This window comes from Bradyrhizobium sp. 1 (assembly GCF_023073315.1).
Classification (GTDB): Bacteria; Pseudomonadota; Alphaproteobacteria; order Rhizobiales; family Xanthobacteraceae; genus Bradyrhizobium.
This window is the reverse complement of sequence record NZ_JADPJH010000022.1, coordinates 1-115,343: the sequence shown is the minus strand read 5'-3', so window position 1 is coordinate 115,343 and position 115,343 is coordinate 1. Positions and strand designations below refer to the sequence as shown.

98 protein-coding genes and 2 pseudogenes (1 of these 100 running past the window's edge) are annotated in these 115,343 nt (G+C 63.6%); 67 read left to right on the top strand and 33 right to left on the bottom strand.

Annotation, left to right across the window (positions count from 1 at the left end):
- From IVB29_RS17195 to IVB29_RS17160, 8 genes are all read left to right on the top strand, one after another.
- A protein-coding gene (locus IVB29_RS17195; RefSeq protein ID WP_247504560.1) for an efflux RND transporter permease subunit crosses the window boundary here: on the top strand, nt 1-1,632 show its 3' portion. The gene continues 1,455 nt to the left of window position 1, outside the view; the window shows 1,632 of its 3,087 coding nt (coding positions 1,456-3,087); its start codon lies off the left edge, out of view; its stop codon occupies nt 1,630-1,632.
- 125 nt (nt 1,633-1,757) lie between these two features.
- On the top strand, nt 1,758-3,191 hold the full coding sequence (locus IVB29_RS17190) for a basic amino acid/polyamine antiporter (protein ID WP_247504559.1): 1,434 nt from the start codon (nt 1,758-1,760) through the stop codon (nt 3,189-3,191).
- 25 nt (nt 3,192-3,216) lie between these two features.
- Nucleotides 3,217-4,464, top strand: coding sequence for an arginine deiminase (gene arcA / locus IVB29_RS17185; protein ID WP_247504558.1), 1,248 nt, complete (start codon nt 3,217-3,219; stop codon nt 4,462-4,464).
- A gap of 131 nt (nt 4,465-4,595) precedes the next feature.
- A complete protein-coding gene (locus IVB29_RS17180; protein ID WP_247504557.1) occupies nt 4,596-5,477 on the top strand; it encodes an outer membrane beta-barrel protein in 882 nt (293 codons plus the stop codon).
- A gap of 14 nt (nt 5,478-5,491) precedes the next feature.
- On the top strand, nt 5,492-5,743 hold the full coding sequence (locus IVB29_RS17175) for a hypothetical protein (RefSeq protein WP_247504556.1): 252 nt from the start codon (nt 5,492-5,494) through the stop codon (nt 5,741-5,743).
- A 360-nt stretch (nt 5,744-6,103) separates the two neighbouring features.
- Nucleotides 6,104-7,309, top strand: coding sequence for an ATP-binding protein (locus IVB29_RS17170; protein ID WP_247504555.1), 1,206 nt, complete (start codon nt 6,104-6,106; stop codon nt 7,307-7,309).
- Between the two features lie 117 nt (nt 7,310-7,426).
- Nucleotides 7,427-8,056, top strand: coding sequence for a response regulator transcription factor (locus tag IVB29_RS17165; protein WP_247504554.1), 630 nt, complete (start codon nt 7,427-7,429; stop codon nt 8,054-8,056).
- Nucleotides 8,057-8,213: 157 nt separating this feature from the next.
- Nucleotides 8,214-8,849 carry a response regulator transcription factor gene (locus tag IVB29_RS17160; protein WP_247504553.1) on the top strand — a complete coding sequence of 212 codons (636 nt, stop codon included), beginning with the start codon at nt 8,214-8,216 and terminating at the stop codon, nt 8,847-8,849.
- 106 nt (nt 8,850-8,955) lie between these two features.
- On the opposite strand, the gene IVB29_RS17155 is transcribed toward IVB29_RS17160, so the two are convergent.
- Entirely contained in the window at nt 8,956-9,705 is a 750-nt protein-coding gene (locus tag IVB29_RS17155) for a class I SAM-dependent methyltransferase (protein ID WP_247504552.1), read from the bottom strand.
- A 372-nt stretch (nt 9,706-10,077) separates the two neighbouring features.
- Nucleotides 10,078-11,010, bottom strand: coding sequence for a tripartite tricarboxylate transporter substrate binding protein (locus tag IVB29_RS17150; protein ID WP_346731289.1), 933 nt, complete (start codon nt 11,008-11,010; stop codon nt 10,078-10,080).
- A gap of 417 nt (nt 11,011-11,427) precedes the next feature.
- Between IVB29_RS17150 and IVB29_RS17145 the strand changes: the two genes are divergently transcribed.
- Nucleotides 11,428-12,552 carry a metallophosphoesterase gene (locus IVB29_RS17145; RefSeq protein ID WP_247505126.1) on the top strand — a complete coding sequence of 375 codons (1,125 nt, stop codon included), beginning with the start codon at nt 11,428-11,430 and terminating at the stop codon, nt 12,550-12,552.
- 75 nt (nt 12,553-12,627) lie between these two features.
- Nucleotides 12,628-14,195: pseudogene (locus IVB29_RS17140) on the top strand (GMC family oxidoreductase N-terminal domain-containing protein).
- 24 nt (nt 14,196-14,219) lie between these two features.
- Here IVB29_RS17140 and IVB29_RS17135 read toward each other — a convergent pair.
- Nucleotides 14,220-14,363 (bottom strand): annotated as a pseudogene (locus IVB29_RS17135) (HlyD family type I secretion periplasmic adaptor subunit); the annotation flags it as partial.
- Between the two features lie 536 nt (nt 14,364-14,899).
- Here IVB29_RS17135 and IVB29_RS17130 point away from each other — a divergent pair.
- The 5 genes from IVB29_RS17130 to IVB29_RS17110 are packed head-to-tail and all read left to right on the top strand — an operon-like array spanning nt 14,900 to nt 20,040.
- Complete coding sequence (locus IVB29_RS17130; RefSeq protein WP_247504550.1) at nt 14,900-15,850, top strand: PDR/VanB family oxidoreductase; 951 nt, start codon at nt 14,900-14,902, stop codon at nt 15,848-15,850.
- 18 nt (nt 15,851-15,868) lie between these two features.
- Nucleotides 15,869-17,209, top strand: a complete 1,341-nt coding sequence (locus IVB29_RS17125; RefSeq protein WP_247504549.1) for an aromatic ring-hydroxylating dioxygenase subunit alpha — start codon at nt 15,869-15,871, stop codon at nt 17,207-17,209.
- Nucleotides 17,206-17,682, top strand: coding sequence for an aromatic-ring-hydroxylating dioxygenase subunit beta (locus IVB29_RS17120; protein WP_247504548.1), 477 nt, complete (start codon nt 17,206-17,208; stop codon nt 17,680-17,682). The genes IVB29_RS17125 and IVB29_RS17120 overlap by 4 nt, the downstream gene beginning before the upstream one ends.
- Before the next feature lie 7 nt (nt 17,683-17,689).
- A complete protein-coding gene (locus IVB29_RS17115; RefSeq protein WP_247504547.1) occupies nt 17,690-19,306 on the top strand; it encodes an ATP-dependent acyl-CoA ligase in 1,617 nt (538 codons plus the stop codon).
- A 2-nt stretch (nt 19,307-19,308) separates the two neighbouring features.
- The gene (locus IVB29_RS17110; protein ID WP_247504546.1) at nt 19,309-20,040 is read left to right on the top strand and encodes an SDR family oxidoreductase; all 732 of its coding nucleotides are present in this window, start codon (nt 19,309-19,311) and stop codon (nt 20,038-20,040) included.
- On the opposite strand, the gene IVB29_RS17105 is transcribed toward IVB29_RS17110, so the two are convergent.
- The 4 genes from IVB29_RS17105 to IVB29_RS17090 are packed head-to-tail and all read right to left on the bottom strand — an operon-like array spanning nt 20,037 to nt 24,728.
- Nucleotides 20,037-20,519, bottom strand: a complete 483-nt coding sequence (locus tag IVB29_RS17105; RefSeq protein ID WP_247504545.1) for a MarR family winged helix-turn-helix transcriptional regulator — start codon at nt 20,517-20,519, stop codon at nt 20,037-20,039. The two genes, IVB29_RS17110 and IVB29_RS17105, sit on opposite strands and share 4 nt — an antisense overlap.
- A 26-nt stretch (nt 20,520-20,545) precedes the next feature.
- The gene (locus IVB29_RS17100; protein ID WP_247504544.1) at nt 20,546-21,013 is read right to left on the bottom strand and encodes a MarR family transcriptional regulator; all 468 of its coding nucleotides are present in this window, start codon (nt 21,011-21,013) and stop codon (nt 20,546-20,548) included.
- A complete protein-coding gene (locus tag IVB29_RS17095; protein WP_247504543.1) occupies nt 21,013-22,572 on the bottom strand; it encodes an indolepyruvate oxidoreductase subunit beta family protein in 1,560 nt (519 codons plus the stop codon). Before IVB29_RS17095 ends, IVB29_RS17100 begins: the two co-directional genes overlap by 1 nt.
- A complete protein-coding gene (locus IVB29_RS17090; RefSeq protein ID WP_247504542.1) occupies nt 22,569-24,728 on the bottom strand; it encodes an indolepyruvate ferredoxin oxidoreductase subunit alpha in 2,160 nt (719 codons plus the stop codon). Before IVB29_RS17090 ends, IVB29_RS17095 begins: the two co-directional genes overlap by 4 nt.
- A 126-nt stretch (nt 24,729-24,854) precedes the next feature.
- Here IVB29_RS17090 and IVB29_RS17085 point away from each other — a divergent pair, with 126 nt between their 5' ends.
- From IVB29_RS17085 to IVB29_RS17065, 5 genes are all read left to right on the top strand, one after another.
- Nucleotides 24,855-25,871 (top strand): carbon-nitrogen hydrolase family protein, encoded by a 1,017-nt coding sequence (locus IVB29_RS17085; RefSeq protein WP_247504541.1) that lies wholly within the window; start codon nt 24,855-24,857, stop codon nt 25,869-25,871.
- Nucleotides 25,872-26,016: 145 nt separating this feature from the next.
- A complete protein-coding gene (locus IVB29_RS17080) occupies nt 26,017-27,123 on the top strand; it encodes a cupin domain-containing protein (protein WP_247504540.1) in 1,107 nt (368 codons plus the stop codon).
- A gap of 42 nt (nt 27,124-27,165) precedes the next feature.
- A complete protein-coding gene (locus tag IVB29_RS17075; RefSeq protein ID WP_247504539.1) occupies nt 27,166-28,074 on the top strand; it encodes a fumarylacetoacetate hydrolase family protein in 909 nt (302 codons plus the stop codon).
- On the top strand, nt 28,074-28,505 hold the full coding sequence (locus tag IVB29_RS17070; protein ID WP_247504538.1) for a thioesterase family protein: 432 nt from the start codon (nt 28,074-28,076) through the stop codon (nt 28,503-28,505). The genes IVB29_RS17075 and IVB29_RS17070 overlap by 1 nt, the downstream gene beginning before the upstream one ends.
- Complete coding sequence (locus IVB29_RS17065) at nt 28,502-29,209, top strand: hypothetical protein (protein ID WP_247504537.1); 708 nt, start codon at nt 28,502-28,504, stop codon at nt 29,207-29,209. Before IVB29_RS17070 ends, IVB29_RS17065 begins: the two co-directional genes overlap by 4 nt.
- 139 nt (nt 29,210-29,348) lie before the next feature.
- On the opposite strand, the gene IVB29_RS17060 is transcribed toward IVB29_RS17065, so the two are convergent.
- The gene (locus IVB29_RS17060) at nt 29,349-30,239 is read right to left on the bottom strand and encodes an ABC transporter substrate-binding protein (protein ID WP_247504536.1); all 891 of its coding nucleotides are present in this window, start codon (nt 30,237-30,239) and stop codon (nt 29,349-29,351) included.
- A 1,049-nt stretch (nt 30,240-31,288) separates the two neighbouring features.
- Here IVB29_RS17060 and IVB29_RS17055 point away from each other — a divergent pair.
- Nucleotides 31,289-32,353 carry a serine hydrolase gene (locus IVB29_RS17055; RefSeq protein WP_247504535.1) on the top strand — a complete coding sequence of 355 codons (1,065 nt, stop codon included), beginning with the start codon at nt 31,289-31,291 and terminating at the stop codon, nt 32,351-32,353.
- Between the two features lie 450 nt (nt 32,354-32,803).
- Here IVB29_RS17055 and IVB29_RS17050 read toward each other — a convergent pair whose 3' ends face one another.
- Genes IVB29_RS17050 through IVB29_RS17035 form a run of 4 tightly spaced genes read right to left on the bottom strand, consistent with a single transcriptional unit; the run spans nt 32,804 to nt 37,506 of the window.
- On the bottom strand, nt 32,804-33,517 hold the full coding sequence (locus tag IVB29_RS17050) for an ABC transporter ATP-binding protein (RefSeq protein WP_247504534.1): 714 nt from the start codon (nt 33,515-33,517) through the stop codon (nt 32,804-32,806).
- Nucleotides 33,514-35,283 (bottom strand): branched-chain amino acid ABC transporter ATP-binding protein/permease, encoded by a 1,770-nt coding sequence (locus IVB29_RS17045; RefSeq protein WP_247504533.1) that lies wholly within the window; start codon nt 35,281-35,283, stop codon nt 33,514-33,516. Before IVB29_RS17045 ends, IVB29_RS17050 begins: the two co-directional genes overlap by 4 nt.
- Nucleotides 35,280-36,323, bottom strand: coding sequence for a branched-chain amino acid ABC transporter permease (locus IVB29_RS17040; RefSeq protein ID WP_247504532.1), 1,044 nt, complete (start codon nt 36,321-36,323; stop codon nt 35,280-35,282). The genes IVB29_RS17045 and IVB29_RS17040 overlap by 4 nt, the downstream gene beginning before the upstream one ends.
- 34 nt (nt 36,324-36,357) lie before the next feature.
- The gene (locus IVB29_RS17035; RefSeq protein WP_247504531.1) at nt 36,358-37,506 is read right to left on the bottom strand and encodes an ABC transporter substrate-binding protein; all 1,149 of its coding nucleotides are present in this window, start codon (nt 37,504-37,506) and stop codon (nt 36,358-36,360) included.
- Nucleotides 37,507-38,004: 498 nt separating this feature from the next.
- On the opposite strand from IVB29_RS17035, the gene IVB29_RS17030 reads away from it, so the two are divergent.
- The 7 genes from IVB29_RS17030 (at nt 38,005) to IVB29_RS16995 (ending at nt 45,388) form a co-directional block, all read left to right on the top strand.
- Nucleotides 38,005-38,787, top strand: coding sequence for an aspartate/glutamate racemase family protein (locus tag IVB29_RS17030; RefSeq protein ID WP_247504530.1), 783 nt, complete (start codon nt 38,005-38,007; stop codon nt 38,785-38,787).
- Nucleotides 38,788-38,817: 30 nt separating this feature from the next.
- Entirely contained in the window at nt 38,818-39,246 is a 429-nt protein-coding gene (locus tag IVB29_RS17025) for an organic hydroperoxide resistance protein (RefSeq protein WP_346731288.1), read from the top strand.
- Between the two features lie 12 nt (nt 39,247-39,258).
- Complete coding sequence (locus IVB29_RS17020) at nt 39,259-40,437, top strand: thiolase family protein (RefSeq protein ID WP_247504529.1); 1,179 nt, start codon at nt 39,259-39,261, stop codon at nt 40,435-40,437.
- Nucleotides 40,434-41,675, top strand: coding sequence for an SDR family NAD(P)-dependent oxidoreductase (locus IVB29_RS17010; RefSeq protein ID WP_256466890.1), 1,242 nt, complete (start codon nt 40,434-40,436; stop codon nt 41,673-41,675). Before IVB29_RS17020 ends, IVB29_RS17010 begins: the two co-directional genes overlap by 4 nt.
- Before the next feature lie 34 nt (nt 41,676-41,709).
- Complete coding sequence (locus IVB29_RS17005) at nt 41,710-42,492, top strand: cyclase family protein (protein WP_247504528.1); 783 nt, start codon at nt 41,710-41,712, stop codon at nt 42,490-42,492.
- Between the two features lie 77 nt (nt 42,493-42,569).
- Nucleotides 42,570-43,727 carry an ABC transporter substrate-binding protein gene (locus tag IVB29_RS17000; RefSeq protein ID WP_247504527.1) on the top strand — a complete coding sequence of 386 codons (1,158 nt, stop codon included), beginning with the start codon at nt 42,570-42,572 and terminating at the stop codon, nt 43,725-43,727.
- Between the two features lie 11 nt (nt 43,728-43,738).
- Nucleotides 43,739-45,388, top strand: a complete 1,650-nt coding sequence (locus IVB29_RS16995) for an ATP-dependent acyl-CoA ligase (protein ID WP_247504526.1) — start codon at nt 43,739-43,741, stop codon at nt 45,386-45,388.
- Between the two features lie 9 nt (nt 45,389-45,397).
- On the opposite strand, the gene IVB29_RS16990 is transcribed toward IVB29_RS16995, so the two are convergent.
- A complete protein-coding gene (locus tag IVB29_RS16990) occupies nt 45,398-45,958 on the bottom strand; it encodes a MarR family transcriptional regulator (protein ID WP_247504525.1) in 561 nt (186 codons plus the stop codon).
- 254 nt (nt 45,959-46,212) lie between these two features.
- On the opposite strand from IVB29_RS16990, the gene IVB29_RS16985 reads away from it, so the two are divergent.
- From IVB29_RS16985 to IVB29_RS16975, 3 genes are read left to right on the top strand one after another with little or no spacing between them, the layout of a single operon-like run.
- Nucleotides 46,213-48,531, top strand: a complete 2,319-nt coding sequence (locus tag IVB29_RS16985; protein WP_247504524.1) for a bifunctional salicylyl-CoA 5-hydroxylase/oxidoreductase — start codon at nt 46,213-46,215, stop codon at nt 48,529-48,531.
- Nucleotides 48,532-48,547: 16 nt separating this feature from the next.
- The gene (locus IVB29_RS16980) at nt 48,548-49,726 is read left to right on the top strand and encodes an acyl-CoA dehydrogenase family protein (protein WP_247504523.1); all 1,179 of its coding nucleotides are present in this window, start codon (nt 48,548-48,550) and stop codon (nt 49,724-49,726) included.
- 20 nt (nt 49,727-49,746) lie between these two features.
- The gene (locus IVB29_RS16975) at nt 49,747-50,172 is read left to right on the top strand and encodes a RidA family protein (protein WP_247504522.1); all 426 of its coding nucleotides are present in this window, start codon (nt 49,747-49,749) and stop codon (nt 50,170-50,172) included.
- 26 nt (nt 50,173-50,198) lie between these two features.
- Here IVB29_RS16975 and IVB29_RS16970 read toward each other — a convergent pair whose 3' ends face one another.
- Genes IVB29_RS16970 through IVB29_RS16955 form a run of 4 tightly spaced genes read right to left on the bottom strand, consistent with a single transcriptional unit; the run spans nt 50,199 to nt 54,141 of the window.
- Entirely contained in the window at nt 50,199-51,224 is a 1,026-nt protein-coding gene (locus IVB29_RS16970) for a Gfo/Idh/MocA family oxidoreductase (RefSeq protein WP_247504521.1), read from the bottom strand.
- Nucleotides 51,211-52,260, bottom strand: a complete 1,050-nt coding sequence (locus tag IVB29_RS16965; protein WP_247504520.1) for a Gfo/Idh/MocA family oxidoreductase — start codon at nt 52,258-52,260, stop codon at nt 51,211-51,213. The genes IVB29_RS16970 and IVB29_RS16965 overlap by 14 nt, the downstream gene beginning before the upstream one ends.
- Before the next feature lie 10 nt (nt 52,261-52,270).
- Nucleotides 52,271-53,419 carry an amidohydrolase family protein gene (locus tag IVB29_RS16960; RefSeq protein WP_247504519.1) on the bottom strand — a complete coding sequence of 383 codons (1,149 nt, stop codon included), beginning with the start codon at nt 53,417-53,419 and terminating at the stop codon, nt 52,271-52,273.
- The gene (locus IVB29_RS16955) at nt 53,416-54,141 is read right to left on the bottom strand and encodes a glucosamine-6-phosphate deaminase (protein WP_247504518.1); all 726 of its coding nucleotides are present in this window, start codon (nt 54,139-54,141) and stop codon (nt 53,416-53,418) included. Before IVB29_RS16955 ends, IVB29_RS16960 begins: the two co-directional genes overlap by 4 nt.
- A gap of 190 nt (nt 54,142-54,331) precedes the next feature.
- Between IVB29_RS16955 and IVB29_RS16950 the strand changes: the two genes are divergently transcribed.
- The 4 genes from IVB29_RS16950 to IVB29_RS16935 all read left to right on the top strand — a co-directional run bounded on the left by IVB29_RS16950 (nt 54,332) and on the right by IVB29_RS16935 (nt 58,631).
- Nucleotides 54,332-55,369 (top strand): LacI family DNA-binding transcriptional regulator, encoded by a 1,038-nt coding sequence (locus IVB29_RS16950; protein ID WP_247504517.1) that lies wholly within the window; start codon nt 54,332-54,334, stop codon nt 55,367-55,369.
- A gap of 112 nt (nt 55,370-55,481) precedes the next feature.
- Nucleotides 55,482-56,825, top strand: coding sequence for an extracellular solute-binding protein (locus IVB29_RS16945; RefSeq protein WP_247504516.1), 1,344 nt, complete (start codon nt 55,482-55,484; stop codon nt 56,823-56,825).
- 67 nt (nt 56,826-56,892) lie between these two features.
- On the top strand, nt 56,893-57,780 hold the full coding sequence (locus IVB29_RS16940) for a sugar ABC transporter permease (protein WP_247504515.1): 888 nt from the start codon (nt 56,893-56,895) through the stop codon (nt 57,778-57,780).
- Nucleotides 57,777-58,631 carry a carbohydrate ABC transporter permease gene (locus tag IVB29_RS16935; RefSeq protein ID WP_247504514.1) on the top strand — a complete coding sequence of 285 codons (855 nt, stop codon included), beginning with the start codon at nt 57,777-57,779 and terminating at the stop codon, nt 58,629-58,631. The genes IVB29_RS16940 and IVB29_RS16935 overlap by 4 nt, the downstream gene beginning before the upstream one ends.
- Before the next feature lie 147 nt (nt 58,632-58,778).
- Here IVB29_RS16935 and pxpB read toward each other — a convergent pair whose 3' ends face one another.
- Nucleotides 58,779-59,534, bottom strand: a complete 756-nt coding sequence (pxpB, locus tag IVB29_RS16930) for a 5-oxoprolinase subunit PxpB (protein ID WP_247504513.1) — start codon at nt 59,532-59,534, stop codon at nt 58,779-58,781.
- Nucleotides 59,535-59,674: 140 nt separating this feature from the next.
- Between pxpB and IVB29_RS16925 the strand changes: the two genes are divergently transcribed.
- From IVB29_RS16925 to IVB29_RS16910, 4 genes are all read left to right on the top strand, one after another.
- Nucleotides 59,675-60,451: a 5-oxoprolinase subunit PxpA gene (locus IVB29_RS16925; protein WP_247505123.1), complete on the top strand. Its 777-nt coding sequence runs from the start codon at nt 59,675-59,677 to the stop codon at nt 60,449-60,451.
- Nucleotides 60,452-60,558: 107 nt separating this feature from the next.
- The gene (locus tag IVB29_RS16920) at nt 60,559-60,819 is read left to right on the top strand and encodes an Lrp/AsnC ligand binding domain-containing protein (RefSeq protein WP_247504512.1); all 261 of its coding nucleotides are present in this window, start codon (nt 60,559-60,561) and stop codon (nt 60,817-60,819) included.
- A gap of 178 nt (nt 60,820-60,997) precedes the next feature.
- A complete protein-coding gene (locus tag IVB29_RS16915; protein ID WP_247504511.1) occupies nt 60,998-62,173 on the top strand; it encodes an AI-2E family transporter in 1,176 nt (391 codons plus the stop codon).
- Between the two features lie 18 nt (nt 62,174-62,191).
- Entirely contained in the window at nt 62,192-62,638 is a 447-nt protein-coding gene (locus tag IVB29_RS16910) for a potassium channel family protein (RefSeq protein WP_247504510.1), read from the top strand.
- 11 nt (nt 62,639-62,649) lie between these two features.
- On the opposite strand, the gene IVB29_RS16905 is transcribed toward IVB29_RS16910, so the two are convergent.
- Nucleotides 62,650-63,333: a helix-turn-helix domain-containing protein gene (locus IVB29_RS16905; protein ID WP_247504509.1), complete on the bottom strand. Its 684-nt coding sequence runs from the start codon at nt 63,331-63,333 to the stop codon at nt 62,650-62,652.
- A gap of 311 nt (nt 63,334-63,644) precedes the next feature.
- Here IVB29_RS16905 and IVB29_RS16900 point away from each other — a divergent pair, with 311 nt between their 5' ends.
- Nucleotides 63,645-64,268 (top strand): response regulator transcription factor, encoded by a 624-nt coding sequence (locus tag IVB29_RS16900; protein ID WP_247505122.1) that lies wholly within the window; start codon nt 63,645-63,647, stop codon nt 64,266-64,268.
- 142 nt (nt 64,269-64,410) lie between these two features.
- Nucleotides 64,411-64,830: a response regulator gene (locus IVB29_RS16895; protein WP_346731287.1), complete on the top strand. Its 420-nt coding sequence runs from the start codon at nt 64,411-64,413 to the stop codon at nt 64,828-64,830.
- 13 nt (nt 64,831-64,843) lie between these two features.
- Here IVB29_RS16895 and IVB29_RS16890 read toward each other — a convergent pair whose 3' ends face one another.
- From IVB29_RS16890 to IVB29_RS16880, 3 genes are read right to left on the bottom strand one after another with little or no spacing between them, the layout of a single operon-like run.
- A complete protein-coding gene (locus IVB29_RS16890) occupies nt 64,844-65,416 on the bottom strand; it encodes an invasion associated locus B family protein (protein WP_247504508.1) in 573 nt (190 codons plus the stop codon).
- Nucleotides 65,417-65,439: 23 nt separating this feature from the next.
- Nucleotides 65,440-66,318, bottom strand: a complete 879-nt coding sequence (locus tag IVB29_RS16885) for a dienelactone hydrolase family protein (RefSeq protein ID WP_247504507.1) — start codon at nt 66,316-66,318, stop codon at nt 65,440-65,442.
- An 11-nt stretch (nt 66,319-66,329) separates the two neighbouring features.
- On the bottom strand, nt 66,330-68,018 hold the full coding sequence (locus IVB29_RS16880) for a TrkA C-terminal domain-containing protein (protein WP_247504506.1): 1,689 nt from the start codon (nt 68,016-68,018) through the stop codon (nt 66,330-66,332).
- Nucleotides 68,019-68,154: 136 nt separating this feature from the next.
- Here IVB29_RS16880 and IVB29_RS16875 point away from each other — a divergent pair, with 136 nt between their 5' ends.
- The 6 genes from IVB29_RS16875 to IVB29_RS16850 all read left to right on the top strand — a co-directional run bounded on the left by IVB29_RS16875 (nt 68,155) and on the right by IVB29_RS16850 (nt 77,292).
- The gene (locus tag IVB29_RS16875; protein ID WP_247504505.1) at nt 68,155-68,835 is read left to right on the top strand and encodes a YoaK family protein; all 681 of its coding nucleotides are present in this window, start codon (nt 68,155-68,157) and stop codon (nt 68,833-68,835) included.
- A complete protein-coding gene (locus tag IVB29_RS16870) occupies nt 68,832-70,523 on the top strand; it encodes a SulP family inorganic anion transporter (RefSeq protein WP_247504504.1) in 1,692 nt (563 codons plus the stop codon). Before IVB29_RS16875 ends, IVB29_RS16870 begins: the two co-directional genes overlap by 4 nt.
- 75 nt (nt 70,524-70,598) lie before the next feature.
- Nucleotides 70,599-73,352 (top strand): decarboxylase, encoded by a 2,754-nt coding sequence (locus IVB29_RS16865; RefSeq protein WP_247504503.1) that lies wholly within the window; start codon nt 70,599-70,601, stop codon nt 73,350-73,352.
- A 10-nt stretch (nt 73,353-73,362) separates the two neighbouring features.
- On the top strand, nt 73,363-75,054 hold the full coding sequence (aspT, locus tag IVB29_RS16860; RefSeq protein ID WP_247504502.1) for an aspartate-alanine antiporter: 1,692 nt from the start codon (nt 73,363-73,365) through the stop codon (nt 75,052-75,054).
- A gap of 92 nt (nt 75,055-75,146) precedes the next feature.
- Nucleotides 75,147-76,763 carry an aspartate 4-decarboxylase gene (gene aspD / locus IVB29_RS16855; RefSeq protein ID WP_247504501.1) on the top strand — a complete coding sequence of 539 codons (1,617 nt, stop codon included), beginning with the start codon at nt 75,147-75,149 and terminating at the stop codon, nt 76,761-76,763.
- A gap of 94 nt (nt 76,764-76,857) precedes the next feature.
- On the top strand, nt 76,858-77,292 hold the full coding sequence (locus IVB29_RS16850; protein ID WP_247504500.1) for a hypothetical protein: 435 nt from the start codon (nt 76,858-76,860) through the stop codon (nt 77,290-77,292).
- A gap of 68 nt (nt 77,293-77,360) precedes the next feature.
- On the opposite strand, the gene ppk2 is transcribed toward IVB29_RS16850, so the two are convergent.
- Together ppk2 and IVB29_RS16840 are read right to left on the bottom strand one after the other, a co-directional pair.
- Nucleotides 77,361-78,161 (bottom strand): polyphosphate kinase 2, encoded by an 801-nt coding sequence (gene ppk2 / locus IVB29_RS16845; protein WP_247504499.1) that lies wholly within the window; start codon nt 78,159-78,161, stop codon nt 77,361-77,363.
- 25 nt (nt 78,162-78,186) lie between these two features.
- Complete coding sequence (locus IVB29_RS16840) at nt 78,187-78,639, bottom strand: hypothetical protein (RefSeq protein ID WP_247504498.1); 453 nt, start codon at nt 78,637-78,639, stop codon at nt 78,187-78,189.
- A gap of 157 nt (nt 78,640-78,796) precedes the next feature.
- Here IVB29_RS16840 and IVB29_RS16835 point away from each other — a divergent pair, with 157 nt between their 5' ends.
- The 7 genes from IVB29_RS16835 to IVB29_RS16805 all read left to right on the top strand — a co-directional run bounded on the left by IVB29_RS16835 (nt 78,797) and on the right by IVB29_RS16805 (nt 86,976).
- Nucleotides 78,797-79,213 carry a hypothetical protein gene (locus IVB29_RS16835; RefSeq protein WP_247505120.1) on the top strand — a complete coding sequence of 139 codons (417 nt, stop codon included), beginning with the start codon at nt 78,797-78,799 and terminating at the stop codon, nt 79,211-79,213.
- Entirely contained in the window at nt 79,206-80,438 is a 1,233-nt protein-coding gene (locus IVB29_RS16830) for a biotin/lipoyl-binding protein (protein WP_247504497.1), read from the top strand. The genes IVB29_RS16835 and IVB29_RS16830 overlap by 8 nt, the downstream gene beginning before the upstream one ends.
- 355 nt (nt 80,439-80,793) lie before the next feature.
- Nucleotides 80,794-82,695 carry an ATP-binding protein gene (locus IVB29_RS16825; RefSeq protein ID WP_247504496.1) on the top strand — a complete coding sequence of 634 codons (1,902 nt, stop codon included), beginning with the start codon at nt 80,794-80,796 and terminating at the stop codon, nt 82,693-82,695.
- A gap of 190 nt (nt 82,696-82,885) precedes the next feature.
- Nucleotides 82,886-83,803 (top strand): ABC transporter substrate-binding protein, encoded by a 918-nt coding sequence (locus IVB29_RS16820; RefSeq protein ID WP_247504495.1) that lies wholly within the window; start codon nt 82,886-82,888, stop codon nt 83,801-83,803.
- A 113-nt stretch (nt 83,804-83,916) separates the two neighbouring features.
- Entirely contained in the window at nt 83,917-85,614 is a 1,698-nt protein-coding gene (locus IVB29_RS16815) for a DUF3300 domain-containing protein (protein ID WP_247504494.1), read from the top strand.
- A complete protein-coding gene (locus tag IVB29_RS16810; protein WP_247504493.1) occupies nt 85,611-86,528 on the top strand; it encodes a DUF2950 domain-containing protein in 918 nt (305 codons plus the stop codon). The genes IVB29_RS16815 and IVB29_RS16810 overlap by 4 nt, the downstream gene beginning before the upstream one ends.
- On the top strand, nt 86,512-86,976 hold the full coding sequence (locus IVB29_RS16805) for a hypothetical protein (protein ID WP_247504492.1): 465 nt from the start codon (nt 86,512-86,514) through the stop codon (nt 86,974-86,976). The genes IVB29_RS16810 and IVB29_RS16805 overlap by 17 nt, the downstream gene beginning before the upstream one ends.
- A gap of 31 nt (nt 86,977-87,007) precedes the next feature.
- Here the strand turns inward: IVB29_RS16805 and IVB29_RS16800 are convergent, their stop codons facing one another.
- On the bottom strand, nt 87,008-87,367 hold the full coding sequence (locus IVB29_RS16800; RefSeq protein WP_247504491.1) for a RidA family protein: 360 nt from the start codon (nt 87,365-87,367) through the stop codon (nt 87,008-87,010).
- Nucleotides 87,368-87,694: 327 nt separating this feature from the next.
- Between IVB29_RS16800 and IVB29_RS16795 the strand changes: the two genes are divergently transcribed.
- A complete protein-coding gene (locus IVB29_RS16795; RefSeq protein ID WP_247504490.1) occupies nt 87,695-90,016 on the top strand; it encodes a molybdopterin guanine dinucleotide-containing S/N-oxide reductase in 2,322 nt (773 codons plus the stop codon).
- A gap of 27 nt (nt 90,017-90,043) precedes the next feature.
- Here IVB29_RS16795 and IVB29_RS16790 read toward each other — a convergent pair whose 3' ends face one another.
- Nucleotides 90,044-90,385: a hypothetical protein gene (locus IVB29_RS16790; protein ID WP_247504489.1), complete on the bottom strand. Its 342-nt coding sequence runs from the start codon at nt 90,383-90,385 to the stop codon at nt 90,044-90,046.
- Nucleotides 90,386-90,671: 286 nt separating this feature from the next.
- The gene (locus tag IVB29_RS16785; protein WP_247504488.1) at nt 90,672-91,658 is read right to left on the bottom strand and encodes an AraC family transcriptional regulator; all 987 of its coding nucleotides are present in this window, start codon (nt 91,656-91,658) and stop codon (nt 90,672-90,674) included.
- Nucleotides 91,659-92,012: 354 nt separating this feature from the next.
- Here IVB29_RS16785 and IVB29_RS16780 point away from each other — a divergent pair, with 354 nt between their 5' ends.
- Complete coding sequence (locus tag IVB29_RS16780; RefSeq protein WP_247504487.1) at nt 92,013-94,889, top strand: winged helix-turn-helix domain-containing protein; 2,877 nt, start codon at nt 92,013-92,015, stop codon at nt 94,887-94,889.
- Between the two features lie 81 nt (nt 94,890-94,970).
- Here the strand turns inward: IVB29_RS16780 and IVB29_RS16775 are convergent, their stop codons facing one another.
- The 3 genes from IVB29_RS16775 to IVB29_RS16765 form a co-directional block, all read right to left on the bottom strand.
- On the bottom strand, nt 94,971-95,669 hold the full coding sequence (locus IVB29_RS16775) for a type 1 glutamine amidotransferase domain-containing protein (RefSeq protein WP_247504486.1): 699 nt from the start codon (nt 95,667-95,669) through the stop codon (nt 94,971-94,973).
- Nucleotides 95,670-95,867: 198 nt separating this feature from the next.
- Nucleotides 95,868-96,575: a hypothetical protein gene (locus IVB29_RS16770; RefSeq protein WP_247504485.1), complete on the bottom strand. Its 708-nt coding sequence runs from the start codon at nt 96,573-96,575 to the stop codon at nt 95,868-95,870.
- Between the two features lie 118 nt (nt 96,576-96,693).
- On the bottom strand, nt 96,694-99,552 hold the full coding sequence (locus IVB29_RS16765; protein WP_247504484.1) for a winged helix-turn-helix domain-containing protein: 2,859 nt from the start codon (nt 99,550-99,552) through the stop codon (nt 96,694-96,696).
- Between the two features lie 325 nt (nt 99,553-99,877).
- Between IVB29_RS16765 and IVB29_RS16760 the strand changes: the two genes are divergently transcribed.
- The 7 genes from IVB29_RS16760 (at nt 99,878) to msrA (ending at nt 105,248) form a co-directional block, all read left to right on the top strand.
- Nucleotides 99,878-100,546, top strand: coding sequence for a sensor histidine kinase (locus IVB29_RS16760; RefSeq protein WP_247504483.1), 669 nt, complete (start codon nt 99,878-99,880; stop codon nt 100,544-100,546).
- A gap of 32 nt (nt 100,547-100,578) precedes the next feature.
- Nucleotides 100,579-101,271, top strand: coding sequence for a VOC family protein (locus tag IVB29_RS16755; protein WP_247504482.1), 693 nt, complete (start codon nt 100,579-100,581; stop codon nt 101,269-101,271).
- Between the two features lie 246 nt (nt 101,272-101,517).
- Entirely contained in the window at nt 101,518-102,831 is a 1,314-nt protein-coding gene (locus IVB29_RS16750) for an epoxide hydrolase family protein (protein WP_247504481.1), read from the top strand.
- A gap of 26 nt (nt 102,832-102,857) precedes the next feature.
- A complete protein-coding gene (locus IVB29_RS16745; protein WP_247504480.1) occupies nt 102,858-103,706 on the top strand; it encodes an enoyl-CoA hydratase/isomerase family protein in 849 nt (282 codons plus the stop codon).
- A 108-nt stretch (nt 103,707-103,814) separates the two neighbouring features.
- A complete protein-coding gene (locus IVB29_RS16740; protein WP_247504479.1) occupies nt 103,815-104,237 on the top strand; it encodes an OsmC family protein in 423 nt (140 codons plus the stop codon).
- Between the two features lie 21 nt (nt 104,238-104,258).
- Complete coding sequence (locus IVB29_RS16735; RefSeq protein WP_247504478.1) at nt 104,259-104,714, top strand: cupin domain-containing protein; 456 nt, start codon at nt 104,259-104,261, stop codon at nt 104,712-104,714.
- 18 nt (nt 104,715-104,732) lie between these two features.
- The gene (gene msrA, locus IVB29_RS16730; RefSeq protein WP_247504477.1) at nt 104,733-105,248 is read left to right on the top strand and encodes a peptide-methionine (S)-S-oxide reductase MsrA; all 516 of its coding nucleotides are present in this window, start codon (nt 104,733-104,735) and stop codon (nt 105,246-105,248) included.
- Nucleotides 105,249-105,312: 64 nt separating this feature from the next.
- On the opposite strand, the gene IVB29_RS16725 is transcribed toward msrA, so the two are convergent.
- The gene (locus IVB29_RS16725; RefSeq protein WP_247504476.1) at nt 105,313-105,936 is read right to left on the bottom strand and encodes a TetR/AcrR family transcriptional regulator; all 624 of its coding nucleotides are present in this window, start codon (nt 105,934-105,936) and stop codon (nt 105,313-105,315) included.
- 139 nt (nt 105,937-106,075) lie between these two features.
- On the opposite strand from IVB29_RS16725, the gene IVB29_RS16720 reads away from it, so the two are divergent.
- The 3 genes from IVB29_RS16720 to IVB29_RS16710 all read left to right on the top strand — a co-directional run bounded on the left by IVB29_RS16720 (nt 106,076) and on the right by IVB29_RS16710 (nt 109,744).
- Nucleotides 106,076-107,218: an HlyD family secretion protein gene (locus IVB29_RS16720; RefSeq protein WP_247504475.1), complete on the top strand. Its 1,143-nt coding sequence runs from the start codon at nt 106,076-106,078 to the stop codon at nt 107,216-107,218.
- Nucleotides 107,215-108,711, top strand: coding sequence for an MDR family MFS transporter (locus IVB29_RS16715; RefSeq protein WP_247504474.1), 1,497 nt, complete (start codon nt 107,215-107,217; stop codon nt 108,709-108,711). Before IVB29_RS16720 ends, IVB29_RS16715 begins: the two co-directional genes overlap by 4 nt.
- A 94-nt stretch (nt 108,712-108,805) precedes the next feature.
- Nucleotides 108,806-109,744, top strand: a complete 939-nt coding sequence (locus IVB29_RS16710) for an aldo/keto reductase (RefSeq protein ID WP_247504473.1) — start codon at nt 108,806-108,808, stop codon at nt 109,742-109,744.
- Between the two features lie 15 nt (nt 109,745-109,759).
- On the opposite strand, the gene IVB29_RS16705 is transcribed toward IVB29_RS16710, so the two are convergent.
- Nucleotides 109,760-112,552, bottom strand: a complete 2,793-nt coding sequence (locus tag IVB29_RS16705) for a winged helix-turn-helix domain-containing protein (RefSeq protein ID WP_247504472.1) — start codon at nt 112,550-112,552, stop codon at nt 109,760-109,762.
- A 368-nt stretch (nt 112,553-112,920) separates the two neighbouring features.
- On the opposite strand from IVB29_RS16705, the gene IVB29_RS16700 reads away from it, so the two are divergent.
- On the top strand, nt 112,921-113,910 hold the full coding sequence (locus tag IVB29_RS16700; protein WP_247504471.1) for a tripartite tricarboxylate transporter substrate binding protein: 990 nt from the start codon (nt 112,921-112,923) through the stop codon (nt 113,908-113,910).
- A gap of 6 nt (nt 113,911-113,916) precedes the next feature.
- On the opposite strand, the gene IVB29_RS16695 is transcribed toward IVB29_RS16700, so the two are convergent.
- Nucleotides 113,917-115,056, bottom strand: a complete 1,140-nt coding sequence (locus IVB29_RS16695; RefSeq protein ID WP_247504470.1) for an MFS transporter — start codon at nt 115,054-115,056, stop codon at nt 113,917-113,919.
- Between the last annotated feature and the right edge of the window lie 287 nt (nt 115,057-115,343).

The following is a 115,343-nucleotide window of genomic DNA, read 5'->3' as shown; positions in this document are numbered from 1 at the left end:
CTGCTTGGCGCTGCGATCCTCGTTCCGCCGAAGCAAGGCAACTCGGCTGACCCTAGCAGGATTTTCCGGATCTACCGGAGCTTCCTGACATCGGCGATGCGCGCGAAATGGCTGACCATTGCGATCTCGATGGCACTCTTTGTCGCCTCGGTCCTTGCGATGCCGTTGATCCCCAGGCAGTTCTTTCCGTCGTCGGATCGTCCGGAACTGCTGGTCGATGTCAGCCTGCCCCAGAACGCTTCGATCTACGCGAGCGAGGCTGCGGCGAAGCGCCTGGATGCGGCGCTGGCGATCGACCCCGATGTGGCACGATGGAGCACCTATGTCGGACGCGGCGCCATCCGCTTTTACTTGCCTCTTAACGTCCAGCTTCCGAACGACTTCTTCACGCAGACCGTGGTGATCGCAAAAGATGTCGCCGCGCGTGAACGCCTGCATGCCAAGCTCGAAAAACTGCTGGCCGAGGAATTTCCCAAGGCCATTGCGTTCGTTTCGCCGCTCGAGCTCGGGCCGCCGGTCGGTTGGCCGATCCAGTATCGGGTGGGCGGGCCTGACGTGGAGCGGGTACGAGAGATCGCGCTGCAGGTCGGGCAGATCGTTGCTTCCAGTCCGGACACCAAGCAGGTGAATTTCGACTGGATGGAGCCCGACCGGCAGGTACGCATCCGCGTCGACCAGAACGAGGCACGTCAACTCGGCCTGAGCTCGCAGGCGATCGCGACCGTCCTGAACGCCGTCATCACGGGTACGGCCATCACCCAGGTCCGCGACGATATCTATCTGGTCGACGTGGTTGCCCGCGCGACCGACGAGCAAAGGGTCTCGCTGGACAGTCTGCGCAATCTGCAGGTGGCGCTGCCGGGCGGACAGACCGTTGCTCTCAGCCAGTTTGCATCCTTCGAATATGATCAGGAGTTTCCGCTCATCTGGAGGCGCGACCGCGTTCCGACCTTGACGGTCCAGGCCGCCATCGCGGGTGAGAAATTGCCGGAAGGCGTGGTCGCCTCGCTGTTGCCGACGATCGAGAAGTTCCAGAAGACGCTCCCGCCGTCGTACAGCGTGGTCGCGGGCGGGACGGTGGAAGAAAGCCAGAAATCGCAGGCATCCGTGTTGGCCGTGGTCCCAGTGATGCTGTTGGTCATGTTCACGGTCCTTATGGTGCAGCTGCAAAGCTTCCCGCGACTGTTCATGGTCCTCAGCGTTGCGCCGCTCGGCCTGATCGGGGTCGTTGCAGCCTTGATGCTGTCCGGGAGACCGCTGGGCTTCGTCGCCATTCTGGGGGTTCTCGCGCTCCTGGGCATGATCAGCAAGAACGCGGTCATCCTGATCGGTCAGATCGACGCGGAGCGCGCTCTTGGTAAGACACCTTGGGACGCCGCGGTCGATGCCAGCAGCTCCCGGTTCCGGCCGATCATGTTGACGGCCGTATCGACCGTGCTGGGGATGATCCCGATCGCGCCAACGGTGTTTTGGGGGCCGATGGCGTTCGCGATCATGGGCGGCTTGCTGGTTGCGACGGTTCTTACGCTCGTCTTCCTGCCGACGATCTATGTCGCCTGGTTTGGCGCAACTCAGCCGGTGGTGATCCAGCGCGACCCAAGCCGCACGAAGGGGGAGGGTAGAGCCCGATAGGGGAATCCTCGCCTTCGGCTAGGTAGTCAACCCGATGCCCCCCACTGCGCAGTGAGTGCATCTGTGATGATCGAAAGCCTATCTGCGTTCGCCCTGAGGGCATTGCAGATGATCGGGGTACCACTATGGGTGCGAACGGCGAACAACAGAAAGTCCCGCTGGGAATCCTTACCGGCATGGTCGTCGGCGGCATGGTTGGCGCAGGCGTGTTTTCGATTCCGCGCAATTTCGCACAGGCTACGGGCATCTACGGAGCCCTGATTGCCTGGGCCATCGCCGGCGCCGGCATGCTGATGCTGGCGTTCGTGTTCCAAACCCTCGCAAACCGCAAGCCGGATCTCGATGCCGGCGTATACGCCTATGCCCGGGCGGGCTTCGGGCCCTATGTCGGTTTCTTCTCGGCATTCGGCTACTGGGCCAGCGCCTGCGTCGGCAACGTGTCGTACTGGATCCTGATCAAGTCGACACTCGGTGCGTTCTTTCCCGCTTTGGGGCAGGGCAATACGTTGACCGCGGTGCTCATCTCCTCGGTCGGAATATGGGCATTCCATTTTCTGGTGCTGCGCGGCGTGAAGGAAGCGGCGGGAATCAACAAGATCGTCACGATCGCCAAGGTCATCCCGTTACTGGTCTTCGTCGTGCTGGCGATCTTCTACCTCAAGCCCAGCGTATTCGTGGCTAACCTCTGGGGCGGCGCGACCGGGGATTACGGCAGTCTGTTTGAACAGGTCAAAGCGACGATGCTGGTAACGGTCTTCGTGTTCCTGGGCATCGAGGGCGCAAGCAACTATTCGCGCTTCGCGGAGAGACGCGAGGACGTGGGTATCGCGACCGTGACGGGTTTCCTGGGCGTCCTCGCGCTGTTCGCCTCGGTGTCGATCCTGGCCTACGGCATCCTGCCTCGCGCAGAGCTAGCGCAGCTGCGCCAGCCTTCGGTTGGCGGTGTGCTCGAAGCCGCCGTCGGTTACTGGGGCGCCCTGTTCATCGGCGTCGGCGTGATCGTCTCGGTGCTCGGGGCATACCTGGCTTGGACGCTGATGGCCGCTGAGGTGCTTTCGGTGGCAGCGAAAAATCAGGACATGCCCGCTTTCCTCGCGCGCGAGAATGCCAACCAGGTGCCCTCGGCTGCATTGTTCATGAGCTCACTGCTCGTACAGCTCGTACTCGTCGCAACGCTGTTTTCCGACGACGCCTTCACCTTTGCGCTGTCGCTATGCAGCCACCTCTCGCTGATTCCCTATTTTCTCTCCGCGGCCTTTGCGTTGATGCTGGTGTTTCGCAGGGAGACTTACGAAAGGGATCCACGCGACCTCAGCAAGGATGCCATCATTGCGGTCTTGGCGACGATCTACACCATATTCTTGTTGTTCGCCGGCGGGACGAAGTTCCTGCTGCTCGGCTTCATCATCTACGCCCCCGGTACCATCCTGTACTACATCACCCGAAAAGAGCAGGGCAAACAACTCTTCACGCCGGCCGAGTGGGTTTTGTTCGCAGTCGCGGTCATTGGCTGCGTTGTCGGCATCCATGGTCTGGCGACCGGCTATATCACCATCTAGCGTCCCAATACGAAAAGGAGCCACAATGGCGAACTCTCCAGCTTTTGGCGTTCATTCGGAGGTCGGCCAGCTTCGCAAGGTGATGGTCTGCTCGCCCGGCCTCGCGCACTCGCGCCTGACTCCATCGAATTGCGATCAGTTGCTGTTCGACGATGTTCTCTGGGTGGAGAACGCCAAGCGTGACCACTTCGATTTCGTCACCAAGATGCGCGACCGTGGTGTCGACGTGGTGGAAATGCACAACCTGCTGGCCGAAACGGTGGCGGTACCCGAAGGCAAGAACTGGATTCTCGACAACCAGGTCGTGCCAAATCAGGTCGGCCTTGGCTTCATCGACGAACTGAGAAGCTACCTTTCCGGCCTGGACAATCGCAAGCTCGCGGAAACCTTGCTCGGCGGCCTGTCGACCCATGATTTTCCCGAGGCGCATGGCGGCGCGGCCATCAAGATGGTCAAGGAGGCGGCGGGCGCGACCGAGTACCTGCTGCCGCCGCTGCCGAACACGCTGTACACCCGCGACACCACCTGCTGGATCTATGGCGGCGTGACGCTCAATTCGCTTTATTGGCCGGCGCGGCAAGAGGAAACGATCCTCACAACGGCGATCTACAAGTTTCATCCCGATTTTGCCGGCAAGGTCAATGTCTGGTGGGGCGATCCCACGCACGATCATGGGCTGGCTACATTGGAGGGGGGCGACGTGATGCCGATCGGCAAGGGAATTGTGCTGATCGGGATGAGCGAACGCACGTCGCGACAGGCGATCAGCCAACTCGCGGCGACGCTGTTTGCGAAGAAGGCGGCGGAACGCGTGATCGTCGCAGCAATGCCAAAGATTCGCGCCGCCATGCATCTCGACACGGTCTTCACTTTCGCTGACCGCGACTGCGTGCTGACCGCGCCGGACTTCATCAATCAGACTCGTACCTATTCCTACCGCCCGAGCAATGCGCCGAGCGGCGTCGAATTGCACGCGGAAGAGAAGCCGTTTGTCGACGTCGTCGAGGAGGCGCTGGGTCTCAAGAAACTTCGCGTGGTCGAGGCGGGCGGAAGCGACTATCAGCGCGAGCGAACGCAGTGGGACAGTGGGGCCAACCTCGTCTGCGCGTCACCAGGCGTCGTATACGCCTACGATCGAAACACCTACACAAACACCCTGCTGCGCAAAGAGGGTATCGAGGTCATCACCATCGTCGGGGCGGAACTGGGCCGCGGTCGTGGTGGCGGCCACTGCATGACGTGCCCGATCATCCGCGATCCGGTGGACTATTAGCGGGACGCAGGTAGCGGACTGTTCTGGCTGGTGAGATCAACAAGATTCCGCGGACCGGGAGCTCACGGCGCAATTCGTGTGCTCTCCCTGTCACATCGGTTTGCAATCTCCGCGAGCTATGCCGCCATTGCTTGACACTCGACAAGGCCAGCCTATCGTCCTCGCGTGGCGGGGCAAAGCCGACGATCTCGAGGATTCGGATGCGTGTATCTGGATTTCTTTTGCAGACGATTGGACTCTTGGCTTCGACCGCCGCGTTTGCAGCTGACGTCGATCTGAGGGATTTCAAGGCGGAACCACCGGCGCTACCGGCGCCTTCTTGGAGCGTCGTTGGCTCGGTCTCGCCGACCTTTACAGACAACGCCCTGTTCAGCCGCGATAACCGCAGATCGGACGGCTATTATGAGCCTGATATCAGCGTCAGGTTGGACGGTTATCTGACAAATGACCTGTCCTATCGACTCTATGCCCGCGCGCAGTATGAGGCGTTCGCGACGGAGAAGGACGGAAATGCCGCGATCGCGCGCCTGGGTGGGCGCCTGACCGAGAACTGGAACGGCTGGCGGTTCTCCGCCATCTACGAGAACCGCTACGATTTCGATGGCGTCTACCGGGGTCTCGCATTCATCTCGCACGACGTGATGGGTTCCGTGGCCCGTGACTTCCAGGTCAATAACGTCACGCTGTCGCCGTTGTTGCTGTTGACCTATCGGTTTTCCGATCTGGCGGAAGCTCGCCGTTGGCGCTTTGATGCCATTCTCGGCATTGAGGTCAAACTCGATTCAAAATGGTCGATCGTGAGCGCGCCGTTATTCGAAGCCTATTGGTTCACCGACGGATTGAATTCCGGCCGGGAGGACCAGCTCTATTCCGCCGATATCGGTCTGAAGTATAATTTCGCCAGTAACCTGTCGCTGACGACCAGCGTGCTGTACGAGGCCCGAACGTCGAACGTTCCGCTCCGCCATTACAGGGATCTCCGGATCGGTCCGCGGCTCGACTTCGCCTTTTGAGAGAGTGCCTGAAAATGCTTGTGAGACGCCGGTTTGTGCTGCTGGGGACGGTTTTCGGGATGATGGCGGCGACCGCCGCGGCGGCGGATCCGCGTGATGCCGTCGAACGAAGCCAGCGCCTGGATACCGATGCGCTGCGGGACGACGTTGGGCAAAATCGTCTCCGGGTGCCGTCTCATCCGCTGGTGATTGCACCTTCACCACAGCCCGCTCCGATCTCCAGGCACAAGAAGAAGTCGAGCGCGAGCAGCGGCAGCAATCGATAGCGGATCCTCGCTCGACAGGATCTGACGTTGCGGGGCCGTGCAGGCCCAACATGCATCGTGCACTTTCCAAGACCTGGCGTGACATCGGTCGGCCTCCGTAAACGGCGGTCACAGCCGCTGGTCTGGATCGCTGCTTAACGACAATTTTAGTCACTGTTGTCGTGCTTGAGCGGCCCACGGAACTGGCACAAACTGCACAGTATTATGCGGAAATTCATGTCAGTCATGCGAGGTCTTCATCCCTAGGGAATACTACTCTGTGGTTGTGCGCAAAACATGGGTGTATGCTCTATGTTATTCCCTTAGAGGTGGCGCGTGCGACTCGAGTCGTCGCTGCCGAGACCGCTAGGCGGATAGTTCTTGAAATCGCTTCTGAGGGTCGATTTCGAGAATGGTCTGGGAAGTTTGGTGCGTACCGTGAAACCTTGCAATGCGAACTCGCTGACGCGGCCCAGCATCACGGAGCATCTGTTTGTTTCGGAAGCGATCAGTGATGGGCTCGACCGTGAAGACCTTCTATTTGCGGTGCGCCCGTTGCGCGGCGGTTTCACATATGAGGGGATCAATCACGCTTTCGAAGCAGTCCTGGGAATGTCATCGCGCGAAGTGTCGGGCATGGGCATCTCCGATTGTATGGGAAGAGGCAATTCTGAGTCGGTCTGTGAGGGCCTCGAGGCGTGTCTTGCAGAGCAAACTGAGGTCAGAATTCACCACAGCCTGACATTCGGTGGTTTGCGGCGGGACGTCGAAACAATCGTCGTTCCGATCCTCGATCCTATCGCGGGCGTCATTGTCCGATTGATCGGTCGTCACCGGATTTTCCCTGAGGAGTTTCCCGATGACGGAGCCGACGAGGCCGACAACGTTCGCAGCAGCGTCGACTTGGCTTCCATTCAGGAAGATATCCATCAACGGATAGCGTCCGAGCTTCATGATTCGACCTGCCAGTACCTGATTGCCGCTAGTCTCGGCATGATGCGTATTCGCACCTGCCTTGGTACGGCCGATGGGCTTGACCGCATTTGCGACGATGTTGATGCATCGATTGACCAGGCCCTGAGGGAGATCCGCTCTCTCACCTATCTGCTACATCCGCAGAACCTGATGGCGCAGGGACTGAAGGCGACGATTGAGTGCTACGCTTACGGCTTTGCGGCACGGACGTCGTTGCGCGTCGGCATCGATATCGACGCCTCTGTCGACCAGCTTTCGTACGAGAGCCAGCGTTCGCTGCTACGGGTCGTCCAGGAAGGACTCACGAACATATTCCGCCACGCGAGGGCGACAGAGGTCAAAATAGTTGTCGAGGCGACTAACGGACAGTTGCGGTTGACGATCAGCGACAATGGACGCGGCTTTCCAGTCCGTCGCGCGAGGGACAGGAACAGCGCGATGTCGATGGGGGTCGGTATTCCGGCCATGAGGGCGAGACTTAGGCAGCTTGGCGGCACGCTTCAAATCCGATCCGATCCGGAAACGCCGCACTCCGGCACAACGTTGTGCGCGGCGTTCCCGCATCGCGTCGAAGCGAAGCGACGCAAGCGGCGAACCCCATTGCAATCATGAGTGCCAGCGCGGGCACTCGGTAAATTGATCACGGGTCGCCGGCTGCAAGCGGATTCCCTCGTCCGCCTGCGGGAACTCGAAAGCTGAGCATGGAGTTGATGGTCCGGAGTTCATGCCATGAAGCGAATCCTTATCGCCGACGATCACGAAGCCGTCCGTTCGGGCCTCCGTGCGGTGCTGGCGCAACGTGCCGACTGGGAGGTGGTCGCGGAGGCGAGCGACGGCAGCAAGGCGGTCGCCGCGGCGATCGAGAGTCAGCCGCACGTCGCGATCGTCGATTTCTCGATGCCGCGCATGACAGGCGTGGAGGTTGCCCGTCGGATCAAGCAGTACCCGCTCTTGACCGAGGTTCTGATCTTTACCGTCCACAACTCCAGTCTGTTGGCCCAGCAGGCCTATCAGGCCGGCGCGCGGGCATTCCTGGTGAAGTCTGACGCGAGCAAACTGCTGCTGGCGGCTGTCGATTCGCTGCTGGTTCACAGGCCGTTCTGTGTCAAGAACGCGTCGAACGAGTTCGACCGCGGATCAGCTGACGCCGCGAGCGGGCACCAAGGACTTACGCCGCGCGAGCGGCTTGTCGTCAAGTTGGTCGCGGAGGGCTATAGCAACAAGGGCATTAGCGCCATCCTGAACCTGAGCGTGAAGACGACGGAGGCTCACCGCGCGGCGGCAATGCGAAAGCTCGACGTGAACTCGACCGCCGGTCTGGTCCGATACGCAGTTCGAGCAAGGCTGGTTGATGCCTGATCCGGCGTGCGAACGTCGGTACATTCGCCGGGGAACATCAGGGTTTTGCATAATAAACTCTCTTGACGATGGCTGGTAGGATCGACCGCCACTTGTCTGCCGGTCATCTTCGTTGATTGTCCGATGAATTTTGGGCCGACATTCGGGAAACGACGCCGTGAAGCGCATCGTGATTGCCGATGATCATGAAGTTGTACGTTTTGGGCTTCGGGCGATCGTCGACACGCGCTCCGATTGGATCGTCAGTGGAGAGGCAACCAACGGCGAGCAGGCTGTGGCTTTGGCGCTGGAAACGCGTCCAGACATCGTAATAGTTGACTATTCGATGCCGCTCATGAACGGAATCGAAGTTAGTCGCCGCCTCAGGCTGATGCATCTGCGTACGGAAGTGCTGATCCTCACGATGCACGAAAGCGAGGAGCTCCTGACGGAGGCCATTCTGGCTGGCATCCGCGGCTTCCTCTTCAAGTCGGATGCCAGGAAGCATTTGATTTCGGCAATCGAGGCCTTGCTCGACGGCAGGCCGTACTTCACCAGTGTACTGCTGGAGAAGCTGTTGCATGACTATCAAATCAATAAGCAGAACAAGTCGGATGTGCTGCTCACTTCACGCGAACAGAGCGTTGTTCAGCTCATCGCGGAGGGACATACAAACAGATCCATCGGCGCCCTCTTGAAGCTCAGCGTAAAGACCGTCGAGACCCATCGTGCCGCAGCCATGCGCAAGCTCGGGATGTCATCGACCGCCGAACTTGTTCGCTATGCCATCCGCAAGAAATTGGTCGCGCCCTGAATTGGCAGATGGGTGAAAATATCTTGATGCTGGCGAGCCAGCTCCGACGGATTCTCGACAGCCGAGAAGTGGCTGGAACCAGCACAAGGCCGAGACCTCCCATGGCCTAGTGCAGGCCCCGCCGGTTGTCCCGCAGAGTCTCGACCTCCCACAGCGCAAGCTGTCGTCGATCGAACGGGGGAACGTAGTCGTCAAGCGTCTTGATCGGAGGTGGGAAGTTGAAGGGCGGTGCGCAAAGATTGATTGTGAAAAAGTCTCCTGTCCGAATCGCCCGGTTCTTCCCGTTCGGGAAAGTGGTGGTCAGAAGATATCTGATGTTTGACCGGAGGATGTTGTCGATTGCGCCAAAGATCATGTCTTCGGACAGGTGAATGAAGCAGTCGCGGCAGAGCAGCAGGTCAGCCTTCGGAAGCGGATCGTTGCAGAGATCGATCTGGAGAAACGTGCGGTCCGGCCGACCGTGTTGCTTCGTGGTGCGTTCAATCAACTCCGGGACGATATCGCCCCCGATATAGTGCAACACAGGAAGCTCGATCTTCGACAACCAATGCAGATCGCCGCAAGGCAGGTCGAGCAGGGTATTGATTCCGAGATCGCCGATCAGCCCGGGAAGGTTTTCCCGTACCCTTTGCGTATTGTGTAGCGTCGATCCACCGCCGGAAGCAGTCTCCTTGTAGCCCCATATGTTCCGTCGATATATTTCGCTGAACACTTCGTTTGGTGTGCCGCGCAGATTGCGCACCATTTGCGTGCGTAGCCAGATCAGCGCCGATGCCGGCAACGTCTGCCGCGCAATGTCGATAGCGATCGAAAAAATGGCTGTCCGTCGTAACCAGTCTGCGAAATTGTAGAACAAGTCATCACCCGAAACTGACACCTATTGCGAACGCTGCCGAGGTTGATGGACGGCGTAAGTTCTTGCTAAACATGTACAATTCCAAATGTTTCCAAATGTGTCAATCGATGGCCGCGCGCTCGACGGCGTTTTGGTGGCGACACGACCAAGCCAATGAGCGCTTATAACGGCGGGCGCAGTTCGTGCCGAACCCGCTCCACGGGCCTGCGGGCCGCCGGGGAAAGAGCAGAGCCGCCCCGACGGGTTGAGGTCGGCGCGACGGCTTAGGTTTGCACGTACCTCATTGATGAACTTGTTGATCAAGGGGACTCTTGATCAGCGGGTCCCAGGTTCGAGCCCCGGTGCGCCCACCATCCCAAAACCCTGCAGCCTTCAAAAGACTTCGACTCCGGAATCTTTGATGAGCTTGCCCCAGCGGTCGTAGTCGGCCTTGACGGTGTTCATGAACCCCTCGGGCGTCGAGGTGGTCACAAGCAGCCCCTGAGCCTCCAGGCGAGCTCGAACATCGGGTTGGGCTCCGATACGGACGATCTCGGCATTCAAGCGCTGGATGATTTCAGTCGGAGTACCTGCGGGTGCGACCAGGCCGAACCAGGAATCGACGACGAAGTCCGATACGCCGGCTTCGGCAGCGGTTGGGACGTCGGGAAGCTGCGGCGACCGCTCGCGGCTGGTGACGAGGAGGCCTTTAATCTTGCCGTCGCGGATTTGCGGCGCAAGCACGGTGAGCGTGTCGAACGACAGATTGACGACGTCGCCCAACAGGGCGTTCACCGCCGGTGCGCTGCCCCTGAACGGCACGTGCAGCAGCTTCGTTCCGGTTTGGCTTTGAAAGAGCTCGCCGCTCAGATGGCAGAGCGTTCCGGGACCGCAGGACGAATAGGTCAGCTTGCCGGGATCCTTGTTCGCCACGGCGATGAGCTCCATGGCGGTCGAGACCGGCGTGTCCGGGCTGGCTGCCAGCACGTAGGGGACCGTCGCCAGGTTCGATACCGGCGCGAAGCTCTTGAAGGGATCGTACCTGATCTCCTTGTTGATGTGCGGCAGGATCGTGAGCTGGCCGGCGGGAGCCAGGGATAACGTATAGCCGTCGGGATCCGCGCCGGCGACGGCTTCGGCCGCAATTGCGGTGCCTGCGCCGGCCTTGTTCTCGATCACAACGGGCTGCTTGAGCGCTTCGCTCAGTTTGTCGGCGTAAACGCGAGCGACGGTATCGGCGGCGCCGCCAGGAGGAAACGGCACGACCAGCTTGATGGTGTGGTTCGGCCAGGCACCGGCGATCGCGCCGCTCGAGCTCAAGAGCACTGATGCGGTCAAAACGGATGCGGCGAAGAAGCGAAGAGGTCGGACGAAGCGCACAGCAAGTATCCTCGGTGATGTCAGGCAAATCGGCCACGCGTCCCTTTCGCCGGAACGTCGCTGGCAAAACTCGCCACGGAAAGCACCCCATAGATGCTATTCGGCCGAACTCGCGGCAATGGAACCGCGTTGCGAATGCGCGTCGGTCGCTGGTGGATTGCTTCTGTCCGATACGCGATCGTGAGAAAAAACGTCCAAGGGGACGCCTGACGAGCTCCCGGCCCAGATCGGGCGACGGGGGCAAGTCACCAGCCGGCGGCGTCTTGAATCCAGCCTGTAAAGCAAGCCACTGAGGCTATTCGAGTCGAGATCGGGCCGGGCTTTGTGTAAGAAGGCGGTACCAGTCTGTCGCGGAGAAGACCGATTCCCCAACTCACATTCGGCCTGATCTATCTGCTGATCCTGACCCGCTTCTTATGGCCGATCAATTTGCCGCTGTGGGTCAAGATCGTGGCGGCTGCGCTCGCATTGGTCGCATTGCAGTTTCACCGGTGGAGCAAGCTCTCATCGGGCTCCGTATTTTCTCCCGAGTTTCCACGTCCGGTGGTCGCCCTCTTCAACTGGGCGTTCGGCGCGGTCGTCCTGCTGGCGTTGCTGCAATTGGCGCTCGATGTGGGGCTTTTGCTCGCAATCCCGTTCAATGGTGGCGTCGTGAGTGTGCCCGACGACGTCCGCTACGGACTGGCTGCGCTGGCCGCCGTCGCGGCCGCGATCGGCGTCCATCAGGCCATGCGAATTCCGCCGCTGAAGGACATTGAAATCGAGATCCATGGACTTCCGCCGCAATTTGACGGATACACCATTTTGCAACTGACCGATCTTCACATCAGCCGGTTGTTTCCCGCTTCCTGGGCGCGCACGCTCGTCGAGCGATCGAACAAGCTCGGCGTGGACCTGATCGCGATTACCGGAGACCTGATCGACGGCACGCTCGATGCGCGACGCGCCGACATCGAGCCGTTGCGGGATTTGAGGGCAACGGATGGAGTCTATGTGATCTCCGGCAATCACGAATACATCTTCGGCTATAGTACGTGGATGGCGCACTTTGCCGCGTTGGGGCTGCTTTTGCTCGAGAATAGGCACATCGTTCTCGATCGCAATGGCGGCAAGCTGGTCATGGCTGGCATCACCGACCGGGCGACGCGCCATAGAGGACATCACGTCCGCGATCTTGCTGCAGTGCTTGAAGGTGCACCGAAAGACGCCCCGGTCATCCTGCTTGACCACCAGCCGGCCGATGCGCGGCACGCCGCCAAACTCGGCGTAGCCCTGCAATTGTCCGGACATACGCACGGCGGATTGATCGTGGGTTTAGACCGGCTGGCCGCACCCGCGAACGCCGGCTTCGTCTCGGGCCGGTACGACGTCGACGGGATGACGCTCTACGTGAACAATGGCACTGCGCTGTGGCCAGGATTCGCGATGCGGCTGGGGCGTCCATCCGAGTTGACGCGGATTACATTGCGTCGGGCGGGACCCAGCTGACCGCGTGACGGCCGGCGATGGCAGCGCCGGTGTTCGGGAGAATGTCGGAAGAGCGATCAGGGGATGTAGCCAGACGTGATTGAACAGGAATACGACACGATCATCATCGGCGGCGGTTCCGCCGGAGCGACGCTGGCGGCACGTCTGAGCGAAGACCCCGCGCATCGTGTGCTGCTGCTCGAGGCCGGGCAGGATCTCCGCACCGCGACGACACCGGAACACATCCGCATTCCGAACCCGATGCGCGCCATAGGTGATGACGACTTCCGCTGGCCAAAACTGTTGGCGCGACGCACCGAACGGCAGCAGCCGCTGCTGCTCTGGCGCGGCCGCGCCATGGGCGGCAGCTCGACCATCAATGGCCAGATCGCGATCCGCGCCGTGCCCGACGACATCGACCGCTGGGCCGCCGCGGGCTGCATTGGCTGGTCATGGGACGAGATGCTGCCTTATTTCTGCAAGCTCGAAACGGACAAGAATTTCCCCGACGCACCCTATCATGGTGATCGTGGTCCGATCCCGGTGTATCGCGCTCCGATCCCGGACTGGGGCAATGTCGACCGGGCGCTGCGCTCCTCGGCGCTCGGCCTCGGCTATGGCTGGTGTGAGGATCACAACGCGCCTGGTGGCACCGGCGTCTCGCCCTATGCCATCAACAGCGAGTCTGGCTTACGGATCTCCACCAATGACGGCTATCTGGAGCCGGCGCGCGGTCGCGCCAACCTCGACATCGTCGGTCATGCTCTGGTCGACACCATCACCTTCGAAGGCAACCGGCTGCACGCCAGCGGCGTCCGGGTCCTGGTGAACGGCCAATCCTTCATGCCCCGCGCGACACGTGAGGTGATCCTCTGCGCCGGCGCCATCCATTCGCCGGCCATCCTGCAACGCTCCGGCATTGGGCCGCCGCCCTGCTGGAGAAGCTCGGCATCCCCATCCGCGCGGACTTGCCGGTGGGCGAGAATCTGCTCGACCATCCGATCGTCAACGCACTGCTGCATTTGCGCGAAGGCAGCCAGGTGAACACCCTGATGCACCGGCACACCAATTGCTGCCTGCGCTATTCGTCCGGCGTCGCAGACGCTGGCGACAACGACATGATCATGATCGCCGGAAATCTCGCCCGTTCACGGCAATCGATGGCTGAAGTCGCGCTGGGTCGCATCGCCGTGTCTGTCTATCAGGCCTTCAGCCAGGGCCACGTCCGCATCGTGACTGTTGACCCCGAGGTCGATCCTGAAGTCGAGGAACGCATGCTGTCCGACCCTCGCGATCTCCTGCGCATGCGCGACGGCGTCCGCCGGCTGCGTGATATCTGTCTGCAGCCTGCAGTGACCGATATCGCTGGCCGCGTCGACTATGGCGCGAGCGGACGCTCCATGGACGAGCCGTTCAGCGACGCAGAGCTGGATGACTGGCTGTTCGCCGAGTGCAGCGACGCGCAGCACGCCAGCGGCACCTGCCGGATGGGCGCGCCTGATGACGCGCGCTCGGTCGTCGATCACGAATGCCGGGTGATCGGATGCACGGGGTTGCGCGTGATCGATGCCTCGATCATGCCGGAGGTCCCGCGCGCCAACACCCATCTGACGACGGTCGCGATCGCGGAGCGCATGGCAGACCGGTTGAAGGGCGCGAGATAAAAGGTATGGGCTCGATCTGAAAGCTCACCGCTCGCGCAGGCTCTCCTGGCTATAGCGGACCAGCGGCGAGAGCACGTAGGAGATGATGTGGCGGGAGCCGGTCTTGATCTCCACCGTCACCGCCATGCCCGGTGTGAGGTTGACCGTCCGTCCGTCGATGTCCATCTGGGGGCCGGGCTATTGGCTGCTCGAACTTTTCCAGAGCTCTCAGGTCCGCCTTGTTCAGGACCACGCCGAGCAGGCGATCGTGAAGCTTGGGGTCTGCGAGCAGGTGATGACGCACCGCCTTGATTTTGGTGCTGCCCCATCCCACCACGTCTGCGGGGCTCTCAACCGGCCTGGATCTCGGCCGATGCGTCGGCCAGGCCAGGCACCGCCCCTCCGCGGCGACACGTTATCTCTCTAGCGAAGTAATAATACACAATTGCAACAGTTTGATACCAGGCGACGGTGAACGTTCGTGACCGAAACGCGAGATATGCCACATTACGATGATGGTGCGATCGTCGTCGGTCTCGCTCATATGGAGTGCACGATGCGGCGGCATCGGTACCGGGCTCCCTCTCCCGCTTGCGGGATAGGCGAAGCAAGCCCTGGGGGGACGCACGCGCGCCACGGGCCGCGACACGCGCCTCGATCCGGCGATTGACAGGCAATTATTACATGTCTAAAAATATGCAAATACATATAATTGTGAGATGCCCTTGGACACGCATCCGCTCAAATTCAAGGTGAGATCGTGCAGCGCGGAGACCCCGCTGGTGCGGAGCCTTGTGTTTGACGTGGAGGGCGGTGTCGCGCCGCGATGGCAGGCGGGCGCACATGTTCGCGTGGCACTCCCTGACGGAGGCGACCGGCCGTATTCGCTGATGGCCTTGCCGGGGCTTCCCGACGGCGCTCTGGCGCTTGGCGTCCTGCGTGAGCAAGCCTCGACCGGAGGCTCGCAGTTCATGCACGCGCTGAAGGTCGGCGACGTCGTGAGGGCCACCGCACCGGTCAACAATTTCCATCTGCACAAGGAGGCGTCACCGGCGCTGCTGTTTGCCGGCGGCATCGGCGTCACGCCCATCCTGTCGATGGCGGCCGAGCTGAAGGCCCGCGGCAACCCATATCGTCTGCATTATGCGGGCCGCGCGCGCGGCATGCTGGCGTTCCTGCCGCAATTGCAGGAGATCTGCGCGGACAGCCTCTCCATCCATCATGATGACGACGCCTCCCGCCTGGATCTTGCGGCGGCACTCGGCGATGTGCCGGTCGGCTGCCACATCTACGTCTGCGGCCCCGCGGGCATGATCGACGCGGTGAAGACCGCGGCGCTGGCCAGGGGCGTTGCGCCGGACCACGTCCACTATGAGCTCTTCAAGGCGGAGCAGCCGGGCGTGCCTGACGCGCCGTTCGAGGTCGAGCTCAAGTCGAGCGGGCAGGTCGTCACCGTCGCGGCCGGCCAGACCATCATCCAGGCGCTGGAGGCGGCGGGTTTCGACGTTCTCTACGACTGCCAGCGCGGCGATTGCGGCATCTGCCAGTGCGGCGTGATCGCAGGCATTCCCGATCATCGCGACGTCATTCTCAGCGACGACGAGAAGGCGTCCAACACAGTCATGCAGATCTGCGTGTCGCGGGCGAAATCGCAGCGGCTGGTGTTGGATCTTTAGCGAGAAGCAAGGGGCGTCATGGACAGATACCGGAATAATGCCTTTGCGGTCGAGGCGCTGGTGCGAGACACCGAGGTGCATCGCGACGTCTATGTCGACCCCGAGATATTCGAGCTCGAGATGGAGCATCTGTTCCCCAACAGCTGGATCTATATCGGGCACGCGAGCCAGCTATCGAAGCCCGGCGATTTCATCACCGCCAATATCGGCCGGCAGCCGGTGCTGGCGAGCCGTCATACCGACGGCGCGATCCACGTGTTCTACAATCGCTGCCCGCACAAGGGCGTGAAGATCGCGTCCGAACCCTGCGGCAACACCGGAAAATTCTTCCGCTGTCCCTATCATGCCTGGTCGTTCAAGACCGACGGCTCGCTGCTCGCGATTCCCCTGAAGAAGGGCTACGAGGGGACCGGGTTCGGCGATGCGCAGGCCAATGAGGGGCTGTCGAAGATCAGGAACGTCGTCGTCTACCGCGATTTCATCTTCGCGCAGCTGAACGACAACGGCGTTTCCTTCGCGGACTATTTCGGCGAGAGCCTGTCGACCATCGACAACATGGTCGACCGCTCGCCGGAGGGGAAGCTCGCGGTCGTCGCGGCGCCGATCCGTTACATGCACACCTGCAATTGGAAGATGCTGGTCGAGAACCAGACCGACACCTGCCACCCGATGGTGGCGCATGAGAGCTCGGCCGGTACCGCGGTCATGGTCTGGAAGCGCGAGCAGGGCTCCTCCACGGAAACGCCGATGGCGGTGCAGCTCTACGGTCCCTTCATGAGCCCGTACGAGTTTTACGAACAAAGCGGCATCCGGATCTGGCCGAACGGCCACGGCCATACCGGCGTCGCCAACTCCATCCATTCGAACTATTCGGACATCGAAGGCTATCTCGGCCAGATGGTCGCGGCCTATGGCGAGACGCGCGCGCACGAGATCCTCGGTGATGTCAGGCACAACACCGTGTATTTTCCCAACATCATGGTGAAGGGGGCCGTCGCGATCCTGCGCAACTTCATTCCGATCGCGGTCGACAAGACGCTGGTCGAGAGCTGGGTCTATCGCCTGGTCGGCGCGCCCGACAAGCTCTACGAACGTGCGCTGATGTACAACCGCTTCATCAACGCGCCGACCTCGATCGTCGGCCACGACGATCTCGAAATGTACGAGCGCGCCCAGGAAGGGCTGAAGTCGAACGGCAATCAATGGGTCAATCTGCAGCGGCTCTACGAGGCCGGTGAGCAGGCGGACGTCACTGCCGTCATCAACGGCACCTCCGAACGGCAGATGCGGAACCAGTTTCATGCCTGGGCCAAGTTCATGACCATCGACATGGACAAGCGCGTCGAGGCCGCGGAATGATCACCGAGAAGACCATCACGGACTTCATCTATCGCGAGGCCGATCTGCTCGATACGATGCAGTGGCAGGCCTGGCTCGATTTGTTTCATCCCGAAGGGCGTTACTGGATGCCGCTCGAATGGCAACAGCAGGACCCGGTGCTCCAGCCGTCCCTGATGTACGAGGATCTGCTGCTGTTGAAAGTGCGGGTCGAGCGCCTCGCCGGCGAGCGGACTTTTAGTCAGAAGCCGAAAAGCCGATGTCACCATCTGCTCCAGGCGCCACAGATCGTCGCGTGCGATAGCGCGACCGGATTGTTCAAGGCGCGAACCTCCTACATTTATACCGAGACGCGTGGTGACCTGCTGGAGCGTTTTTCCGGATGGGCCTCGCACGATCTCGTCCAAATCGGCGACAGCCTGAAGATCAAGCTCAAGCGCGTCGATCTCGTCAATTTCGATGCGCCGTTCGGCAACATCCAGCTTTTCATGTGAGAATGCCTTGACCACTGCGACCACCGTTTACGCGCGCTTTCGCGAAACCGCCCTCCGCCAAGGCGAGGCGGGCTTCCTCAACGTCCTGCCGGAGATCGCCGGGATCTACGGCATCACGGCGGGCGAAATCTCCTATCGCGCCATGCTCGAGCGGATCGGGCACTGGCGATCAGCGTTCGCGCGCCAGGGCTATGGCGAAGGTCACCGGGTCGGGCTTCTGCTCCAGAACCGGCCGGTGTTCATCGAGCTGTGGTTCGCGCTGAACGCGCTCGGCGTCTCCGTCGTGCCGATCAACCCTGATTTGCGGATGAGCGAGCTCGAATACATCATTTCCCATTCCGAAATGAATGCGGCCTTCGTGCTCGCGGAGCGGCGCGCCGAGGTCGAGACGGCGGCGCATCAGGCCGGCCGCGCCATTGCAGTCGTGACTGACACGGACGAGGTTCCCCCACCCTTCGGCGGCGCGCTGGTTGCGGCGGCTGGCGACGGCGCGACTGAATGCGCGCTGCTGTACACATCAGGGACGACCGGGCAGCCCAAGGGCTGCGTGCTCACCAACACTTATTTCCTGCACTCCGGAAACTGGTATCGCGACGTCGGCGGGCTGTGCGGGCTGAAGGCCGAGGGCGAGCGTATGATCACGCCGCTGCCGCTGTTCCATATGAACGCGATGGCGGTCTCGCTGATGGCGATGCTGTCGGTCGGCGGCTGCCTGACCATGCTCGATCGCTTCCATCCGCGCAGCTGGTGGGCCTCCGTACGCGACAGCCGCGCGACCTGTCTGCATTATCTCGGCGTGATGCCCTCGATGCTGATGAGCGCACCCGAAACAGAGCAGGACAGGGCCCATGCCGTGCGGTTCGGCTTCGGCGCCGGCGTGGACAAGCTGCTGCACGCGCCCTTCGAACAGCGGTTCGGCTTTCCCCTGATCGAAGCCTGGGCGATGACCGAGACCGGCAGCGGCGGCGTGATCGCCGCCAATGTCGAGCCGCGCAAGATCGGCACCAGCTGCTTTGGCCGGCCCGCGCTCGAGGTCGACATCCGCATCGTCGAGGAGAGCGGCAATGATGCGCCGGTGGACATGCCGGGCGAGCTGCTGGTGCGGCGGGCTGGCGCGGACCCGCGCTACGGCTTCTTCCGCCAATATCTGAAAAATCCGCAAGCCACCGCTGAGGCCTGGGACGGCGGCTGGCTCCACACCGGCGACATCGTCTCGCGCGATGCGGATGGCGATTTGCATTTCGTCGACCGCAAGAAAAACGTCATCCGCCGCTCCGGCGAGAACATCGCCGCGGTCGAGGTCGAGTCCGTCCTCAATCGCCATCCCGCGATCCGGCAGGCCGCGGTTGCGGCAACACCCGATCAGGTGCGCGGCGACGAGGTCGCCGCCGTCATCATCGCCGAGCAGGCCGGCGCCGATCGCCAGCTTGCCGAAGACATCGTGCGCTGGAGCCTGCAGCAGATGGCCTATTACAAGGCGCCGGGCTGGATCTGTTTTGTCGACAGCCTGCCGCTGACGGCGACGGAAAAGATCCAGCGCGGTGGTCTCAAGGATTACGTGGCGAAGCTGATGGGCGAGGGCGCGTTCTTCGACCTGCGCGACCTCAAGCGGCGGCAAGTCTGATCATGAGCCAGATCCGCACCACACTCGTCACCGGCGGCAATTCGGGAATCGGTGAAGCGCTCGCGAAGCGGCTCGTCCAGAAAGGCCAGCGCGTCGTCTCGGTCGGGCTGGAGAAGCCGGGCTGGACCCATGATCTGCTCGCCGCTTATTGCGCCGACCTGACCGATATCGAGGAAACCCGCGCGATCGCGCAAGAGATATGCAGGGACCACGCCATCGATCGCCTCGTGCACAATGCCGGCATCATCCTGCCGAACCTGCTGCAAGATGCAAAACCCGAGGACATCCTGACTCTCGCGCAGCTGCATCTGGGCGCGCCGATGCTGCTGACCCAGGCTGCGATGGAGGGGATGCGCGCGCGCCGTTTCGGCCGCGTCGTGTTCGTCTCCTCCCGCGCGGCGATGGGGGCTGCGACACGCTCGGCCTATTCGGCGACCAAGGCCGGCGTGCACGGCATGGCGCGGACCTGGGCGCTGGAGCTCGCCGCAAGCGGCATCACCGTGAACGTCGTCGCACCCGGGCCGATCCTCACCGACAATTTCTGGGGCATCATTCCGAAGGGCTCGGAGCAGCAGGAGCGGATGGCGCGCAATGTGCCCGTCGGCCGGCTCGGCTCGCGCGAGGATGTCGCCCACGCGATCGAGTTCTTCCTCGACGAGCGCTCCGATTTCGTCACCGGCCAGGTGCTCTATGTCTGCGGCGGCACCAGCCTCGTCGGGCTCGGTCCGAGCTAGATCTGGTTCTGCCTGATATTCTCGACCATCTTCGCAAGCACGCGGCCGCAGATTTCGATCTCGTCGGGGTCGATGCCTGCGATCAGCCGGTCGTAGTTGGTCGCCATGATCGGCCAGATCTTGCGCAGCAGCGCTTCGCCGTCCGCCGTCAGCGCCACCACCCGGCGCCGCTGGTCTTCCTCCGCGATCTCGCGCATCACGAGGCCCGACGACACCATGGATTCGACCATGCGGCTCGCGGTCGACTGCTCGGTGACGGCGAGAACGGAGATCTCGTTGACGGTCAGGCTCTTGTAGATGAACAGCACCGACAGCGTTCGAAACACGACATTGTTGATGCCGTGCTCGGTGAGATCGCGGTTCTGGTCCAGGTTCCAGCGATTGGCGAGCCGGTTGAACAGATACGGGATGTAGCCTTGCAGCTGCTCTCTCGTCCGGGGCGGACCCGATTTCCACCTGCTCTTGGAATCTTTGGCCATTATCTTTTGCGTCTTTACTTCTTGCTTCAGGGGCGAAGTTTCGAGGAGAGGGAGCGCAGTACCGATAATGCAGCGTCCAGCTCCCGGGCCGGAATGTTCTCCAGCCGTTTGCTGAGATGCTTTTTATGGATTTCGGCTGCCCTCCGGAACAGCTGCTCGCCCTTGGATGTCAGGCGCACGATGAACGAGCGCCGGTCCTCGCTCGACATTTCCTTGCTGATGAGATCGTCCGCCAGCAGGCGCTGCACCAGCCCCGAGACGTTGCCGCCGGAGACCTTTAGATTCTGCGACAGCTGCCCGAGCGCCAATCCGTCCGGGTAACGGTCGAGCTGGGCCAGCACGTCGAACTTCGCCAGCGACAGTCCGAACTCCGCGCCCAGCATCGCATTCAGCGACGCGAAAATCTCGCCATGCAGCGACAGCAGCTGAAGCCAGAGCCGGGTTTCGATCTGCCCATAGGCGGGACCAATGTTCTCTTTGAGTGCTGCCGGCATCACGCAAAACTCTTGATGGTCTGGATCACGCCGTCGAGCTCCTTGCCCGGGCCGTCCTTTAGCGCCGCCTCCCGCAGCCGCCGTGCCCAGTCGGCGGCATCGTCGCGCCGCTCCACCAGCTTGATCGCAGCCAGCGTTTTGTCGAATTTCGACAGCCCGCGGCTGTGGGTATCGGAATAGCCCTTCACCAGCCGGCGGCATTGCAGGATTTCGACACCGAGCTGGTAGTTGGTGCCGACCGCTTCGGTCGCGTCCTTGAGCCATTGGTCGCGATGATCAGTCTCGACCGCATGACGCAGCGAGCGGCGCCGCAGGCCGCGCAAGCCCCCCACCACATAGAGCGCGAGGAACCAGGGCAGTGAATAGGTCCGCACCCGGCGACCCTTGTTGACGCGGCGATCGAGCCAGCCGAGCAGGCGAGGCTTCGCACCAAGCCAGCGGCCGAAGCCTGCCGGCAGCATGCCCATGACCTCTTCCATGCGCGGATGCATGAACTCGGTGGTGTGCAGCACCTGGTTTTGCGACAGCTCCAGCTCGCTCTCGATCCGCGTGCGACGGCTGGCGCGGGTCTTGAGGTCGGCGACGCGGATGACGTCGTCATAGCTCATCGCGTTGGCGAGATGTTTTGCGGCGGCCTGCGTGAAGGCGTAGCCCTTGTCGGCGCCACCGGAGTTGCGGTCGGCACTGGATAGCTTGCGGAGGATGTCGAGATATTCGCTGCCATAAGCGACATCCTGGAAGTCGACCACTTTCCTCAGGCCGGCACGCGCCATCGCCTGCGCCGGCTCGGGCAATTCCTGCGTCAGCCGCGCGACAAGTCCGCCGAGCTGCGGATCGAGCGGCGTCGGCGTTGCGCTGGCCTGTACCGGCTGCACCGGTACCGCAACCTCCGCAGGCCCGGTCTTGACGCGGTCGAAGGCGGCGTCAAAGGTCTCGATGCTGGCCTTTGCGCCCTTGCCGCCGGCGCGGATCACGTCGAGATAGTTTTCGCGGCTGAACGGCAGCACGTTGGCCGCGGCCAGCGCACCGAACATCGCCGCCGAGATGACGCTGCCATGCGCGATCGCCAGCGCATTGAGGTCGAAGATGATCTCGGTCTTGGCGGCAATTCCGATCGCACCCGTCACCGCGCCGTCGTCGGCAATGCCGTTGCCCGGCGCGATCTTCTCGCCGATCGCAAGCGACCGATGGTTGGACGCGATCAGCGTCGTGCGCTCCGGCGTCACCAGGCCGCGCAGGATCGAGCGGCCGGCCTCCATGAATTCCGCGGCCATCACCACGTCGACATCGCCGGGCGTCGGCATCAGCGACAGGATCGGCTTGCGGCCGTCGAGCAGCGGCATCGCCTCGATGTAGTAGATCGTGGCGCCGGTGCGCTGGGCGACACCGGGGACCGAGGTCGATTGCGCGGCCCAGCCATGGTTCTCGGCGAGCTGCACGATCCAGTCGGTGAGGACGCCGCCGCCCTGGCCGCCCATCGCGACGATCGCGATCGAGATCGGCCGTTCGGTCGCATCGCCCGCCGCGGGCAGCGCCAGCTTTACCGTCTCGTCTCTCATGCCAGCGCCTCGAGCGCAGGACGCCTTCGGGCGCGCCGCCGTTGCAGCCAGCCGATCACGGACATCGTGACCTCAGATCTGAACTTGTCCCATCGGCTCGGATTGTGAATGACGTCGGCGCGATAGAACGACGGGCACAGCACGGCGGCCTCGGCGACCTCGCCGCAATTGCCGCACCCGACGCAGGTATTGTCGATCGCTGCGACCGGATCGTCGCGCAGGGGATCGTCGAGCTGTTTGACCGAGAGCGACGGGCAGCCGGACAACCGGATGCAGGCATGGTCGCCGGTGCAGACGTCCTCGTCGACGCCGAACCGTTCCTTGACGATGCGCACGCCGTCCTTGATCGCCTTGTTGATCTGCGGCTTCACGCGGCGCTGCTTGTTCAGCATGCATTCGGAGGAGGCGACGATGACCTTGGGACCTTCCTCCTTGGTCGTCAGCGCTTCCTTCAGCGTGTCGCGCATCTTGCCGACATCATAGGTGCGGTCGAGCTGACGGACCCATTGGCCGCCGATGCCCTTCACCGCCTGCGTGATCGAGTTGTTGGTCTTGCGCCGCTTATTGGTCGCGCGCGACGACAGGATGTCCTGACCGCCGGTCGCCGAGGTGTAGTAATTGTCGACGATGACGAAGACGCCGTCATGCTTGTTGAAGACGGCATTGCCGATGCCGCTGGTCAGGCCGTTGTGCCAGAAGCCGCCGTCGCCCATCACGGCGATCGAGCGCTTGTCGGCCTTGACGTTGAAGGCCGAGGTCGAGGCCGGGCCGAGGCCAAAACCCATGGTGGTCGCGCCGATGTTGAACGGCGGCAGGATCGAAAACAGATGGCAGCCGATGTCGGCCGAGACGTGATGCTGGCCGAGTTCTTCCTCGACGAGCTTCATCGCCGCGAAGATCGGCCGCTCCGGGCAGCCGGTGCAGAGCCCGGGCGGGCGCGCCGGCACGACCTGCTTGAGTTTTTCGATGGCCGGATGATTGAGCACGGGCGCAGCGTCAGGCGCCGGCGGCCGGTTACCCAGCAGCCGCGGCTCGGTCTTTTCCAAAAATTCCCGGACGCCGCCGAGCAGCACCTGCGCCGTGTAGTCGCCGCCCATCGGCAGCACGTCCTTGCCATGGACGCGCGCCTGGATATCCCTGCGGCGCAGCACCGTGTTGATCGCCTGCTCCAGATATTCCGGCTGGCCCTCTTCGACGATCAGCACGGCCTCCTTGTCGAGGCAGAACTCCGCGATCTCCGTATCGATCACGGGATAGGTGACGTTCATGACGTAGAGCGGGACTTGCGTGTTGCCGTAGGCGTCCGACAGCCCGAGATATTGCAGCGCGCGGATCACATTGTTGTACATGCCGCCTTGCATGACGATGCCGACCTTGCCCTGCGTCGGCCCCATCCACTCGTTCAATTTGTTGTCGCGGACGAAGCTGACAGCCGCGGGCATCCGCGTCTTGATCTTCTCCTGCTCGTGCTCGTAGGCCGCCGGCGGCAGCACGATGCGGTTGACGTCGCGCTTCGGGTTGTTGAGCGCGTCCTTGATGGTGTGCGCCGGCTTGACGTTGTCCTTGCAGGCGAAGCTGCCATGCATGTGGCAGGCGCGAACGCGGACCTCGAGCATCACGGGGGTGTTCGAAACTTCCGAGAGCTCAAACCCCTTCTCGATCAGATTGACGATGCATTCATGGTCGGGGCGCGGGTCGAGCAGCCAGATCTGCGACTTCATCGCAAAAGCGTGAGTGCGCTCCTGCATGATCGAGGATCCCTCGCCATAATCCTCGCCGACGATGATCATGGTGCCGCCGGTGACGCCGCCCGAGGCGAGATTGGCGAGTGCATCGGAAGCGACGTTGGTGCCGACCGTGGACTTCCAGGCCACCGCGCCGCGCAGCGGATACATCACCGAGGCCGACAACATCGCGGCGGCTGCCGCTTCGTTGGCCGAACTCTGGAACACGACGCCGAGATCGTCGAGCACGTCCTTGGCATCCGCAAGCACGTCCATCAGATGCGAGATCGGCGAGCCCTGATATCCGCCGACATAGGCGACGCCCGATTGCAGCAGCGCTTTGGTGATGGCGAGGATGCCTTCGCCGCGGAAAATGTCGCCATCGCCGAGCCGGAGATCCTCGACCTCGCGAGCAAAGGAACGTTCAGCCATTGCACCCTCCAGAAATATGCGATAGCATACGTTTACATGTAAAGTAAGTCAACGCCGCGCCATGCTATCACGCCCTCGGAGCTCTGCTCTGAAAGCGGATCATGAGCCAGCGACAGGGTAAGGCCAATGCTGAAGCTGCCTCGCTTTAGAGCTGCCGCCGTCCAGGCCTCCCCCGTCTATCTCAACCCGAGCGCGACCGCCGACAAGGCGGCGTCACTGGTCCGCGAAGCCGCAAGCCACGGCGCGAAGCTCGTTGCGTTCCCCGAGGTGTTCGTTCCCGGCTATCCCTATTGGAACTGGATCACCGATCCCGTTACGGGCAGCGCGTGGTTCGAGAAGCTCGCGAAAGCGTCGGTGCTGGTGCCGGGTCCGGAGGTCGACATAGTCCGCAAGGCAGCGCGCGATGCGGGCTGCTACGTCGTGCTCGGCGTCAACGAGCGCAGCCCCGTGTCGCTGGGCGCGATCTACAACACGCTGGTCTTCATCGGTCCGGACGGCGCGCTGCTCGGCAAGCATCGCAAGCTGGTGCCGACCTGGGCAGAGAAGCTGACCTGGACCGGCGGTGACGGTTCGAGCCTGCGCGTCTATGATACCGAGATCGGACGTCTCGGCGCGCTGGCGTGCGGCGAAAACACCAACACGCTCGCGCGCTTTGCGCTGCTCGGCCAGGGTGAGCTCGTGCATGTCGCAAGCTACATCTCGCTTCCCGTCGCGCCGCCCGACTACGACATGGCGGAGGCGATCAAGCTGCGCGCGATGGCGCATTCTTTTGAAGGCAAGATTTTCACGGTCGTCTCCTGTTCGACGGTCTCGGAGGAGATCATTGCGGCGATGGAGACAATCGTCCCCGATGCGCGAGCGCGCCTGCAGCGCAAGTCGAGCGCATTCTCGGGCATCATCGGTCCTGATGGCCGCGTGGTCGGAGACTCCCTGATCGACGATGAAGGCATCGTCTATGCCGACATCGATCTGGAGCGCTGCATCCAGCCGAAGCAGATGCACGACATCGTCGGGCACTACAACCGGTTCGACATTTTCGGTTTGCGGGTCAACCGCCGGCCACAGACGCCGCTGGGTCTCGCGGACGGTGAGGGCGATGCGGTCGAGCAGGGCTTCACGCCGATCCCGCTCAGATCGGAATAATGGTTTGGGATACGCTGACTTGAAACATGATGAGATGAGGTCGAGCCGCGAAGAAGGTGCGCCCCCTCTCCCGCGTGGTTTGAGGCGCGCGTCGCTCCCGCGACGCCGTGACAGGACTTCATGAGCTGAGGACTTGGAGGACAGCATGCGCGAAAACATCATCGGCCGGGCCAATGTCGAGGACACCCCCGAGCTCAAGGCCTATTACAAGGACCTCGAAAAGTACGAAGCCGGTGCGCTCTGGACGGTCGCCAACAAGATCGAGCCGTGGGCGCCGCAATCGGCATCCGTGCCTGTGCTCTGGCGCTACAAGGATCTGCGCGAGCACGTGCTGCGATCGGTCGAGCTGGTGTCGCCGGAAAAGGCGGGACGGCGGGTGATCTATTTGAACAATCCGGGCCGCCGCGACGTCTCGGCCGCGGTGGGCTGGCTCTATTCGGGATTGCAGGTGATGCATCCCGGCGAGGTCGCCACCGCGCACGCCCACTCGGCCTCCGCGCTACGTTTCATCATGGAAGGCGCGGGCGCCTACACCATCGTCGATGGCCACAAGATGACGCTGGGGGCGCGTGACTTCGTGCTCACGCCGAACGGCACCTGGCATGAGCACGGAGTCGATGCCAACGGTTCGGTCTGCATCTGGCAGGACGGCCTCGACATCCCGCTGGTCAATGCATTGGAAGCCAATTTCTTCGCCGTGCATCCGAAGATCCAGCAAGAGGCGTCCGGCTATCCCGTCGACGGCACGACGAAGACCTGGGGCAATCCCGGCCTGCGGCCGGCCGGTTCGACATGGTCGAAGGGCTATTCCCCCATGTTCAAATATGAGTGGGAGCCGACCTACGAATCCTTGCAGAAATACGCCGCCGCGACCGACGGCTCGCCCTACGACGGCATTTTGATGAACTACGTCAATCCGGTCACCGGCGGACATGTGATGCAGACGATCGGCGCCAGCATGCAAATGCTGCGGCCGGGCGAGAAGACCAAGTCGCACCGTCACACCGGCAGCTTCCTCTATCAGGTCGCCAAGGGCAGCGGCTACTCGATCATTGCCGGCAAGCGTCTGAATTGGGAGGAGCGCGACATCTTCTGCGTGCCGTCCTGGGCCTGGCACGAGCACGGCAATACGTCCCAGAGCGAGGATGCCTGCCTGTTCTGCTTCAATGACCTGCCCGTCATCGAAGGCCTCGGCTTCTACCGGGAGGAGGCCTATGGCGACAATGCGGGCCACCAGCCGGTTGCCGCCTGACATCTTCACGTAACTCAATCGAAAGAGCCGGACAAAGCTGCCATGCGTCTTGTCACCTACACCACGGGCTCCAGCGGGCCCCGCCTCGGCGTTCTCGTCAGCGGATTGGTCGTCGACATCGAGCGCCTCGGCGCGGCGCGCGGCCTTGCCTGGCCGAGCGACATGCTGTCGTTCATCGACAACAGCGTGACCTTGCTGCCGGCGTTGCGGGATTGTCTGGAGAGCGTCAACGGCCGCCTGCCAACCGGCTCCGCCGTTCCGGTCGAGGACGTCAAGCTGCTGGCGCCGATCCCGCGCCCGCGCAAGAACATCTTTGGCATCGGTCTGAACTACCGTGAGCATGTCGCGGAATCCGCCAAGAGCCTCGATACCAGCAAGGAGCTGCCGAAGCAGCCGGTGGTATTCTCGAAGCCGCCGACATCGGTGATCGGCCCCGGCGCCGCAATCCATCACAACGCAAAAATGACGCAGCAGCTCGACTGGGAGGTCGAGCTCGCCGTCATCATCGGCAAGACCGCGACGCGCGTCAGGACCGAGAAGGCCATGGACCACGTCTTCGGCTATTCGGTGATGATCGACATCTCCGCGCGCGACAATCGCCGCGCCGGCCAGTGGATCTTCTCCAAGGGCATGGACACCTACGCGCCGTTCGGCCCCTGCATCGTGACTGCGGACGAAATTCCCGATCCGCATGGTCTCAGGCTGTGGCTGACCAAGAACGGGATCATGAAGCAGGACTCCAACACCAAATACATGATCTTCGATATCCCGGTCCTGATTGCCGACATCTCGTCGGGCATGACGCTCGAGCCCGGCGACATCATCGCGACCGGAACGCCCGAAGGCGTCGGCGCAGGGAGGAGCCCGCAGGAATGGCTGTGGCCCGGCGACGTCGTGGAAGCCGGCGTCGACGGTGTCGGCGTCATCAGGCACCCGGTCGTCGCGATCTGATGAAATCGTTCTCGTTCGATCGCGAGCTGCGCTTCGGAGACTGCGATCCTTCGGGGATTGCGTACTTCCCGTCCTATCTGAACATCCTCAACGGTGTCGTCGAGGAGTTCTGGGCGGGCATCGGCTTCCCATGGCCGGAGCTGATCACGATCCGGAAGATCGGGACGCCGACGGTGCATCTGACTTGCGATTTTTCGCGGCCGTCGAAATTCGGTGACGTCCTGAGCTTTGAGCTTGGCATCAGCAAGGTCGGCGGATCGTCGCTTCATCTGGGCCATGTCATCTCGGGCGCCGATGGCGTGCGCTGGCGCGCGCACCAGATTCTTGCCGCGACCTCGCTGGTCGATCACCGCGCCATTCCGTGGCCCGATGACGTTCGCGCGGCTCTCGTGGCGCATCTGCAAGTCGGAGGGGAGGCGACAGTGTCATGATCTCGCTCTTTATGACATTTTCCGATCCGGCGGGCGAACGGCGGATCCGCCCAGACGATCTCGCGGCCGCCGCCGCAATGGTCGGATCAATCCCCGACATGACCGAGGGGCTGCTGTTCACGCCGATGGAGAGCAGTGTCGATCATCCGTACAAGGGCGACGGCGCGGGGCCCGTGTTCGCTCTTCAATTGCGCTTCGCCGATTTGTTCGCCTGCGAGGCCGCCGCGGATGCCGGCGGAGTTCTCGCACGTGTTGCGGCGGGGACTGGCTTGCCCAGCCTCGCGGGATTGGACGTCACGCACCAAATGATGCTGACGCGTTCGTTTCCAGTCGACGACGCCGCACATGCGCCTGGCACGGTGACGCCGTGCAGCTATCTCGTGCATTATCCCGGGCCTGCCGACGACATGAATGCCTGGAACCTGCATTATCTGGAGCACCATCCATCGATCATGCGAACGTTCCCCAACGTCCGCCAGATCGAGATCTACACCCGCATCGACTGGGTCGACCGGCTGCCGTCGAACCGCGTCGAGCACATGCAGCGCAACAAGCTGGTGTTCGACAGCCCGCAAGCCCTGGCGCACGCACTCGGCTCCGACGTCATCACGCGCATGCGCGCGGACTTCGTGAAATTCCCGCCGTTTGCGGGCGGCAACAAGCATTTTCCGATGCTGACGCGGGTGGTTATGCCGAAGCCTTAGAGGGCCGAGAGCGTGAACGAATATGGCGCGAGCCGACAAATGCGGATTGATCGCTAGATGTCTGCTTTGGCGCTCATTTCGGACTCAAGTCACGCGTCACGTTACTTCCGAAATGGGCCAGAATCGGACCTCTCCTATTCTATTCGATGACCTCATCGGCAAGTGCCGAAAGCGTCGGCGACACGATGATACCAAGCGACTTCGCGGTTTTTTGGTTGATCACGAGAGCGAACTTGCTTGCTTGCAGAACAGGGAGCTCGCTAGGCTTGGTTCCCTTCAAAATCTTCGCCGCGTAGGCGCCAGCGTTTCGATATCCCTCCAGAGGATCAGTAGAATACGACATAAGGAGGCTCGCACGTCCCCATTCCGGGTAAGCGCCAAAGGTAGGCTTTTTCGCTCCTGTTACGAGAGTCATTACTCTCGCTAAGTTCCCGAATAGAAGGGGTTCGCCCGAGATGTAAAAGCCGCTAACGTCATCGCGCAGCCCCGAGGCGAAGGCGCCCTCCAAATCGTCAGCCGTTTTGATATCGTAGTGCAGCACCTCAAATCCGAACTGCCCGGCGGCCTTGTGGAGGGCATCTTTCTCCTTGGTTGCCAACGGCCCGGCCGCAGGGCCGATGACGCCTAGTCGCTTCAAGTCCGGCACCAGCTCCCTAAAGAACCCGAGACGTTTTTGCGCCATTGTTTCTTCGCCGCCAACAGCGTTCATGACATTGCCAGTCAGCATCCCTCCCGGACGCGCATAGCTCTGGACCCAACCCAATGCGATCGGATCGGCGGCGATCCCGGTGAATACTACCGGAGTGTCAGGATAGAGTTTATGGAACGCGCTAATTCCCATTGCGCCTATCACGACTACTCGGGGCGTAAGCGAGCCCAGCTCCTCAACAAGCCGATCGACGCGACCGAAGTCTCCTTCCAGAAACCGCAGCGCGAGGGCGTAGCTCTTCTCATCTACAAAACCTTCGTCTGTAAGGCCCCTACGAACCGCAGCAATCCTTAATCTTGCGAGTTCGGTCTCTTCTTTCATAGGAGCAAGTACGCCAATCAACGGCGGGCTCCTCCTTGTCTGCGCGCAAACTGACGTTCCAAATCCAAGCGCTGCCGTGGCAGCCAGGCCGATAAATGCTCTTCGACGCATCAAGTGCCCTCCCTTGGAAGGTGACCTAGCCTCTTGCTATCAACGGTCTAGGAGTGTGCCTCCATCGACCTGACTTCCGCAATGGGTCACAGGCGTCGATTGGCGCTCAGCCGCAAACTTCCGGTCTACCCCTGCGAACCGACACGTAGCCGCACTGCGTCAATGGCAGTGATGGGCCAACAGGCGACTTGGCCATCGGCATTTAGGCAGCGTTGGACCATCATGCCGCCCGTGGGCGATCAAAGTTGGGGTTGGGGCCAATCAGAAATGGGACCGGCGGGACGACACGTAAGCTCCCAATGGGTGTTATCGCCGACGTTCTCGTGAATCCAATCGATTTCGACGCTCTTGGTAAGCCGATCAATCCGGCCGGAGACGTTCGGCCTCCCATTCGCGTACTGACTGCTGAATCCGACTAGCAAGGGGGTGACCTTCGTGATCGGTACGACGTTATCTAGGAACGACACCGTTTGATCGTCCCCGCTCACAATGATGCTGAGGTTGGTGACGGGCGTGAATTCCAACTCTGCTCCGGATTTAACCGCTAACCTACTCGTTCCTTGGCAACGCAAAGTTATCTTCGAGCTTGGCTGCGCACCTGCGGATTGTATCAAGGCAAGCGACAGAACTGCACACATTAACCTCATTGACGACAGACCCTCGTTGCTGTGTCAGATGTTATCTTCATCGGTTGACATCATAGCTGCCGAGACCTCCAGCGGAAAGTCGGCTCTGGGTCAAAGGCGCGTGTCGATGGTCATCTGGCGCAAGTCCGGTTCACCGATCCCATCGGACCTTGGCCGCCCTCCGCGCCTCTTCGGCTGGGGCCAACAGCCGAGTCGAAGCTCTCTCAAAGCCCACGATGCCGTAAAATAGACATACACAAAACACGAGATGCGGATCGGGCCGTCGTGGGGAATGGTCGCGGAGAACCTGATATGCGGGCATGGTCGTTTTTCAATGCGGTCTTCTCTGCCTTCACTCTCAGTCTCACCGGAGCCCACATTGCGCTCGGAGCCGCGTCCAACTGCGGCATTCCTTCAGACATCGATGACGGATGGGCGATTACGTCGCCGGAAAAGCAGGGGCTGAACTCGACGCCGCTTTGCACGATGGCCGACGGCATAACTGGCGGCACGCTTGCGAATGTGGACTCGATCGTCGTCGTTCGCCACGGCGTGCTCGTCTACGAACGCTACTTCAACTACCCTCAGCTGCCAGAAAATGATGCGACCACGCGGCACAGAGGTTATTCCATGACCAAAAGCGTCGTCTCGCTGCTGGTCGGGATAGCCATGGATCGCGGCCTGATCAAGGATCTGGACGCGCCGATCGTTTCGTATCTTCCGGAAGATGCCAGTCTCCGCGGGCCCGACAAGCATCGTATCACCCTGCGTCATCTTCTGATGATGTCGGCAGGATTGGGGTCCGATAGATCTCCGGGTGCATCGTTCAAATACGACAGTCGGGAGACAGAGCTGATTGGGGCTGTCCTACGTCAGGTCACTGGGAAAAACGTAGAAGAGTTGGCTCAAGAAAGCATTTTTGCACCGCTCGGCATCAATGATTTTGAATGGCATAAAGACGCATCTAGCGGTCTTCCGGCGTCAGCTCGCGGCCTAGACCTGCGACCTCGCGACTGGGCGAAAATCGGCCAGCTTGTTCTCAATCATGGAGTTTGGGAAGGTAGGCAGATCGTCTCGGCTTCCTGGGTAACTCAATCCACGAGCGAGCAAATCAAGACTGGCCCGCCCTCTGCCGCGCAGATCGAGGCGGAAGGCCCACGCGCTTATGGCTATCAGTGGTGGCTCGGGCAATCCCTGGACAAAGACCACACGGTTCAATGGATCGCCGCGATGGGCTTCAATTCTCAAAAAACCCTCGTCATTCCTACGCTTGACATGGTCGTTGTCTTCAACTCGTCCCGACAATCCAAAAACATGGTTGCACCTGAATTGGACTTGTTGGATCGATACATCTTACTCGCGACTTCAAAAGACTGATCGCGCAGCAGGCTAGCCGACGGCCTCGATTTGCCGCCCGCGGAGATCGGCATCGCCCATGACACTGAAAGCCCGCAATCGCCTCCGGACTTCCGGACACGAATTGCTTTACCTCTCTTCGGCGCGTTGCCGCCACCATCCGGGGTTGCGTATATCCGAAGACACTTCATCGGCTGTCACCTCTTGGCTCGCCAGCGCGAACAAGACCATCCCGCCACGGCTGCGGCGAGCGCAATCACGGCTCTGATGGGTTGGCGCTTCATATCGGAAATCCGGGGATACCCGGGTTGGCGGTTGCAGCGCTCGGCTATCCATGCCGGGCGATGATGGCACTATGCCACTGTTTTGCCCGACGGGTCAAGCGAAATTCGTAAAATCCGCAATTTCTCTATGTTAAGCCGTTGATATCGCTATCACCGGCTACTGTGCATGGGGTTGTTTTCGCTGTTTTTAATGTCCGCCGAGATAGGCGGTGATCAGCCGGGGATCATGGATGAGGTCCTTGGCCGGACCCGACTGCACGACCTCGCCGGTCTCCAGCACATAGCCGTAATCGGCCGTCTCCAGCGCAGCGCGCGCATTCTGTTCGACCAGCAGGATCGAAACTCCGAGGTCGCGCAAGGACGCGATGGTGCGAAAAATCTCGCGCACGATCAGGGGCGCAAGGCCGAGGCTCGGCTCGTCCAGCATCAGCAGTTTCGGCTTGGCCATCAGCGCGCGCCCGAGTGCGAGCATCTGGCGTTCGCCGCCGGAGAGCGTGCCGGCCGCCTGACGCTGCCGCTCCTTCAGGCGCGGGAAGCGGTCGTAGACCTCATCGAGCGTTGTCTGCACGCCCGAGCGGTCGCGCAGGCTGTAGGAGCCGAGCAGAAGATTGTCGGCGACCGACATGTCCGAGAACAGCTCGCGCTTTTCAGGGACAAGGCAGAGCCGGCGCTCGACGCGGTCCTCGACCGACATCTTTCCGATGTCGCCGCCCTGAAACACCATGCGGCCGCGCGAGGCGAGCAGGCCGATCGCGGCCATCAGCAGCGTGGTCTTGCCGGCGCCGTTGGGGCCGATGACGGTGACGATCTGGCCTTCTTCGACCGACAGCGACACGTTGCGGACCGCTTCGACATTGTCGTAGCAGACGGTGACGTCTCGCATGGAAAACATCTCGCTCATGCGACGCCTCCGAGATAGGCCTCTTGGACGCGCTCGTCGCTGCGGATCGCAGCTGGTGCGCCCTCGCAGAGCTTTGATCCGAAATCGAGCACGACGATGCGGTCGACCAGCGACATCACGAACTCCATGTCGTGCTCGACGATCAGGATGGTCAGATGGTCCGCGCGCAGCGACCTCAGCAATTCGGCAAGCCGCAGCTTCTCCTGGCGGCGCAGCCCCGCCGCCGGCTCGTCGAGCACCAGCAGTGTCGGGTCGGCGGCGAGGGCGCGGGCGATCTCGAGAATGCGCTGATTGCCGAGCGGCAGATTGCCGGCGAGCTCGAACGGCTTGTCGCCGAGCCCGACGCGTTCGAGCTGCATCAGTGCCTCATGCCGGGCACTGGCTTCCTCACGCTGGTTGAGACGGAATGCGCCGGCCAGCAGACCCGCGCCGGTGCGGGCGTAGGTGCCGAGCATCACGTTTTCCAGCAGGCTCATGCGCGGCCTGAGCTTGACGTGCTGGAAGGTCCGCGCGATGCCAGCCTTGGCGATGCGCGATTGCGCGTCGCGGGTGATCGGCCGCCCGGCAAAGACGATCTCGCCCTTGTTGACGCGCAGCGCGCCGGTCAGGCAATTGAACATCGTGCTCTTGCCGGCGCCGTTGGGGCCGATGACGGCGAGGATCTCGCCCGACCGCACCTCGAAGCTGACCTTGTTCACGGCGACGAGGCCGCCGAAGCGGCGCTCGGCGCCGTCGACCTTCAGAAGCAGCTCGCCGGGCGTCGGCTGCACGCGGCGGGGCAGGGGCGGCGCGGTCCGCGGCCGCTCGCGCTGGATCTTCGGCAAATAGCGCGCGACGAAGGGCACGATGCCCTGCCGCGCCCATTGCAGGAACAGGATGAACAGCGCGGAGAAGGCGACGATCTCAAGCTGCCCCGATGCGCCCTTGGCGATCAGTGGCAGATAGTCCTGCACGCTGTTCTTGAGCAGGGTGACGATGGCAGCTCCCACGACGCCGCCGAGCAGGCTGCCGGCGCCGCCGACCATCGACATCATCAGATATTCGATGCCCATGCCGGCATCGAACGGACCCGGGCTGATGAAGCGGCTCATATGCGCGTAGAGCCAGCCCGAGAGCGACGCCAGGAACGCCGCGATCACGAAGGTCACGAGCTTGATTCGGAAGGCGTTGATGCCGAGGCTCTCGACCAGCGTGTTGCCGCCGCGCAGTGCGCGCATGGCGCGGCCGAGCCGGGAGTCCATGAGGTTGTAGCCGAGGAACAGGATCACGGCGACGATGCCCCAGATCAGGAAATAGATCTGCGCGCTTGAGACCAGCGCGAACGAGCCGATGCTGATCGGCGGGATCGAGGAGATGCCGTTGAAGCGGCCGAGCCCCTCGACATTGCCGAACAGGAAGCCGATGGCGAGACCCCAGGCGACCGTCGAGAGCGAGAGGAAATGGCCCTGAAGCCGCAGCGTGACGATTCCGAGGATCGCTGCGACGCTACAGGTCAGCGCCACGCCGAACACCAGGCCAAGCCATGGCGAATAGCCGTTGAGGGCCGAGACCCAGGCCGTCGCATAGGCCGCGACGCCGACGAAGGCCGCCTGTCCGAACGATACGATGCCGCCGACGCCGGTGAGGAGCGCAAGGCCAATGGCGACGAGCGAATAGATGCCGATATAGTTCATCAGCGTGATGCTGAACGGGCTGAGCACGAACGGCGCCAGCGCAAGGCACACAACGGCCGCCAGCGCCGCAAGCTGAACATGAAGGCGCGTCATTCCTCGATCTCCTCCTCGGAATGCAGCGAGGCGAGGGATCGCCAGATCAGGACCGGAATCAGGAGCGAGAACACGATGACGTCCTTGAGCGCACTGCTCTCGAACGACGCGAAGCTTTCGAGGATGCCGACGCCGACCGCGCCGATCGCGGCACCGGGATAGCTGGTCATGCCGCCGACGATGGCGCCGACGAATGCCTTGAGGCCGATCAGGAAGCCGGAATCGTAGAACACCGTATTCACCGGCGCGATCAGGATACCGGATACGCCGGCCATCAGCGATCCCAGCAGATAGGCGATGGTGCCGGCGCGCGCTGGCCGGATTCCCATCAGCCGCGATCCGGTGCGGTTGACGGCGGTGGCGCGCAGGGATTTGCCGACCAGCGTGAAGTCGAAGAAGAGGTAGAGCAGACCGCTGAAGACGAGCGCCGCAATCACGATCAGCATGGTCTGGCCGGAGATCAGCACGCCGGCGAACTCCGTCGAGAGCGACGTCAGCGGCTCGGTTCGGACACCCTCGGGTCCGAAGAACAGCAAGCCGAGGCCGACCAGCGCGAAGTGCAATGCGACGGAGACCGTCAGCAGCAAGAGCACCGTTCCGTCTGCGATCGGGCGGAAGACGATCCGGTCCAGAAGGGGCGCAATCGGCGTGATCAGCATCAAGGCCAACACGAGCCGGATGGCGAGGGGCGGATCGGCACGCATCGCAAGCCAGGCGGCGCCGACCACGGCCAGGGGAATCACGAGGTAGAACAGAAGCGCGCGTGGCAGCAGGCGAAGCTCGCCATTGCGCAGGAGCGAGCTGATTTCGATGAGGGTCGCAAGGCAGGCCAGGATCACGACGAGCGCTCCCGTGCCCGGAAAGCGCTTGGCGTCGAGTGCGGCCAGCGTCAGCGCGGTGAAGGCGGCGATGTCACCGAAGGGAATGAAGATGACCCGTGTCACCGTGAAGATGAGGACGGTTCCGATCGCCACCAGCGCATAGACTGCGCCGGTGGCGATCCCGTCGATCGCAAGGATGGCTGCGATGTCGCTCGTCATTGAGACGCCGTTCCCCCGTTCTGATCGTCTGCGCTTACGGTGCGTACTTCCAGCCGCCGCCGGTGAGGCGCACTACGACCAGCGAGCGCTCGTCGACGCCGGTCACGGCGCCCGGCTTGAAATTGTAGACGGCATGCACGCCCGGCAGCTCCTTGGTGCTCAGGATCGCATCGCGGAGCGCCGCGCGGAATTCGACGGTGCCGGGCTTTGCGGTCTTCAGCGCGCGCTCGGCGGCGTTGGCGAAAATCAGCCAGGCGTCGAAGGAATAGGCCGAGAAGCCGTCGGTGGTCGGGATATTGTGGGTCTTCTGATAGACGCTGCGAAAATCCAGCGCGATCTTCTTGGCGAAGTGCTCGTCGGGAAGCTGCTCGGCCACGATCACGGGGCCGGCGGAGACCTGGATGCCGTCGGCCGCCTTGCCGCCGACATTGACGAAGTCCGGATTGACCAGCGCAACCGTGCCGTAGGTGTTTCCCTTGAAGCCGCGCTCGGCGAGGCTGAGCAGCGGCAGCGCGCCCTGCGTGCCCGAACCACCGTCCAGCACGGCATCGGGACGCGCGGCCATCACCTTGAGGATCTGCGCGGTCACTGAGGTGTCGGTGCGGGCGTAGCGTTCGTTGGTCTGGATCTTGATGTCGCCGGCCGCCTCGGCCGCCTTGGCGCCGTTATAGACGAGGTCGCCCCAGGCGTCGGTGAAGCCGATATAGCCGATGTTCTTCATGCCGTCGCGCTTCATGCGGTCGGCGATGATCTTGACCAGGAGAGAGGCCGGCTGCGGCACCGAGACCACCCATTGCTCGGGCGTTTCAGGAAGCTTGCCGATCGGCGACACCGCGATCATCGGCACTTTCAGCTCGCTCGCGACCGCGGCCATGGCGATGGTCGACGGTGCGGTGGCGGTCCCGATCAACAGGTCCACCTTCTCCTCCTCCACCAGCTTGCGCGCGTTGCGGGTCGCAGCCGACGGATCGGAGCCGTCGTCGAGCTGGATCAGGCGGATGGTCTCGCCGTTGATCGTCTTCTTGTACTCATATGCGGCATTGATGCCCCGGCCATAGGGAATGCCGATCGAGGAGCCGTTGCCGCTCAGCGACGTGACGAAGCCGATGGTGATGTCGGCCTGCGCACCCGGCGCCGCCAGGACGCCGGCAGCAAGTGTGAGGAAGCTCAGAGTCTTTCGCATGTGCGTTCTCCTCCGTTGATGCTGGGTACGACAAACTGACTGAAAGCATTGCTGCAGCGCCAAATGCCGGGCGCCTGTCGATGTGATGGGAAGTGATTGCCGCAGTCGCGATGCGCGACCGGCGATGCTGCTGCGGGCTGTTCAAGCCCGACGATTGTCCACGCGATTGAGTTTCTCAAAATCGGTGCCCTGCAACATCATTGTCTTGGCCATCGGCCGCGACCGGTGGAGGATTACTTAAAGCCTAAAGTATTCCTGGCGGGGCCGTCAACACGTGTCACGGCGCCGTCAGAAAAAAATGTTGTTGCATACAATTCCATCAGAGTTCGCCATTTCCTTGATCTCTTTGCCCCGCTGAACAGGCGTCCGCGCCGCGTTGCGAGAGTACCGCTCGCCGTCGCTGCCGCACACATTTGACGGCTCAATTAGTTTATGGTTGAAATATATCGTGGCAGCCGACGGCCGGTCCTCCGATGGACCGCTCGAGGAGTAAGGACGATGCGCATCTTCTGGCAGAGCTTCGTTGATGCGAGCGTCAATGCGCCCTACATGGCGCGGCTGTCCGAATATCTCAACACGATCGCGGCGCCCGGGACGATGGTGCATGTCGAAGGCATCTCGCCGCCGGACCGCGAGTTCGGGCGGCTCGCCGAACTGCGCTGCGCGGTTCAGGCCATCGACAACGGCATCGCGGCCGAGGAGGCCGGGTTCGACGCCTTCGTCATGGGACATTTCCAGGATCCCGGCCTCTACGAGCTTCGTTCGGCGCTCGCCATTCCCGTGATCGGGACCGGCGAAGCGACGCTGCTTGCGGCATCGCAGCTCGGCCGGCGTCTGGGTCTCGTCACGCTCGATCCCGTTTTCGAAGTCTGGCACTACGAGCAGGCCGAACGTTACGGCCTCGGTGATCGCGTCGTTCACGTGACCGGCATGGGCTGCAAGCCCGAGGATTTTGCCGATGCGTTCGCAGGCAACGAGGCGGCTCAGGCTCGCATGATCAGTGATTTCGTCGCCTGCGCGCTGCCGCTGATAGAGCGCGGCGCCGATGTCGTGATCCCCGCCGGCGTGCTTCCCGGTCTCTTGATTGGACGGGAGCATGGCCTGAAGGTCGGGCATGCGCCTGTCGTCAATTGCGCGGCCGTTGCGCTCAAGAGTGCCGAGATGTGGGTGCAGCTCAGGCGCCTCAATGGCACCGAGCCCAGCCGCGGGCCGAGCTTCAGTCGCGCGAGCGATCTGGCCCGCAGCGATTTTCGCGCAATGCTCGCCCGCAACAAGCGTTAGGGCGCAGCGTCGAACTTTGGAGACCTGGACATGATGACGCCCGAAAAAATCCTGTACGAGACCGAGGTGACGGCGACCGGTGGCCGCGACGGCAAGGCCGCGAGCGCGGACGGTCTGTTGTCAGTCTCGCTGTCCTTGCCGAAATCGATGGGCGGCCCCGGCGGCGAGGGGACCAATCCGGAGCAGCTCTTTGCGGCCGGCTATGCCGCGTGCTTTCTCGGCGCGGTCAAGCTGGTGGCGCGTACCCGGAAGATCGTGCCGTCCGCCGAGCCGTCTGTGACGGCGAAGGTCGCGATGGGGCCGGTTCCCGTCGGTTATGCGCTCGCCGTCGAATTGAAGGTCAATTTGCCCGGGATCGAGAAAGCCGTCGCCGAGGAGGTCGTCGCCGGCGCGCATGAGCGTTGTCCCTATTCGAACGCGACACGCGGCAATATCGACGTCCGGCTGACGGTGATCTGAGGCGCGCGACCGGTGAAGAAATCCCAGCGCACACCATACGACGGCATCGTGATCGCGGCTCCCGTCACGATTCCCTATGTGCGCTATTCCATCGAGAGCGCGCAATGGTGGATCGGCCGCGCGCTCGGCGCGCTCGTGGCCCAGGCCGGCATCAAGGCGTCCGACATCGACGGCCTCTGCGTCTCGAGCTTTACGATGGGCACCGACAGCGGCATCGGGCTGACGCAGCACTTTGGCCTTTGCGTCCGCTGGCTCGACACGATTCCGCTGGGTGGCGCCAGCGCCATCGCAGGCTTGCGCAAGGCTGCGCGCGCGGTCCAGGCCCGCGACGCCGACATCATCGCTTGCGTGGCGGGCGACACCAATCATGTCGATTCCTTCCGCCTGACGCTCGAGAATTTCTCGCGCTTCAACCAGGACGCCGTCTATCCCTACGGCGCTGGCGGCGCCAATGCGAGCTTCGCGCTGATCGCGCGCAACTACATGCGGACCTTCGGCGTCACGCGCGAGGACGTCGGCAGGATCGCGGTCGCGCAGCGCGCCAATGCGCTACGCAATCCGCATGCCCTGATGAAGGCGCCGCTGACGCTCGAGCAATATCTGGCGGCCCGGCCGATTTCCGATCCGATCCACCTCTTCGATTGCGTGATGCCTTGCGCAGGCGCGGAAGCCTTTCTGGTGATGCGCGAGGAGACCGCCGCGTCGCTGGGGCTGCCTGCGGCGCGATTGCTGTCGACGATCGAGCGGCACAACGCCTTTGCCGACGACCCGATGCAGGTGCGCGGCGGCTGGGCGATGGACGTCGACGAGCTCTATGCCATGGCCGGCGTGAAGCCCGACGACCTCGACATCGTCCAGACCTACGATGACTATCCCGTCATCACGATGATGCAGTTCGAAGATCTCGGCTTCTGCAAAAAAGGCGAGGGCGCGGAATTCGTGCGTGCGCACGATCTCACCATCGACGGCGATTTTCCGCACAATACCTCCGGCGGGCAGCTCTCTGTCGGGCAGGCTGGAGCAGCCGGCGCCTATCTTGGTCTCGTCGAGGGACTGCGGCAGGTCCTGGGAACCGCGGGCCCCACGCAGGTCAGGAATGCGCGCCTCGGCTTGGCTTCCGGGTTTGGTATGATCAATTATGACCGCGGTCTCGCCTCGGGTGCCGCGATCTTTGCAGGGCCTTCAAAATGATCGATCCGATCAAGCCGCCCCGCCGCAAGAATCCGCTGCTGCGGACGCGGCTTCCGGCATCGCCCCCGAGGCCGCGCAGCCGGACGTCGCACGGTTTCACGCGCGCCGCCGCCGAGGGGCGTTTCATGCTCCAGCGCTGCGAGGCCTGCGGCGCTTTTGCTTATCCGGCGCGGGAGGCTTGCCCGTCCTGCCTCTCGTCCGCGCTCGCGTTTGCGGACGCACCGCGCGGTGGCACGCTGCTCGCGGAAACGACGGCACGCGTGCCGAGCGACGTCTATTTCCGCGAACGGGCGCCCTGGCGGATCGGCCTCGTCAAGATGGATTGCGGCCCGACGATCGTCGCGCATCTTCATGCCGACTGCGCCGAGGACGCGCCGGTCCGCATGTCGTTTCAGCTCGACAAGAGTGGTCAGGCAGTCGCCTTTGCCCGACCCGAGGGGGAGACTCCCAACATGGCAGACGACAGGCAGTGGCGGGAAATGACGGCCGACCCGAAATTCAGGCGGGTGCTCGTCACGAACGGCCGCAGCGTGATCGGTCAGGAAGCCGTCGTCGCCTTGAAGGCCGCGGGCGCCAAGACCGTGTTTGTTGGCGTGGCCGAACCCTGGCGGCCGTTTGCCGGTGAGGATCTGCTGCGCCGGCAGGAGGGGGTTGAGGTCGTCGCGCTCGATGCGGCCGATGAAAAATCTGCCGCTGATCTTGCAGCCGACATCGGCGGCAAGGTGGATATTCTCGTCAATACGACGGAGTATGTGCGAGCCGGTGGCTTACTCGACCGCAAGGGCACGAGCATCGCGCGGGACGAGATCGACCAGGCGTATCTCGGCTTCATCAATCTCGCGCAGGCCTTTGGGCCCGCCATGCGGATGCGCGGCGCCGACGGCGTCAACAACAGCGTCGCATGGGTCAACATCCTGTCGGTCTATGCGCTCGCGAACTGGCCGGCCTTCGGCGCGTACTCTGCCTCGCAGGCCGCGTGCCTGTCGCTGTCGCACTGCCTTCGCGCGGAGTTGCGGCCGGGCGGCATCAAGCTCATGAATCTCTTCACCGGGCCTGTCGACACCGAGTGGTTCCAGACCGTGCCGCCGCCGAAGGTCGCGCCGCGCGCGATCGCGCAGGCGATCGTGTCGGGGCTCAAGGGCGGGCTCGAGGAGATGTATGTCGGGGACGTCGCCGAAGAGATCCGGCAGCGACTCGCGGCCAATCCGAAAGCGCTGGAGCGCGAGCTCGACAAATGAGGGGCGGATCTCAACCAAACCGGAGGACGTGACAATGCAAAGCAAGAATCTCCTGGAGCTGGCCGGTGCGATTTCGTCCGGCGCGGTGCGCGTCGTCGATCTGACCTTCACACTCAGTCCGGATTTTCCGGTCATCGTGCTGCCGCCGGAGTTCGGCCAGGCAGCGCCGGTGCGTATCCAGGAAATCTCGCGATACGATGGGCGTGGCCCGGCCTGGTACTGGAACAATGTCACGTTCGGCGAACACACCGGCACGCATTTCGACGCGCCGATCCACTGGTTCACCGGCAAGGACCTGCCGAACAATGCCGTCGACACGATGCCGGCCAAGGATATGATCGCGCCGGCCTGCGTCATCGACTGCTCCGCGGAGGCCGCGCACGATCCCGATTTCGTGCTGACGGTGCCGATCGTCGAGGCCTGGGAATCCAAGCACGGACGCATCCCCGCGCGCCAATGGGTCCTGCTGCGGACCGACTGGTCCAAGAAGGGCTGGCGCGACTATTCCAACCTGAGGGATGACGGCGCGCACACGCCCGGGCCGAATCCGGCCGTCATCAAGTGGCTGGTGGAGGAGCGCGGCATCATCGGTTTCGGCACCGAGACCATCGGCACCGATGCCGGGCAGGCCGGACATTTCGAGCCGCCTTATCCCGCGCATCACTTCCTGCATGGCGCGGGTCGCTACGGCCTGCAGTGCCTGTGCAACCTCGATCAGCTTCCGGCCACCGGCGCCGTCATCGTGGCGTCACCCCTGAAAATCCAGAACGGCTCCGGCAGTCCGCTCCGGGTCATCGCGCTGGTTGGGTCGAACTGACCAAGGCATTGCGTTTGCAAGGCATGGCGCTTGCCGAACGAGACAACAGAAGAAACCGTTTACGAAAGACAGGTGCCATGAACTTGATGAAGAGCCTGCTGGCTTCCACCGTTCTACTGATCGCCGCGCCGCAGATTGCGCAGGCGGAGATTCTTGTCGGCTTCGTCACCGGCCTCAGCGGGCCGGTGTCGTCGATCGGGATTCCGAACGGGAAGGGCATCGCGGCGGGCCAGGCCTATATCGGCGAGGTCGGCGGTGAGAAGCTCCGCATCATTCAGCTCGACGACGGCTCCGATCCGACAGCGTCGGCGCGCAATGCGCGCAAGCTCGTCGAGCAGGAGAAGGTCGACATCCTCATCGGCACGTCAGGTGCACCCCAGACACTGGCGATGGCGACCGCGGCGATCGAGATGAAAATCCCGATGATCGCGGTATCCCCGATCGCGCCGGTGCCGGCGGGCGATGGCGGCCCCTGGGTGGTGCAGACACCGCAGCCGACGCCGCTGCTCGTCCAGGGCATTGTCGATCACATGAAGGCTCACGGGCTGAAGACGGTGGCCTTCATCGGGTTCTCCGATGCGTTCGGCGACCTCATGTACACCTCGCTCGAGCAGAGTGCGAAGACGGCCGACATCAAGGTCATCGCGAATGAGCGATATGCGCGATCCGATTCCTCGGTGACCGCGCAGGTGCTGCGCGCGCTCGCGACGCGCCCCGATGCCATCATGCTCGGCGGCACCGGCACGCCCGGCGCGTTGCCGGTCATTGCCCTGTCCGAACGCGGATATAAAGGACCGCTCTACGGCAATCATGGACTCATCAGCGCCGATTTCCTGCGCCTCGCCGGCAAGGCTGCCAACGGCATCATCTGCCCGACCGGGCCGGTCACCGCGGCCGAGCAGCTTCCCGCCGGCAATCCGATCCAGAAGGTGGCGCTGGATTTCCGCTCGGCCTTCGAGAAGGCGAATGGCGAGGCCCCGACGGATTCGTTCTCGTCATACTCCTTTGACGGCTGGCTGGTGTTCGTCGACGCGGCCAAGCGCGCTATGGCGACCGGCGCCAAGCCGGGCACGCCGGAGTTCCGCACCGCGCTGCGCGAGGCGCTGTTCGCGACCAAGGACGTGGTGGGGACGCAAGGCATCTACACCTATACGCCGGCGGATCGGCATGGCGTCGACGCTCGCGCGCGCATTCTGGTGCAGATCGAGGACGGCAAATACAAGCTGCTGCCGTGAGTGAGGCGCCTTTGGCGGAGCCCAGCGCGATATCGGAGGCCGGGGACAGAGCTGCGGCGCCGGCCTGGGCCCGCGCGGTCGCGCTGTTTCCACCGCCCGATCGGATTCTCTCCACCATCCTGACGCGGCAGGCCGAGCGCTACCGCGATCGTGTCCTGCTTGTCGCGGGAGAGACGCGCTGGACCTACGCGCAGACTGCGGCGATCGCCGCCGCCTCTGCGCGGACGCTCATCGACGCCGGGATCAAGCCCGGTGACCGCGTCGCCCTGATGTGCTCCAACCGGCCTGAGTTTCTTCAGGTCTTCCTCGGATGTGCCTGGCTCGGCGCGATCGTGGTGCCGATCAACACGGCGCTGCGCGGCTTCCAGCTCTCCCACATCTTCCGCAATTCGCAGCCCTCTCTTCTCGTCGTCGAGGCGCCGTTCCTTGCTGCGATCGACACTGTCGAGGCAGGTGTTGAGCTTCCTTCGCAGGTCTGGACAATCGGAATCGCCGCCGAGACCGGCGGCGCGAAGATTTCGCCAGTCCCGCTGCCCGCGCTCGGAGACAAAGCGGCCGCCAGCCCCATGCGACCCGGCGACACCGTGGCGATTCTCTACACCTCCGGCACCACGGGCCCCGCCAAGGGCGTGTGCTGCCCGCAGGCGCAATTGTTCTGGTGGGGCATCTATTCGGCGCGGGCGTTGGGCATTCGTGAAGGTGACGTGCTGTTCACGACGTTGCCCCTGTTCCACACCAACGCGCTGAATGCGTTCTATCAGGCCGTCCTGAACGGATGCACTTATGTGCTGGAGCCGAAATTCTCGGCCTCCGGCTTCTGGGCTGCCGCGCGACGGCACAATGCGACCGTCGGCTATCTGCTCGGCGCCATGGCATCGATGCTGCTCGCGCAGCCAAGGACCGAAGACGACAGCGCGCATCGGCTTCGCGTCGCGCTCGGCGGCGGCGTGTCGCCGCAGATCCACGCGCCGTTTTTCGAGCGGTTCGGCGTTCCCCTGGTCGATGGTTATGGATCGACGGAGACCAATTTCGTGTTCGCGGGCGCGATTCCGTCCGACCGCCCGGGGACGATGGGATATCTCGCCGACGGCATCGAAGCCCGCATCGTCGATGCCGATGATGCCGAGCTTCCCGTTGGGCAGGCCGGAGAGCTGCTGCTGCGCGCCAGCGAACCCTTTGCATTCGCGACCGGATATTTCGGCATGCCGGAGAAGACGGTCGAGGCCTGGCGAAATCTCTGGTTCCACTCCGGTGATCGCGTGGTCCGCGATCCCGACGGGCATTATCGCTTCATCGATCGCATGAAGGATTCGGTCCGCAGACGCGGCGAGAATGTGTCGTCATGGGAGGTGGAGCAGGCGATCCAGTCCCATCCCGCGGTCGCGGCCTGCGCGATCTATCCGCTGCCCTCGGAATTGGGCGAGGACGAGGTTGCCGCCGCGATCCTGCTGGAGCCTGGCCAATCGCTCGCGCCGGTCGACATCGTCAGTCACTGCGAAGGCAAGATCGCCTATTTCGCCATTCCCCGCTACGTGCGGATCGTGAAGGAGATGCCGCTGACGGAAAACGGCAAGATCAAGAAAGGCGTGCTCCGCGACGCCGGCGTGACGGCGGATATATGGGACCGCGAGGCGGCTGGGGTCAAAGTGCGGCGGCTGTAGCGCCTGGCGCTACGGCTTTTCCAACGAATCTTTGACGACGCTCTTGAGTTCGTCGAGTTCGCCGATCAACCCGTTGAGCTTGTCAGCCGGGAATTCCGCCAGCAGCTCCGCGAGCCAGGAGCCATGGCTCTTCGCCATGCGTCGGAAGGCCTTTCGGCCCTCGACGGTCATGCAGACGATCTGCACGCGGCGATCGAGCGTCGACGGCGTGCGGGTGATGTAGCCGTCCTCGACCAGGCGGTCCACGATCGGCGTCAGGTTCCCTGCGGAGACCATCAGGCGCTTGGGCAACTCGCCCAGCACCAGTCCGCTCGGCTCGCGGTCGAGCTGGGCCAGCACGTCGAAGCGGGGCATGGTGAAATCGAATTCCTCGCGAAACCGGCGGCGCAGCTCGCCCTCGATCAGGGTCGTGCAGGCCAGCAGCCGGAGCCAAAGCCGTGTTTGAGCCCTGTACTCGGCCTCCTGGTCGGCCCCATTCTTGGACGAAACAGGCGGGGACTCCTTCGCGAGTGCCAAATCGAATCTCCTGGGAGCGTCTCGCCTGTCGAAAACGGACGGCGTCGTGAACATCAGGCAAGATAGTTCGTGCCAAAAGTAAATTCAAGGCTTGGCGGCATACTCGCCGAACCGGGGTGGCCTTGCGGTAAATCTGCGGCCAGCCACAAGATTGTAACAATACGCGGTGGCAATCTCAAAAGCCTCCGACAAGCGCCTTGACAATCCGTGCGCCATCGAAATATTTTATGCTTAAAATAATTTGCAGCCCGGCATTCCCAGGGGTTTGCAGGCTCGGCACACGGCGCGACGCGCGAAAGCGAGGGATCATGCGCATAGTCTGTATCGGCGGCGGCCCGGCCGGTCTTTATCTGGGCCTGCTGATGAAGCGCCGTCACCCGGAGCACATCGTCACGGTCGTCGAGCGCAACAAGCCCTACGATACGTTCGGCTGGGGCGTCGTGTTCTCGGACGCGATGATGCAGGCGATGCGCCTTGCCGATCCCGAAAGTGCGACCGAGATCGAGGACGCCTTCAATCACTGGGACGATATCGAGCTCGTCTTCAAGGGAACGCGCCAGCGGACGACCGGCCATGGCTTCATCGGCATCGGGCGCAAGCACCTGCTGAACATCCTGCAACGGCGCTGCGAGGCGCTCGGGGTCGAGCTCGTCTTCGAGCGTGATGTCGAGTCCGATCTCGAATTTCCCGACGCTGACCTGATCGTCGCCTGCGACGGCGTCAATTCCAGGATCCGTACCCGCTACGCCGAGCAGTTCCAGCCCGACATGGTGATCCGCCCGAACCGCTTCATCTGGCTCGGGACCAAGAGGGCGTTCGACGCCTTTACGTTCGATTTTCAGAAGACCGAGCAAGGCTGGTTCCAGGCGCACATCTACAAGTTCGACGCGGAGACCTCGACCTTCATCGTCGAGACCACGGAAGAGGCCTACAACGCCCACGGGCTGGGCGATCTCGACCAGCAGGGCTCGATCGAGTTCTGCGAAAAGATCTTTGCCGAGACACTCGACGGCGCGAAGCTGCTGACCAATGCCCGTCATCTGCGCGGTTCGGCCTGGCTCAATTTCAGCCGTCTGATCTGCGGCAATTGGAGCGTGTTCAACGGCAAGTCCCATGTCGTGCTGATGGGGGACGCCGCGCATACTGCGCATTTCGCGATCGGATCTGGCACCAAGCTCGCGCTCGACGACGCCATCGAGCTCGCCAACCAGTTTGATCGCCACGGTCACGGCGGCGACAACATCGGGACGGTGCTGGAAGCTTATGAAGAGGTGCGCCGCGTCGATGTCGCGCGCATCCAGAACGCCGCGCGCAACGCCATGGAATGGTTCGAGGTGGTCGGCCACCGCTATGCCGATACGCTGGAGCCGCCGCAATTCTTCTATTCGATGCTGACGCGCTCGCAGCGCATCAGCCACGAGAATTTGCGCCTGCGCGATCGCACCTGGCTGGAAGGTTTTGAGCGCTGGTTCGCCGCGCGTTCGGGGATCACGGTCAAGGACGGCGAGCGGGTGCCTCCGCCGATGCTGACGCCGCACCGTGTGCGCGGCCTTTCGCTTGCGAACCGCATCATGGTGTCGCCGATGGCGATGTATTCGGCAACGGATGGTCTCATCGACGACTTCCACATCGCCCATCTCGGCGCGCGCGCCATGGGGGGCGCCGCGCTGATCTTTGCCGAGATGACCTGCGTCTCGCCGGATGCGCGGATCACGCCGGGCTGCCTCGGACTCTGGAACGATGCGCAAGCGGCACAATGGCGCCGGCTGGTCGATTTGATCCACGGTCTTGGCCACGCCAAGGTCGGCATCCAGCTTGGCCATGCCGGGCGGAAGGGATCGACCCGGCTTGCATGGGAAGGCATCGATCAGCCGCTCGAGACAGGCAATTGGCCGCTGATCTCGGCTTCGGCGTTGCCCTATCTGCCGCACAGCCAGTTGCCGCGGGCGATGGACCGCAGCGACATGGACTGCGTCCGCGACGATTTCGTCGCGGCAACGCGTCGCGCGGCCGAGGCTGGTGTCGAGTGGCTCGAGCTTCATTGTGCCCACGGCTATCTGCTGTCGAGCTTCCTCTCGCCGCTGACCAACCGGCGGACCGACGAATACGGCGGCAGCCACGAGAACCGTGCGCGCTTTCCGCTGGAAGTGTTTAGGGCGGTCCGCGCCGCGTGGCCGTCGGATCGGCCGATTTCGGTGCGGTTGTCGTGCCACGACTGGACCGAGGGCGGCAACATGCCTGCCGATGCGGCGATCTTCGCTGCGATGTTCAAGGAGGCCGGCGCCGACCTGATCGATTGCTCCTCGGGGCAGGTGTGGAAGGAGGAGCGGCCGATATATGGACGCCTGTTCCAGACGCCGTTCGCCGACCGCATCCGCAACGAGGTCGGCATCGAGACCATCGCGGTCGGCGCGATCTCGGAGGCCGATCACGCCAACTCGATCCTCGCGGCCGGCCGCGCCGACCTCTGCGCCATCGCGCGGCCACATCTTGCCGATCCCGCCTGGACGCTGCACGAGGCCGCACGCATCGGCATCACCGCGGTTAATTGGCCGAAGCAATATGTCTCCGCCAAGGGACAATACGAAACCAATCTGGCGCGCGCCGCGGCTGCGAGCGCGCAGTGAGCGGAGGAGGGATCAGATGAGCTCCGTTGCAAAGGTCATCCGGCGCGAATGGCTCGACTGGCCGTTTTTCGAGTCGCGTCATCAGGCGATCGCCAGCGCGCTCGACCGCTTCGTGCAGTCGGGCGTCCTCGACAAGATCGACCATAACGACGTCGACGACGCCTGTCGCAAGCTGGTGCGCGCGATGGGCGAGGCGGGGGTGCTCGATTGCGCGGTCGCAGCACCCGACGGCGATGCGACGACGATTGATTCCCGCTCGATCTGCCTGTCACGGGAGTCGCTGGCCTATGCCGACGGCCTCGCCGATTTCGCCTTCGCCATGCAGGGGCTCGGCTCCGGCGCGATCGCGCTCGGCGGCTCCGTGGAGCTGCGCAAGGCCGTGCTTCCGAAGGTGCGCTCCGGCGAATGGCTCGCGGCCTTCGCGCTGTCCGAGAAGGAAGCAGGATCGGACGTCGCGGCGATGTCGTGCACGGCGCGGGCCGACGGCGACGACTATGTCATCGACGGTGAGAAGACCTGGATCTCGAACGGCGGCATTGCCGACGTCTACACGCTGTTTGCGCGAACCGGCGAGGCGCCGGGCGCGCGCGGCATCTCGGCCTTCGTCGTCTTTCCCGATGATCCCGGCTTCAGCATTGCCGAGCGCATCGACGTCGTCGCCCCGCATCCGCTGGCGACGCTGCGCTTCACGAACTGCCGGATTCCGGCGAGCCGTCGCCTCGGCGCGCCAGGGGGCGGGTTCAAGCTCGCGATGCAGACGCTGGACATCTTTCGCGCCTCGGTCGCCGCGGCGGCCCTCGGCTTTGCGCGGCGGGCGCTCGACGAGGCGCTGCGGCATGCGAAGAGTCGGCACATGTTCGGGGCGACCTTGGGCGATCTCCAACTGACCCAAGCCGCGCTTGGCGACATGGCAACCGAGACCGACGCGGCCGCACTTCTGACTTACCGCGCCGCCTGGCGCCGCGACGTCCAGAAGCTTCCGACCACGCGTGAAGCTGCCATGGCGAAGCTGACCGCGACCGAGACTGCCCAGCGCGTCATCGACCGCGCCGTGCAGATGTTCGGTGGTCGCGGCGTGCGCAAGGGCGAGATCGTCGAAAGCCTCTATCGCGAAATCCGCGCGCTCCGCATCTACGAGGGCGCGACCGAAGTCCAGAAGCTGATCGTGGCGCGTGATCTGTTGAAGCCGCGCTGATTACAGAGAGTTTTAGCACAATGAAACAAGAAGAGCTGCCTGTCGCGACCAATGGTCGGCGGGTGCTTCAGCCCAGCGGCTGGCCGCAGCCGAAGGGATATGCAAACGGCATCATGGCCGAGGGGCGCCTCGTCGTGACGGGCGGCGTCGTCGGCTGGGACGTTGCAGGTCGATTTGCCGACGGGTTTGTCGCGCAGGTCCGGCTGGCGCTCGAAAACATCGTGGCGATCCTGGCGGAGGGCGGTGCGGGACCCGAACATCTCGTGCGCCTGACCTGGTATGTCGTGGACATGGACGAATATGTTTCCAATCTGAAGGCGCTCGGCAGGGCCTATCGCGACGTCGTTGGCGTTCACTACCCCAGCATGGCGCTCGTCCAGGTCGTGCGTCTTGTCGAGCCGGCAGCGCGGGTCGAGATCGAAGCGACTGCCGTCGTTCCACGTTGAGGCGCGCGTATCGCAACGTTCACCTCCTAACGTCGGGGCCGGTCGGCCCATCGCATGGGTTGCCCACCGTTCGCCGCGCTCTCCTGAGCAAGGATTGCGATGCGGGTGGCTCGCAGGGCCTCTGTTGCCGGAATTTGCAAGGTCTCGCCACGGACGAGATGGTCAAAGGCGAAGCCGGCAGGCGAGGCGCCCGCGGGCAGATCGACTTCGCGCCGGGGCCTCGTCGCCGTCTCGACCAGCAGTCGATTTTCGGCGAAGAGAACGTCGGCACGTCCCTTCGTCCCGGAGATTCGCATCGCATAGTCGCCATGCCGCGGCGATGCTTCGGGCTGAATCCAGTCGACGTCAATCGCGCATTGTGGGCCGTCGTCGCAGGCGAGGATGGCGCGTCCGAGCGCAGGAAAGTGCGTCGTGCCGGCAGCCGGGATCGGCGAGACCCAGCCGCTGACGGTGCCGCTGGTGTATCCGGTGAGCCAAAGCGCGAGATCGATGTCGTGGACTGTCAGATCGGCAAGGATGCCGCCATAGGTCGACGGCTCGAACATCCACGCTGGACGACGGCTTGGAATGAGCTTGTGCGGCCCGGTTGCGGTGATGGATACGATGTCGCCAAGCTCGCCATTGTCGATGATCGAGCGGAGCGCGAGCGTAACGGGATAAAAGCGCTTCTCGAGCAAAAGCGTCAGCAGATCGCGCCCGGTGAGCGCTTCCTCGATGAGGCCGAGCTGGTCCATGGTCACAGCCATGGGCTTGTCGGCGATCGCAAAGATGCCTCGGCGTAGGAGTTCGACGACGATCGGAGCGCGCAGGCCGAATTCGGTGAAGACCGCAGCTGCTTGAATCTGATGCGCATCCAGAAGCGCGCTCGGGTCGGCATAGCCGGGCGCCATCGTGCGGCGTTCGAGCTCGGCGCGTCGTGCCGCATCATGATCGGCAACGGCCACGACCCTGACGTCGGTCCGGTTCGCAATCTCTGACAGCACATATTCAACATGCGGGTGGGCTGCGCCAATGATGGCGATGTCGAGCATCTGCGAGCTATCGGCCGGCATGAATGACCTCCGGCGCGACCTCGCTGGGGCTGATGGCGCGGCCTTCGGCGGCCGAGCGATAGATGGCGCCAACCAGTCTGGCCGCTTCGAACCCATCCCTGAACGAGCTCGCGGGTTGCCGTCGCTCCCGGACGGCTTGAGCGAAGTCGCGCCATTGCGCGATATGTCCTTCGATCCCGATGGCCTTGGGATCGCTGGCGGCACTTCCTATGCTGGCTGCGCTTGGCGGCTCGGCAACGCCGGGAAAGTCCCAGCGCACGATGCTGTCGTTCGCAAGCTCGCAGCTGCCGCGATCCGTGAACAGCCGAAGCATGGCCGGGCGTCCCGGGGGCAGCGCCGTGCTCGTCACGATCACGCCGAGCGTGCCGGATGCGAAGGAGAGCAGCGCCGCCGTGGTGTCCTCGACGGCATGCGTGTGTCCGAGCGTCGCCGTCTTGCCTTGAACACTGTCAACGGTTCCGAGCAGCCAAAGCATCAGGTCGAGATTGTGAACGCCCTGATTGAACAGCGAGCCGCCGCCATGCTCCGTTTCGCCGCGCCACGGCTTCTCCGCATAGTATGCGTCGGAGCGATACCAATGGATCGCCGCCTCGATCAGGCGCGGCTGTCCGAGACGACCGGCGTCGAGCAGAGTCTTGATGGCCTGGTGCTGCGGTTCGAGGCGGCGCTGCGATACCACGCCGCAGGTGAGTTGTGTGCGCTCGGCAGCGCGGACCAGGGATGCGGCCTCGGCGGGATCGACGCAGAGCGGTTTCTCGACCAGCACGTGCCGTCCGGACTCGATCGCAGCAAGCGTTACGTCATGGTGGGCGCCGCTCGGGGTGCAGACCACGACCGCGTCGATTTCGGCATTGGCCAGCATCGCCTCGGTGGTCGCGAATGTCGGAATGGGTTCGCCATTCGTGCACGCTGCGATCTGCTCGGGCGTGCCGCCAGCGATCGCGGACAAGACGGTCTCGTCGAACGCGCGGATCGCCCGCGCGTGCGTTTCACCGATTGCCCCTGGACCGATCAACCCGATGCGAAGCCGATTCATGTCTCAGTCCTCACGGATTGCACGGATAAGGCCGGCCCGCGACATAGACCGTCTCGGGCGCAAGCGATCCATCCGCGCCGAGACGGAAGCGCAGCAGATCGGCCGGCGCCCCGACCGTCAGCGCAGGGAGGTTGAACAGTATGCGCGGATTGATCGTTGCGAGCTTCAGCGCCTCTGCCAGGGTCAATCCGGCCATGCGTCTTGCCGTGGCTATTCCGAAGGTGAGGCTGACGGCTGCTCCAGCCAGGATGGACGTGCCGACGACTTCCAGCCGGCCGCTCGCCTTCAGCTCGACCTTGCCGCCGATTGGCGCGTCGTAGATTCCGGGTGCGCAACCCGCGAGCGCGGCGGCGTCCGATACCAGGATTGATCGCTCCAGCCCTTTTGCACGCAGCATGGCCTTGAAGGTCTCGGGGGGGAGGTGATGGCCATCGGCGATGAAGCTCGCCCACAGCCTGTCCTCGGCCAGTTGCGACCAGATCGGGTTCGGATGCCGCGGCAGCGTGGCTGCGATGCCATTGCCAAGGTGCGTCGACAAAATTGCTCCGGCAGCGACGGTTGCGGCGATCTGATCCGGTGTCGCGCTGGTATGGCCGAGAGCAACACGAACGCCGCGCGCATGGAGGCCGCGCACATAGGTCTCCGTTTGCGGCCAATGCGGCGACAATGTCACGAGGCCGATGAGGTTTCCGCAGGCGGCCTGCCACGCGTCGAACTCATCGAGACTCGGCGGCCTGACATGCTCGGCCGGGTGCGCGCCGCGCGGGCCGTCCTCCGGCGCGATATGCGGTCCTTCAACATGCACGAAGGGCATCGCGTGCTTCAGAAGCGGATCGCTATCGCGCGCCTGCGCAATAGCCCGCAACGCATCGATGATCGCGTCCTGCGATGCCGTGATCAGCGTCGGCGCAAAACGCGACACGCCGCTGTTGTGGACGGCCGTGACGAGGTCGCGGACCGTCTGGGGATCAGGGCGGGCATTGAGATCGTAGCCGCCAAAGCCGTTCAATTGCAGATCGAACAGACCGAGCGACAGCCACAGCTCGTCGTCATCACCGCCAGAAACGATGTCTGAAATCCGGTCGTCCTGAATGACGATAGTGCGATTCCGTCCGGTCTCGGGATCGCGGCCTGCGACGCGCGTTGCCGGCTCCGTCATGCGCGTGCCGGTGTTTGTGGCGAGAGCTGCGGCGGCGTCGAATCCTGGTCGAGATACAGCGCGCATCGTGGATGCGTGCGCAGCGCGCTCGCGGGGCAGGCTGTGCCGATCGGGCCGAACAGGGATTGCTCAACCGCGGCGCGCTTGGATACGCCGGGCACGACGCAGAAAAGCTCGGCAGCCTCCAGCAGCCGGGGAATCGTCAGCGTGATCGCGTGGGTCGGGACGTCCCCGAGGCTCGGGAAGCATTCATCGTCAACCTGCTGCTGCCGGCAGACCTCGTCGAGCTCGACGACCTTGACTTGCTTCGTGTCGTGCAGGTCGGCGACCGGCGGGTCATTGAAGGCGAGGTGACCGTTGACGCCGATTCCGAGGCAGACGATGTCGACCGGGGCGTGGCCGAGAAGAGCCGCATAGCGCGACGCCTCCCGGTGCGGATCCGGCTCTTGTCCGATCAAGTGAACGGCGCCGAAAGCGATGCGCGAGAACAAATGACGCGTCAGCCAGGCGCCGAAACGCTGTGGCGCATCCGCGGCAAGTCCGAGATATTCGTCCATGTGGAAGGCCGTGACGCGCCGCCAGTCGATATCGCGCTCGCGCGCAAGGGCATCCAGCAGCTCCGCCTGGCTCGGTGCCGCCGCGAATATCATGCGCACCGTACGCTGTCGCGCCAAGCGGCCGCGGAGCGTAACGCCGACGTCCGCGGCAGCCGCTCGGCCCATCGCATCCCGCGTTCCAAATGTCGCGATTGAGGGAGGTACCGAAATCGTCATGCTCATCCATGGGTTTGCCGGGCCTGCTCGTCACCCCCGAGGGGAAAGAATGTAATGCAACCGGTTGCATGTCAAGCTTGCGCCCCGGCGCCGGCCGGGGCATGTGTAGTGGAATGCGATGCAGAGGAGGCGGCCTCCGGTGAAGCGCGATTCCGACAGCGGCGGGGAGAGACGTCCATCGGTCGTGCCGACGATCAGTCAGGTGGCGAAGGCCTCCGGGGTTTCGCGCGCGACCGTATCGCGCGCCTTCTCGCGGCCCGAGATGCTGACCGAAGCGACCGTCCGGCGCGTCAAGGAGGTCGCCGACAAGCTAGGCTACGTGCCGAACCAGGTCGCTCGCGCACTATCGACCGGGCGCCACGGCAATGTCGCTCTCATTGTCTCCGATGTCGCAAATCCGTTCTTTCCGCCGCTGATCAGGGCCGCTCAACTGCGGGCTGACCAGGCGGGCTTGTGCGTTTTCCTCGGCAATTCGGACGAGGATCCCGCGCGCGAGGAATTGCTGGTGGGCCGCTTCATTGGTCAGGTGGAGGGATTGGTCCTCGCCTCGTCTCGTCTGGACGAAGAGCATATCCGCCGCCATGCGACGCGCCGGCCCCTGGTGCTCATCAATCGCGATATCGAGGGCATTACACGGGTTCTGATCGACACGGCGCCGGGAGTTGCTGCTGCGATCGCGCATCTGGCCGAGCTGGGGCACCGGCACATCGCCTATGTCAGCGGCCCGACAACATCGTGGTCCAATCAGCAGCGGCGCAACGCGGTCCGGCGCGAGGCGGAGAAGCGCGGGCTCAAGGTGATCGCGGTCCCCGCGCGCCCGCCGTCCTACGACACCGGCCGGTTGGCGGCCACCCAGATCGTCGCCAGCGGCGTCACCGCGGCGATCGCGTTCGACGACCTTGTCGCCCAAGGTCTGATGGCAGGGCTCGCTGCGCTCGATGTCGAGGTGCCGAAATCTTTCAGCGTCGTCGGCTGCGACGATGTGCTCGGTGAAACCACCTACCCGCCGCTCACCACCGTGTCGGCGCGCTGCGCCGATGCGGGCGATGTCGCGGTCGGTCTGCTGCTCAGTCAGATGAATGGTGGCGTGTCGGGGGAGATTCGGCACAAGCTGAATTCCCATCTCGTCATTCGCGCCAGCACCGGTCCGGCTCCGATGAAGCGACGTGGGCGCTGACGATTTAGTCAATGGCCTCGGAAAGCGGCATCGGATCGCAATTGACACGCAACCGGTTGCATGCGAGCTTTTTCGCAGGATTTGTCCCATTCCGGATGCGAGAGTGACCCTCATGGTGAAGCCCGTCGACAGGTTCGGCTACGTCACGCGTCCCGAGAACAACATTCGCCCGGCGAATTCGGGGCGTCGGTCATGGCGGTCGGCAGCGCTGCTGTTGGCGCTGGCTGTCGCGGTACCCGCGTTTGCTTCGCCTGCATCGGCGGAGAAGCTGACCATCTGGAGCGGGTGGCCTGATCTGGCTCCGTTTTACAAGCGCATCGGCGACCAGTTGAAGAGCAAATATCCCGATCTCGACATCAGCGTCGAGGCCATTGCCCTGCGTGAGCACGAGAAGCGGCTGGCGCTGTCGCTTCCGTCAGGCGCGGCCGGCGACGTCATCGAGATGGAGGTCGAGGCGGCGCGATATCTCGAGGCCGGCCTCATTCCGGAGCCGCCGGCGTCGATCGTCGCTTTCGTCAAAGCCAATTACGACATGACGCGTGTGAAGACCGCCATGTACGAGGGCAAGATCTTCGGCGTGCCGTTGTTCCAGGGGCAGGGCGCGCTGTTCTACAACACCGAGATGCTCGCCAAGGCCGGCCTCGACGGTCCGCCCAAGACCATGGCCGACTACACCGCCTACGCGCAAAAGCTCGCGCAGCGCGATGCGTCCGGCGCGCCGACGGTGAGCGGATGGAGCTTGCGCCTCAGCGGCGGCGGCTCGGGCATCGCGGAGAAATACTGGACCATCCTCTACAATCACGGTGGGACGCTGCTCGAGGAGAAGGGCGGAAAATGGCGCGCGGCCTATGCGGGCGAGGCTGGCCGCACCGCGCTCAAGCAGTATCTCGACAACGTCGTGGTCTATCGGACGGTGACGCCGGAGATGAAGGCGGATGCCGAAGCCTTCGAGCTCGGCCAGACCGCGATGTTCATCCGGGAATCCTGGGTGATCGGCGACGTCGCCAAGAAGGCGCCCAACCTCAAATACGCCACGGCGCCGTTGCCCAAGGGCACGCTGATGGTTCCGGTCGATCTCTACGTGCCGAACAAGGGACCGAAGAGCCAGATCGCCTGGGATTTCGTTCAGAAGGCAAACGAGCCGGAAAACCTGCTCTGGCTGCTCGAGAACACGGCCTGGGTCCCCAACCGAAAGGGCCTCGACTACTCGGCAGTCCTCAAGAAAATCCCGCAGCTCGACGCCTTCGTCAACGTTCCCGCAGGCCACGTCTTCTTCACGGTGCCGGCGATCAGCCCTGCCAGCGAAATCCTCACCCGGCTTGCGGCGCGACTGGAGAAAGCATTCACCGACAAGTCGCTGGCGGGCAACGATGCCGCGATCGATGCTTTCCTGAAGTCCGCGGCTGAGGAAAGCGACAAGATCCTCGCCCGCGAAGACCTGCTGGCCAAACCCTAGACTGTCCCCCAACAGGGACCCACTCAATCCAGGCGCCGGCCGCAGACCGGCGCTTGCCGGAGGATCCATGCGCACCACGCCGAAATGGCTGTTTCCAGTTCTGGCGCTGCTTCCGATCCTCGGCCTCTACGGCTGTATCCGCGTCTATCCGATCATCGAGACGCTGCGGCTCAGCCTGTTCCAATGGAATATCATCTCGCGGCGAAAGCCGTTCGTCGGCTTCGCCAACTTCATCGAGCTGGCGAGCGATCCACTGTTTCTCGAAGCGATATTCAACACCACCATCATCGCTTTCAGCGTCGTGGCGATCACCATTCCGGTCGCGCTTGCGCTCGCCGCCCTGATCAACAGCCGGCAGGGGCTGCGGCGCAGCGGCGTCTATGAGGCCTCGGTTTTCCTGCCGCACGTCGTCTCACTGGTCCCCGCGGCGATGGCCTGGAAATGGATTTTCGACGCCCGGCTCGGACCGCTCAACGCCCTGATCGGATTTTTCGGGATCCCGGCCCAATCGTGGCTGTTCGATCCCGTCCTGTCCCTCGTATGCCTGATCGTGCTCTGCTCCTGGCAGGCGATCGGCTATGCCGTCCTGATCTTCCTCGTCGGACTGAAGAACGTTCCGGATGCACTCTACGAGGCCGCGCGCCTCGACGGCGCATCGTCGCTTCAGGCCTTCCGCTACATCGCGGTGCCGCTGTTGAAGCCGGTCATGCTATACGTATCGGTGATTACGCTGATCTCGTCCTACAACATCTATGCGCAGGCCTTCGTGCTGGCATCGGACGTTCAGGGTGCGCCGGGACACCTGGTCCGGGTCCTTGTTCTCGACATGCTCGAAAACAGCTTTCGCAATTACCGGGTCGGCTATGCCGCCGCCGAAGCCGTCGTGCTGCTCGTCATCGTCCTCGTTCTGACCGGCGCGCAGTTCAGGCTCTTCCGCGATCGGAGCCGCGCATGAGCGAGCACGAGCATCCGTCCGTCGTCGGTCAGAACCGTGCCGTCGCTCTCGTGATCGACGCCGTTCTGTGCGCCGTCAGCCTGATGATGCTGCTGCCGCTGGTGTTCCTGATCAGCAACGCGTTCAAGACGCCGCCGGAACTGCTGGCCTGGCCGCCGACCGTCATTCCGCACCAGCCGACGCTGGACAACATCGTCAGCGTCCTCAGCGAAACGCCGCTGTTTCGCTGGATCGGCAACTCGTTGATCTTCGCGACGCTCTCGACCGCGAGCATCGTCTCGACGTCGGCGATCGCAGGCTATGTACTCGGCAAGTTCGATCTGCCGGGGATCCCGGTCATCTTCGGCGTCATTATCGCGACGGCGGTCGTTCCCTTCGAAGTCTACATGATCCCGCTCTACCTCAACGTCCAGTCGGCGGGACTGTTGAACACCTGGCCCGGGCTTCTGGTCGGCTATCTCGTCATGAGCTTCGGCATCTTCCTGATCAGGCAATACGTGATGACGTCGATCCCCGACGAGCTGCTGGAGGCTGCGCGGGTGGATGGCGCGGGGGAGGGCTGGATCTTCCTGCGGATCGTGCTGCCGCTGATGCGCGGCCCGCTGGGCGCTCTCGCCGTGCTCGCGTTCTTTCAGGCCTGGACCGCATTCGCGTGGCCCCTCGTCGTCATGACAAACAAGGACACCTATACGCTCGAGGTTGGGCTCGCCTTGTTTCAGACCGGTTTCACCGTGGATACCGGTCGTCTCAGCGCGGCCGCAGCGCTAGCGCTGGTTCCGAGCGCGCTGTTCTTCTCGCTGATGCGCCGAAATTTCGTGCGTGGCGTGGCCGCAAGCGGTCTGAAGGAGTGACGTCCGCCGCGCGGTAGGATTCAGTCGATCGCCTCAAAACGCACGCGTTCGCCGGAACGGAGCTGAGCGAGCCGCGGCGGCCGAGATCCTGAAGGGTCGTGGCGAGACCAGACTCGACGATTTCGGGATCAACAGACATCGCATAGCTCAGGCCTTAAACTCCTCTCTCCCGGCGATGATCGCGCCCGTCTCCGCCGCGCGCTCGAGCGCGGCAAATTCGGCAACACCGATGGGGTGAAACCGCAGCAGATCGCCGGCGCGGAACAGGAAAGGCTCGTGTGTGCGACGCGGATCGTAGGAGCGCACCGGCGTGCGACCCAGCATGTGCCAGCCGCTTGGCGCGGCGAGCGGCGGCGCGACCGCGGCCTGCTGGCCTCCGACCGAGACGCTGCATGGCGGCGTCACAAGCCTCGGCTCCGGGCGCCGGTCGACATGAAGTGCGGGGTCGAGCCCGCCGAGATAGGCAAATCCCGGTATGAAGCCGATCATGTAGACACGGTATTCGGCTGCACTGTGCCGCGCCACGATCTCGTCCGTCGTCGTGTCGAGCCGTTGCGCGAGCCAGTCGAGGTCCATCCCGTTGTCGCCGCCATAGGCGACCGGAACGGTCCAGCGGCGCCGGACCTGCCCTTCCGGGGGGAGCGGCGGCCACAGCGCCATGATCTCGGCTTCGATGTCGCGCCGTGACAGCAGGGTCGGATCAAAGCAGACCAGCAGCGTGCGATAGGTCGGTACGATCTCCACGATGCCGGGCAGCGCGCGCCCGGTCAGGGCATGGTCGAGATCGACGACGCGCGCGTTGACTTCGGCGTCGATGCCGTCTCCGATTTCGACCGTCAGCGCTGCATCGCCGGATTGGCGGAAGCGCGGCATCGCGTAGAGTGTATCGTTCACCATGCTCATTCATGCCGTCGCGAAAGTGTTAGACCCATGCTTGCTCTTCGAAAAGCGTCACCGCCCCATGCAAGCGGCGCGCCGAATTTTTCGTGACGCACACCATGCATCATGCGTATATCGAACCAGCGCGACAAGCGAGGGCGATGATGACTCTGATCGATATGAACTGCGACATGGGCGAAGGCTTCGGCGTCTACACGCTCGGCGATGATTCCGAGATGCTGCGCACCGTCACCTCGGCCAACATCGCCTGCGGCTTTCACGCCGGCGATCCGCTCGTGATGCATCGCACCTTGAGCGAGGCCAAGGCCAATGGCGTGCAGGCCGGCGCGCATCCCGGTTTCCTCGATCTCTGGGGTTTTGGCCGCAGGCCGATTCAGGGCGAGCGGCCGGCCGACATCGAGAAGATCGTGCTCTATCAAATCGGCGCGCTGATGGCGCTGGCATCCGACGCCGGCCATCCCGTCCGCCACGTCAAGACCCACGGGGCGCTTGGTAATATCGCCGCGGAGGATCGCGATCTCGCCGAAGCCGTGGCGCGCGCGATCCGTAGCATCGACCGCAATTTGATCTTCGTGGTGATGCCCGGCCAGGAGACCGAACGGGCCGGCGAGAAGTTCGGCCTGCCGCTGGTGCGCGAGGTCTATGCCGATCGCGCCTATGCCGACAATGGCAATCTGGTGTCGCGCCGTCTCGCCGGAGCCGTCATTCACGATGCGGAGGTCGCCTCGGAGCGGGTCATTCGCATGATCGGGGACCGCGCGATCACGTGCCTCTCGGGAACGCAATTGCCGACCCGCATCGACAGCGTCTGCGTCCACGGCGATACGCCGGGCGCGGTTGCGATGGCGCAGCGCCTGAAGGCGCGCCTTGCTGCGGCAGGCGTCACGCTGGCGCCGATGGCTGAGGTCATCGGTGCCTGATCGCTTGCCAGCCTCTCCCTCATGGGAGGGCGCCCGGATGCCGATCACCTGCTGATTGTCGGCCCTCGCAAGGATGCGCACGAAGCCAGCCTCACCATGACGACAAGGTGCTCGATCGCTTCGGCGCCGCGCTGTCGCGAATTCCGGAGGTGATGGAAGCCTATCTGGTAACGGGCGATTACGACTATCTCATCAAGGTCGTGGTGAGGGACACCGATCATTACGAACGCTTCCTGCGACAGGCGTTGTACAGGATACCGGGCATCCGGCAGTCGCGAACGACATTCGGCCTGCGGACGCTGAAGCGCAAGAATTTCGATCGATCCTTCCAAGGCCGGTCCGCCGTGATCTCTCTCTCTCTCTCGTAGCCTGAATGGAGCACAGCGAAGCAATCCCGACTGCCGCTGCGGAAAGACTCGCGGTTGGCGCTGCTCGGCCGCTCGTCCACCCTTGCTCCGGAAGCTCACGGCTTGATCTGGATCAAGCCTGCGGCACGCGGCCGGCGGCTACGTTCAACGTAGCCGCTGAACCGGAGGAACGCACCCCTTGAAGACGCTTCGCAGCCTTCTCTCCGCGGATGAAGTGATCCAGCTGGTCATCCGGCTCGGATTGCTCGCGCTCGTGATCGTGTGGACGTTTTTGATCGTCCGGCCCTTCGTGCCGATCCTGACCTGGAGTGCGGTGCTGGCGGTCGCGTTCTATCCGGCTTTCAGCTGGCTTTCCAAATGTCTCGGCGGTCGTCCGCGGACGGCCGCGGCCATTCTGACGCTGGTCATGCTCGGAATCGTCATCGGGCCGGCGGCTTGGCTCGGGCTGAGCGCAGTCGAGGGCATCAAGGACCTCGCGACCCAGATCGGTACCGGCGACCCCGTGCTCCAGGCGGCGCCCGAGCGGATCAAAAGCTGGCCGCTGATCGGCCCGCCGCTCTACGATCTCTGGAACCTGGCTTACACCAATGTTCGCGCCGTGTTGCGCGAGGCGGCGCCGTATCTGAAGCCGCTGGCAGGCGTGATGCTTTCGTTCGCCGGCGGCGCCGGCGTCGGCACGCTCCAGTTCCTGCTATCGGTGTTCGTCGCCGGCTTCCTGTTTCCGTATGGACCGCAGCTCGCCGGCGCGATCCGCGGCTTCCTGTTTCGCATCGTCCCGGAGCAAAGCGAGCATTTCCTCGAGCTTACGGGCGCGACCATTCGTGCAGTGTCGCAAGGCGTGATTGGCGTTGCGATCATCCAGGCGCTGCTCGCCGGCATCGGCTTCAAGCTTGCCGCCATCCCGAGTGCGGGTTTGCTCGCCGTCATCGTGTTGTTGCTGTCGATCGTGCAGATCGGCGCCGCCATCGTCTTCGTTCCCGTGGTCGTCTGGATCTGGATGGACAAGGATGTGGCGATGGCGCTGCTGTTCACGGTATTTTTCGTCGTCGTCGGTCTTCTCGACAACATCTTGAAGCCGCTGGTCATGGGGCGTGGCCTGACCACGCCGACGCTGGTGATCCTGATCGGGGTCATCGGCGGCACGCTGGCGCACGGCATCATCGGCCTCTTCATCGGCCCGATCATTCTGGCGGTCGCCTGGGAGCTCGCGGCGGCCTGGATCCGGATCGACCGTTCCGCAGTGCCGGGGGTATTGGACCAGTCGGTTGCCGTCCAAAGAAGCGTTGAGGATTGCTCGGTATACACTGGCACTGATGCTGAGCGGGCCTCTCACACTGGTCCCGGCCCGAACTAAAGCGACCGGTGGGTTCCCATGCTCTTTCAATTTCTCGTCGGCACGCTGGTCAGCGTCATCAATATCGGAGTGCACGCGCTCGCAACGGTCGTTGCCGTGTCGATCGCGCGAACGGCCGGCCTGCGGCAGACCGACAGTCCACGACTGCACCTGATGGGGGTGATGGTTGCGACAGCCGCAGTGCTGCACGTCGCGCATACCCTGGAGATCCTGGTCTGGGTCTGCACGTATCGCCTGGTCCGGGCGGCCCCGCCCGACAGCGACCTGCTCTATTTCGCCTTCGTCAACTACACCACGCTCGGCTATGGCGACATTACGCCGGTGCCCGAATGGCGGCTGATCGGGCCGCTGACGGCCATGAATGGAATCCTGCTGTTCGGCTGGTCTGCGGCCATCCTGTTCGAGGTCCTGCGCAAGACGCTCGAGCATCTCGAAGCCACAAGTCCGGAACGACCCCGGACCTGACTACCAACAGATCAAGGCTGCAGATCGAGGCCCGCGAGTTGATGTCGGTCCAGAAGCACGATCTGGCGCTGGGTGTTGCCGATGAAGCCGAGAATGCCGAGCTCATGCAGCCGCGACAGGACGCGCGAAACGGTCTCCAGTGTCAGGCCGAGATAGTCGGCGATGTCGCGTCGCGACATCGGCAATGCCAAGACGCCGGCGGCGGTCAGGCGCGCGTCCATCTCGAGCAGGAAGGCTGCGACCCGCTCCAGCGAGGTCTTACGTCCCAGCAGAAGCATATGATCTTCGGCATGCTGGAGATTGGTCGTGGTCATGCTGAGCAGGTTCCGGGCGACCATAGCGTCGCTCTCCGCCACCATTTCGAGGCTTTGCCGCCGGACCAGACGCACCGTGGTGTCGACGATCGCTTCTGCCGTGAACCGGTGCTCGCCGCCGTTCTCGAGGCCGAAGATGTCGCCGGTCAGGTGAAAGGCGCCGATCTGCCGGCGGCCGTCCGACAGGAGCTTGTAGCCCCGAACCGCGCCGGACTTGACCTGGTAGACATATTCGGCGGGTTCTTTCTCGCCGTAGATTTCAGTGCCTTTCCTGTAGGAAAATTCGCTTAAACTGATCAGCGCATTTGAAGCACTGGTCATGCCGAGATCGCGAAGGGAATTGGGGCGCGGTGCGGAATCTGCAGTGATGCGAACAAACATAGGCCAGCTCCTCAGCTTGCCGCCGAATTGGCTTGCCAGGCAAGATCTCTCGCAGCGGGAAATGCGCCGCGCTATCCCACTCCCGCCGAGGTTGATTTACGACTAACGCGGTATTCTAATCCATTGTCCCAAGGGGCATTGTACCAAGGGACAGTAGGGCGTTTGCTGCGCGAATTGAGAAGAGCTTGATGCGAGCCGGAAAGTACTCTGTCGCGAAGCACATGTTTCGAATCTCGAATCGTTTGGCAGGCCCATCGCCCCCGGTTAAGGACTCTGCATCGTTGATTCTTGGTATTTGCGCGAGGTGAATGGTGCCCGGCCTTGTCCACGTGGTCGATGACGACGCATCGTTCCGGACGGCGATCGAGCGCCGGCTGAAGCTGGCCGGCTACGAGGTCGCAACCTATGCGTCGGCGCAGGACCTGCTGGACGCATCGCCGGATGACGAGCAACCGGGATGCATCCTGCTCGACGTGCGGATACCGGGCTTGAGCGGCCCCGAGTTGCAAAGTCGCCTGGTCGCGTCGGGCTCGACGCTGCCGATCATATTCCTGACCGGTCACGCCGACACGCCGACCACCGTGCAGGCCATCAAGGCCGGGGCAGAGGATTTCCTGACCAAGCCGGTGTCGTCGGAACTGCTGCTCGATGCGATCGCGCGCGCGATGGCGAGGCAGGATGCCGCGCGCAGCCAGCGTGGCAGGCTGGAGGCATTTCGCGTGCACCTTGCGACGCTGACGCAGCGCGAACGGCAGGTGTTCGATCTCATCGTCCGCGGCAGGATCAACAAGCAGATCGCGTATGAACTCGGGACGACCGAGCGGACCGTGAAGGCGCACCGTCATCAGGTGATGGAGAAGATGCAGGTTCATTCGCTTGCGGAACTCGTTTCGATCGCGGAGCGGCTTGGAATGCTGGATTCGAACGGCCGTTAGCTGCTCTGTCGTTGCAAATACGGTTCCCGCGGTGTCACTGCCCCAAAGGACAATATGAAGTCCGCTGACGTGGTGCTGCCATGCAGCTGCGGCACGTGTCGAGTGTTTCGCCTTTGCAGGAGAGCGTGGCAGCGCGTACCGATTGCAGCTGCCGCGCCATCTTCATTCGTGCCGGATCCGAAAGGCTGCTTCCTTGCCCGCGCGCGAATCGGTTTTCATCGTCGATGACGATCCATCCATGCGAGCCAGCCTGAGCAGGCTGTTGCGCGCACACGGATTCGTCGCGACGCTGTTCGAGTCCGAGAGCGCCTTGCTCGATTACGGCCGCTACGAGAGGGCGATTTGCATCGTCTTGGACATCAATCTCGACGGAAAGTCCGGCATCGATCTGCGTCGGAGATTGTCGGAGAAGGGTGTCACCGCGCCGGTCATCTACATTACGGGCAACGACAGCACCATGAACCGCACTGCGGCGATTGCATCGGGCTGTGTTGCCTATCTGACGAAGCCGTTTTCGGCACAATCCCTGATCGACTCGGTGGCGCGCGCGGCTGTCTCATGAGCGCCTGGGCTGCTCATTCCTCGACATATTGCTCCAGCGTTCTTGCCGGCGCGCCCTTGTGGACGGACGCGAACTGCGCCAGCGGCACCGATGTCGTCAGCGCAAGAAGGTTCGAATCGACGAGCTCGAGCGTCAGCGCCTTGCCGGATTCCATGTCCTTGATGGTCTTTGGCGCCGCCACATCGGCCGCGATACACAGATTGGTGACGCACCAGGTATAGGGCACGCGGAAGGGGGAGCCTTGGTCGACGGTCAGCTTGGGGGCCTGTTGCAGATACATGCCGACAGGCACGAACAATTGCAGCCGGGCCGTCGGCGCGTCCTCACGCTCGATCAGATCGAGGCGCACGGCCGTCTGTCCGGTCGCGAATTTTCCGGTGATCGAGGTGCGGCACAGCGTCGGCGCACCGCCGGCCTTGAAGCACAGCTTCTGCCAGTCGCCATAGGTGATGTCCTTGGCTTCGCGCTGGCCGCGCGTTGCGACCTCGGCGGGCTTGTGGGCTTGCGCGGCCATGCCTGAATTGGTCGCGGTTCCGATGACCGCGACAATCGCCAAGCCGGAGAGACGATCAAGAGGGCGAAGCATCGTCATGTCTCCGATGTTCGGGTTCATTTCGGCGTATCGAGGAATTTCGTCACCAGCGGCGACCACAGCGGGATGGCGTCCGGAGAGCCGATGAAGAAATGGCCCTCATTGCCGAACGGCGGCATCAGATGATACTCGGCCCGACCACCGCCGGCGGTGAAGGCAGCATGCATGCGCTTCGACAGCTCCGGGCCGAAGAACGTATCGTTCTCGATGTAGATCCACAGCATCGGCACACGCGAGGTGCGGCCGAAATCCGCGGTGACCTCGACCAGTCTGTCCGGCGCGCAATTGTTGTTCGGCTTGCCGCCGACGCGGCCGCCGCGGCCGGCGGCGAAGGTGATGATCGCCTTCACCGGCGGCGGATTCGCGCTGGACAAGGCGATCGAGGCCCAGCCGCCGGCGGATTGTCCGACCACGATCACGTCCTTCGGGATAATGCGCTTCTCCGCCGCCATGTAGTCGATGATCCAGAGATCGACTTGTGCGACCGCAAGTCCCGCATCACGGAAGTTGGGATTGGTGCACTTGCCGACCTTGGAGAAGAACGGACCAAACAGCGCGCGCTCGGGAACGTCGATCGCCTGTGCGCCATAGCCGCTGCCGACTGGCGCCACCACGAGATAGCCGCGCTTGGCAAACCATTTGGCGGCATCGCGGAATTCGACCAGGGGAAAGAAGCTGCGATCCCTTGGGTTGAGCGAGACGCCGTGGTTCATGATTACCAGCGGGAAGGGGCCGTCGCCGACTGGGCGCACCAGATAGGCGAACATCGGCAGCGGAAGTGGCAGCGCCCAGATTTCCTCCTGGATGCGGATCTCGTCCTCGGGGCGCGCCGGCGCGGCGTAGACGAGAAGAGCGAGGAGGACGGTCGCAATAAACCGGAGGATCAGGCGATGCATGGCCCCCTCCGTCAACCCGAATACGTTGCGGCCACCACGATCGGGCCGAGCACCGTCAGCACGACGTTGCCGACCGCGTAGGGCACGGCAACGCCGAGCACAGGCGTCTTGCTCTCGGCGGCGTCGCACGCGCCGGTGACGGCGGCGTCGACTGTCATGGCGCCGGCCAGCGCGCCGCAGATCACGACGGGATTCATGCGCAGCGCGTAATAACCGACAAGCGTTCCGACGGTCAGCGGGACCAGGGTAACGACGATGCCCATGCCGACGAGCAGCAAGCCATAAGTCTGGATCGCCGACCAGGCCGCGAGGCCGTTACCTAGTCCGATGGCTGCGATGAAGCCGCCAAGGCCGAGGTCACTCAGGGTTTGCTGTGCCGCCGGCGGCATCGCCCCCATGTCGGGTTTGCGCGAGCGCACCCAGCCGCAGACGAGGCCCGCGATCAGCGCGCCGCCACCACCTCCGAGCGTCAACGCTGCTGCACCGATCTTGAAGCTGGCGAGGCCAGCCAAAAGACCGATAGCGATACCCGCGGCGAGGAAGGCGATATCGGTCCGGTCGCCTGCGTTCAGGGCGTGGCCGACCCGCGCCGTCGCACGCGCGATATTGCCGGTGCTGCCGACCAGCGTCATGACGTCGCCGACATAGACGCGTGTCTCCGGCCCGAGCGGTACCTCACGGCCCATCCGTGTCAGGGCGCGCAGGAAGACGCCACGGGCGTCGGCGCCGACGATCTCGGCAACGTCCCTGATCGAGCGGCCGTGCAGCTTGCGGTTTTCCACGAGGATCTCGATCACGTTTCCCGGCAGGCTGCGCAGCAGCTCGTCGGCGTCGACTTCCTCGCCAATGACGGGCCCTGCGGCGAGGATGGCGGCGGTCGGACCGGTCAGGACGATGTCGTCGCCGTCCTCGAGCATGGCGTCGCGATGAGGTGCAACGTCGGTGCCGCGACGAACGACCCGCTCCACGACGGTGCGGTGGCCGATCTCGACTTCAATGGCCTCGACCGTGCGGCCTGCTGCGGCCGAAACGCGATAAGCGCGGGCCTGAAATTTGCGATAGGACAGGTTGTCCGCCTTCGCAGGGACGCCGCCCGCAAGCTCGGCCTCGAGCTTTTTTGCTTCTGCTTTCAGATCGATCCCCATCAGACGCGGCGCGACAAAGGGGACGAACAGCAGCGTCAGGATGTAACCAAGCACATAGGTCACGGCATAGCCAGCGGCGATGTTGGCTTCCTGCTGCTTCAAGACATCGCCGGGTAGGCCGAGCTGCGCCAGCGCGCCTGATGCGGTGCCAATCACGGAGGACTGCGTCAGCGCGCCGGCGGTGAGGCCTGCGGCCGTTCCGGTGTCGAGCTTGAACAGATGGGCGAAGAGGAGCACGAGAACGAGGCCGGTTGCGCCGATCACCAGCGCCAGCACGACTTGCGCCAGCGTCCGCACGCTCAGGGACGCGAAGAATTCCGGCCCCGACCGGTAACCGATGGTGAAGACGAACAGGCTGAACAGAAACCCTCGCAAGATCGGCGGGAGCGTGAAGTGGCCGAGCTGTCCGATCAGCACGGAGACGATCAGGATGCAGGCGGTCGTCCCGATCGAAAATCCGTGAATTTTCTGGCGGCCGAGGATGGTGCCGATCGCGATCGCCAGCAGCAGGAAGATTTCCGGTGCAGTGGTGATGATCCACCTGACGGTATCCATGGTCGCATGCCTCCCGGCGCTTTGCCGCGATTTGATTGGCGGGGACGGGAGATTGCTTGATCCAGATCAAGCCCCGGCGAGGACAAGGATACGTCTATGACATGATGAAGAGTTTGCGACAGTCGGCATTGCTGACATGAATACCCTGGATGTCGCTGCCGGCGCGATCCGCCACGATGAAACGGTCGAGATCGTCCTGCTGCTCGCCTTTGCCGGCGGCTATATCGACGCCTATACCTGGATCATCCACGGCGTGATGGCCAATGCCCAGACCGCCAATCTGATCTTCCTCTGGGTCTATGCGGCCGTCGGCGATTGGGCGAAGGCGCTCCACTTCGTACCGCCAATGCTCGCTTTTGCGCTCGGTATCGTGATTGCCGCATGGCTCCGGCGTGTCTCCGGCGAGCGGGCCAGCACGATCAGCACCTTGATTGAGATATTGCTGCTGATCGCAATCGGGATCCTGCACAACCGGATGCCGGATATTGCCGGAACGCTCGGCATTTCGTTTGTCGCCGCCATGCAGCTCGAGATGTTCACGAAGGTCGAGGGCGCGCTTTGCAGCACGGTGATGATCACCGGCAACATGCGCCAGGCGATCGAGGCTGTCTTTGCGGTCGCATCCGGGGGCGCACCGCTCGGGACGCTGCGCCGATCGGGTATCCTCTTCGCTCTTTGCGTCACGTTCGGCTCTGGCGCCGCCGCCGGTGCCTTCGTCACCAAAAGCATCCCGAATCTTGCGCTCGGCATCCCCGTGATCGCGCTGTTGATCGTGCTGTTGCGGTGCGAAGCGACGCCACGTGGGGGGCTCGGATGAATGGGCGGCCCGATCTCAAATGGACGCGCTTGTTTCCGCCGGCCGACTGGCTTGCGGCCTATCGGCGCGAGTGGCTGCCATCCGATGCCGTCGCGGGCATCACGCTCGCGGCTTATGCCATTCCGGTCGCGCTCGCCTATGCCGCTCTGGCCGGGCTGCCGCCGCAGGTCGGCGTCTACGGCTACATGCTTGGCGGCATCGGCTATGCCTTGCTCGGAGCGTCGCGCCAGCTTGCGATTGGCCCGACCTCGGCGATCTCCCTGATGATTGCCGCGACCGTCGGCGCGCTTGCGGGTGGCGATGCGGCGCGCTATGCGCAGATCGCGAGCCTTGTGGCTTTTGCGGTGGCGGTGCTGTGCTTCATCGCCTGGCTGTTCAAGCTCAGTGTGCTGGTCCGCCTCGTCAGCGACAGCATCCTGGTCGGCTTCAAGGCCGGTGCCGGGCTCACCATCATCATGAGCCAGTTGCCGAACCTGTTTGGGGTTGCCGGCGGCGGGCACAATTTTTTCGATCGCGCCATCAAGCTGGTCGGGCAGCTCGGCGCCATCGATCCGCTGGTGCTCGCCATCGGCGCGGTCGCGCTGCTGCTGCTCCTGCTCGGCGAACGGCTGCTGCCGGGCAAGCCGGTCGGCATCACCATTGTCGCGCTCGCGATTTTGGTTGCGACGGTGCTCAACTTTCCGGCGCTCGGTGTGCCCGTTACCGGGAAGATACCGGAAGGATTGCCGGCACTGGGGATTCCGACATTCGGGCTGCTGGAGTTCGACGATCTCTTCCCGCTCGCGGCCGGCTGCGTGCTGCTGGCCTATATCGAGGGCGTTTCCGCGGCTCGCAGCTTTGCCGCCAAGCACGGTTATCCGCTCGACGTCCGGCAGGAGCTTCTGGGGCTCAGTGCGGCGAACCTCGCCGTCGCCTTCGGCCATGGCTATCCCGTCGCCGGCGGCCTCTCGCAGTCGGCGGTCAACGATAACGCAGGCGCGCGAACACCGCTGGCTCTGGTGATCTGTTCCGTGACGCTCGGCCTGTGTCTGCTGTTCTTCACCGGCCTGCTCACCAATCTGCCCAAGGCGGTGCTCGCGGCCATCGTCTTCGCCGCCGTCTACAGGTTGGTCGATGTTCGCGCATTGCTGAAGATGTGGCAGGTCAGCCGGATCGACTTTTATGCCGCGGCGATTGCCCTCGTATCGGTGCTCCTGCTCGGCATCCTCCAGGGCGTCCTGCTGGCGTCGATCGCGTCGATCTTCCTGCTTCTGGCGCGCGCCTCGCGGCCGAACGTGGCGTTCCTCGGACGATTACCCGGCACCGGCCGCTATTCGGATAGCGCCAGGCATCACGACGTCGAGCCACTGGTCGGCATCATCGCCTTCCGGCCGGAGGCTTCGCTGCTCTACATCAATGCCGAGACGATTTTGGACACGGTCCTGATCGCGTTGCGCAAATCCGCGGGCATCCGGCTCGTGGCCTGCGACCTCTCGGCATCGCCCTATATCGATCTCGCCGGTGCGCGGATGCTGCGCGATCTCTACGACGAACTCGCCGCGCGACAGGTCACGCTCTGCATCGTCGGTGCGCATGCGCAGCTCCGCGACCTGCTGCGCGCTGAAGGGCTGGGGGAGAAGACCGACAGCGGCCAGTGGCTGCGCTCGCTTGACAGCGTTCTTGGCCAGGAGAATGCACGCGACCGTTGACTTGGATCAATGGAGTGGCCTGCGCCGAATGCACGATCCCGCATCACCTTTGCTCCAAGAGATCCGGAGAGACGCATGTCCAAGGACACCAAGCCCGCACAGAAGCGTATCGACCAGTTCTCAACCGGGCCGGGAGGACGGGCTGACGACTGGCGTGATCTGGTGGAGGCGGCAAAGATCTGGGCGCGTGGCGGCGACCGGGCGGCCCATGATGCGGCGCTGGCCGAGCTCTCGGTCACGGAGGAGTTTCACGGCTATCCCGGCCTGCAATTGATGTCGGCGTTGCGGGAAGCGGCCTCGGCCGGCGACGCGGCAACGTCACTTGCTCTCGCAATGCGGATCACCCAGGCGCTCGTCACGCGGTCTTTCCGCCAGCATGCCGGCGACTGGAGCGCGAAGGATGACGGCGATGGCGACGTTCCGGAACTGGTGCCGTCGACCTTCGGCGGGCACGCCGCACGCCGGCCCTATTTCGAGACGCTGATCGTCACCGGCGTGTCATCGAGCCAATGGCCTGCGCTCGCCGCCGAATGGCGCAAGCTGCGGCGTCCGGTCGATGCCTTCATCTATGAGCCGGTCATCGTCGGCAATCTCGAAGACGCCTTCTGCGCGACGATGCTCAATCCCAACATCGCGGCGGTGATCATCAACGAGGGCTTTGGCCTGCGTTCGCGGCACAACGCGCCGGTGCTCCGCACGATCACGGCGGCGGCCGGTCTCAACGACGAGTCGGATGCGTCCGCGCTGCGGCTCGCCCAGATCATCAAGCGTATCAGGCCCGAGCTCGATCTTTACATGATCTCGAACCGCGACGTCGAAGAGCTGGCAGGCAACCCTGAAGCCAACGTCGTCCGCCGCATCTTCTATTCGGTGGAAGAGCTTCTGGAGCTGCATCTGTCGATCCTCGAAGGCATCCAGGATCGCTACGACACGCCGTTCTTCGACAATCTCAAGAAATACGCGCAGCGCCCGATCGGAACTTTCCACGCGTTGCCGATCGCCCGCGGCAAATCGATCTTCAAGTCCGACTGGATCCGCGACATGGGCGAGTTCTACGGCCTGAACCTGTTCCTGGCCGAGAGCAGCGCCACCACCGGCGGCCTCGATAGCATGCTGGAGCCGACCGGCACCATCAAGAAGGCGCAGGAGAAGGCCGCCCGTGCGCTTGGCGCCGATCGCGTTTTCTTCGTCACCAACGGCACCTCGACGTCCAACAAGATGGCCGTGCAGGCGCTGCTTGCGCCCGGCGACATCGCGATCGTCGACCGCAATTGCCACAAGTCGCATCATTACGGCATGGTGCTCGCGGGTGCGCAGCCGCTCTATGTCGAAGCCTTTCCGATGACGGAATATTCGATGTATGGCGCGGTGCCGCTGAAGACGATCAAGCAGGCGCTGCTCAGCGCCAAGGCCGACGGCCGGCTCGATCGCGTCAAGCTGCTCGACCTCACCAACTGCACCTTCGACGGCCACATCTACAACACCCGCCGGGTGATGGAGGAATGCCTCGCCATCAAGCCGGATCTGATCTTCCTGTGGGACGAGGCCTGGTTCGGCTTCGCACGCTTCTCGCCATTCCTGCGCCGTCGCACCGGCCTCGGCGCCGCCAACGAGATCGAGGCGTGGATGCGCGATCCCAAATCGGTCGCGGCGTATGAGAAGCAGCAGGCCGAGCTCGGCAAGAATCCGTCCGACGAGGTGTTGCTCAAGACCCGTCTGATTCCTGATCCGCGCCAGATCCGCCTCCGTGTCTATCAGACCAACTCGACACACAAGTCGATGTCGGCGATCCGGCAGGGCTCCATGCTCTCGGTCAAGGACGTCGAATTCCACACGGTCGAGCAGCAGTTCAAGGAGGCCGTCTTCACCCATGCCTCCACCAGCCCGAACCAGCAGTTGATCGCCAGCCTCGACGTCTCCCGGCGGCAGATGGAGCTGGAGGGTTACGGTCTCGTCGCCAATGCGATCGAGATTGCGTTCGCCATTCGTCAGGCGGTCAATAACAATCCGCTGCTGTCAAAATACTTTCGCATCCTCGGCGCGGATAGCATGGTGCCCGCGCAATACCGCCAGAGCGGCTTCACCGACTATCTCTCGGCCGGCGTGAACTGGGCGAATACGCTCAAGAGCCTGGACGAAGACGAGTTTTGTCTTGACCCGACCCGGATGACGTTGGTGTGCGGCACGGCCGGTTATGACGGCACGCAGTTCAAGGGCATCCTGGCCAACGAGTACAATATCCAGGTCAACAAGACCTCGCGCAACTCGGTGCTGGTCCAGTCCAACATCAACAACACCCGCAGCGACGTCGCGCATCTCATCCGCGTCCTCGCCGAGATCGCGGGCGAGGTCGAGCGGGGGTTGGTGCAGGGCGGCGCTATCGCGAAGAAGATCTTCGAGGCGCGTGTCAAGAGCCTGATGACCGACGTGCCGGACCTGCCGAACTTCTCGCACTTCCACCCGAGCTTCCGCGGCGACGCCGGCGCCAAGACCAACGAGGGTGACATCCGCACCGGCTTCTATGCCGCTTACAACGCGGCGGGGTGCGAGCATCTTCGCCTCGACGATCCCGAGATCGACCGCAGGCTGAAGGCTGGACCCGAGCTCGTCTCCGCCAATTTCGTGATCCCGTATCCGCCGGGCTTCCCGATCATGGTGCCCGGCCAGGTCATCACCCAGGAAACCATCGACTTCATGCGCAAGCTCGATGTGAAGGAAATCCATGGCTACGACGCCAAGGAAGGATTGAAGCTCGTGCGCGCCGAAGCCCTGGCGAAGCTCGGTCGGCCGAAGCCCGATGCGCAACCGAAGCTCAAGGCCGCGTCATAAGGGGGGTATCATGATTGACTGGTTCGTACAGACGCTTCGCACCTACCCGGAGATTGCCATCTTCCTGTCGCTGGCGCTCGGGTACTATTTCGGATCCTTCACTTACAAAGGCCTTGGCCTGGGAGCGGTGACCGCAACGCTGATCGCGGCGGTGATCATTGGACAGCTTGAGATCAAGATCACCGGCCCGCTCAAGCCGCTCTTCTTCCTGATGTTCCTGTTTGCCATCGGATACGCCGTGGGCCCGCAGTTCGTCCGCGGCATTGCAAAGGATGGTGTTCCTCAAGCGATTTTCGCCGCCGTGCAGTGCGTGTTATGCCTGATCGTTCCTGTCGTCGTTGCCAAGATCGCTGGCTACGACGTCGGCGCCGCCGCCGGGCTTTACGCAGGCTCGCAGACCCTCTCGGCGTCGATGGGTCTTGCGACCGATGCGATCAATCGTATCGGTCTGCCGGCCGAGCAGACCAAGGCCCTGTTGGACGTCATGCCGGTGGCCTATGCTGTCACCTACATCTTTGGCACGGTTGGATCGGCCATCGTCATCGCGCTGATTGGTCCGGCGATGCTCGGCATCGATCTCGAGGCTGCGTGCAAGCGATACGAAGAGAAGCAAGGCGGCAAGAAGGAAATTGGAGGCGCCGGCACGGCATGGCATCAATTTGAGTTACGCGCGTTCCGTGTCAGGGAGCGTGGACCTGTTGTCGGCAAGACCTCGCTGGAAGCAGAGACGCTGATTCCAGACCAGCGTGTATTTATACAACGCATTCGGCAGGGCGGTGAGATCAAGGATGCTTCGGCAGATATCGTGATCCATGCCGGGGACGTGCTGGCAGTGGCCGGCCGTCGCGACGTGCTTGTCAATCTCGTTGGTGCGGGCGCCGAAGAAGTTGATGATCGTGAATTGCTGGCGGTGCCGATCGAAGGCGTTGACGTCTATGTGACGAGCAAGGACGTCGACGGGAAGACACTCACCGAGCTCGCGTCCATGCCGGGATCTCGCGGCGTGTTCCTGCGCAAGATCACCCGCGGAGCGGTCGCGACCGCGATTCCGATTTTGCCGGAGACGCAGTTGCATCGGGGTGACGTCGTGACGCTTGTCGGACGCACACAGGACATCACGGCAGCGACCAAGATGCTCGGTGTTGCAGACCGTCCTGTCGACGCGGCCGACGTGGCGTTCATCGGTGCCGCCGTCACCATCGGCGCCCTGGTCGGCGCCGTCGTTTACAAAGTAGGCGGGGTCCCAATCACGCTGTCCACCGCCGGCGGGGCGCTGTTCTCGGGCCTGTTCTTCGGTTGGCTGCGCTCGGTGAAGCCGACATTCGGGCGGATTCCGTCGCCAACGGTGTGGTTCATGAATTCCGTTGGCCTCAATGTCTTCATCGCCGTGATCGGCATCTCCTCCGGGCCCGGCTTCGTCGCCGGTCTGCAAAAGCTGGGCTTCAGCCTGTTTCTCTGGGGCTGCGTAGCAACAACGATACCGCTGATCCTGGGAATGTTCATCGCGAAGTACGTCTTCCGCTTCGACGATGCCATCTTGCTGGGCGTCGTCTCCGGATCGCGCACGACAACGGCGTCTCTCGGTATGGTCAACGATCGCGCCAAGAGTCAAATCCCCGGACTCGGCTACACCGTCACCTACGCAGTCGGCAATACCCTGCTGACGATCTGGGGCATGGTGCTCGTGATGCTGATGACGTAGCGGCAACGCCTTCGGGCGCATGCCGGCAAGGCACGCGCCGCCAATCGTCAGTCGTTGACAAGCCGAAATCTCATAACAAGCAGGAGCAAGCCATGGCCGACATCATGACGCTTAAGAAATTCGAAGCCCTCAGCCCCTTCGAGATCAAGGACGAGCTGATCAATCTCGCCAAGGCGACCTCTAAGGCGACCCAATCCGCCTTCCTCAACGCCGGTCGCGGCAATCCCAACTGGATTGCCACCGCGCCGCGCGAAGGATTTTTCCTGCTCGGGCAGTTCGCGGTGTCCGAAAGCAAGCGGGTGATGGAACATCCCGCCGGAGTTGGCGGCATGCCGCAGGTGGCTGGCATTGCAGGGCGTCTGGAGGCCTGGCTTGGCAAGCATTCGGACATGCCCGGCGCCGGCTTTTTGTCCGAGATGACGCAATTCGCCATCAAGAAATTCGGCTTCGACGGCGACGCGTTCGTTCACGAACTGGTCGATTCCATCATCGGAGACAACTATCCCGTTCCGGATCGCATGCTGGTCCACAATGAGCGGATCGTGCACGAATACCTGATGTGGGCGATGTGCGGTCAGCCCCAGCCGTCGGGGAAATTCGACCTCTACGCGGTCGAAGGCGGCACGGCCGCGATGTGCTACATTTTCAAGTCGCTGAAGGCCAACCGGCTATTGCTGCCGGGCGACACGATCGCGCTGGGCACGCCGATCTTCACGCCCTATCTCGAGATGACGCACCTCGAGGATTACGACCTCAAGGTGGTTCACGTCAGGGCTCCGCAGGAAAATAAGTTCCAGTACACCGACGAGGAGCTCAAGAAGCTGGAAGATCCCAAGGTCAAGGCGTTCTTCGTCGTCAACCCCGGCAATCCGACCGGCATGGCATTGAACAAGGAAACGATCGGAAAGATCACGAATCTCGTGAAGACCAAGCGTCCGGATATGATGGTGCTGACAGACGACGTCTACGGAACCTTCGTCGATGACTTCCGCTCGCTGCTCGGCGAATTGCCGCAGAATACGATCGGCGTCTACTCGTACTCGAAATATTTCGGCTGCACGGGATGGCGTCTCGGTGTGATTTCCGTGCACGAGGACAACATCTACGACAGGATGATCGGCAAGCTGAACGACGCCGATCTGAAGGCGCTCGACAAGCGATACGGCGCGCTTACTCTCGAGCCGCGAAAAGTCAAGTTCATCGATCGCATCGTCGCCGACAGCCGCGACGTGGCGCTGAATCACACGGCAGGCCTGTCGCTGCCCCAGCAGGTGATGATGAGCCTGTTCTCGCTCGCTGAAATGATGGATACGCAGAAGCTGTACCAGAAGGCCTGCAAGGAGATCGTTCATCGCCGGGCCCAGACCCTGATCGACAGTATCGGCCTGCAACTGGCGGGCAACCCGAATTACGATGCGTATTACGGCCTGCTCGATTTCGAGTTCTGGGCGCGAAAGAATATCGGCGACAATGCGGTCGAGTACTTGAAGAAGAACGTCCACCCGCTCGATCTCGCGTTCCGCCTCGCCGAGGCCTACGGGATCGTTCTGTTGAACGGCGGCGGTTTCGATGCCCCCAATTGGTCGTTACGCGTGTCGCTGGCGAATTTGCCCGACGAGGCCTACGAGCAGATCGGACGCGGCGTGCGGTTGATCGCCCGCGGATACAGGGACGCGTACGAGGCGTCGGAAAAAGTCCCGGCGAAGTAAAACGAAAGGGCCGACCGGATCGAGTACCGGTCGACCGCGCAGCATTGCCGGGCGCTCAGCTGCGTCGCGCCAGTCTTCAACAAGGGGAGAAGTTATGAAAAGAACGACCGCATGTGCCGCTCTCATTGCCCTGGTAGCCGGGATCACAAGCCTCAGCACGCCATCGCGTGCCGAGACCGGCGAGGTCGCCGTCGTCTTCACCAAGGGCGGCTTCATCGTCGGCGTCGGGGGCGGCGAGGGCGTTCTGGTCTATCGGGGCAAGCGATATCCCTTCACCGTCTCCGGCATGAGTGTCGGCTTCACGATTGGTGCCTCGACCACGAAGTTCGTAGGCCGGGCGCTTAATCTGAGAGGGCCGCAGTCGATCGAAGGCTCGTACGCGGCCGGAGGCGCGGGCGGCGCTGTCGCGGCGGGTGCCGGCGCCGTGCAACTCCAGAACGGCAATGGGGTGATCCTGCAGCTCAGCGGTCCCAGAGTCGGTGCGGAGGTGTCGGCTGCGGTTGGTGGTGTGACGATCCGGTTGAAATAGGACCGGGAGCAGGGCTTGGCAAACGGGCTGCGTCGCCGCAGCCCGTTTCGCTTTCAATTTTGCTCGTTTCAATACCGCTCTTCGACGAACTTCAGTCCGCGCAGGCTCGCCTGGTCGTTGTAGCGTCCCTTGTGGGAGCGCGACGGCAGCTTGACCTTCTCCCGCTTGACCTTCTTGTAGGGGATCGTCCGTAGAATGTGCGAGATGACGTTGAGCCGTGCCCGTCGCTTGTCGTCGGAGCGGATCAGCCGCCATGGCGCATGTTTGGTGTCGGTCGCCTCGAACATCGCGTCGCGCGCGCGCGAGTAATCGTACCAGCGCCCGAACGACTCGGTGTCCATCGGGCTCAGCTTCCACTGCCGCAACGGGTCCTCGATCCGCGCCTTGAAGCGCAGCTCCTGCTCCTCCATCCCGACCTCCAGCCACAGCTTGATCAGGACGATGCCGGCATCCACTGCGAATTTCTCGACCAGCGGACACAATTCCAGGAAGCGCTTGTGCTCGGCCGGCGAGCAGAAGCCCATGACATATTCGACGCCGGCGCGGTTGTACCAGCTGCGGTCGAAGATCACGATTTCGCCGCCGGCCGGAAATTGCTCGATATAGCGCTGGAGGAAGAGCTGGGATTTCTGCCGGTCGGACGGTGCGGGCAGGGCGCAAACACGGAACACCCGCGGGCTCACTTTTTCGGTCAGCGCCTTGATCGTGCCGCCCTTGCCGGCGGCATCGCGTCCCTCGAAGATGATGATGACCTTCAGCTTCTCGGCTTTCACCCATTCCTGGAGATGACACAGCTCGACCTGGAGCTTTTCCAGCTCCTTCTCGTAGTCCTTCCGCTTCATCTTTTCCGCCAGCGCGTCCTTGGCCATGCCTGTCCTTTCGCTGCTATGCTGCTCAGTCATCCCAGGAAATAGTCACGCCGATATCGCCGGGCACGCCGCCCGGAAAATCGATGATCTGGTAGGCGATCCGGTAGCCACGCGGTTTCAGATAGTCGGTCCAGAGCTGGAAGATCTCCTTGGGGATGCCGGTCAACGTGGTCTCCCAGCCTCTTTCCATCTGGTTGATGGCGCGTCCCTTGTCGGTGCAGAGCGAGTTGGGGAAGCGATAGACCAGCACTTCTGTCAGGCCGTTTCGCACTGCACGCTGGATGATCGTCGAGGCAAGCTTGACCTTCTCCTCCTCGCTTTTGCCGGAGGGCTTGCTGAGCCGCTCGATCAGCGCGCGCTTCTCGGCGTCGGCGGCAGCGGCGAGACGAACATATTCGTCGGCCTTTTCAGCCTCCTTGAGGGCGGCTTCCTTTCGGATCTGGGCGGCGTTGGGGATGAGATCGTCGAGGCCGGCCATGGCTACGGCTCCCTTTGATTGTGCATCGAGGCGACGCTACGTCCGGCAAGGGGTATTCCCTTGATTCAAGTCAAGCAAATGGGGAAGCTGCCCGAACACAGTGCCGCAAGTGCACGTCATTGACCGGGAGAGACGCTTGAACGATCAGCTTCATCCGATGGCCCCGCATCATCTGCCGTTCTATCTCGCGCCGGGGAGCGGGACCGATATGCTGATGGTGGTCATGGGGATTTTCCTGATCGGAACCGTGCTCTGGGTCGGCACGCTCTATTGGAAACTTCACAGCCTGCCGGAACGGATGGCGCACAAGTCGCAGAAGCTGCAATTCGAATTCGTCGCCGTGCTCGGCCTGATCTCGCTCTTCACCCACATGCATGTTTTCTGGATCGCGGGCCTGCTGCTTGCGATGATCGATCTCCCTGATTTCGGTACGCCGCTACGGAGCATTGCCGGGTCCGTCGAGAAGATCGCCGATGCAACGCCCGGTCAGGATGACGCGTCGGCAGAGGCCGCTCCTGCTCCTGTTTCCGCGGACAAGCCGGATGCCGCCAGGAAGGAGCACAGCCATGTTTGAGCTGATGTTCTGCTCGCTCCTCACCATCGTGCCGGACTATCTCTATCGTCGCTACGTCCAGGGCAAGCGGTTCGGCAAGGAGATCACGTTCTTCTCGATCTGGTACGAGCTCCGATGGGGCATCACGGGGTGCCTGATGCTCACGGTGTCGCTGATCACGATGATCTTCTACTTCCATCCGTCGACGTCGTCGGCGACGCTGTATTTCCGCACCGTGCCGATCCTGCCCGAAGGCTCGGGACGAGTTGCGGAGGTGAAGGTCGGGTACAGCCAGCCGGTGAAGAAGGGCGAAGTGCTGTTCACGCTGGACAGCTCCAGGCAGCAGGCCGCCTATGAGACCGCGAGGCGAAAGGTCGCCGAAGTCGATGCCACGGTGACGACCGCGGAGTCCGATGTCGTCAAGGCGGAAGCCCAAATTCAGGAAGCCAAGGCCAATTATCAGCAGGCCAAGGACGAGCTCGACGTCAAGTCCGAGCTGCAGCGCCGCAATCCCGGCATCGTGCCGCAACGTGACATCGACAAGCTCCAGGTGCTGCTCGATCAGCGCCAATCGGGAGTCGATGCGGCCACCGCGACAAAGAAATCCGCGTCCCTGCGGGTGTCAACGCAACTGCCGGCGGAAAGGGCGAGCGCCGAAGCCGCGATGCAGCAGGCCCAGGTCGATCTCGACAAGACCTATGTCCGTGCAGGGGTCGACGGTCGCGTCGAGCAATTCCTCGTTCGTCCCGGCGACCTCGTTGCCCAGATCATGCGGCCGGCTGGCGTGCTCATTCCGGAGGGCGCGGGCAAGGGTGCGCTCCAGGCCGGCTTTGGCCAGATCGAAGCCGGCGTGTTGAAAGAAGGCATGGTTGCGGAAGCGACCTGCATTTCAAAACCCTGGGTGATCATTCCCTTGGTGATCACGACGGTGCAGGACTATATCGCCGCCGGACAATTCCAGGCCGGCCAGCAACTGATCGAAGCCCAGAGCGTCGCCAAGCCCGGCACGATCCTCGTGTATCTCGAGCCGCTCTACAAGAATGGGCTCGAGGGCGTCACCCCCGGAAGCAGTTGCATCGTCAACGCCTACACCAGCAACCACGAGGAGATCTCGGCCAAGGATACCCCGACCAGCCGGAAGATCGCGTTGCACGTCGTCGATGGCGTCGGCCTCGTGCATGCGCTGCTGCTGCGTATCCAGGCGCTGCTGCTGCCGATCCAGACGCTGGTGTTGAGCGGCCACTGAACGCGGAAGGGGAAGGGGCGACATGTGTTCACGAAGGGAACAGACGAGAAAGATCAGCCTGGATGCTGCAGCGATGGTTGAGTTCGACGAACTCCCCCGGGCATGCCTTCAGGAGCCAAGGAATGATCTCGTCCCGAAAACTGTTCATCGGCGCTGCGGCGGCAACCGCCTTTGCTGCGGTTCTGTCTTGGAATGACACAGGCGGCGTCCTCGATTGCACTTTCTTTGCGGAAGCTGACGCCAGGGTGGGCCGGCGCTGCTGAAGGGATTGCCGTTCTGCGGGCCCTGTTGGTCCTACGCAATTCGCGCTAGAATTGTCGCGGAGAGCGGCCATTCGAAGCCGCCGGGGAGGCGGATGAGCGGGCGCATGACCATCGTGTCGGTCAGGCCGCGGGTTGTCGCGACCGCGTGGCTCTGTCTCGGCCTGTTGCTCGCTGTTTGCATCCCGTCCGGATCGGCCGACGCTGTCCAGCTTGGTGAATCCCGTTATCGCGAGCTCAAGCGCGTGCTGGTGCTGCATTCCTTCGGCCGCGAGTTTCGGCCCTGGAGTGAATATGCCCGAAGCATCAAGGCCGAACTCGAGCGGCAATCGCCCTGGCCGCTCGATATCCAGGAGCACGCGTTGCTCACCGCGCGCTTCAACAATCCCGGCCCAGAGTTGCCCTTCGTCGAGTATCTCGGCTCGCTCTATCAGGGTGCGCCGCCCGACGTCGTGCTGAGCATCGGTGCGCCCGCGGCGAGGTTCGTGCAGAGATACCGCGGCAAGCTCTTTCCCGATACGCCCATGGTGCTGACCGCGGTCGAGCAGCGGCTGGTCAATCGTGGCGATCTCACCGACAACGATGTCGTCGTTTCCGTCCGCAATGACTTTATGGCCGCGTTCGACAACATTCTCCGCGTCCTGCCGGACACGAAGACGGTTGCCATGGTGATCGGCGCATCGCCGTTGGAAAAATTCTGGATCGACGAGGTAAAGCGGGAGCTGAAGCCTCTGGGCGATCGCGTCGGTCTCGTCTGGTACTCCGATCTGGCATTCGAGGAGATACTCAAGCGCGCCGCAAAGCTTCCGCCAAACTCGGTGTTGTTCTGGGGCCTGATGTCGGTCGATGCCGCCGGCATCGTCTACGAAGGCGACATCGCCTTGCGCAGCCTGCACGCGGTCGCCAATGCCCCGATCTTCTCCTACCAGGAGCCGTTCTTCGGCGGCAGCACCGTCGGCGGTCCGATGCTACTGACGGAGGATACGAGCCGGAAGACCGTGGATGCGGTCATGCGTATCCTCGGCGGCGAGAAGCCGGCCAGCATCAAATATGAGACGATCGAATTCGGACCGCCGCGATACGATTGGCGGGAATTGCAGCGCTGGTCCATCAGCGAGAGCAGCTTACCCGCCGGCAGCGAGATCATGTTCCGCGATCCGACCACGTGGGAGACCTATCGCTGGCAATTGTTGATGATTGCCTCCGTGATTCTGGTCCAGTCCGGCCTGATCAGCGGATTGCTGCATGAGCGCCGCCGCCGCCGGGTCGCCGAAGTGGAATCGCGCCAGCGCCTCGCCGAACTCGCCCATGCCAACCGCTATTCGGCCGTCGGCGAGCTGACGACCTCGATCGCGCACGAGCTGAATCAGCCGCTCGGCTCGATCCTGACCAACGCGGAGACCGCGGAGCTCCTGCTCAAAGGGACGTCGCCCGACATCGACGAGATCCGCCAGATCCTCGCCGACATCAGGCGCGACGACCAACGTGCGAGCGAGGTGATCCGCAGGCTGCGCAGCGTCTTGAGGAAGACGCCGTTCGAGGTCATGGATATCGAGCTCAACGACACGGTGCGGGAGGCGATCGGCCTGGTGTCCGCCGTCGCCGACGGGCGCCGGATCGCGCTGGCCTACATGCCTGCCTCCGCCGACCTGCACGTCAAGGGCGATCCCGTGCAGCTTCAGCAGGTCGTGCTGAACCTGATCATCAATGCGATGGATGCGGTCGCGGACGCCGACATGAAAAAGCGCGAGGTGAACGTGTCGACCGTGCGCGCCGGCAACCAGGCCGAGATCAGGATCGCCGATACCGGTCCGGGGATCGCCTCTGCCGATCTCGGCAGTGTCTTCAATCCGTTCTTCACGACCAAGCCGCAGGGCATGGGCATGGGGCTTGCGATTGCGCGGACGATCATCGAGGCCCATCACGGCTCGATCGCCGCCGAGAACCAGCCATGGGGCGGCGCGCTGTTCACGATTCGGTTGCCGATGATCCGCTGACGGCCGGTATCTTGATCTCGATCAAACCTGCAGCCCCGCCAGCGCCGTTTCCTTTCGCAATTGCGTCGTGACCGGAATGGGCGCGGCCAGTGTTTGGGAGTGGTGGGTGGCCATGAGACGCCGAGAATTCATGTCGCTGGTCGGCGCAGCGGCTGCGTTTCCGGTCCTGGCGAGGGCGCAAGACAGGCTAATGTCCGACAGATTACCGTCGGTGGGTGTGCTGACCGGTAATGTCGTGGGCGATCCCGGCGCGCAGATGCGTGTAGATGCGTTCCGACAGGGGCTCGCCGATCGCGGCTGGATCGCCAATCAGAACTACAGGCTGGAGGTGCGCTGGCCGGGTCCCAATCCGGCGCGGCAGGAGTTCGAGGCGCGAGAGCTCGTGGCCGGCGCGCCGGACGTGCTGTTCTCGACCAGCACGCCGAGCACGCGAGCGTTGCGCGATGCGACGCAAACCATTCCGATCATCTTCGTAGGGCTCTCCGACCCCGTCGGGACAGGCCTCGTCGTCAATCTGGCGCGGCCGACCAGTAATCTCACCGGTTTCTCGCTCTATGAGCACTCGATGAGCGGCAAATGGCTGAGCCTCCTGAAGGATATGGTGCCTGGCATCAACCAGGCGGCCCTTCTGTTCAATCCGGAGTCCGCGCCCTATGCGCCATTCTATCTTCAGGCCGCGCATCAGATGGAAAACCGTCTCGGCCTCAAGGTCACCGGCGCCGGCGTCCGCAGCGGGCCCGAGATTGCAGGGGTGATCGAGGCGGCGGCGCGCGACGGCAGCGGCCTCGTCGTGCTGCCGGACGGCGGCTTCTTCGGAACGCAGAGCCAGATGACGATCGCATTGCTGGCGCAGCGCCGCGTGCCGGCGATCTTCGCCGTCCGCTTCTACGCGGTGAATGGCGGGCTGATGTCCTATGGCGCCGATCTCACCCAGCAGTTTCGCGACGGCGCAGGTTATGTGGACCGCGTGCTGCGCGGCGCCGAGATACGTACCCTCCCGGTGCAGTTCGCCACCAGGTTCGAGCTCGTCATCAACATGAAGACGGCCAATGCCCTGGGGCTTGCGGTCCCGAACCGGCTACTGATGGACGCCGAGCTGATCGAATGACGCGCCGCTCTTGCGTTGCAGCAGTGCTCGCGACGTCGTTTCGTTGATCTCGATCAATAAACGCCTGCGCCCCCGCCCGATCTTCCCACACTGGAAGCCCGAGGGAGGATGTGATGTTTCGCTGCGGCAAGATTCTGATGGCGCTGGCGCTGGCTGTGGCGGTCCCCGCCACCGCCCTGGCGCAGGCGACCACACCTGCGGCTCCGACGACGCCAGTGGCGCCGAGTACGCAAGCTCAGCCCGCAACTCCGCCGGCGCCGACCGCCGAGCTTCTCAAGCCCGAACAACTCGAAGCCCTGGTCGCGCCGATCGCGCTTTATCCCGACGAGCTGCTTGCCAATGTGCTGGCGGCCTCGACCTATCCTCTGGAAGTGGTGCAGGCCGACCGCTGGCTGAAGGAACGCAAGACGCTGAAGGGCGATGCGTTGAAGACCGAGGTGGACAAGCAGGGCTGGGATGACAGCGTCAAGGCGCTCGCCAGCACCGCCGATGTCTTGACCATGATGAGCGACCAGCTCGAATGGACCAAGAAGCTCGGCGACGCCTTCCTCGCGCAGCAGCCCGACGTGATGGATGCGATCCAGCGTCTGCGCAACAAGGCCTATGACAACAAGAAGCTGGTGACCACCAAGCAGCAGAAGGTCAGCGTCCAGTCCCAGGAGGGCAAGCAGGCGATCGTGATCCAGCAGGTCGATCCCTCGACGATGTACGTGCCGTACTACGATCCCGCGACGGTTTATGGCAGCTGGCCCTATGCGGAGTATCCGCCGTATTACTGGGGCTATCCGTCCTATATCGGCGCCGGCGCGGTTGCTGCCGGTCTCGCCTTCGGCACGGCCTGGGCGATCGGGCGCTGGGGTAATTACTGGGGCGGCGGCGCCAACTGGGGCAACCGCAACGTCTATGTCAATCATCGCACCACCAACATCAACAACGGCTGGCAGCACAATCCGGCGCATCGCCAGGGCGTGCGCTACAACAACGCCAATGTGCAGCAGCGTTTCGGCAACAACAACATCAAGGCCGGCGCGTCCGACCGGATGGATTTCCGCGGCCGTGACGGCAACCAGGTGCTGCGTCCGGATCAGGGAGCGAAAGATCGTGCGGGAGACCGTGCAGGCGATCGTGGCGGTGCGGGTGACCGGGCGGGAGATCGTGCGGGTGACCGCGCTGGCAATCGTGGCGATCGGCCCGGCGGCGGCGATCGCGCTGGTGCCGGAGATCGCGCCAAGGGCGGCGGTGACCGGGCCAAAAATGCCGGCAAGGGCGGCGGCGATCGCGCCAAGGCTGCGAACCGTGCCGGCGGCGGTGCTGCCGCCAACCGTGGCGGTGGCGGCAATCGCGGCGGCGCGATGAACGTCTCCTCTGGCCGGTCGGCAGCCGCGGCATCCGCGCGTGGGCGGTCGAGCATGGCGAGCATGCCGCGCGGTGGCGGCGGTGGACCGAGCATGGCCGGCCGCGGCGGTGGCGGTATGTCGATGGGCGGTGGCGGCCGTGGTGGCGGCGGAGGAGGCGGTCGTGGTGGTGGTGGCGGCGGCGGCCGGCGTTCCGACGTCGCACTGAAGCACGACATCAATCTCCTGGGGCATCTTGCCAACGGCCTCGGCTACTATCGCTTCAGCTACATCGGCAGCGACAAGGCCTATGTCGGCGTGATGGCGCAGGAGGTCGAGCAAGTGATGCCGAATGCGGTGAGACGCGGCAGCGACGGTTATCTGCGCGTCTACTACGACAAGCTCGGACTGACCTTCCGCACCTATCGCGATTGGCTCGCCGGCGGCGCGAAGATCCCCGCGGAGGTCTCGCCATGACCCCTCTAAAGTCGTTTCGTCGCGCGATCCTGCCAAGCCTCATCGCACTCGCGCTACTCGGCTCCGCGTCGCAGGCGCAGCAATCCTACAAGACTCCGGAGGACGCAGCCACCGCACTCGCCGCGGCGGTCAAGAGCGGACCGGGCGATGTCCTGAAAGTGCTCGGCAAGGCCGCCGAGGACATCGTCTCCTCCGGCGACGAGATCGCCGACAACGACATCCGGCAGCGCTTCACCTCGATGTACGACGCCAAGCACGGCATCAAGGCGGAGGGCAACAAGACCGCGACCCTGATGCTGGGGCAGGATGATTTTCCGTTCCCGATTCCGCTGGTCAACACCAAGACAGGCTGGGAGTTCGACACCGACGAGGGACGCATCGAGGTGCTGCGCCGTCGCATCGGCCGCAACGAGCTCGATGCGATCCAGACCGCGCTCGCCTATGTCGACGCGCAGAACGAATATGCCGACAAGGACCGCGGCGAGGGCGCCGGTGTCTATGCGCAGCGCATCGTCTCCTCACCCGGCAAGAAGGACGGCCTGTTCTGGCGCGATGACGGCGATCCGAGTCCGCTCGGCGCGTTGGCGGCCGAAGCCTCGAAGGAGGGCTATCGCGCCGGCGATGTCGGGCCTGCGCCCTATCACGGCTACTACTTCCGCATCCTCAAAGGGCAGGGGCCGGACGCGCCCGGCGGCGCGCTCAATTACGTCGTCAAGAACAAGATGATCGGCGGTTTCGCGCTGATCGCCTGGCCTGCCGAATACGGCAATTCGGGCGTGATGACTTTTTTGGTCAACCATGCCGGCACCGTCTACCAGAAGGATCTCGGCACGCGGACCGATATCATCGCGCCGCGCACCGCGCTGTTCGACCCCGACCAGACCTGGAAGAAGGTCGATGCCGCAAAACCGTAGGCCGGAACGCATGCGGCGTGCCATTGCAATTGGCCTTGCGGCGCTCGCGTTCGTCCTGCTCGCGATGCCGGCCACGCCGTCGTATGCGCAAGCGAGCGGCCATGTCCGGGTAAGCATCGTCAAGGTGGGCCTCCTGATCGGTGGCGGGGCCGGCAGTGGTGTGCTGACCTATCGCGGCCGGAATTATCCCTTCAGGGTCTCCGGCTTGAGCCTCGGCATCACGGCCGGCGCGAGCATCGGACGGTTTGACGGCCGGGCATCAGGCATTAGCGACGTCGGCGACTTCGTCGGCACCTACAGCTCCGTCGGCGGCGGCTTCGCGCTCGTCGGAGGCGTGAATGGTGTCCACCTGCGCAACGAAAAGGGCGTGACGATCGTGCTGCAGGGCCGGAAGGCCGGACTTGAGCTCGCCTCCAACATCAGCGCGATCACGATCGGCTGGAAGTGAGCGCTTCTGGCTCGGCAGCGTGCTTCCGGCTTCAAGCCTGGGGCGGCTGCACAGCGATGGCGGTCATCTCGAGTTTGACGCCCGGCCCGAGATCCGCGACGCCGATCGCGGCGCGCGCCGGCAGGTGAGCCTCCGCGAAATGCGCCTTCCAGGCCGCATTGAACGCTGCCTTCTCCTTGAGGTCAGTCATGTAGATCGTCACTTGCAGGACGCTGGCCAAATCGGAACCGAGGGTCTTCAGCAACTGGGCCAACTGCTTGAGGACGTCGTTGGCCTGGCCCGACATATCGAGGCTCGCGTCCTCGGGAACGATTCCACCGATGTAGAGCACGCCATTATGCTCGACCACTTCGTGGAGCAGACCTTCGTAGGGCAAGACGCGCTTGATCATGATGAGACCGATGTTGCTGCGGGGATGCGCGGCATATCGCACATTTCAATGTCAGTGTCGTTGGAAGAGATTGCGGACGAGTCTTGCCGAAAGAGGGATTGCGTTGTTCCGAATGCGTTCCAGTAAGATACTGATAAGATAGATATAAAATGGTTCGAGGATCGCAGGCGCTGGTTTCCTCGAACGTTCACCAAGCTGTCGTTGCACAACGGCCCGGCATTTCCGCCGGCCCTGATTCCGACGACATCGCGCAGCGGATCGGTATACTCGCACCCGAATTGACACGGGAGCGGCGGACCGTGCCGTGCCCGGAACAAGGATCTTGCGATGGACGATACGATTGGTTTCCCCGACCCCGGTCTCGACCTCTCCGACGGCTTCAAGCCGCACACCTCGCATTGGGGCGTGTTTTCCGCGCGTCAAGGCAAAGCCGGGTTAGAGGTGAGGGCCTATGCGGGCGATCCCGATCCGAACGGCATCATCGACAATTTCCCCGGTGCGCTCCGTCACCAGGCGCGTATCACCCAGCCGGCGATCCGCCGCGGCTGGCTCGAGCGCGGGCCCGGCCCGGACAATCGCCGCGGCCGCGACGAGTTCGTCTCGGTCAGCTGGGAGAAAGCGCTCGATCTTCTCGGCGACGAGCTCGGCCGCATCCGCGACACGAGCGGCCCCGGTGCGGTGTTCGGCGGCTCCTATGGCTGGTCGAGCGCGGGCCGCCTCCACCACGCGCAGAGCCAGGTGCATCGCTTCCTCAACATCGCCCTGGGCGGCTATGTGCGTTCGGTGAACAGCTACTCTTCGGGCGCGTCCTCCGTGCTGCTGCCGCAGATTCTCGCCGGCTACGAGGACATCACCAAGCGCAACGTCACCTGGGAGCAGATCGCTGATAATACCGACATCGTGCTGGCGTTCGGCGGCATGGCGCTGAAGAACTCCATGGTGGCCGGCGGTTCGATCAGCAAGCATGTCGAGCGTGACGCCATGGCGGCGGCGCGCCGGCGCGGCTGCGAGTTCATTCTGGTCAGCCCACTGCGTGAAGACCTGCCGGTCGAAGCCGGTGCCGAATGGATGAGCTGCCTGCCCGGCACCGACACCGCGCTGATGCTCGGCATCGTCCACACGCTGGTCAGCGAGAATTTGCACGACCAGGCCTTCCTCGATCGCTACACCGAGGGTTGGCCCGTCTTCCTGCGTTATCTCACCGGCGAGAGCGATGGGCAGGCGAAGCATGCCGAATGGGCCGCCGCGATCTCGGGCGTCGATGCGGACACCATCCGCACGCTCGCGCGTCGTCTCGCAGGAAGGCGCGCGTTGATCACCGTCTCGCATTCGCTCCAGCGCGCCGAGCATGGCGAGCAGCCGGTGTGGATGGGCATGGTGCTGGCGGCCGCACTCGGCCAGATCGGTCTAGCCGGCGGCGGCTACGGCTATTCGCTCGGGGCGATCGGCTATTACGGACGCCGCGTCAACGACGTGCCGGGGCCGACGCTGGGGCAGGGCCGCAACGGCGTGCGCGATTTCATTCCGGTCGCACGCATCGCGGACATGTTGCTCAACCCCGGCAGCACCTATCGTTACAATGGCGAGACGCGCACCTATCCGGACATCCGCCTCGTCTACTGGGCCGGCGGCAATCCCTTCCATCACCACCAGGACATCAACCGCCTGCGCAAGGCGTTTGCGAAAGTCGACACGTTCGTCGTGCATGATCTCGGCTGGACCGCCACCGCGCGGCACGCCGACATCGTGCTGCCAGCGACGATGACGCTCGAACGCGAAGACATCGGCTATTCCAGCAACGATCCTCTGATGGTCGCGATGCACCGGATCGCCGAGCCGTTTGGCCTTGCGCGCGACGATTACGAGATCTTTGCCGATCTCGCCGAGCGTCTCGGCGCCCGCGAACCTTTCACCGAAGGCCGCACGTCACGGGAGTGGCTGGAACATCTCTACGAGCCGACCCGCGCATCACTCGAAGCGCGCGGCCTGGAGGCCCCGAGCTTCGACGAGTTCTGGAAGCGCGGCAGCCTGGTCGTTCCGCAGCAGCCCGACGACGGCGGCCGGCTGCGCAGTTTTCGCGAGGATCCGGTCGCGCATCCGCTGCCGACGCCGAGCGGACGCATCGAGATTTTCTCGCAGAAGATCGCGGGCCATGGCGATGCAGATTGTCCGGGACATCCGGTCTGGCTGGAGAAGACCGACATGCCGAAGCCGGGCGCACCGTGCTTCCTCGTCGCCAACCAGCCGGTGACGCGCCTGCACAGCCAGCTCGATTTCGGCGGACATTCGCTTGCCGCAAAGCATCGCGGCCGCGAGGTCGCGCGCATGAACCCGGTTGATGCTGATGCGCGCGGCATCAAGGACGGCGATATCATCCGCCTGTTCAACGATCGCGGCGCCTGCCTTGCCGCAGTCCACGTCACTGACGGCATCGCGGCGGGCGTCGTGCAGCTTCCGACCGGCGCCTGGTACGACCCGATGGACCCCGAGGACGACGCGCCGCTTTGCGTCCACGGCAATCCGAACGTGCTCACTCGCGACATCGGCACCTCGTCCTTCGCGCAGGGCTGCACCGGGCAACTGACGGCGGTCGAGGTGGAGAAGTTCACCGGCAATCTGCCGCCGATCCGGGCGTTCGATCCGGTCTAGGGAGCGGCAGTCTGGTTCAGGTCGAGATCACATCGGGCGCGCCGGCGCGTCGCACTCGTTGACGGATTCCGATGCAAACTTCCCGGCCGCCATCGCCGGCGGCAAAACCGGATTGGTGCTGTGCCAGGTTGGCGGCCAGTGCTCAGCCCGGTGGCCCCAGGCATTGAGCTGTCCAAGCGCATCGAACAGACCGAAATATTGGTGATACGCGATGCCCGGCAGGTCCTCGCCGATCGGGCACCCCAACGTCACCACGTACACGCCGTCGAGTCGTTCTGGCGGGGCCGACCGGATCGCGTTGCCGATCTGGAGCGCGCCTTTGCTGTGACCGACCAGCATCCGGAACGGTTGTTCGCGATTCATGTTCATTTGCGGTCAGGCCGACGCCCGGCGCTGTGATTGTTGTATGGAGACGCAGCAATTTACAATTTTCCGTCGACGGAGCGCGGATCACGTTTGTCGCACCTTGGCGAAGGAGTTGAAGCGACGAGCCCTTATCGAGATAGTCCTGTTGTCGTTGCAAGCGCAGCGAATGTGGGAAAAAGGGGCCGCCCTGTGTGGGTGCAGGGACGGCCCCGAGTGGCTCGTAGGCCCGGGAGGAGGAGGGCGCGAGCCGGCGCAAGCGGCAGGGCACTTGCGCCAAAGGCGTTGCAGGCTAAGCGGCAGCGCTGGCGATCCAGTCGCTGTCCGCCGCGGGCCGGCTCCGCGGTAATGCTTCGACCTCACCGCGCTCGCCCTTGCTGGCGAGGCGCCAACGCGCCGGCGATTGACCGCTCATGCGCTTGAAGACGGTTGAAAAATGCGCCTGGGTGCTGAAGCCGACGGCCAGCGCGATCTCGGCCAGCGGCCGCTCGCTCGTCGCGAGCAGCGTCTTGGCATGCTCGATCCGGTGATTGAGTAGAAATTCACGAGGCCGATAGCCGGTCGCGGCGCGGAATTGCGCAGCGAAGTGCATTCTGGACAGGCCCGCGACATTGGCGAGCTCGGACAGGCTGAGGCAGCGATCGAAATGATCGGCGATATGCTGCTCGACACGCCGCAGCCGCCATTTCGGCAAGGCGTTGACCTTGGCGCGCGGCGGCTCCAGCCGGGTGAGATGCACGGCGAGGGTCTGGCCGATGCAGCGCGTAAACCGGTGGTCCGCGGCGTCGCCACGTGCGATCAGCGCCCGGGCGAGCTGCGCCGCGAGCGGATCGCGCAACAGGACGAGGTCGTTCAGTCCGTCGGTCGCGGAAAATTGCGCCGGAAAATGATCCGTGGAGATGTGGAAATGCAGGAAGGCACAGGGCGCCTGGAATTGGATTCCGAGCTGCCGCGACGGCGCACTGAGATACATTGAGCCCGCGGGCATCGTGCCGTCGAACACGATCTGGCGATCCCGGGTCAGTTTCGCGCGCGTCTGCTTCAGGGCGATACCGACGAAATAGCGATTCTCGGGCGTTGTCGCCTCGTGCGACGAGGCGCCTCGCGGATCGTCCCATCGCGAGACGATAATGTCCTCGGCGACCGCCTCCGGGCCGTGATCGATCCGGCGCCATTGGCTCTCCCGAGTGATCGCTTGTGTGGTGTGAGGCGGTTCGTGATCGCGTGGGCCGGCCGGACAATCGATCCAGGCATGCGCCGTCTGCAAATCGGTCAACATCTCTCGTCCTCTCCTGGCTTTGCCGCCGTTTACAACGACCGGCAAACGCGCAAACCCATTGCTTTCCATGTTCAGAGGATAGGCGTGAGTTGGCCAGGAAGCCCGTTAGCGGTGATTAGGATCTGTTAGTTTTTGTGGGGCGCGTGAGGTGTGGCAGCCCGTCGCAGGGAGGCTTGATTTTATGCAATTTTTCAAGCATTTGCGTAGATCAGTCAGGCCCGCCGATGGCGTGCTGCAACAGGTGTCGAGCGATGCGCGGGTGTGAGATCGCGCGGTGCCTTCACTGGACCCCGTCTCGGTGCTGGGTATATTCGCGCGGGGTTTCGGTGAGGCAGTCGTCAAGATGAGTCATAAGTGACCGAGCTCTCGACAGGACATGGCAGCAGCGGCGCCGGAACAATCCCGGACATCGATGCCGTCTCGTTCGGGCCGTTCTCGCTTCGCTCGCGACTGTTGGAGAAGGACGGCGTTCCGGTCAAGCTCGGCAGCCGCGCGATGGATATCTTGCGGCTGCTCGTCAGCCGCGCCGGCGAAGTGGTGCCGAAGAGCGAAATTCTCGCCTACGCGTGGTCCGGGCTCTCCGTCGAGGAGGTCAGCCTGCGGGTTCATGTCGTGGAGCTGCGCAAGGTGCTCGGCGATGGCAAGGACGGTGCCCGCTACATCACTAACATCCCGGGCCGGGGCTATTGCTTCGTTGCTCCCGTGCGGCATGCCGGGCGCGCGGGAGCGGCTTCGCCCGTGTCGCGCCCGTCCGAAAGGACCGCGCCGTCGCCGGCGTTGCCGCGCCGGCTGGATCGGATGGTGGGGCGCGACGACGTCGTGGCCGAGCTGGCGCCGCGCTTGTTCCGCGATCGCTTCGTCACGCTGCGAGGGCCGGGCGGCATCGGAAAGACCACGATTGCGACCGCGCTCGCGCACGAGATGTGCGATGCTTTCGAGGGCAACGTCCATTTCCTCGAATTCGGTCCCCTGAAGGACGCCGCCCTGGTCGCGAGTACGGTCGCCGCCACGTTGGGCCTCGTCGTGCATCACGACGATCCCTCGGGCAGCATCATCAATTTCCTGCGCGGACGGCGGCTGCTTCTCATTCTCGACAGCTGCGAACACGTCATCGACGAGGTCGCGCGTCTCGCAGAGAACATCTACCGCGAGGCGCCCGGTGTCGCCATCCTCGCGACCAGCCGCGAATCGCTGCTGGTGGAGGGCGAACAGATTTTCGAGCTCGTTCCGCTGCCGGGCCCGCCGCAGGACACTCGTCTCGGCGCCCGCGAGATACTGACCTATCCCGCTGCCCGTCTGTTCGTCGATCGCGCCATTGCGGCGGGACATCGGGACGACATCACGGACGAGGATGCGGAAATCCTCGCCCGGATCTGCGGCAAGCTCGACGGCATCGCGCTTGCGATCGAGCTCGCCGCCGCGCGCGTCGGTCTCTACGGACTGCGCGAGCTGGCAACGCTGCTCGACAGCCGGCTCCAGCTCGAGTGGCGCGGGCGGCGAACGGCTCCGCTGCGGCAGCAGACGCTCGGCGCCACGCTCGACTGGAGTTATGGCCTGATCGGCGAAGACGAGCGGATCGTGTTTCAGCGGCTCGCCGTCTTCGCAGGTCACTTCACGTTGAAGGGCGCGATAGCCGTTGCGACTGAAGAGGCGACGCCAGAGGATCGCGTCGTCCGTGCGCTGGAGCAACTCGTGGCCAAGTCGCTGGTGTCGACGCAGCCGGACGGCGCATCGCGGCGTTACCGCCTTCTCGATGCCACGCGCGCCTATGCCCTGCAGAAGCTGACCGACGGCGGCCGGGCGGATGCGATTGCGCGCCGTCACGCGCTCTATCTTCAAGCCGCGCTCGAAGCCGGCATGGCGGAGCTCGGCGGCAGCGACCAGACGTCACGTGTGCAGGAGCGCGCAGGCCTGCTCGCCGATGCCCGCGCCGCGCTGGAATGGAGCTTTGCCAGGGATGACGGAACCGATTTGCGCGTGCCGCTCGCTGGCAGCTGCGCACGGCTGTTTGTCGAGCTCAATCTGCTGAACGAGGCGCGCATCTGGTCGGATCGAGCGCTCGCAATGCTCGTCGACGCAGACAGGGGCGGCAGATGGGAGCTCGAGCTCCAGTCCACGCTCGGCCACGCCTTCATGTTCACCGAGCGCAACAGCGAACAGGCGGAAGCGGCGCTGCGGCGCGGGCTGGAGATCGCGGAAGCACTTTCCGACCACGCCAACTCGTTCAGGCTGCTGTCGCGGCTGAACATGTTCTATCGCCGCACCGGCGGCTATCGACATCTGGTGCCGACCGCGCGTCACGCGGAGCGGGTCGCCCGCCTGATCGGCGATACCGCGGGGATCGCCGGCAGCAAGGCGCTCCTCGGCGTGTCCTATCATCTCGCCGGCGACCAAGCCGAGGCGCAAGCCCATCTCGACGAGGGCGTACGCGACGCCGCGGCGTTGCGCGGAACGCAACCCGGACATTTCGCCTATTCACGCACGCCGCAGATTCCGCTCGCGCGCGTGTTGTGGCTGCGCGGCTTTCCCGACCGTGCGCTCGACTATGTCCGCCCGCTCGTCGGCGCCGCAACGCCGCGCGACGCGGTCATGCACTGTATCGCGCTATGCTGGTCCGCTTCGGTGTTCGGTTGGGTCGGGGACTGGTCCGCCGTCGAAACCATGACCGGCCGTCTGGCCGCGCATGCGAGCATGCATGGGCTTGTCCCTTATGAAGCCGTCGCCACAGGCTTTCGGGCGCAGAGCATGATCGCCCGCGGCGAGGTGACTGATGGCATCGACCTGCTGCGGAGCGTGCTTCCGCGTCTGCACGCGGATCGCTACGAGCTCTACGTATCGGCGTTCGCCGCGGATCTGTCGCGTGGGCTGGCCGCGTTGGGACGATTGACGGACGGCATGCAGGTTCTGCGCGAAACCATTGACCGCGTCGAGCAGGCCGGCGGAGGCTTCGACATGCCCGAGCTGCTCCGTCTGCGGGGAGAACTCGAGGCGCAGGGCGGCGATCTCGAAGCTGCCGAAGCAAGCCTCGCCGCGTCGGCCGCACTCGCCGAACAACAGGGCGCGTTGTCCTGGCGGCTGCGGACCGAGATGTCGCTCGTGCGGCTTCGGGGTAGGCAGGGCGCGCATGATTGGCGCGAACCGCTCGCCAATACCTATGCCCGGTTCACCGAGGGATTCGAGACCGCCGATCTCGCGGCGGCACGGCTGATGCTGGACCAGCCGGCCACCTGAGAGTCTCGACGCTGGCTGTTCAGTCCTTGTGCCCATTCAATCGCGCAAAGAAAGATGCCCGTCGCCCGATGTTCGTGTGGCCTACGCGGCCGACTTCGTCTTTTTTGCCAGGGCAGCCAACAGCGTCTGCGCGGCCGGGCCCGACGAGTGGGGATTCTGCCCTGTGATCAGCTGGCCGGAACTGACGACGTGCACGCCCCAGTTCGCCGTCTTCGAGAACACGGCACCGAGCTTCAGCATCTCGTCCTCGACAAGGAAGGGGACGATCTTGGTCAGGCCCACATCTTGTTCCTCGCCATTGGTGAAGCCGGTCACTTCCTTGCCCTCCACCAGCGGCTTGCCATCCGGTGTCTTGACGTGGCGCAGCGCGCCGGTCGAATGACACACGACGGCGATCGTTTTGCCGGCGGCCAGGAAGGATTCGATGAGCTTGATGGAATCCTTGTCTTCAGCGAGGTCCCACATCGGGCCGTGACCGCCGGGATAGAAGACGGTGTCGAAGTCTTCCTGCCGGACGCTGTCGAGGCGCACGGTCTTGTCGAGCTGGGCTTCGGCAGCCGCGTCCGCCTCGAAGCGCAGCGTGAGGTCGGTGCGGAACTCGGGCTCGTTGCTCTTGGGATCGAGCGGCGGACGGCCGCCCTTGGGCGAGGCGAGCGTGATCTCGGCGCCGGAATCCTTGAAGACGAAATAGGGGGCTGCAAGCTCTTCGAGCCAGAAGCCGGTCTTGCGTCCGGTGTTGCCGAGCTGGTCGTGCGAGGTGATGACCATCAATATTTTCATGACTGTTCTCCTTGAGTACGTTTGCTGCGATGACGCACTCCATCGCAGTGGAGATGCGCCGGCCTGGGTCTCGTTCGAGCACATGAAGTCGTTCGTTGCTCGTGAACCCATTCTGCGTTCAAGGCGGGCTATCGGCTCGTTATGTATTGTTAGACGTTGAGAGCGGGAACTGTTGCCCCACTCGCGCGAGTTGCCGCGCTACTCGAACACGGCGTCGAAAATCTCGACGTCCATCAGCACGGGCCTGGCGATCACGGTTCCGTCGGGCGCCAACGTCTGCACACGCCGCAGCGTCGGCACCACGATGCCGCCGAAACTGTCATGAGCCCAGGAGTAGTGCGTGACCTTCATTCCGAAGAGATCGTGATCCGTCCGCCGTTGCAGCGCGTTCTCGTCGAAATAGAAGATCTGCTCGGAGGCGAGCGTGATCAAATGCGCGGGGAATTGCGCCCGTAGCCGCCGCCAGGTCTCCGTGCCTTCGCGCCAGGGCGCCAGCTCCTCGACCACGACGTCGGGATGCGCAAGCAGGAACGGGATCGTCAGATAATTCCAGATCGCGACGCCGCAGAAGAAAACGAGATGCAGTTCGTCCGCCAGCGCGGGGGTGCTGGCCTCGGGAAACGCGAGGCTCGGATTGCGCCAGGTCCGCAGCACCGCGCCATCCAGGCTTTCGATCGTGATCGCATCCGGTTGAAAGGAGCCCGAATGTTCTCCCCCGGTAATGCCGGTGAAGCGGACGGATTGCGTTTTGGTCGAGCCTTCCGCGGTCACATCCTTGAATTCTCTGGCATGCCCGGCGCTGGAGAACAGCGTTCCGCCGACGGAAAGGTGGAGCGTAAACCGGTTCAAGCTGTTCCAGCGGGCCAAACCGCCGCTGGCATCGATTACGTCGTCAAGAAGAGCCATGTCCCGCCATATCCGCCTTGAAGTGCCAGCACCATGGCGGGGCGGATGCGGCTTGGCATGTTAGAAGTTGTTAGGAGTTGCGAGCGGATTGGAAGGCGGTATCCCGTTGAAGATACTGTTAATTCAGTGCGACCAGGAGCTCCCGGGAGATCACGAGATCGCGGCTCTGGAGTCCCTCCTGATAGCGCCCGACGAGGGGGGCGAGCAGGTCGCGGGCCTCGCCGGCTTTTCCGGTCTGGCGCCAGAGATGGCCGAGGCTGATCGCTGCCCGCAGCTCCCAGCCGAGCGCGCATTGCCGCCGCGACAGATCGAGCGATTTCTGCAGGCAATGCTCGGCCTCCGCCGCATTGCCCGATCGTGCCAGGATGTCGCCCTTGATCCGGAGCATCTCCGGCATGTCGAAGGATTCGCCGTGATCCGGGATCTGGGCAATGGCCTCGTCGATCGTCCGCAAGGCCTCGTCCGGCTGGTTCTGGGAAGCGAGGCCCTCCGCGAGCGCGCTGGCAAACACCGTCGTCATGATCCGGTGCCGCGTGGCGTATAGCGTCGCCTGGCTGCGGCGAAGATGCTCGATGCCGCCGGCCACGTCGCCGCGGCGCAGCAGCAGCTCGCCTTTCTGGCCGATGCCGACGGCGTGATAGGGGCCGAGGAAGTGGCGCGCGGAATGATCGATCAGCCGCTCGATCAGGATTTCGGCATTGGCAAGGTCGCCGACCCAGAGGAACACGTAGATAGTCCAGATCAGGGCGATGCCGAGCGTGAGCGGCTGTTCGAGCAGCTCGGCCTCGCGCACCGTGTATTTGGCGGCTTCAACGGCGCGATCGGGCCGGCCGGCGAGCCAGAGCCCGCGCGCCAGCGCCACCAGCGCGACGATGCGGTCGTCATAGCCGAGATGGCCGATGTTCAGCCGCTGCGAGCCGGGATTGTGCACCATCGCGCTCTGGCAGAACTGCACGGCCTTGTCCTGGTTGCCGATCAGATGATGCGCGACGCCCAGCATCCATTCCACGTTCAGTGCGGCGGCCGGATCGTTCAGCTTGCGCGCAACGCGCTCGCCCTGCTCGCCGGTCCCGAGCGCGCCGTGGAAATCGCCGACCCTGGTCAGGTAGATGTGCAGGCCGCGCAGCAGCCAGAGCTGCCAGTGCAGGTCTTCGAGCCCCTGCGCAAGCTGGAGACTGCGCGTGAAGGCCGAGCGAACCGCCTCGGTATTACCTTGCGTGAACATCACGGAGACGCCGAGTGCGGCCTGAAGAATCATCTCCTGGCGGCTGTCCAATGTGTTCGCGCGGGAAGCGGTCAGCGCCTGCTGCGTCCAGCGAAAACACTCCGTCAGCAATGTCAGCTCGAGGAAGAACTGGGCGGCTGAAGCCGCCAGATCCACGCCGATCGTCCGGTCGCCGCCGTCCGAGAAGCTCCAGGTCAGCGCGGCCCGCACGTTGGGAAGGTGGTCGGCATAGGGGAGAAAGCCGCCCGCGCTCTGCAGTCCCGAGGATTTGAGCGCGATGTCGTGCAGGAAATCGCGGAAATATTCGGCGTGCGCACGCGCGGCGCCGGTCGCTTCCCCGTTCTCGACGAGCTTGTCGCCGACGAAGGCGCGGGTGGTGTCGAGCAGGCGATAGCGCAGCCGCCGTTCCGCAGGCGAGGTCGCGATCAGGGATTTCGAGAGCAGGTTCGAGATTGCCTCGACCGCTTCGGGCTCGCCGATGCCCTGGCAGGCTGCGACGGCAAGCGCGGCCTCCAGCGTGAACGGCCCGACGAACACCGACAATCCGCGCAGCGTCGCGCTTTCGGCGGCCGGCAGCAAATCGTAACTCCAGGCGAGCGCCGCGCCCAGGGTCTGGTGCCGCGGGATCGCGGTGCGCCGTCCCCGCCACAGCAGCGAGAAGCGGCTGTCGAGCAGCGAGGCGGTCCCTGCAATGCCATAGGCATTGACGCGTCCGGCCGCGAGCTCGATCGCGAGCGCGATGCCGTCCAGCCGCCGGCAGATCTCGGCGACGAGCGGCGCATCCTCCTCGCTCAGCTCGAACTCGCTCAGGCTCTCGGCAATGCGTTCCACGAAGAGCTGGCTTGCGGGATAGGCAAGGATATCGGCGATGCCGAGCCCGTCGCGCTCCGGCGGGCAATCCAGCGGAAACAGCCGGTGGACGCGTTCACCCTCGGTGCGAAAGGATTCGCGGCTGGTGGCGAGGATGTGCAGCTCGGTTGCCTCGTGGACGATGCGCTCGGCCAGGGGGGCGAGTTCGTCGATGATGTGCTCGCAGCTGTCGAACACCAGCAGCGTCCGCCGGTTGCGCAGGAACGTCAGCAGGCCCGGCATCGGGTCGTCGGAATTGACGGTCAGGCCGAGCGCGGCCGCAATCGTTCCAGGAACGAGCCGGGCATCCGTCAGCGCGCCGAAATCGACGAAGCACACCTGGCCGCCGAAGGCCTCTAGCTCGCGGTGCGCGACGGCGAGTGCGACCGAGGTCTTGCCGATCCCGCCGGGGCCGACGATTGTGACGAAGCGATGCAGGCCGAGCTCGGCGGAAATCTTCTCGACGGCATCATCCCGCCCGATCATCCTTGCAAGCGGCGACGGCAGCGAATGGGGCGAAGCGGCAGGCAGGCTGGCCCGGCTTTCCGGCGGTGCTGGGCGGAGCAGCGGGGCGGTGAAACAATAGCCGCGCCCGGGAACGTTGACGACGTAGCGCGAGCCTTCCCCGGCATCGCCCAAGGCCTTATCGCTCAAGGCCTTGCGCAGTGTCGTGATGTGGAAGCGCAGGCTGCCTTCGTCGACGGTCACGTCGGACCAGACCCGTTTGATCAACTCCCGCTTGTCCACGACCTCGCCCGCGCGCTCGGCGAGAAAAATCAGGATGTCGAGCGCGCGGCCGCCGAGATGAAGCGGGACGCCGTCCTTCTCGATCAGGCGCGACCTTGGAAGCAGCCGGAATGGCCCGAAGGAGATCGCCGAATCCTGGTCGCTAGTGTCCGGCACGGCCTATGGCTCCAGTGAAAGGGCTGATGTCCGCACTTTTGTCTAGCAGAACGAGGTCGTCAGTAAACTGGTCGAAAGTGGCGAAATCGCGTGGTGGTTGCTGCACGCATTGAGAATAGTCGTCGCAAATTTCGCTTAAACGCGAACAGTTTACGACGCCATTGAGACAATCCGGCAGTGGGCTTGACCGTCGCGGCGACAGTCTTTGACGCTTGGCTGTGAGGCCGCCGATCATAACAGAATCTTGCAACGTCTAACGAGCAAAACGCGCGCGACGCATCCACTATGCTGCCGAGTTAGGTCCTATTCCAACGGGGAGGCTATCATGTCCGCTCTTGGCTCGATGCCGGACGGCAGTGCCGTTCGCTCTCAATTCGTCGGCAGTCTTGACGATCAGTCCCGTGATTGGGAGCTCGTGCTGCGGGAGTCCCACCACCGCATGAAGAACACGCTGACGCTGCTAGGTGCGTCAGTTCGCCGCGACTTCACGCGCGCAGGCACCAAAGACGTCTCGTTGGCGGTAGACCGGTTCGAGCGGCGCCTCGTTGCCTTCGGCAGGCTTTATCAGCTCCTGTCCGATAACGACGAACCCTCGATGGTCTCCGTCGAGGCCTTCTTCGAAAATCTGTGCGGCGCGATCTCCGAAGCCGTACTGGAGCCGGCGGGAATCCGCTGCGAGGCCGCAATCGAGAGCGGCACGCTGCCGGCATCACAATGCCATCGGCTCGCGCTGATGCTGACGGAGCTCGTCACGAACGCGGCAAAGCACGCCTTCCCAAACAAGAACGGCGCGCTGATCCGGATCGACGTCGCGCGCCGCGACGGCGTCTGGGTCTGCACGGTGGCCGACAACGGGATCGGCGCGACCGCGCCGCTTCAGGGCACCGGCAGCCGCATCCTCGAAGGGCTCGCACGCAGCATCGACGCACGGCTGCATGGCGAGGCGGGGCAGGGCGGCACGCGGGTGACCATCGTGATGCCGTCCGCTGCGTGACAATCGTCCCAACTCAAATCCGGGAGTTCGACATGGCTACACTCGAGATCGACCGCGGCGCCGCGGCGGCCAAGCCCTCGACATCGCGTAGCGTAGATATGAAGCTCGAAATCGTCGTGATACCCGTGTCCGATGTCGACCGCGCCAAGGCGTTCTATGCGCGCCTCGGCTGGCGGTTGGACGCCGATTTCGCCGCGGGTGACGGTTGGCGCGTGATCCAGTTCACGCCGCCGGGCTCGGCCTGCTCGGTGATCTTCGGCAGTAACGTCACGGCCGCAGCGCCCGGCTCGGCGCGCGGCCTGTATTTGATCGTCTCCGATATCGAGGCCGCAAGGAAAGACCTGCTCGACCGCGGCATCGAGGTGAGCGAACCCTTCCACGGCGCCGGCGATGTTCACGCCGGACCCGACGAGCCATATCTGTTCGGCAGCGTTCGCCTGAGCGGTGCTGATCCCAAGCGCGGCAGCTATAGCTCATTCGCTTCGTTCAGCGATCCCGACGGAAATGGCTGGCTCTTCCAGGAAATCACCACACGATTGCCCGGACGCATCGCGGCCGACGGTACGAATTTCGCTTCGACGGCGGATCTCGCCGCGGCCCTGCGCCGCGCGGCGGTAGCGCATGGCGAACACGAGAAGCGGACCGGCGGTCACGACGAGAATTGGGCCGACTGGTACGCCGACTACATCGTGCGCGAGCAGGCCGGTCAACCTCTGCCGTCCTGAAGTTGCGGCATTCTCCGATTACGGCGCGCGATGATTTGGTCCTCGCGCGCCGTTTTGCGTCGTATCGCGCGCGTCGCGAGAGCATCGGCCGTTTGCCGCAACCGCGCAGGCTCGCAACGGCTAACGCGGTCTAACAAGCCATAACGAGCAAATCGAAAGCGCCTGCGCCAATCTCCTTGCACGACGAACCGACATCTCGATTTCGAATTCGGTGAACACCACCGACCAGAGCAAGGGAGATCCAACATGACCACGCAAGCTCGCACCGACATTCTCAACCCCGACCGCCGTCAGTTGCTGAGCCAGGCCGCGATGACGGCGGTTGCCGCCAGCGTCGCGAGCCTGCTGCCGCTGCGTCCGGCAAAGGCGGCTGCGAGCGGCGCGATCCGCCCGTTCCATGTCAACGTGCCCGAGGAGGATCTGCTCGATCTCCGTCGGCGCCTCGCGGCGACGCGCTGGCCGGATCGCGAGATCGTCGCCGACCAGTCGCAGGGCGTGCAGCTCACGACGGTGCAGCAACTCGTGCGCTATTGGCAGAACGACTATGACTGGCGCAAGATCGAGGCGCGGCTGAATAGCTTGCCGCAATTCGTCACCGAGATCGACGGCGTCGACATCCACTTCATCCACGTGCGCTCCCGTCACGAGAACGCACTCCCGATGATCGTCACGCATGGCTGGCCCGGCTCGGTCATCGAGCAGATGAAGATCGTCGGCCCGCTCACCGATCCGGCCGCGCACGGCGCCAAAGCCGCCGATGCGTTCGACCTGGTGATCCCGTCGCTTCCGGGCCACGGCTTCTCCGGCAAGCCGACATCGCTCGGCTGGGATCCCCAGCGCATCGCGCGCGCCTGGATCGTGCTGATGAAGCGGCTCGGCTACAATCGCTACGTCGCGCAAGGCGGAGATTGGGGCAATGCTGTCACGGAACAGATGGCGGTGATCGCGCCGCCGGAATTGCTCGGCATTCACACCAATATGCCCGCAACCGTCCCCGATGACATCGCCAAGGCACTTCAGCCCGGCGGGACGCGCCCATCGAACCTCTCGGCCGACGAGCGCATTGCTTACGACCAGCTCGACGACTTCTACAAGCACGGTCTCGGTTATGCGATCGAGATGTCGAACCGGCCGCAGACGCTTTATGGCCTCGTGGACTCGCCGGCAGGTCTCGCGTCCTGGATGCTCGATCACGACGCGCGCAGCGCCGCGATGATCGCGCGGGTGTTCGACGGTAAGACCGAAGGCTTGTCGCGCGACGATGTGATCGACAACATCGCGCTCTATTGGCTCACCAACACCGCGGTCTCGTCAGCGCGGCTGTACTGGGAGAACAAGCTGGTGTTCTTCGAGCCCAAGAACATCAAGATCCCGGTCGCCGTCAGCGTCTTCCCCGACGAGATCTACGCCGCGCCGCGCAGCTGGACCGAAAAGGCCTATCCCAGGCTGATGCACTACAACCGCCTCGACAAGGGCGGCCATTTCGCGGCCTGGGAACAGCCCGGGCTGTTCTCCGCGGAAATGCGCACCGCGTTTCGCCCGCTGCGCCAGTCGATCTGAAACCAATACACATCAGGAGCCAAATCATGAATCGCCCCGAACGCACCTTTACCACCGAAGACATTCACCTGGAGCGTCGCCTGCCGTCTTACTGGCGTGTCACCTTCGACATGCCCCCGGTCAACATCTTCGGCCCGAAGCATCTTCCGCAGCTCAACGACATCGTCAATCAGATCGAGACCGATCCGGACGTGAAGGTTGTGGTATTCGACAGCGCCGTCGAAGGCTTCTTCATCACTCATTACGATTTCCTCGCGCCGCTGGAGGACTCGCTGAAAGTCCCGCCCGGACCGACCGGACTCCAGGCGCTCCCCGACATGCTGGTGCGGCTCAGCCGCGCGCCTGTTGTTTCCATCGCTTCGATCCGGGGCCGTGCGACCGGCGTCGGCAGCGAGCTTGCGCTTGCGAGCGACATGCGTTTCGCAAGCCGTGAGAAGGCGATCCTGTCGCAATGGGAAGTCGGCGCGGGCCTCGTGCCCGGCGGCGGGCCGATGGCGCGGTTGCCGCGCCTGATGGGTCGCGGCCGCGCACTCGAAGTGCTGCTCGGCGCCGACGACGTCCACGGCGATCTTGCTGAGCGTTACGGCTATGTGAACCGCTCGTTGCCGGATGCGGAGCTCGACGGCTTCGTCGAGGCGCTCGCGATGCGCATCGCCTCGTTCGACAAACAGGCCATCGCCGAGACCAAGCGCCTCGTCGATGTCGCGAGCCTGCCTCCGGATGACGAGATCAAGCCGGAGTGGGACGCGTTTCTGGCCGCGCTCGGCCGTCCCGCCGCCCAGACCCGGATCAAGGCGCTGATGGCGCGCGGCTTCCACCGCTCAGGCGATGTCGAGAACCGGCTCGGCTTCCACGTTGGACAGGTTGGCATCTAACGGAACTGCTGCGGCGTCCGGCCGGTTGGAATGGTGACAGGTGGTCGTGCCAATGTCGCTTTCCTTCGGTACCGAGCGCCGGTGCTGAAACAAACAAGGAGAACCAGGATGATCCGCAAGGCAACAGCAGTCTGGAAGGGCACCGGCCGCGATGGCACTGGCCGTATTTCGAGCGAATCCGGCGTGCTCGCTGACACGCCCTATTCGTTCAAGACCCGCTTCGAGAACGAGAAGGGCACCAATCCCGAGGAGTTGATCGCGGCGGCCCATGCCGGCTGCTTTACCATGGCGCTGGCCTTCGGCCTTCAGATGGCAGGTTTCACGCCGGACGAACTCTCGACGGAGGCCGCTGTGACCCTCGAGCCGGAAGGCAAGGGCTTCAAGATCAGCAAGTCGGCGCTCACCCTGCGCGCCAAGGTGCCGAATCTCGACGACGCTGGTTTCGCCAAGATCGCCGGCGAGGCCGAGAAGAACTGTCCGGTGTCGAAGGTGCTCAACGCCGCGATCACGCTCGACGCCAAATTGACCTGATCAAACGCAGGGAGCGGTACCATGCCTCGCCAACATCAGCCGGATGAAGACAGGTTCCGGGCGATTTTGCCCGACGACATCGCATGGCAGCCGTTCCCTGCTTTCCCGCCGGGCGCGCGGCTCGCCGTGATGGTCGGTCATCCCAGTGAGCCCGGACCTTACGTGGTCCGGGTGAAGTTGCCCGGCGGCACCAGGTTGATGCCGCACAAGCATCCGGAGGACCGAATTTACACGGTCATGTCCGGCGTGTTCTATATCGGGCTCGGCGAGAGTTTTGATGGCGACAAGGTCAAGGCCTATCCGCCGGGCAGCGTGATCGTGCTGCCCGGGGAGACCTGGCATTTTCACTGGGCGAAATCAGGCGAATACGTCACACAGGTTTCCGCGATCGGGCCTCTTGGCCTAGACTATCGCGACGATCATGATGACCCGCGCCTCAATGCAGCTGCGCCGCAGGGCGGCGGGCATCTCGACTGATCACATGGAGCACATCACATGACGACGGAACGCGCAGTGTTGGCCGGAGGCTGTTTCTGGGGCATGGAGGATCTGATCCGCAAGCAGCCAGGCGTGATCTCCACCCGCGTCGGTTACACCGGCGGCGCGGTGAAGAACGCAACCTACCGCAACCATGAGGGCCACGCCGAGGCCATCGAGATCGTCTTCAATCCCGATAAGACGAGCTTCCGGACCATGCTGGAGTTCTTCTTCCAGATCCACGATCCGACCACGCTCAATCGGCAGGGCAATGACCGGGGCACCAGCTATCGCTCCGCGATTTTCTATACCAACGACGAGCAGAAGAGGGTCGCCGAAGACACCATCGCCGACGTCGAGGCCTCCGGCCTGTGGCCCGGCAAGGTGGTGACCGAGGTGGCGCCTTCAACTGAGTTCTGGGAGGCCGAGCCGGAGCATCAGGATTATCTCGAACGCTATCCGGACGGCTACACCTGCCACTTCATCCGGCCCGACTGGAAGCTGCCGCGGCGCGCGACGGCTGTGGGAGGCTAGACCCGCGCTGCGCGGTGGCGGGGAGAGCGATGATCGACCCTCTGCGAGATCATCGATCTCACCGTCATCCGCAGATCACTTTCACCGCTTTGCGGGCAATTGCGCTGAGGTCGGCACGGGAAGCGCCGGCGCGGGCGCGGATCGCGATGGTATGCATCGTGGCCGAGGCGAGGATCGCGAGTGTCGCGGGATCGGCATCGGGCTTCAGCTCGCCCTTGTCTTGTGCGCGGCGGAAGCGCGCCTCGAAATCGGCGTCAATCGCCCGAAGCCCCGTTGCAACGCTTTTCCGGATTGCCGCATCTTCCGCGACTTCGGTCACCGCGGTCCCGACCACAAAGCAGCCGCGCGCATGTCCCTTGCCGGAGAAATAGATGGACAGTGCGGCCTCATAGGCCAGCATCAGCGCCTGGTCCAGGGGATGGTCGCCCGCGAGAGCCTCTCGCGTGGCGGCAAGGCTCATTTCCCAATAGCGCGCGAGCGCTTCGAGATAGAGCGCGTGCTTGTTGCCGAACACCGCGTAGAGGCTCGGTGGGCTCATGCCGGTCGCGGCGGCGACCTTGTCCAGGGATGTGCCGGAATAGCCGGCCCGCCAGAACGTCTCCGTGGCCCGTTTGAGGGCCGTCTCTGCGTCGTAGGCGGGCGGCCGTCCGCGGCGCGCCGAACCCGTCTCGCTGTTCTTCCGAGCCATGTCGCCACAATCCTGATTGCCATGTTTCGCACATATATTTGTATGGGTCGTTATAAAAATCAATAGCCGGCACCTTGATCGCCGCATCGGAGTGCAATATTTGTAACGAACGTTAGTAAATGAGATAAGGACGAGGACGATGGGTTTGAACCTTGCGCCAATCGCCGGCTGGTTGGGCGATCGCAGCTTTCGCGGGAGCGAGGCTGCTGCGCCGCTGTTCGGAGCCGATTTTGCGAGGCGGCTGCGCCGGCCCCTGATGCTCGCGGTGCCGGCCGCTGCTGCCTTGGTCGGCGCCTTCATGTATCTGGCGCAGGAACAATATGTCTCGACCGACGACGCGTTCGTGCGTGCCGCGAAAGTGACCATCAACGCGCGGGTGTCCGGCCAGGCGATCGAGATCGCCGTGCGCGACAACGAGCGCGTGCGGCAGGGCCAGGTGCTGTTTCGAATCGACCCGGAGCCGTACCAGATCGCGGTCGATCAGGCCGAGGCGCGGCTCGGGAGCGCGCGGCTCCAGATCGAGTCCCTCAAGGCGACCCATCGCCAGCAGCAGGCGGAACTGCAATCGGCGAAGGACTCGGCCTCGTTCGACGAGCGCGAGTTTGACCGCAAGAAGATGCTGGTCGCCTCCGACTTCACGCCGCGCGCAGTCTATGAGCGGGCCGAGACGGATATGAAGGTCGCCCGCCATCGCGCGGCGTCGATCGAGCAGCAGATCGCCAACACGGTCATTGCCCTCAACGGCGATCCCGATCTCGACGTCGATCGCCATCCGACGGTCCGTGCGGCGAGGGCGCAGCTCGACCGTGCACGGCTCGATCTCTCCTATGCCACGGTGAGGGCGCCCGACGACGGTATCGTGACCAAGGTCGACGATTTGCAGATCGGCGGCTTCGTCAATGCGGGGACGGCGACGTTCTCGTTGATGTCGAGCCGGGACGTCTGGATCGAGGCGAATTTTCGCGAGACCGGCCTGACCCATATGCAGCCGGGCCAGCAGGCGACGATCGACGTCGACGCCTATCCGGATCGCAAGTTCAAGGCGCATATCGTCAGCATGAGTCCCGGCACCGGGGCGGACTTTTCGCTGCTGCCGCCGGAGAATGCGACCGGAAACTGGGTCAAGGTCGTGCAGCGGCTGCCGGTGCGCCTCGAGCTCGACGATCGCGATCCGACCCGGCCGCTATTCTCCGGCATCAGTGTGACGGCGCGCGTCGACACCGGCCATCGCCGCGGCTGGCTGCATTTGCTCCAACCCGCGCTCGCGACGGAGGGAAAATGAGTACGCCCCTCCCATCGACCGCTGCGGCCCGCGGTCACCACGCGATCTCCGTGGCGGCGCTGCTGGCGACCTATATGCAAGCTATAAACATCTCCGTGCCGAACGCCGCACTGCCGCACATCCAGGCGACGCTCTCGATGGCCAATGACGAGGTCGGCTGGGTGTTCTCATCCTATATCGCGGCAAGCGCCGTGACGATGTCGGTCACGCAATGGCTCGCGGGACGCTATGGCCGGAAGGTTGTCTATCAGGCGGCCCTCGCCATCTTCGCGCTCGGTCTCGTGTTCGACACGCTGGCGACGACATCGATCCAGTTTGTGCTGGCCAGGATTCTCCAGGGCGCGGCGAGCGGACCGCTCGCGCCGCTCTCGCTGGCGATCCTGCTCGAGGTGACGCCGCCGGCGCGGCATGCGCGCATGAGCCTGGCGTGGACCGTGTGTTCCCTGCTCGGCATCAGCACTGGCCCCGCTATCGGCGGCTGGCTCAGCGAATATTACGGCTGGCCGTCGATCTTCCATGTCAGCCTGCCGATGACGGCATTCATCTTCCTGGCGATGGCCGCACTGTTGAGCGAGAAGCGGGCGGAACGAAGCAAGTCCTTCGACTTCTTCGGCCTGACGGCCTTCTCGGTCGGCATGATCGGACTGCAGATGCTGCTTGATCGCGGCGAGCGTCTCGAATGGTTCGCTTCGACGGAGATCTGGGTCGAAGCGATCGCCTCGGTCCTGGGCTTCTATCTGTTCATCGTCCACGTTCTGACGAAGAAGGAGCACTTTCTTCGCACGGCGCTGTTCAGGGATCGCAATCTCGTCCTCTCGACCGTCATCTCCTTCGCGCTCGGCTTCGTCCTGCTGCCGACGTTGGCGTTGACGTCGCCGATGCTGGAGGAGTTGCTCAACTATCCGGTCGACACCACCGGCTACATGACCATTCCGCGCGGCTTGGCGCTGGTGGGAGCGTTGGTGCTGACGAGCCTGGTCCCGTCGCAGGTCGACTATCGGCCGTTCCTGATGGGTGGAATGGCGCTGGTGGTCTATGCCAATTGGCTGATGCTCGGCTATTCACCGGCGATGGATTGGCGGCCGGTGGTGGAGGCTGGCCTGCTCCAGGGGGCTGGTCTCGGCATGTTGTTGCCGGCGCTTGCCAGGGTTGCGTTCGGCACGCTCGATCCGAAGCTCCGCCCGGAAGGCAGTGCGCTGATCAACCTGTCGCGTCTCTATGGCAGCACCATCGGCATCGCGGTGGTCCAACTGTTCTTTTATGCCAACACTCAGGCCGTGCACCTCGCTCTCGTCAAGAACCTCACGCCGTACCGCGTGGCCGCGCACGTCGCAGGCCCGATCGGGAAGCCGGGCCTTGCCGCCCTCAACGGGATGGTCACGCGCCAGGCGGCCACCGTCGCGGTCATCGACCAGTTCGAGATATTGATGTTCGCCATGCTCGTCGTGATCCCGCTCGTGTTTTTTCTCCGCAAGCCGCGGCCTGCCGGTTGACGTGTTGAATTCTTGAAATGCCGTCGCCCCATCAATTTCGACCCCTTCGTCCCGCATTTGTGCGGGAGCCGAGGACAAACAAAGGAGTATGAGCATGTCTACGTCCGATGCGCTTCGTGATACGAGGATCTCCACTCATGCGTCCGGGACGATCCCCGCCGTGGGGTTTGGGACACTTATTCCGGATCCACTCGTGACCAAGCAGGCAACCAAGGCTGCATTGGAGGCGGGATTTCGACATCTCGATTGCGCGGAGCGTTACCGCAACGAAGCGGCGGTCGGTGATGCTCTGCAAGAGGCGTTCAAGGCGGGGACGCTTCGGCGCCAGGACCTTTTCGCGACGACGAAGCTGTGGAACACCAATCATCGGCCGGAGCGGGTCAAGCCTGCCTTCGACGCCAGTCGCCGGCGGCTGCAACTCGACGATATCGACTGCTACATCATCCATACGCCCTTTGCATTTCGACCCGGCGACGAGCAGGACCCCAGGGACGAGCGCGGTCAGGTGATCTATGATTCAGGAGTTACGTTGGTGGAGACATGGCAGGCGATGGAGCGCCTCGTCGACGAGGGGCACTGCAAGTCGATCGGCCTGTCGGACATCACCTTGGAGAAGCTGCGGGAGATCGTTGCGGTTGCGCGGATCAGGCCTGCCATGGTGCAGGTCGAATCGCATCCGTATCTTCCCGAATGGGACCTGCTCGATTTCTGTCGAGAGCATGGAATTGTCTTGCAGGCGTTTGCAGCGTTGGGACACGCCATGGAGCCGAACCTCCTGGCCGACCCGGTGATCACCGCCATCGCGCAGCGCCTGCACAAGACACCAGCTCAAATTGCCCTGGCCTGGGCGGTCCAGCGCGGCACGGCCTTCCTGACGACATCGACCAATCCTCGACGCATCCAGGAGAATTTCGACATCTCGGCCCTGCCCGAGGAGGCCATGCGGGAGATGCGGGAGAAGATCACGACGAGCGTCCGGTTCAATACGGTGGTGAAGACCGGCGTACCCGGATTTATTCCCCGGGTCGGCTGATTTGTGCTGACATGATTATGCTGACGTACGGTCAGGCCGCAACTGCGCGATCAGATTGCGCGCGATGCGCATGTCGGCGATGTCTGCGCCTTCGGTGAACGACCCGCACGCGTGATCGAGAATGGCCAGAGCGTCCGCGCTCCGGCCCACACCGATGATAGACCGCGCGAGACTGGTCGCGCAGCGCAGCTCCCAGAAGCGGGCGCCTTGCTGGGCGGCGATGTCCATGGCCTCGCGAAAGCGCGCTTCGGCATCGCCTGCATGCCGCGTGCTCCGGAGCATCAGCTCGCCCTTGATGCGGATCAATTCCGGCAGATACCACAGCTCCTGCCGGTCGTTGCAGCGGGTCAGGACGTCCTCGATCACGTCGAGGCCGCGGTCGACCTGATCAGCCTCGCCGGAACATGCGGCGAGCTCGCCGAGCAGCGGGAGAAAACGCGGCAGGAAGCGCGCATCGCCGGCGCGATTGAGCTCTTCGCGGAGAAGCGGCAGGCCGGAGGCGACGTCGCCGCGCTTGACCATGACTGCCGCGTTGAATGCCCGCGCCCATAGGCCCCACAGCCGGATGGCGTGGCGCTCGGTGTGTTCCAGCAGCTCGGTGCCGTGGCGATCGGCGGCGTCGAAATCGCCAGACCAGAATGCGATTGGGCAGGCGGCCTGTCCCAGCACGCTGCAGAAGGTCAACGCGTGGCCGTTGGCTCGGCCTTCCTCGATGTTTCTGGCCGCGAGCGCCTGGGCTTGGTCGGCGAGACCCTGTAGCCACAGGATGCGGGCCCGGAAATATTGCGTGGATATTCTCAGGTCGAGCGGGAAGATTTTTGGCTTCTCCGCCAGCACATGCAGCGAAGCGTTCACCCGGTCGATCCGCAGCCGCGCATCGTTCTGGTCGCCGAGATAATGCAGCGCGACGGCCATCAGCCGGTCGGCCAGCATGGGATCGGTCCTGTCGGGCGAGTTCGCCGCCGCGTTCGCAAAACGATCGGCCAGCGCGCGTGCCTTGCCGAACTGTCCATTGTTGAACTGGTCGATGCACAGGCCCCACAGCGCGCGCAGGCGGAAATCCTTGTCGTCGAGCCTGTCGGCGAGTTCGAGCGTGGTCTCGAGGATCGGGCGCGCCTCGCGCGCGCGGCCCTCGCCATACATCAGCGACCAGCCGAGCGCCGACAGCAACTGCATGCGGATGCGGTCGTCGCCGGTGTCTCCGAGCGCCGCGAGGGCCGTTCGGGCGCGCTCGCGGCATTCGGCGAACAGCGAAAGACGCACCCACAGCGTGACCGCGGCCGCCGTCAGCGCAATTCCCAGCGTGGTGTCCCCGTCCGGCGCGAAGGCCCAGTCCAGCGCCGTGCGCACATTGTCCAGCTCCGCGCCGTAGATGCCGAGCCATTCCGGCAGTGGTGTCGATGTGTCGGCCTCGGCGCGCGCGAAGAAATCACGGAAATGTTCGGCATGGCGTCGCGCGACCTGCCTGGTTTCACCGAGCTCGTTGAGTTTGCCATGCGCGTAGGTGCGCGTGGTGTCGAGCAGCCGATAGCGCAGCGTCCGCGAGCCCGACGGCGAGATCAGCGATTTGGTGACCAGGCTGTCGATCGCCTCGAGGGTTTCCGAAACGCTCAGGCCGTCGCCTGCGGCAACCGTGGCAGCGGCCTCCGGCGCGAACGGGCCGGCAAAGACGGACAACCGCCGCAAGGTGGCACTCTCGGCCGGAGGCAGGAGATCGTAGCTCCAGTCGAGGGCTGCGGCGAGCGTCTGGTGCCGCGGCACGGCGGTGCGCCGTCCGCGCCATTGCAGCGAAAAGCGGCTGTCGAGCAGGGAGGCCGTGCCTGCGATTCCGTAGGCATTGACGCGGCCCGCCGCGAGCTCGATCGCGAGCGCGATGCCGTCGAGCCGCCGGCAGATGCTCGCGACCAGCGGGGCCTCCTCCGCGCTGAGCTGGAACGGACCCGAGCTCTGCGCGATACGCTCGACGAAGAGCTGGGCCGCGGGGTAGGTGAGCACGTCCGTGACGCTCAAATCCTCGCGCTCCGGCGGACAATCCAGCGGGAAGAGCCGGAAGATGCGCTCGCCTTCGCTCCGGAACGATTCGCGGCTGGTCGCGAGAACGCGAAGCAGCGGCGCTTCGCTAACGAAGCGCTCGACCAGCGGGGCCAACGCATCCAGCACATGCTCGCAACTGTCGAAGATCAGCAAAGTGGGGCCGGCCTTCAGGAACGTCAGCAGCGCCGGCGTCGGATCCTCCGCGCTGATGGTCAGTCCCAGCGCCGAGGCGATGGTCGTTGCGATATGGCTGGAATCCCGGAGCGGACCGAAATCGACAAAGAAGGCGCGCCCGCCGAAATCCGCCGAGCGGCGATGCCCGACGGTAACGGCGACCGCGGTTTTGCCGATGCCGCCCGGGCCGACCACGGTCATGAAGCGATGGAGCGACAGTCCGTTCGAGATCTTTTCGATGACCTCGTCGCGTCCGACCATCTTCGCGAGCTGAATGGGGAGGGAGCGAAGCGGCGCGATATCGACGGTAACAGGCGCGGGCTGCGCGACCGACGAGGCCACGTGGGCCAGCGAGGCGACGAAGCAATAGCCGCGGCCGGGGACGTTGACGACATAACGGGCCGACTTGCCGGTATCGCCGAGTGCCTTGCGCAGCGCCGCGACGTGGAAGCGGAGACTGCCCTCGTCGACATTGACGTCGGCCCAGATGCGCTTGACCAGCTCTCGCTTGTCGACGACTTCCCCAGGACGCTCGGCCAGGAAGATGAGAATATCGAGCGCACGGCCGCCGACATGAAGCGGCGCTCCGTCCTTCTCCAAGAGCCGGGACTTTGGAAACAGTCGAAATGGCCCAAATGAAACGGCCAAGTCTTCGTTATTTTGAGCTGGCACGCGCCGTTGCCCCCTCGACGGGAGTCAAAAAGTATTACTTTCTGGTCTATCAGAACGAGGCGTACAGTAAACTGGCCGAAAGGAGTGGGCAGGTCTGGCAGCCCTGCGTAGACAGCTTGGGTCGATTGGTTCGTTGAAATAACGTTGGAAAAGGAACGGCTTAGGTGCCTGTCGTAGCGGTGGTGCCTGGGCTCTTACCCGGACGGAGCATTGACGGCGGTCGCGAATTGCTGCGATCGGACGATCCGGGAGCCGGTCCCACCTCGACAATGACTAGTGACTTCCGGAATTGTGACATGCCTTCCTTCTCGCGGCGACGATTTGTCCATGCCCTATCGGGCGCAGCGGCGCTGGCGGCCGTGCCGCGCAGCGGACAAGCCGCAGACTATCCGTCCCGTCCCATTCGCCTGGTGCTTCCGTACGGAGCCGGCGGAGCAGGCGACCAGATCGGGCGTCCCTGGGTGGACAAGATGTCGTCGCTGCTCGGACCGACCTTCGTCGAATATATCGGCGGTGCGGGCGGCGCGATCGGAGCTGCCACGGTCGCGCGCGAGGAGCCTGACGGCTACTCGCTGCTGCTCGGCAACGGCAGCACGCAGGTCATCATTCCCCTGACCTCGAAAAATCCCGGTTATTCCGTTGGCGATTTTCGCGCCATCTACCGCCTGATCAGCACGGCCCTGGTTTTCGCGGTCCATCCGTCGGTGCCTGCCAAGGATTTGCGCGAACTGATCGCCTACGCGAAGACCAATCCGGGAAAGCTGTCTTACGGGACGCCCGGCATCGGCACCGGAAATCATCTGGTCGGCGAATCCTTCAAGCAGCAGGCCGGCGCGCTGGACATGGTTCACGTGCCGTATCGGGGCATTTCGCAGGCGACCAATGATCTCGCTGGTGGCCAGATTTCGCTCGTCATCGGCGTGATGTCCGACCAGTTGAAGCAACTGGGCGAGGCCGGGAAGGTCAGGCTGCTGGCGGTCACCAGCGAAAAGCGGCTGAGCGGCGCGCCGGAGATTCCGACCGCGGTCGAATCCGGCTTGCCCGATCTCCGCTACGAGGGGTGGTTCGGCATCTTCGCGCCCAAACAGACCGACGATGCGATCATCGACCGGATCGCGCAGGCGACGCGCCTCGCGATGGCCGATCCGGACCTGCAGGCAAGCTATCGTGCCCAGGGTATCGAGCCGGACAGCGATTCGAGTCCCGATAAATTCCAGCGCATTATCGACGCAACGACGGCAAGCCTGGCGCCCGTGATCAAATCGATCGGGCTGAGCAATCTGTGAGGCTGATCAGGCGGCCTTGTGCGTGACGATGCGCGCCGACAGCGTGACGAGGCCCATCAGCGCGGCCAGCATCCAGAACGCCATCGGCAATCCGCCAAGACGTGCGGCGAAGCCGACCCCTGCGGGACCGATCAGGACGCCGGCATAGCCCGCGGTGGTGATCGCCGCGACGGCAAGCCCCGTAGGCATCACGGTTTGCCTGGCTGCGCGGCGGAACAGCACCGGCACGAGGTTCGACGCACCGAGGCCGATGAGCAGGAAGCCGGTGATGGCGACCGCCGCAACCGGAGCCGTCAGCAGGACCACAAAACCCGCGATCGCAATGATGCTTCCCCAGACCAGGGTCGTGCGATCCCCGATGCGCGCAACGACGGCGTCGCCGCCGAGCCGACCGATCGTCATCGCGATCGAGAACACGATATAGCCGATCCCGCCCTGCGTCTCGGAGACGAGGCCCGCGCCGATGACGAGCAGCGCGCCCCAATCGAGCATGGCGCCTTCGACAAGGAAGGTGATCGCGCCGAGCAGCGCCAGCAGCAGCACGGAGCCGTGCGGAAGCACGAACAGCGGTCCGTCCTGCACCTGCACCGAGGAAAGCAGGCGCGGTGCGGTCAGCAGCATCGCGATCAGCATCAGCGCGGAGCAGATCAGCGTGCAGGCGAGCGCGCCGAGTTGCAGCGCGAGCAGCGCGGTCATCAAGGCCGATCCGGCGAAGCCGCCTATGCTGAAGAGCGCGTGGAAGCCCGACATCAGCGGGCGCCCTGCATCGCGCTCCACCTCCACTGCATGGATGTTCATGGCGACGTCGATGGAGCCGAGCGCGGCGCCGAAGGCGAACAGCGCGACAGCCAGCGTTGCCGGTGTGCTCGCGACCGCCAGAAGTGGCAAGACCACCGCCAGGCCGAGCCCGCCCGCGATGATGATCGGCCTGCTGCCGTAGCGCGCGCTCATCACACCGGTCAGAAGCATTGCGACGACCGAGCCGATGCCGAGGCTGAGCAGCAGCAGTCCGAGCACGCCGTCGTCGACGCCGAGCCGTGTCTTCGCGAACGGCACCAGCGGCGCCCAGCACGCGATGCCGAAGCCCGCAACGAGAAAGGCAAGCCGCGTCGCAAGGCGCGTCGCCGGCCGATTGGCAGAAGGCATGGGAACTCCGGAAGCGTGGGCGGGGGTGGACGAAAAGCCCGACGATTGCCGCGACTTTATGTCCGGGGAACGGCGGAGCCGTCAGCTGTACGAATGAAGGGCTGAGTTGTTCCCTTGTTGCCTGGATGGAGCGCAGTGTGATCCGGGAGCGCTCGCTCGGCGTCGGCACCTTCCCGGAATACGCTTCCGCTCCATCCGGATTACGGGATTTTGCTGTGTCGCGGCTCTGTCAATCCCTCCTCGCAAAAATATTCCACTTTACCGAAATTCGGAAATGGCGTATGTGT

Bases quoted from the DNA above. Each gene is read 5' to 3' on its own strand.
- IVB29_RS17190 (WP_247504559.1), top strand. From the start codon at position 1,758: ATGGGTGCGAACGGCGAACAACAGAAAGTCCCGCTGGGAATCCTTACC.
- arcA (WP_247504558.1), top strand. From the start codon at position 3,217: ATGGCGAACTCTCCAGCTTTTGGCGTTCATTCGGAGGTCGGCCAGCTT.
- IVB29_RS17175 (WP_247504556.1), top strand. From the start codon at position 5,492: ATGCTTGTGAGACGCCGGTTTGTGCTGCTGGGGACGGTTTTCGGGATG.
- IVB29_RS17165 (WP_247504554.1), top strand. From the start codon at position 7,427: ATGAAGCGAATCCTTATCGCCGACGATCACGAAGCCGTCCGTTCGGGC.
- IVB29_RS17125 (WP_247504549.1), top strand. From the start codon at position 15,869: ATGGACAGATACCGGAATAATGCCTTTGCGGTCGAGGCGCTGGTGCGA.
- IVB29_RS17120 (WP_247504548.1), top strand. From the start codon at position 17,206: ATGATCACCGAGAAGACCATCACGGACTTCATCTATCGCGAGGCCGAT.
- IVB29_RS17110 (WP_247504546.1), top strand. From the start codon at position 19,309: ATGAGCCAGATCCGCACCACACTCGTCACCGGCGGCAATTCGGGAATC.
- IVB29_RS17105 (WP_247504545.1), bottom strand. From the start codon at position 20,519: ATGGCCAAAGATTCCAAGAGCAGGTGGAAATCGGGTCCGCCCCGGACG.
- IVB29_RS17100 (WP_247504544.1), bottom strand. From the start codon at position 21,013: ATGCCGGCAGCACTCAAAGAGAACATTGGTCCCGCCTATGGGCAGATC.
- IVB29_RS17095 (WP_247504543.1), bottom strand. From the start codon at position 22,572: ATGAGAGACGAGACGGTAAAGCTGGCGCTGCCCGCGGCGGGCGATGCG.
- IVB29_RS17090 (WP_247504542.1), bottom strand. From the start codon at position 24,728: ATGGCTGAACGTTCCTTTGCTCGCGAGGTCGAGGATCTCCGGCTCGGC.
- IVB29_RS17085 (WP_247504541.1), top strand. From the start codon at position 24,855: ATGCTGAAGCTGCCTCGCTTTAGAGCTGCCGCCGTCCAGGCCTCCCCC.
- IVB29_RS17080 (WP_247504540.1), top strand. From the start codon at position 26,017: ATGCGCGAAAACATCATCGGCCGGGCCAATGTCGAGGACACCCCCGAG.
- IVB29_RS17075 (WP_247504539.1), top strand. From the start codon at position 27,166: ATGCGTCTTGTCACCTACACCACGGGCTCCAGCGGGCCCCGCCTCGGC.
- IVB29_RS17070 (WP_247504538.1), top strand. From the start codon at position 28,074: ATGAAATCGTTCTCGTTCGATCGCGAGCTGCGCTTCGGAGACTGCGAT.
- IVB29_RS17065 (WP_247504537.1), top strand. From the start codon at position 28,502: ATGATCTCGCTCTTTATGACATTTTCCGATCCGGCGGGCGAACGGCGG.
- IVB29_RS17060 (WP_247504536.1), bottom strand. From the start codon at position 30,239: ATGAAAGAAGAGACCGAACTCGCAAGATTAAGGATTGCTGCGGTTCGT.
- IVB29_RS17055 (WP_247504535.1), top strand. From the start codon at position 31,289: ATGCGGGCATGGTCGTTTTTCAATGCGGTCTTCTCTGCCTTCACTCTC.
- IVB29_RS17050 (WP_247504534.1), bottom strand. From the start codon at position 33,517: ATGAGCGAGATGTTTTCCATGCGAGACGTCACCGTCTGCTACGACAAT.
- IVB29_RS17045 (WP_247504533.1), bottom strand. From the start codon at position 35,283: ATGACGCGCCTTCATGTTCAGCTTGCGGCGCTGGCGGCCGTTGTGTGC.
- IVB29_RS17040 (WP_247504532.1), bottom strand. From the start codon at position 36,323: ATGACGAGCGACATCGCAGCCATCCTTGCGATCGACGGGATCGCCACC.
- IVB29_RS17035 (WP_247504531.1), bottom strand. From the start codon at position 37,506: ATGCGAAAGACTCTGAGCTTCCTCACACTTGCTGCCGGCGTCCTGGCG.
- IVB29_RS17030 (WP_247504530.1), top strand. From the start codon at position 38,005: ATGCGCATCTTCTGGCAGAGCTTCGTTGATGCGAGCGTCAATGCGCCC.
- IVB29_RS17025 (WP_346731288.1), top strand. From the start codon at position 38,818: ATGATGACGCCCGAAAAAATCCTGTACGAGACCGAGGTGACGGCGACC.
- IVB29_RS17010 (WP_256466890.1), top strand. From the start codon at position 40,434: ATGATCGATCCGATCAAGCCGCCCCGCCGCAAGAATCCGCTGCTGCGG.
- IVB29_RS17005 (WP_247504528.1), top strand. From the start codon at position 41,710: ATGCAAAGCAAGAATCTCCTGGAGCTGGCCGGTGCGATTTCGTCCGGC.
- IVB29_RS17000 (WP_247504527.1), top strand. From the start codon at position 42,570: ATGAACTTGATGAAGAGCCTGCTGGCTTCCACCGTTCTACTGATCGCC.
- IVB29_RS16990 (WP_247504525.1), bottom strand. From the start codon at position 45,958: ATGTTCACGACGCCGTCCGTTTTCGACAGGCGAGACGCTCCCAGGAGA.
- IVB29_RS16985 (WP_247504524.1), top strand. From the start codon at position 46,213: ATGCGCATAGTCTGTATCGGCGGCGGCCCGGCCGGTCTTTATCTGGGC.
- IVB29_RS16980 (WP_247504523.1), top strand. From the start codon at position 48,548: ATGAGCTCCGTTGCAAAGGTCATCCGGCGCGAATGGCTCGACTGGCCG.
- IVB29_RS16975 (WP_247504522.1), top strand. From the start codon at position 49,747: ATGAAACAAGAAGAGCTGCCTGTCGCGACCAATGGTCGGCGGGTGCTT.
- IVB29_RS16970 (WP_247504521.1), bottom strand. From the start codon at position 51,224: ATGCCGGCCGATAGCTCGCAGATGCTCGACATCGCCATCATTGGCGCA.
- IVB29_RS16965 (WP_247504520.1), bottom strand. From the start codon at position 52,260: ATGAATCGGCTTCGCATCGGGTTGATCGGTCCAGGGGCAATCGGTGAA.
- IVB29_RS16960 (WP_247504519.1), bottom strand. From the start codon at position 53,419: ATGACGGAGCCGGCAACGCGCGTCGCAGGCCGCGATCCCGAGACCGGA.
- IVB29_RS16955 (WP_247504518.1), bottom strand. From the start codon at position 54,141: ATGGGCCGAGCGGCTGCCGCGGACGTCGGCGTTACGCTCCGCGGCCGC.
- IVB29_RS16945 (WP_247504516.1), top strand. From the start codon at position 55,482: ATGGTGAAGCCCGTCGACAGGTTCGGCTACGTCACGCGTCCCGAGAAC.
- IVB29_RS16940 (WP_247504515.1), top strand. From the start codon at position 56,893: ATGCGCACCACGCCGAAATGGCTGTTTCCAGTTCTGGCGCTGCTTCCG.
- IVB29_RS16935 (WP_247504514.1), top strand. From the start codon at position 57,777: ATGAGCGAGCACGAGCATCCGTCCGTCGTCGGTCAGAACCGTGCCGTC.
- pxpB (WP_247504513.1), bottom strand. From the start codon at position 59,534: ATGAGCATGGTGAACGATACACTCTACGCGATGCCGCGCTTCCGCCAA.
- IVB29_RS16925 (WP_247505123.1), top strand. From the start codon at position 59,675: ATGACTCTGATCGATATGAACTGCGACATGGGCGAAGGCTTCGGCGTC.
- IVB29_RS16910 (WP_247504510.1), top strand. From the start codon at position 62,192: ATGCTCTTTCAATTTCTCGTCGGCACGCTGGTCAGCGTCATCAATATC.
- IVB29_RS16905 (WP_247504509.1), bottom strand. From the start codon at position 63,333: ATGTTTGTTCGCATCACTGCAGATTCCGCACCGCGCCCCAATTCCCTT.
- IVB29_RS16890 (WP_247504508.1), bottom strand. From the start codon at position 65,416: ATGCTTCGCCCTCTTGATCGTCTCTCCGGCTTGGCGATTGTCGCGGTC.
- IVB29_RS16885 (WP_247504507.1), bottom strand. From the start codon at position 66,318: ATGCATCGCCTGATCCTCCGGTTTATTGCGACCGTCCTCCTCGCTCTT.
- IVB29_RS16880 (WP_247504506.1), bottom strand. From the start codon at position 68,018: ATGGATACCGTCAGGTGGATCATCACCACTGCACCGGAAATCTTCCTG.
- IVB29_RS16875 (WP_247504505.1), top strand. From the start codon at position 68,155: ATGAATACCCTGGATGTCGCTGCCGGCGCGATCCGCCACGATGAAACG.
- IVB29_RS16870 (WP_247504504.1), top strand. From the start codon at position 68,832: ATGAATGGGCGGCCCGATCTCAAATGGACGCGCTTGTTTCCGCCGGCC.
- IVB29_RS16865 (WP_247504503.1), top strand. From the start codon at position 70,599: ATGTCCAAGGACACCAAGCCCGCACAGAAGCGTATCGACCAGTTCTCA.
- aspT (WP_247504502.1), top strand. From the start codon at position 73,363: ATGATTGACTGGTTCGTACAGACGCTTCGCACCTACCCGGAGATTGCC.
- aspD (WP_247504501.1), top strand. From the start codon at position 75,147: ATGGCCGACATCATGACGCTTAAGAAATTCGAAGCCCTCAGCCCCTTC.
- IVB29_RS16850 (WP_247504500.1), top strand. From the start codon at position 76,858: ATGAAAAGAACGACCGCATGTGCCGCTCTCATTGCCCTGGTAGCCGGG.
- ppk2 (WP_247504499.1), bottom strand. From the start codon at position 78,161: ATGGCCAAGGACGCGCTGGCGGAAAAGATGAAGCGGAAGGACTACGAG.
- IVB29_RS16840 (WP_247504498.1), bottom strand. From the start codon at position 78,639: ATGGCCGGCCTCGACGATCTCATCCCCAACGCCGCCCAGATCCGAAAG.
- IVB29_RS16835 (WP_247505120.1), top strand. From the start codon at position 78,797: ATGGCCCCGCATCATCTGCCGTTCTATCTCGCGCCGGGGAGCGGGACC.
- IVB29_RS16830 (WP_247504497.1), top strand. From the start codon at position 79,206: ATGTTTGAGCTGATGTTCTGCTCGCTCCTCACCATCGTGCCGGACTAT.
- IVB29_RS16825 (WP_247504496.1), top strand. From the start codon at position 80,794: ATGAGCGGGCGCATGACCATCGTGTCGGTCAGGCCGCGGGTTGTCGCG.
- IVB29_RS16820 (WP_247504495.1), top strand. From the start codon at position 82,886: ATGTCCGACAGATTACCGTCGGTGGGTGTGCTGACCGGTAATGTCGTG.
- IVB29_RS16815 (WP_247504494.1), top strand. From the start codon at position 83,917: ATGTTTCGCTGCGGCAAGATTCTGATGGCGCTGGCGCTGGCTGTGGCG.
- IVB29_RS16810 (WP_247504493.1), top strand. From the start codon at position 85,611: ATGACCCCTCTAAAGTCGTTTCGTCGCGCGATCCTGCCAAGCCTCATC.
- IVB29_RS16805 (WP_247504492.1), top strand. From the start codon at position 86,512: ATGCCGCAAAACCGTAGGCCGGAACGCATGCGGCGTGCCATTGCAATT.
- IVB29_RS16800 (WP_247504491.1), bottom strand. From the start codon at position 87,367: ATGATCAAGCGCGTCTTGCCCTACGAAGGTCTGCTCCACGAAGTGGTC.
- IVB29_RS16795 (WP_247504490.1), top strand. From the start codon at position 87,695: ATGGACGATACGATTGGTTTCCCCGACCCCGGTCTCGACCTCTCCGAC.
- IVB29_RS16790 (WP_247504489.1), bottom strand. From the start codon at position 90,385: ATGAACATGAATCGCGAACAACCGTTCCGGATGCTGGTCGGTCACAGC.
- IVB29_RS16785 (WP_247504488.1), bottom strand. From the start codon at position 91,658: ATGTTGACCGATTTGCAGACGGCGCATGCCTGGATCGATTGTCCGGCC.
- IVB29_RS16775 (WP_247504486.1), bottom strand. From the start codon at position 95,669: ATGAAAATATTGATGGTCATCACCTCGCACGACCAGCTCGGCAACACC.
- IVB29_RS16770 (WP_247504485.1), bottom strand. From the start codon at position 96,575: ATGGCTCTTCTTGACGACGTAATCGATGCCAGCGGCGGTTTGGCCCGC.
- IVB29_RS16760 (WP_247504483.1), top strand. From the start codon at position 99,878: ATGTCCGCTCTTGGCTCGATGCCGGACGGCAGTGCCGTTCGCTCTCAA.
- IVB29_RS16755 (WP_247504482.1), top strand. From the start codon at position 100,579: ATGGCTACACTCGAGATCGACCGCGGCGCCGCGGCGGCCAAGCCCTCG.
- IVB29_RS16750 (WP_247504481.1), top strand. From the start codon at position 101,518: ATGACCACGCAAGCTCGCACCGACATTCTCAACCCCGACCGCCGTCAG.
- IVB29_RS16745 (WP_247504480.1), top strand. From the start codon at position 102,858: ATGAATCGCCCCGAACGCACCTTTACCACCGAAGACATTCACCTGGAG.
- IVB29_RS16740 (WP_247504479.1), top strand. From the start codon at position 103,815: ATGATCCGCAAGGCAACAGCAGTCTGGAAGGGCACCGGCCGCGATGGC.
- IVB29_RS16735 (WP_247504478.1), top strand. From the start codon at position 104,259: ATGCCTCGCCAACATCAGCCGGATGAAGACAGGTTCCGGGCGATTTTG.
- msrA (WP_247504477.1), top strand. From the start codon at position 104,733: ATGACGACGGAACGCGCAGTGTTGGCCGGAGGCTGTTTCTGGGGCATG.
- IVB29_RS16725 (WP_247504476.1), bottom strand. From the start codon at position 105,936: ATGGCTCGGAAGAACAGCGAGACGGGTTCGGCGCGCCGCGGACGGCCG.
- IVB29_RS16720 (WP_247504475.1), top strand. From the start codon at position 106,076: ATGGGTTTGAACCTTGCGCCAATCGCCGGCTGGTTGGGCGATCGCAGC.
- IVB29_RS16715 (WP_247504474.1), top strand. From the start codon at position 107,215: ATGAGTACGCCCCTCCCATCGACCGCTGCGGCCCGCGGTCACCACGCG.
- IVB29_RS16710 (WP_247504473.1), top strand. From the start codon at position 108,806: ATGTCTACGTCCGATGCGCTTCGTGATACGAGGATCTCCACTCATGCG.
- IVB29_RS16700 (WP_247504471.1), top strand. From the start codon at position 112,921: ATGCCTTCCTTCTCGCGGCGACGATTTGTCCATGCCCTATCGGGCGCA.
- IVB29_RS16695 (WP_247504470.1), bottom strand. From the start codon at position 115,056: ATGCCTTCTGCCAATCGGCCGGCGACGCGCCTTGCGACGCGGCTTGCC.